This window comes from Marinobacter salsuginis, from assembly GCF_009617755.1.
In the GTDB taxonomy this organism is placed as follows: domain Bacteria; phylum Pseudomonadota; class Gammaproteobacteria; order Pseudomonadales; family Oleiphilaceae; genus Marinobacter; species Marinobacter salsuginis.
In genome coordinates, this window is record NZ_BGZH01000003.1 from 288,358 (window position 1) to 403,066 (window position 114,709).

A 114,709-nucleotide genomic window follows, 5' to 3' on the forward strand; every position below is an offset into this window, starting at 1 on the left:
TGGCGAGCTTTCCTCCGATCGACAGCTTCTCGACCCTGCGGCCGCCGTAAATAAGGTTCACGATGCTGCGGCTGACCATCAGGCCAGAGAACATCGACGTGAGGATCCCGATGCACAGGGTAACCGCAAAGCCTTTCACCGGGCCGGAACCCATGGCAAACAGAATGACGGCAACCAGCAAGGTGGTGATGTTGGCATCGAAAATGGAAACGAAGGCTCGGGAATAACCGGAATTGATCGCCGTCTGGGGAGGCACACCGGATTTGAGCTCTTCCTTTATACGCTCAAAGATAAGCACGTTGGCATCTACCGCCATACCCACGGTCAGAACGATACCGGCGATACCCGGCAAGGTCAGCGTTGCCGACAGAATCGACATGCACGCCACCAGAAGCATCAGGTTCAGGGTTAGCGCAATGTTCGCGACAACACCGAACCCACGGTAATAGACAAGCATGTACAGCAGCACCAGACCGAAGCCCAGCGCCACCGACATCATGCCGGCATCAATATTCTTCTGACCAAGGCTGGGGCCGATTGTCCTTTCCTGAACAAAGTACATTGGCGCCGCCAGCGCACCAGCCCTCAGCAGCAACGCGAGTTCTGCCGCCTCCGGGATGGAATCAAGACCGGTAATACGGAAGCTGCTTCCCAACGCGGACTGCACAGTAGCCAGGCTGATAATGCCCTTCTCTACTACGCGGTTTTCAACTTCCTGAGGCTCACCGTCAACCATTCTGGTTTCGGTTTCCGTACGGTATTCGATGAACAACACGGCCATCCGGCGGCCAATCGCATTGCGGGTGGCGCGATTCATCAGATCACCACCAACGGAATCCATGGTGATGTTAACCTGGGGCTGACCGTTCTCATCAAAGGCCTGCTGGGCATTGGCCACATTATTACCGGTGGCAATGACTTCCTGCTCAAGGCGGGCGGTGCGCTGTGGTTGATCGCGGAAACCGAACTCTTCGGTTTCGCTGCTCGGCGCGTCCTGTCGGGCCTCCATGCGGAACTCGAGGTTTGCGGTGGCGCCAAGTACACGCTTGGCCTGCGCGGTATCCTGCACACCGGGGAGCTCAACGATAATGCGGTCGGCGCCCTGCTGTTGAACCAGGGGCTCGGCTACGCCCAGCTCATTCACCCGATTACGGATGGTGGTAAGGTTCTGCTCCAGGGCGTAGTCCTGGATCGCCGTTACTTCCGCCTCAGACAGGGTCAACACCAGGAGGAACTCATCACCCTGGGTCTGCTCATCCAGAAGGAATTCGTTGTACTGGTCACGCACCATATTGAAGGCTTCGGTGCGGGATTCTTCGTCGCGGAAGCTGAGAACAATCTGACGACTGTCTTCCACATCCCCGCCACGATAACGGATCCGCTCTTCACGCAGCTCTCGCTTGATCTGGCCGGACATGGCTTCGAGTCGCTGGCTTACCGCGGTCTCCATATCGACTTCCAGGAGGAAGTGAACGCCGCCGCGAAGATCCAGGCCCAGCTTCATGGGGCCAGCACCCAGGCTTTTCAGCCATCCCGGCGTGGAAGCCGCCATGTTCAGCGCAACCAGGTATTCGTTGCCAAGCGTAGCCTGCACCAGTGGGCGAGCCTGCAATTGGTCTTCAGAGTTGGTGAGACGGATCAGAGCATCCCGATCCTGAAGAGTACTGCTTTTCACCTCGATACCCTGGCTTTCCAGCACATCGACAGCCCTCTCGAGCACACCGGCATTCACCTCTGTGCTGCTGCGGGCGCCTGTGATCTGGATGGCGTAATCGTCGGGGAAGAGGTTGGGCAAAGCGTAGATAAACCCGATCACGAGCGCGACCAGGATAACCAGGTTTTTCCAAAGCGGATACTTGTTCAGCATGGGATCCCTTGTAGCCGGCCTGATGGCCGGCCTTGGTGTTTCAGCCAGGAAGATTCAGACCGGCCACCAGGGATGGCCGGCTAAATGGCCCCGCTCAGATGTCCTTGAGCGTGCCCTTGGGCAGAGCCGCGGCCACGGCTACTTTCTGGACCTTGATCTCGACATTATCGGCAACTTCCACAACGATAAAATCGTCAGTTACCTTGGTAATCTTGCCGGCAACACCACCGGAGGTCACAACCTCGTCGCCCTTGTTCAGGCCAGACATCAGCGCCTTATGCTCTTTCGCTCGCTTGGACTGCGGGCGCCAGATCAGGAAATAGAAAATCAGAATGAAGCCAGCAAAAAAGATGACCTGGCCCATAACACCCATACCCTGTGCAGCCGGGTCCTGTGCCATGGCAAAAGCAGGCATCAGAGCCAAAAGGCCGGCAACGAGCATTTTAATAGATTTCATTGAATATCTCCGTTGGTTTAGCGAATAGATCAAACATTGCCCAGAGGCGGAACGGTCTCTCCGCGCAGGGCATAGAAGTCGGTTACAAAGTCCGACAATGTACCTGCTTCAATGGCCCCACGCAATCCAGCCATCAGGTTCTGGTAAAACCGAAGGTTATGTATTGTATTCAGCTGCGAACCCAGCATTTCTCCACATTTATCGAGATGATGCAGATAACTTCTCGAAAAATTCTTGCAGGTGTAACAGTCACAGCGTTCATCCAGAGGGGCAGTGTCGTGACGATGCCGCGCGTTGCGGATTTTTACAATCCCGGTGGAAGTGAACAGGTAGCCGTTTCGGGCATTGCGGGTCGGCATCACGCAGTCGAACATGTCGACGCCACGCCGAACGGCCTCCACGATATCCTCCGGCCGGCCTACGCCCATCAGGTACCGTGGTTTGTCCTCCGGCATTTTCGGTGGCAAGTGATCCAGAATCCGGATCATGTCTTCCTTTGGCTCGCCAACCGAAAGGCCACCGATGGCATAGCCATCGAAGCCAATGTCTGTAAGACCCTCCAGGGAGCGGTCCCGCAGGCTCTCGTACATACCACCCTGAACAATGCCGAACAATGCAGCAGGATTCCCCTCATGGGCATCCTTGCTGCGTTGTGCCCAGCGCAGTGACAGCTCCATGGAGTCTTTTGCCTGGCGTTCGGTGGCTGGGTAAGGCGTGCATTCGTCAAAAATCATGACGATGTCAGAACCAAGGTCCCGCTGGACCTGTGTGGCAATTTCCGGAGACAGCTCCACCGGAGAGCCATCGACCGGTGAACGGAAGGTAACCCCTTCCTCGGTAATCTTTCGCATCTCGCCCAGGCTGAATACCTGAAAGCCGCCGGAGTCGGTCAGGATCGGCCCCTGCCATTGGGTGAAATCATGAAGATCACCATGGGCCTTGACCACTTCGGTGCCTGGCCGGAGCATCAGGTGAAAGGTATTACCGAGGATAATTTCTGCGCCGATCTCATGAATATCGCGGGGCAACATGCCCTTCACAGTGCCGTATGTTCCAACCGGCATGAAGGCGGGCGTTTCAACCGTGCCCCGGGGGAACGTCAGCCGGCCACGACGGGCACGCCCATCCTCGCCCAGTTTTTCGAACGACATAAAACAGGTTTGCGTCACAAGGCCTCCCCGGCATTATCAGTACCGGATTCATTGGATTCCACGGCCGCCCCCAGCAACATGCCACGGCTGGGTTCCTGTCCGGCAATGAACATGGCATCGCCGTAACTGAAAAAGCGGTAGCGTTCCTTCACCGCTTCCCGGTAGGCCGCCATCACATTGTCATAGCCGGCGAAGGCGCTGACCAGCATGATCAGGGTGGATTCCGGCAAATGGAAATTGGTTATCAGGGCATCAACGGTCTGGAACCGATAGCCCGGATAAATAAAGATATCAGTCTCACCAGTGAACGCCCTCAAGCGTCCGCCACGACTTGCAGACTCAAGTGAGCGAACCGACGTGGTGCCCACAGCCACCACACGCCCTCCCCTCGCGCGGGTTCGCTCTACGGCGTCGACGGCATCCTGGGGAACATTGACCACCTCGCTGTGCATGGTGTGATCTTCGATTCTGTCCACACGAACCGGCTGGAAGGTGCCGGCCCCGACGTGCAGCGTCACGAAAGTACTTTCGATCCCGCAGGCGGCCAACTTCTCAAGCAGGCTCTCATCGAAGTGAAGCCCTGCCGTCGGCGCTGCGACGGCGCCAGCCTCCCGGGCGTAAACGGTCTGATAGCGTTCCCGGTCGGTGGCTTCGTCCGGCCGGTCAACGTAGGGCGGCAGTGGCATATGCCCAATGCGCTCCAACACGTCCAATACCGGTTCCTCGCTTTCACACACCAGGTGAAACAGTGCTTCATCGCGGCCTGACATACGCAGACAGGTGCCATCTTCAAGGAGAACCTTTTGCCCTTCCTTCAAAGCCTTGGAGGCACGCACATGGGCGATAATTTCATGTTCGCCGGTCACCCGCTCGACAAGCACCTCGACCTGTCCACCCGTTTCCTTTTTGCCGAAAAGGCGCGCAGGAATCACCCGAGTGTTGTTAAACACCAGCAGGTCACCGGGCTGAAGCAGATCAGGAAGTTCACTGAAAACGCGATGATCAAGCTTGCCGGAAAGACCATCCAGACAAAGCAACCTTGATGCGCTTCGATCTTTGAGCGGATAGCGGGCGATCAATTCGTCCGGCAGGTCAAAATGAAAATCGGAGACATTCATGGAAGACTGTTAACGACGCCGAAGGAAAGAAGATGGTAGCGGCGGGCGGACTCGAACCGCCACGGGTTTTACCCCAACGGATTTTGAATCCGTCGTGTCTACCAATTTCACCACGCCGCCATCGGAGAGTGTTGGGGATTATACTGAGCTAAATCGCGAAAGCAATAAGCCAGCGGACAGATCTGCCCGCGGCTTCAATTATTTACAGTCGGTCGAACAGCGACAACTGGGAAACCTGAGCAAATGACTGCTGGGCTGCCTGCAGCACGAAGCTCTGGAAGCTCAGATTACTGATCGCTTCGGCATAATCCAGGTCCTGCAGCTGCGACCTTATTGCATTGGTGTAAACAGACGAATCCTCAAGGAAGGTCTTGGTGGATTCAACTGCGTTCATCCGACCACCCAACTCCGTCTGCTTCAGCAGAATGCTCTCCTGAGCGTTGTCCAGATTGATCAGCGAATTGGCAATCAGGTCATCATACTCGGCCTGCCCCCCGGGACTGCTCTTGTCGATGCTGTTAAGACCGGCAATCAGGTTTTCGATGGTGCCGAACACCGACTGCTTTTCGTTTATCTTGAGCGTGTAACTATCGACAGAAGGAGCCGTTGGCAAAGGACCGGTAATTGTCGCTTCTACGCCAGCAACTTCAAACGGCTCTCCACTGACATAGACGTTAGGTGTCACTGGCAAAGAGGGATTACTGCTACTTGATGCAGTTATTGCTCCGTTATCATCTATCTGGATCGTTATGTCATCCGGGAAAGTTCCGGGAAAAGCGGCCTTTAGATCCGCTTCATTGACCAACGAAACACCTGAAATGGACGAACCGGATGTAACCGATGTATTTTCCCCAGTTACAGCAGCCGGCACTCTCACAAAGATATCTTTGCCATTGTCGCTTATGGGAACCGTAACGCCATCATCAATCTCCAGGACCCTCTGCCCCTCATCGCCCTGATAGGTCCAGCTACCAAATTCATTTTGCTCAAAGGCCTTTACCGAGCCCTGGAATCCGCTAAAGATGAACTCACCGGAGGCGTCCCGGGTGTTGGCAATATTCGCCAACTGCCCGAGGCGTTCCTCCAGCTCCGAGGAAATCGACCGCCGGTCGTTAGCCGATAATGATCCATTGCCAGCCTGAACGGTCAATTCCCGGATCCGCTGAATCACATCGATCGAGCTTTCCAATGCACTTTCTTCCTGATTCAGCCGGTTTTCTGCCAGATCAACATTGCGCTGATAGGTTTCAACCCGGGAAAGCTCCTGATCCAGCTTCAGAATTCGCGCTGCGGCTACCGGATCGTCGGAAGGCTTGTTCACCCTCTGGCCAGTCGAAATCTGCTGCTGGGTGTTGTTCAGACTGGTATTGAGTTCCTGAAGCCGGTTAATACCGCCCGAGAAAATCTGCTGTGATGAAATTCTGATCATGTCACATCACCTCAACCGTTACCGGAAACTCTGCAACAGGGTATTGAACAGGTCCTGGGCCACCGACATTACCTGGGCCGAGGCATTGTATGCAGCCTGATACTGGATCAGGCGGCCGGCTTCCTCATCAAGGTTGACTCCCGAGACAGACTCCCGCTGGTTGGTGGACTGCTCAAGAAGCGTCCTGCCTGCGTCCACGTCGAGCTGGCTCTGGCGGGTTTTGACGCCAATATCCTCAACCAGGCCGGCGTATCCTTCGGCAAAACTCTGGCTGCCACCATTGAGTGTGTTTGCCGTGCCAAGGGCAGCGAGAAGCTCAGCGTTGCGATTATCCGAAACACCGTTCGAGTTGTACTCAATCGTGAAGGTATCGCCAACCGCGGGTTCACCCGTCATACGGAACTGGAACCCCTGATACAGCGCCCCGGCGACCGCAGGATCCTCCTCGAACAGAGTATTGATCTGCTGTGGATCGTAACTTCCGCTGGCGACAACCTGGCCTGAAGGCAGCGGTTCAGTTACTTCGTATAGCAAGCCTGTCGGTCCGCCTGCCGAGAACGAGACAGTGAGAGGGCCATTTGCCAATTCACCGGCGTTCTGAAAACCGGGCAAGAGCGAATTGGTGAACGGGTTTCTGACATCCAGCATCTTTCCCTGATCAATCTTGCCCGTGCCGATATTATCGTCGCTGGAGGTAGCGCGAATCGGGCTGGCAAAGGCCAGATCCTCTTCACGACTGACAACCAGGCCGATGCTCTCAGCAGCATTGCGACTGGGTTGAATGAGGAATTTGTCGCCAGCGTTGAACGTGCCACCTTCAACACGGATGTTGAACCCGGGCATACTGATCTCGGACTGGACAGGATCCGGCAGCCGGCCCTGATTGACCGTCTTACCGCTCGCCTGATCGATCAGTTCGAAATTCCGGCCATCGCCGCTGAACTGCAACGTCCATCGCCCGGCAGGCAGAGCGGCGCTGTCGGTTATCTCTACAGCTAACTGCCCGGAGCTTGCCAGAGCGTTATTGCCATTCGCCACAACCCGGCTGCGTTGCGCTTCGAGGGAGTTGATATCCGTAAAAAACCGGCCACCAAGATCACCCTCCAGATCCATGCCGATTTCATGCTGCTGATTCATTGTGTCAGACAGCGCAATGGCGATCCGGCCCAACTCATCAAAAGCCGGCTTCAATCCCTCAGTATCGAAACGCAGAAGACCACCGAGTTTGCCACCGTTGATCTGCTCATCGATGTTGAGCGTCCGGCCGCCATTACTCAGAGTAAACTCAAGGCGAGTCGGATCTTCAGCGTTCTCCCGGGTACCAAGAGTCGCCGCATTGCTGCCAACCACGAGCGACAGCCCATTAGACAAAGACACGTTGACCTGGCTGCCATCCGCCGGACTGACCTTTATATTCACAAGTTCGGACAGCTGGCGGAGTTTCTCATCACGCTTGTCCAGCAGTTCATTCGGCATTTGTCCCTGGGCAATCCCGGGTGATTCAGAAATCGCCAGATTCAGTTCGGCAATGCTCTTCAGAAGGGTGTTGGCATCCTTTATACCCTGCTGCATCTGGGTCTTGATGGACTCCCGCTGCTGAATAAACTCCTGGTTGAGCGCCTGGAACCGGTTTACAACCTGTTGTGCCTCACTCAGAACCAGCTGGCGCTGTGGTAAAGAGGTGGGATCCTCTGCAGCGTTTTGAAGACTGGCAAAGAAATTGTTCAACGCAGTACTGAGCCCGGTGGTCTCGCCACCCAGCAAATTATCAAGCCTGGACAGCTCGGAATTCAGGGCCTCCTGCTCTCCAAAAAGCGTGCTGTCTTCCCGGACCTGTTGCACCAGGTATTCATTGGCCAGGCGCCGAATGTCGGCAATGTTGACACCGCTGCCAATCGTGCCCGCGCCGGTCCGCTGGCCTTCCTGAGTCTCGAACAGTACTTCCTGACGGCTATAACCCGGTGTGTTGGCGTTGGTTATGTTATTGCCCGTGGTGTTCAGCGCAGCCTGATGACTGAGGATGCCGGTCAGACCAATACCTATCAGCCCTGCCATAAGGTTTACTCCTTCATCCCGTCACTGCCCATGGACAGTGTCATCAGTGAATCACGGTTCATGATCTGGCGGATCTTGCTGCCGTAGTTGGGGTCAGTGGCGTAGCCGGCTTCCTGGAGCTTCTCAGCAAACACTTCAGGCTGGTCGGCGACGGATAACACCTCCCGGTATCTGGGGTTGGATTCCAGGAACGAGACATAGTCCCGGAAGCTGGATTCGTAATCTGTGTAAGCCCGAAAGCTGGCCTGCTCTTTCATGGGCAAACCCTCCCGGTATTCCGTAGTGGTTATGGAGACCGCATCGCCCTGCCAACGGCTATCCGCCTTGATGCCGAAGAGGTTAAAACTGGGTTCGCCCTGCTCCCCTCGAATCATGTGCCGGCCCCAACCGGTTTCCAGGGCCGCCTGGGCCACCATGAGTTTCGGATCAATGCCGGAGTCGCGTGCAACCCGCTCTGCCATTGGTAACAGCTCGGTCACGAAATGCTCCGGAGACTCGAACCGCTCTGGCAAATCCGAGGGCGTCGCAGACACCGGTGATACTGTCTTCTCTGCAACGGCAGTCACTTGCTGCACGCTATCAGGCAATTGGGGAGTCAGAGCAGGCAGGCTTCGATCGTAATCCGCAAGACTTGCCTTGTGGCCGGCAAGCTTGCCGCCCTCGTTGTCCATACCCGGAATCTGTTTGCTCAATTGGCGCACGAGCGCCTCGGCAAGGCCACTGCCCTTGCCTCCCGCCATGGTCAGACTCATCTGACTGTCGAACATATCCCGGTATAGCTCGGATTGATTGCTATTCAGGTAGTTGCCCTCGGAGAAGACGTCGCCGGCCTTACGCATGGACTTCAGCATTTCAGACAGGAACAGGCTCTCGAACTGGCGCGCTACTTCGCGCAGAGCTGACTCTTTGTCAGTGCGAGCCTGGGCTTTCAACGCATTGAGACCGTTGAAGTCGGTATAAACCTGGGCCTGTTGAACCTTGTAGTCCTGCATCACATCACCTAGATAACAATCAGCTCGGCGCGCAGCGCACCAGCCTGCTTCAGGGCTTCGAGTACCGCCATAACGTCGCCCGGAGCCGCACCCACCTGATTCACGGCCTGTACAATCTCGTTCAGGGTTACGGCGGGGCCGAACTTGAACATCCGTGCCGGCTCTTCAGTAATAGCAATCTGGGAATCCTGCTCGATAGCCGTGTCGCCACCGGCGAAAGGATTCGGCTGCTCCACATTGGGATTTTCCTGAATCGTCACGGTCAGGTTGCCGTGGGTGACCGCTGCCGGGCTGACCTGAACATTCTGGCCAACCACGATGGTGCCGGTGCGGCTGTTAATCACCACTTTTGCCGCATCCTCGGCCGGATCCACTTCGATGTTTTCAAGGATCGACAGGAAGCTGACCCGCTGGGAGGGATCCCGCGGCGCGCGCACGGAAACCGATGTGGCATCATGGGCATACGCCATATCCGGTCCGAGACGGCCATTAATAGCCTCGACTACCCGGCGTGCGGTTGTGAAATCCGGGCGTAGGAGATGGAAAGTAATGGTGTCACCCTGGCTGAACGGCGAAGCCACCTCCCGTTCAATAGTGGCGCCATTGGGAATCCGGCCAACGCTTGGAACGTTCACGGTGATCCGCGAACCGTCCTGTCCCTGGGCACCGAAGCCCCCAACCACCAGACTGCCCTGTGCCATGGCATAAACCTGACCATCAGCACCCTTCAACGGTGTCATCAGCAAAGTGCCGCCACGCAGACTGTCCGCGTTGCCGATGGAAGACACGGTGATATCAATTTCCTGGCCCGCCTTGGCAAAGGGAGGCAGATTCGCGCTAACCGTCACTGCCGCCACGTTTGCGAGACTTGGATTGACCCCCTCCGGCAAGGTAACGCCGAACTGGTTCATCATGTTGCGGAAGGTCTGGTTGGTGAACGGAGCACTATCGCCAGTGCCATCCAGGCCTACAACCAGTCCATAGCCGACCAGCTGGTTATTGCGAACACCCTTGATCCGCGACAGATCCTTCAGGCGGTCCGCCAAAACCGGGGCTGAAACCACAGCCAGAGCAAGCACCCAGACAATCAAACGGCGAAAGCTCATAGAGGCCACCACTCACTGTTAAAGAACCGCGCCAGCCAGCCCATCTGGTTTGCCTGATCAAAATCACCGGTTCCGCCGTAGGCAAACCGGGCATCCGCAATCCGATTGGACGCCACTGTGTTGTCAGGTTGGATGTCCTGAGGGCGAACCAGGCCAGTCAGGCGGATGTATTCATCACCATTCGTCAGCGACAGCCATTTTTCCCCACGAATCCTCAGAACACCGTTTGGCAGCACTTCGGTTACGGTGACGGTGATACTGCCGGCAAGACTGTTGCTCTGGTCTGCTTCAGCGCTGCCCTCGAAATCACGCTCGTGATTCAGGGAGGTATTGATCCCGAAATTGCTCTTACCAAGGATGGTCGGCTCTGGCAGCGTGACTTCATTGTCCTTGGTGATGCTGGTTTCCGCGTTCTTGCTGGCCCGTGTGGATTCTTCAAGGATCACCGTGAGCACATCACCCACGTTTAACGCCACGGTATCGCCGTAGAAGTTGTAGTTCCGTGAGACCTGGTAGATGGAACCGGAGGCACTGTCCCGTTGCATCATGGCCTGAGGGCGAACCGGTGCAAACTCTGGGTCATCCGGAACTGCCCGGGGCCGACTCATGGCCGTGCAACCCTGCAGCAGGACCAGAAACAGCACCATCGCCAATGTGCTGGCGCTTCGGGTTGTCCGGTTTGATGTCATCAGTTTCATGACGTCACCTCTGGCGGCGTTAGCCAATGTTTTGGGTAATGAACTGGAGCATCTGGTCGGTTGTGGAGACCACTTTCGAGTTCATCTCGTAGGCACGCTGGGTGGTAATCATGTTCACCAGCTCCTCGACCACCTCAACGTTGGACGACTCCACGGAACCCTGCTCGATACTGCCGAGCCCCGCCAGCCCGGGCTCACCTTCGGCAGGATCGCCACTGGCATTGGTCGCCTTGAACAGGTTGTTACCGATAGCCTGCAGGCCCTGGGGATTGATGAAATCCACCAGGGTAATCTGGCCCAGGTTGACCGGTGCGGCTTGATCATCCGTTACTGCCGTGACGGTGCCATCCTTGCCAATGGTTATGTTGGTGGCGTTCTCCGGCACGTTGATGGCTGGTTCCAGCGGGTAGCCATCCGGGTTGACTACGTCCCCATTGGCGTTGAGCTGGAACTGACCATCCCGGGTGTAGGCAATCTGCCCATCGGGCAACTGAACCTGAAGGAAACCACGACCGTTGATGGCCATATCGAGGGGCTGCTCGGTGATCTGCAGGTTGCCCTGGGAGAACTGCTTGGCGGTGCCGACAACCCGCACACCCGTACCCAACTGGAGACCAGAGGGCAGTTCAGAGTTCTGGGTTGTCAGACCACCGGGTTGCCGATTGATCTGGTACAGAAGGTCCTGAAACACGGCCCTGTCCCGCTTGAAGCCAGTGGTGTTGACGTTCGCCAGGTTGTTGGAAATGGTGGACATGTTGGTGTCCTGAGCGCTCAACCCGGTCTTGCTGACCCAAAGTGCTGGATGCATGCTGCTTACTCCTTGCCGGCGGGCAGTCAGGCGGCCATTTTTTGCCGCTTCAGGCCCGCCAGGCCAATGTGTTCAGTCGTTACTTAAAGGTTTTGCAACAGCCGTGCCGTTGCTTCGGAATTCTCATTGGCGGTGGTCATGACCTTCACCTGCATCTCGTATTGCCGGGACAGCTGAAGGTTCGAGATCATTTCTTCCACCGCATTCACGTTGGAGCTTTCAAGGAATCCGGAAGCGACCCGCTGGTTTGCATCCGGTGGTTCCGGGCCGTCCACAGCCTGATCCGGCTTGCGGCGCATGTGCCCATCGAGACCTTTTTCCAGGGCTTCCGGGGGCGGGCTGACCAGTTTCAGCCGGTCCACTTCCACCAGCTGGTCCGGTGGACCACCCACAGGAACAATTGAAACGGTGCCATCGGCGCCAATTTCGACGTTGTCAAACGGGGGAAGCGCCACCGGCCCGCCATTGCCCAGCACCAGTTCGCCGTTGGCCAGGCGCACCAGGCCGTTGACATCCACCTGAAGGCTGCCGCTGCGGGTGAAGACCTCCTCGCCCTGATCGTTCTGGATGGCAAGCCACCCCTCACCTTCTACCGCCACATCCAGCTTGCGCCCGGTTTCCATCAGAGCACCGGCGGAAAGGTCGGTGCCGGGTCGTTCTGTCATGGCATAGGCGCGAGTGGGATGATGTTCCCCGTAGACAGGCATACTGCGGGCCTGGGCGAAGTCTTTCTTGAAGCCGGTGGTACTGACGTTCGCCAGGTTATTGGCATGGGCCTGCTGGGCCAGCATATTCTGCTTGGCGCCAGACATACCGATGTAGAGGGCTTTGTCCATGGGAAAACTCCTGCCGGAATTTTGACTGTTTCCAGTCTTCCTGCAGGAGTCATGCCATGTTCGCTAGATCGCGATATTAACGGAGGTTGATGATGGTCTGGGTGACCGCATCGGAGGTTTCGATGGTCTTGGCGTTGGCCTGATAGTTTCGCTGGGCGATGATCAGGTTGACCAGTTCGGCCGAGAGATCCACGTTGGATTCTTCCACTGAGCTGGCTTTAATAGAGCCCAGAGTCCCTGTATCCGGGGCGCCGATGATTGGCTGGCCCGATTCGAAGGTTTCGACCCAGGACGTATCCCCCACAGGCGACAGTCCGTTTGTGTTATTGAAGGAAGCCAAAGCAACCTGACCGAGAGCCTGTGACTGGCCATTGGTATATCGGGCGAAGAGAACACCCTGATCCGATACGTCCAGGCCTGAGAGACGGCCCGTTGTGTAACCGTTCTGCTGCTGATCGTTTACACCGAATGCCGCCCCATACTGAGTAGTGTCAGCAAGGTTCAATACAAATGCGGAAGATGTAGGCGGTTCCGGAATCGGAGTCACCACCGAGGTTGGGTCCGCAGGAGGACCATCTGCCCCATTTGGCTGGCCGTTCTCGTCCTTTGGAACCCAATCGGTGACCACGATCTCGCCGGCCGGGTCACCATCAATTGATTGCAGGTTTCCGTTCTGATCAAAACGGGCCGTGTAGGGCGTAGTGTCTGTGCCAGCGACCATTTCCCCATCAATCTGCAGGTAAACCGACCACTCACTTACACCGACACCACTGCCCGGAGAAGGCTCCTTTACGAAGAACTGGGTGAACTCGTGGGAGTTGCCCAGGCTGTCGTAGATGGTGGTGGAGGTGGCGTGGTTGTAGGTCCGCTGATCCAGAGGGTTGAACTCATTGGTTATCCGGATTGGAGAGCTATTAAATGCCGTCTCAAAATCGCCATTGGAGGCATCATCAATGCCGGAAACAACTCTGTCCGCCGTCGCATTCACGTCACCGAGAACCGTATCGGAGGTTTCACCCCCGTTACTGAGATCGCCGTCGTCATCGAAGGAAAAGCTCAGCGTCTCGCCCTGGTTATGAATCACCCGCAGCACGTTGTTGCTGCCTGAACCGTCATCCACCATCGAAGCTGAAATAGCGGTCTCAGAAGAATTATTAATAGAGTCGACGAGATCCTGCAGCGATGTGATGTTGCTGGTATCCAGGGCAAGCGGAGAGCCATTGATGCTCAGACTGAATGCAAAATTACCCGGGCCCGCGTTGGAGATGTAAGTGTCATCAAGTTGATTGGCACCATCAAACGTCACGGTCGTGGTGGCAGACGCGCTGAGGCCAGGCGCATCGTTAATTGCGGCGGCCGCCTCTCGGGCTGTTGCTGTAGCCCCGATGGTTACGTTGAAGTCCGGCGTGCCATCGTTGTAGAGCACATCAAAACTCTCACCCTGCAGATCCGTTGCGGCGATTGGCCCGATGTCCCGAACCCGGGTTTCAAGCACGGGTTCCCGCGAGTCCAGGTTCAGATCTGAAACGAGGTTGGTGGTCCGGCGTGGCGCCAGGTTGTCAGTTTCAATCTGCAGATCGCCTCGAATACCGGAAAGGTTACCGTCTTCATCGGCGGTGTATCCCTGCACCCGCATATTCTGGTTGTTCGTTACAAAGCCGTCCTTATCAATGCCGAACTGCCCTGCACGGGAATAACGAATTTCACCGCCGTTATTCAGGATAAAGAAACCATCGCCGGCAATCGCCATATCCAGACCGTTGTCCGTGAAGCTGATATTGCCCTGGCCGAAAGACTGCTTAACGTCCTGGACCCGAACACCGTCACCGATCGGGTTGGTGCCCGCGCTCAGAAAGCCACTGGCGTAAAGATCGCCGAACTGGGCCTTACTGCCCTTGAAGCCAACGGTGCTGGCGTTCGCAATGTTGTTGCCGGTGACGTCCAGATCCACCGATGCCGCACGAAGGCCGCTCAAACCTGTATTAAATGCCATGGTTCACCCCTTGGTGTCTCACCGGTCTCAGTTAATTTGTTTCACATCAGACAGGGCAATAGAGCCCATGCCCGCAAGATTCAGTGTTATCGAGCCGCCCTGGCCCAGGGATACGCTATCCACATTGGCACTCACCATGGTGCCCAGCTGCTGCGGCCCATCGGGATAGGAAGCTTCTGCCACAATTCGGTAGGGGCCCGGCGGCAAGGGATTGCCGTTGCCGTCCTGACCATCCCAGCGGAAGGACACAACACCTGCCTGGCTACTGCCCATATCGATCTGACGTACCCGCTCACCGTTCTGTCCCTCGATGGACAGGCGCAGGCCGCCCGTGGAAGCGGGCACTTCAATGGTCCCGGTAATTTCACCTTCGGCACCCAGGATCCCGATCTGGGAGGGGGCCAGCACGGTTTTGCCCACCATGGCCGACGCCTGGAGCGCCTGAGTGGATCGGAACTGCCCTACCACATCCTCAACCGTACCGGAGAGATTCTGCATCTCCTCCAGCGAACTGAACTGCGCCAGCTGGGAGATGAATTCACCGTTGTCCTGGGGCTCCAACGGGTTCTGGTTTTTCAGCTGCGCCAGCATCAGTTCCATAAACTCATTCCGGCCCAGCTCGCTGGTGCCCTGGCCGCCATTCTGCTGCTTCAGCTGGTACTGGCTCAGAACATCCGACGCGTCTGTTGCATTCACTGCAGTCATGTTGTGCTCCTCACCCTGTTACTGCTGACCAAGAGTCAGAATGCGCTGCATCATGGACTTGGCAGTGTTCATGACATCCACATTCATCTGGAAACTTCTGGACGACGACATCATGTCCGCCATCTCTTCGACCACATTCACGTTGGGGTAATAGACATATCCGTCTTCATTGGCCGCCGGGTGATGGGGCTCGTAACGCATCTGCAGTTCAGCATCGCTCTCAACAATACCCTCAACTCTTACACCCGCGCCTGGCCCCTCATCGGCAGCCATCGGAAAACCGCCCTGCCCGGGGTTCATCATGGACTGCTGAATGGCCGCGAAAACCGGCTTTCGGGCCCGATAGGTTTCGCCCGTGCTGGAACTTGCGGTCTCCGCATTGGCGATGTTCGACGCGGTTGTGTTCAGCCGCAGTGATTGCGCGGTCATGCCGGAACCGGCGATGTCAAAAATGCTGCCCAGTGACATGAGAATTCTCCTTCGCTAATCCTGTGACTTCGGCTTATTCGCCCTTGAGGGCCTTGGTCAAACCGCTGAACTTGCTGTTCAAAAACTGGAAACTGGCCTGGAAATCCATGGCGTTGCGCATGAAACGGGTCTGCTCCTGCTGGGCGTCTACCGTATTGCCGTCAACCGACGGCTGATGGGGAACCCGATACATCAAATCGCTCTCCGAGGCCGATGGCGAGGTATCCATATGCGCGTCATGGGTTTTGGCCATCTGGAATCCGCTGACCTGCTCCTGAGCCTTCTGCATCATTGCCTGGAAATCCAGATCCCGCGCCTTGAAACCCGGGGTGTCGGCGTTCGCCAGGTTGTTTGCCAAAACTTCGGCGCGTTTTACACGCGCTTCAACCGCGTGTTGATGAATGCCCAGAGCCGAATCAAACGTAATTGCCATGTTGCCTCCCGAAAACTGCACTGGTATGCCGAGCTGCTTTTGCCGGCTGTGCTCTTTGACGGGACTGAAGCAAGCTGGATGCCAGAATTCAGATGAGGCGTAAATTTGTCAGGAAAGTCAGCATTGGCGGGCCCTGGCCAGTGGCAAAACAATTGTCAGGGAAAAGTGCACAAGGAGCGGACAGGAAAAAGCGGCAAGCTGCTTCCCCCGGCGAGGACCGGGGGAATACGGGCAGGGTATCAGGGCCAGTGACGCACAAATTCATCAACCGCCGGCCTGGGAACCGCCGGCTTGGAGGCGGAGACTGTTCCGGTGTAGAGGAACCCGACGATCTGCTCATGCTCTTCCAGCCCCAGTCCGGCGTGAACCGAGGAATGGTAGGCAACACCGCCCGTTCTCCACATCACTCCGTAACCGGCATCCTGCAAGGCAAGCTCGATAAAACTCATGCCGGCTGCGGCGGACATCAACTGCTCGACTTCAGGTACTTTGGGATGCGTTCTGGGCGATGCGATACCCACGATCACCATTGGCGCCCTGAGAGGTGCACGCCTGAGCTTCTCGATCTCTTTCTCGTCGCTGTTATTGGCGCAGGTGGCGGCAAACAGTTCGCCCAGCGCCTCAAGACCTTCGCCCTCTATAACCAGGTAACGCCAGGGTCTCAGCAGCGCGTGGTCAGGAGCGCGAGCGGCGCAGGCGAACGCACGGTCAAGGGTTGCCGGGTCCGGTGCAGGCGACTCCAGCCTGGGCTCTGACGAACGGCTAAGAAGGAAATCGGTAACTGCTGTCATATCTGCTCGCTGTCTGGTCGCTATTCTGATGGATTTCAAAAATTCGGTACGACCATAATTCCCGGCTGTGAATTGTGGCTTGTACGTAATGCTGTTAACCTTTGGTCGTAGTCAGGTCTGCCAACAATTATAAATGACGCGGTCGTACAATGATGAGTGGCAACACAATGAGCAACCAGCAAACCTTCAACAGCTTTTCCGAATTCTATCCTTACTACCTTGAAGAACACAGCGACGTGACCTGTCGCCGTCTGCACTTCGTCGGCAGCCTGCTGGTTCTGATCGTGGCCCTGTGGGCCCTGACATCAGGCAAGCTCTTGTGGCTTCTGGCTCTGCCCGTTATTGGCTATGGCTTTGCCTGGGTAGGCCATTTCAAGTTTGAGAAAAACCGACCCGCTACTTTCAAGTACCCACTGTACAGCCTGATGGGCGACTGGGTCATGTTCCGTGACATGCTAATTGGCAGGATCCGTTTCTGAAATGATGAGCGCTCCGGCAGACTTGCGCAATGCCAGCAGCTCCGCAGGCAGATCCCTGGCGTCTGAGGCATCGGGCAACCCGATTGCCATTCCGCCAATGCCCGATTACAACGGTCGGATCCTCGCCTATACCTCAACCGCCGCCATTATCGTAACCGGTGTTCTGCAAGGTGTGTTTGCCCATTGGCTGCTTTGGCTGGTGGCCGGCGCGCTGACCTGGCCCCACATAGCCCACGCCCTGACCCGTCGGACGTTCCTCAGGAATTCCCCACGCATTCGACAGAAGATGCTGATTTTCGATTGCGTTGTTGGCGGCGCGTTTATCGGCTGCATCGGGCTGATCGTCATTCCCTCCCTGGCGGTCGCGCTGATGTTGATGTTCAGCTGCCTGATTGTCGGCGGCATCCGCCAGTGGCTTATGGGCGCCGTCTTCATGGCCGCAGCCATTGCTGGTTCTGTCGCTATCCTTGGGCCAGCGGATGGTCCGCACTCGCCTCTGCTCACCAGCATTGTGTCTATTCTCTCAACCGGGCTTTATATCTGTGTCACAGCCTACTACTCGCACCAGCAGGCACGCGCGCTCATGCTGGCAAAGACGCAGATCCAGAATCAGCGCGAGCAGTCCATCGCGCTCTCACACAAGCTTTCCAAATACCTTTCGCCTCAGGTTTGGCAGTCCATCTTTACGGGCGAGCGGGATGTGCGACTGGAAACCCAGCGGAAAAAGCTGGCGGTGTTCTTCTCTGACATCAAGGGCTTCACCGAGCTGTCCGAGGAAATGGAGCCTGAAGCCCTGACGGAGCTACTGAATCACTACTTTAACGAAATGTCGGAAGTGGCCCTGAAGTACGGCGGCACCATCGACAAGTTCGTTGGCGACTCCATCATGGTGTTCTTTGGCGACCCAACCAGCCGGGGTCAGCGGGAGGACGCTTTTGCCTGCGTCTCCATGGCTATCGAGATGCGTAAGCACATGAAAATCATGCGTCAGAAGTGGCGCAGCCAGGGCATCAAGACCCCGCTGGAAATTCGAATGGGGATCAGCACCGGCTACACAACCGTAGGTAACTTCGGTGCAGAAAACCGGATGGACTACACCATCATCGGCAAGGAGGTGAATCTTGCCAGCCGGCTTGAATCGCTGGCAGAACCGGGTGAAATACTGGTTTCCTACGAGACCTTCTCGCTGATCAAGGACAAGATCATGTGCCGGGACAAGGGCGAAATTACTGTGAAAGGTTTCGGCAGACCGGTGCCAATCTATGAGGTGGTGGATTTCCGGCGCGATATGGGCCCCAACCGCAGCTTCCTTGAGCACGAGCACAGTGGCTTTGCCATGTATCTGGATTCAGACAAGATTACCGAGAAGGAACGCCAGGCCATCCTGACTGCCCTGGAAGACGCCGCCGATCGTCTGCGACGGGAAGAGGATGTTTCCTGAGGCGCGTCCCTGCGCTCAACTCAATTCTTCTTACTGACGTATCAGCCGAGGCCCGGCGCCCTTGCCGGTTTCTGTGCTCCGCCAGGGGTTGATATCCAACCCGCCCCGCCGCGTATATCGGGCAACGACAGTCAACGACTCCGGGTTGCATCGGCTCATCAGATCGGTAAACACCGTTTCCACACAATGCTCGTGGAAATCCTGTTTCTGCCGGAAGCTCACGACGTATCGCAGCAAGCCAACCCGGTCGATTTTCGGGCCAGTGTAGCTTACCAGCAGAGTGGCCCAGTCCGGCTGCCCCGTCACCGGGCAGTTGCTCTTGAGCAGATGGGAACACAGCTGCTCGGTCACCACCTCATTGCCGGCATTGAGAGAATCGGGTGAATACTCATAAACCACGTCGCTGACCGGTTCGTCATCAATCAACTCGAACCCCTCAGGGCGGCCAATCGCTTCTCCGGATTCGTCCACACTCAACAGGTTAACCTGTACGGCACCGCCGCAAGCGCTGGACAGATCCTGGGTGATCACCTCTGCCACCTGCTCTCGGGAGGAGTACACCACCTGATTCAGCGAATTGAGGTACAGCTTCAGCGATTTGGATTCGATGATTGAAGGCGAAGCCGCTGGGAAGACTATCTCTGCCCAGGCGACTTCCGGCACACCATTTGGCCGCAGCCAGGAGATTTCCCAGGCCTGCCACAGGTCCTCGCCGAACCATGGCCAGCGGCCGTCTTCCAGCCCAAGACGGCGGCGATTTTCCTCCCTCGCGACGGGAAACAAAAGGCCCGGATCGTAGCTGTCCGGGTAATCGCTTGTCTTGCCAAGCGGCGCATCATTGAGTGCCATAGGGGTTCCTGAAATCAGTGGCGAATGCCTTTACCACGCTCGAGCATTCTGAGGGCGATGAATGCCAACACGGAGATGAAAACCAGAATCATACCAAGAGAAACGAACGGATTAACGTCTGACACGCCGAGAATTCCGTACCGGAAGCCGTTCACCATGTACAGGATGGGATTGGCCATGGATACGCCCTGCCAGAACCCCGGAAGCAGATCGATACTGTAGAACACGCCGCCCAGATAAGTCAGGGGCGTGAGAACGAACGTGGGCACGATGGAGATGTCATCAAACTTGGTTGCCAGCATGGCATTGATGAAACCGCCCAGTGCGAACAGTGCGGACGTCAGGAACACCGTAATAACCATCATGGGCAGGTTGTGGATCGACAAGCGGGTGAACACCAGTGACAGCAACGTGACAATCAGGCCGATACCAAGCCCCCGCGCCATGCCTCCGGTCACATACCCGGCAAGGATAACCCAGTTGGGAACCGGAGACACCAGAAGCTCCTCAATGCTGCGCTGGAACTTCATGGAGAAAAACGACGACACCACGTTGGCATAGGAGCTTGTGATGACTGCCATCATGATCAGCCCGGGCACGATAAACGACATATAATCGAAGCCGCCCATTTCGCCGATCCGGGAGCCAATGAGGTTACCGAAGATAATGAAATACAGGGTCATGGTGACCGCAGGCGGCAACAGGGTCTGCGCCCAGATACGGGTAAACCGGCGCACCTCCCGGACAACAATGGTGCTGAAGGCTGTGAATATCGCATGCGGGGTCATGCTGCACCCTCCACCGCCCTGGCGGATTCGGCGGCGTTCTCCTCAACCATGCGAATGAACAGCTCCTCCAGCCGGTTGGCTTTGGTTCTCATGCTGACAACCTTGATGCCCAGCCGCTCAAGCTCCACAAATACCTGGTTAAGCCCCTGACCTTTTTCCACTTCCACCTCCAGTGCGCCCTCGGCGTCGAGGCGTGTCGGAAAACCGTTCAGCTCTGGCGCGGAATCCAGGGACTTTTCTGTGTCCAGCACGAAAGTCTCGACGCTCAACTGCTGAAGCAAGGCTTTCTTGCTCGTGTGTTTAAGGATCTTGCCATGGTCGATAATGGCGATGTTGCGGCAAAGGGCTTCCGCTTCCTCCAGGTAATGGGTTGTCAGGATGATCGTCGTGCCCTGGCGGTTAATCTCTTCCAGAAAGGTCCACATGGAACGGCGGAGTTCAATATCCACACCGGCGGTCGGCTCGTCCAGAATCAGCAGCTTTGGCTCGTGGACCAGGGCCCGGGCAATCATCAGGCGGCGTTTCATGCCGCCGGACAGCATCCGGGCCGGGGTATTCCGCTTGTCCCAGAGACCGAGCTTTTTCAGGTACTTCTCGGCGGACGCAGAGGCCTGCTTGAACGGAATCCCATAATAGCCGGCCTGAGTAGTTACGATATCGAAGACTTTCTCGAACTGGTTGAAGTTGAACTCCTGGGGTACCACGCCGAGGTTCAGCTTGGCGTCAGAGAGGTGGGTATCCGTGTCATATCCGAACACCCGCACTTTGCCGGCTGTCTTGTTCACCAGGGAGCAAACAATGCCAAGGGTAGTGGATTTGCCAGCCCCGTTGGGGCCCAGCAAAGCAAAGAAATCACCCTCAGCGACATGCAGATCAATCCCCTTGAGCGCCTGAAACCCGTCACCGTAGGTCTTGGTGAGGCTCTCGATTTCCAGTGCATTGGTCATAAATCATCCCGATTCGGTGAAAAACGGCAATGGGCGACCCAGGCCGCCAGCCAGAATTTAGAATGCTATTTATTGTGACAAAGCTGCTGATTTCAAGGCCCTTATCGGCCAGCAGGTGTCTCCAGGCCAATAACGGAAACTGCGACAGGAATCCCGATATGAGGCAAACCCCGCCCCTATAATGCGGTTACAACAACTTACAAAAGGGGCTGCCGCACCCTGAGTGCGGGCGCGCTGAATCGAAGGGAATGTACGACCAACCATGAGATCCGTTCACCGCATCCGACTAACGTTTACCCTGCTGGGCGCCCTCGCCCTCTCTGGCTGCCTCGATGATGACGGCGGTTCTGGCGACGACACCAGCAAAGGCCAGCTCAACTTCAACGGCTTTAATGGCCTTTCCTACCAGACGGCAAGTCAATCGGGCACCACGAACGCAGCAGGTGAGTTCCGTTACTACCCCGGCGAAACGCTCACCTTCCGCGTTGGCGACCTGCCGTTAGTCAGTGGTGTGCCGGCCCGGCAATACGTAACGCTGCTCGAGTTCTTTGAAACCACCCGCACAGAGCTGCAAACACCAATGGTGGATGATGAGGGTCTGAGCACCCACACACTGACCGAGCAACAGGTTCTGGAAAACACGACGCTTATGAACCTCTCCCGCTTTCTGATGCTCCTGAACTGGAGCCAGAATGTCGCCGAAGGGGATGGCATCGATATCCGCGACCGGGTTATTACGCAGCTGAATGCTGCACTCCCGGAGTTGACCGCACCTATCGACTTCAGTGTAAGCGAATCCGAATTCACCGCCACCGATCCCCTGTCACCAGCGAACCAGCTGCTCGCCGCCATCTGTTTCTACCCGGAAGACGATGAACTCTGCGAAGAGCCGCCAACCCAGGAGGAAATCGACAACGCCCCTCCGCGGCCGGAGAATGACGAAGATCGCGATCCGGACATTGAATACAGTGAAGACCTGCAGGCCAAGAAGGACCGGATCGAAAATGCCGTGCGCACCATGGAAGACATCGACACGGAAGACGCCCAGACCTATCTTACGCGCGAACTCAAGGCGATCAGCACAACCGTCGCGAACCGTTACTTCCTGGATGAGGACGTTGCCAGTCATCCGGCCACTGATACAGCCCTGAAGCAGGTTGCAGTTCGAAAGATCGGGGGCGGACTCGCCCTGGCAGAGCTCGAAGCAATCAGCACTCGTCCCCAGGATGTCCAGATCAATTCGGCCGACTGGCAAAGCGGAGTAGTGGAGTATTTTGTTGCCGGCCCCTCCGGCGGGGAATCAGAGCTTCTGCTCAGCTTCCGCCCGGAGGATACCTATCGGTGGGTTCGCAAACAGTTGCGAGTCATTATCCGCTGATCAGGCGCGACAGACTCCAGCGTGACTCTGCGCCGGTTACATCGAAATAGGACGGATCCAGGCCTTCCGTGCCATGAGGCAGGCAATCACGAATTCGCACCGTTTCTGCTGCTTCCTTACCTTCGTTGTAACGGGCCAGATCGATGATCTTTGCAGTTTTCAGCGGCCTTGCAGCCGCATCGGTCATAACCATGACACGGGGCCAGAGCCGTCGTTCCGGCGAGTGTGAAACCACGATGCCCCGCTGGCCATCGCTGAGTTCCACGAGGCTACCGGTGGGATAGATACCGATTGCCTGGATGAAATTCTCCACCAGGTCTTCCTGGAATTCGATATTGCGCATCTCATAGAGCAGCGTGACCGCTTTAGCTGGCGTCATCGGCTCGGTGTGAGCGCGGGGCGCAATCAAAGATTCGAAAAACTCCGCGATGCCGGCCACTTTGGCCAACAGTGGAATGCGATCCCCGCGGACACCTTCCGGGAAACCAGAGCCGTTATGGCGCTCGCGATGACCCTGAACCACACTGAGCACTGCCCGCGAGAGCCCGCTGTTCTCCAGCATGGCAACACCGCGATTGACGTAGCCACGGTAGGAAAGATACTCCTCGGCGCTCAGTTGGCCCTCCCGGGCGAGCAACTCCGGTGGCAGCGTGGTTTTACCAACCTGTGACAACAGGCATCCAAGGCCAAGGTGATTAAGAAGCCCCTCGTTCAACCCCAGGTGCCGACCACATACCAGGGCCCAGACGGAAGTGTTCAGGGCATGCCGGTAAAGGTAACTGTCATGGGCACGTGTGCGACTGAGCCACAATAAGGCATCAGGCTGGCGAACAACGCTGCTCACCATTTTGCTGGTGATCGCGGCGATCGGCCTCAGGTCCGGCACGCCATCGGCACGAAGTGTCTCGAAAAGCTGGTCCAGCGCCACTTCCACGTCATCCAGCAGGCGCTTGGATGTTTTCATTTCCTTTTTGAGACTGGTAACTGTTTCGTAGGTTACCGGCTCACGAATACTCAGCGGCGGCAACTGAAGCTGCTCTCGCCCTCCACCACGCTTGTTAAACGCCTTACCGAAAACCGGCTTGTTGCCGCCTTTCACCTCTTTCGCTTCCCGCGCTTCCGCCACATCGACCATCACCCACTTGCAGTGGGAAACCAGAGCGCGAATGTCATCCTGGGAGCGAATGTGGAAACCCTGAATCGGGAATGGAGTCTGGTGCCATGGCCTGTCCAGATCAGACACGAACATGCCCACTTCCAGATCATGTACTGCGACTTTTTTCTGTTGGACACCCACGGGCCACCTCACAAAACAAACTTTTCGATGGCTACCATTCTGACCGATCCACCTGAAGACACAATTACAATATCGTATCGTCAGGTAACCCAAACGCGACAAAGCGTAACGCTAATCTTCAACAGGAAACAAAATGTAGCAACGTGATGAGAGTCACATAACAGCGTCAAAAAGTGTCACTCTGCGTCACATACGGATTCGTCAAATTCGGGCAGCCGCGCGCGCATTGAACCCCGCGGAGCCTTGCGGACATAGACGGTGTAGGGGACAGAAGACGCCCGCAAGTAATCCAGATTCAGGGTATCGTCGCCCTGCCCCTCTGTGACAACCGCCGGAGTACAGGAAACGAGCAACTCAAGTTGCCCGCCCAAGCTGGCGACGCGAGCATCCTGATCCGCCGGATTGATAGACATGCACCGGTTCGAGCCGGTTGCCGGCTGGCCCGTACCAGCAAGACGGTCCTTGCCCGGTTCGCCGCAAGCGCGAATGCCCGTGCCACAATCACCGGCATCAGCGCCATCGCGGAGGCGCCAGACACGGTCGCTGCACTGGGTTTCGACTTTTACAGACGTTGCCTTGTCGCCCGCAATCCACCAACCAGGATATTCAGCGCTCTGCCAGGACAGCCGCACATGCCTGGGCTCCCCTGACGAATTCTCCGCCGGGAACATCGCGAAATGGGAGTAGTAGCTGGCACAGCCCGACGTGAACAACAGCATCAGGCTTGCAATAACTGGCTTGTAAGCTCTGGAAAAGGCTGAAAAGATCATCTGACTGACACATCCCTGACGGCGATTGAATTGGCCCTGCCATTATCCATGGCAGACGCCCTGAATCCGCCTATCAGTCACCATTTTGATCAAACTGAAGGCCATAACCGTCATTGGTTTTACGCACGACCACCATCTCAAGCACCGGCGCCGGAACGGGCAAGCCCTGTACCTGTACGGTGACCTTGTCGCCAAGGGATGGCGTGAAAGGCTCAGTGTCAACGACGATAAAGACGCCGCCATCGGAAATATCGCGGGTCGAGAATATGAATTCTCCCTGTTCCGCATGCACCACCTTTACCTTCGCGCTCATGGCGGTGCGTATGTGCTCTCTTCGATCGTTCCCAACCATCTGAGGATTCCACAACTTTTTGCATAGTTTTTATAGTCTTCCGAAGCATAACACCATTTTCAGAAAAATATGCCAACGGAGATATTGACTATACAGGTAATAGAAATGAGAGTAGTTGTCGTTTTTAAACGCTTGTAGACCCTACTGCAGGCAAATCAATACCGGGACTACCCGAAAAAAGGATGGGACTATGCGAATGAAACTGGCTGCCACGGCAGCAATCGCCCTGACTGCCATGCCCATGGCAGCCTCCGCAGACGGAGACGTCAACATTTACTCCTACCGCCAGGCGTACCTGCTTGAGCCCCTGCTGAATGCTTTTGAGCAGGAAACCGGCATCAAGAGCAACGTTGTATTTGCCAAACAGGGCCTTGCAGAACGCCTGGAGCGTGAGGGCCGCAACAGCCCGGCCGATGTGGTGATGACCGTTGATATTTCCCGCCTGAACGAGCTGGTTGAGCGCGATCTGGTTCAGGGCGTGGACAATGACACCCTGGAAGAGAATATTCCCGAGAATCTTCGCCACCCGGACGGTAAATGGTTTGCGCTGACCACCCGAGGTCGCCTGATCTTCGTTTCCAGCGAGCGTGTGGAAGAAGGCGAGATCACCACTTACGAGCAACTGGCAGACGACAAGTGGGACAACCGAATCTGCACCCGCAGCGGCAAGCACCCGTACAACGTTGCCCTGTTCTCCTCCATGATCGCCCACCACGGTGAAGCCGAAACCGAGAAGTGGCTGAAAGGCCTGAAAGACAACCTGGCCCGCAAGCCCCAGGGTGGCGACCGCGACCAGATCAAGGCCATCGCCGAAGGCGTCTGTGACATCTCCATCGGCAACAGCTACTACTACGGCAACATGCTGCAGGATGAGAACCAGCGCCCGATTGCCGAGCAGGTTCGCCTCGTGTTCCCGAACGCCGAAGGCCGGGGAACCCACGTGAACATCAGTGGCATCTCACTGACCAAGAGCGCGCCGAACCGCGAGAACGCCATCAAACTCATGGAATTCCTGTCCTCGCCGGAAGCCCAGCGCATCTATGCCGAAGCGAACACCGAATACCCGGCCAACCCGGAAGTACAACCGTCCGGACTGGTTGCCGAGTGGGGTGAAATCAACCCGGACGACCTTTCTCTGCAGGAAATTGCCAACAACCGCAATGCCGCAGTCAAGCTGGTTGACCGGGTCGACTACGACGGCGAGTAATCGTGTGTGGTGAGGGTGATTTGCCACCCTCACCCGCGGTTCGGCATACCACTACCCATCGCCAGTGTGAAGGCAGCAATTGCAGGCATCAGGCCAGGTGACTACAATCTGCAGCCTTCAAACGGACAGACCACACCCAGATACAGGAACATTATGAGCGAGGCCGCTACCAGCGTTGATGCCGGGCTATCCCAGCCCTTGCTGGCAAAGCGCAGCTCGCCGAAATGGATGATCAGCGCATTGCTGACCACTGCCATTGTCACCCTTCCGGTTCTTTCCGTAATTTTCCTGGCGTTTTTTCCCGAAGAGAATATCTGGCCACACCTGATCGAGACCACGCTTCCCCGTTATCTGACAACGACACTCAAGCTGATGATCGGCGTGGGCGCCCTGACTCTCGTAATTGGCCTGGCCTCGGCCTGGGCGGTCACCATGTGCGAGTTTCCCGGCCGCAAATTCTTTGAATGGGCCATGCTGCTGCCTTTCGCAGTGCCGGCGTATGTTATTGCCTATGTTTACACCAGCCTTCTGGACTACGCAGGGCCGGTTCAGGGCACACTACGCGACCTGTTCGGCTGGACCAGTGCCGCCGACTACTGGTTCCCGGAAATCCGAAGCCTTGAAGGCGCCACCCTGATGATCGGGCTGGTTTTGTATCCATACGTTTACCTGCTTGCCCGGGCTGCGTTTCTGGAGCAGTCCCCGTCTCTGTTCTCCGTCAGCCGCAGTCTCGGCCACTCGGCGCTGAGCACGTTCTTCAGGGTGGTTCTGCCAATAGCCCGCCCTGCAGTGGCCGTAGGTCTCTCGCTGGTTCTGATGGAAACCCTGAACGATTTCGGCACCGTGGATTTCTTCGCCGTTCAGACCCTCACCGCCGGCCTGTTTGATACCTGGTTGAACCTGGGGAATCTTGGCGGTGCGGCACAGATAGCCACCACCATGCTGATCTTCGTGGTCATCCTGGTGACGCTCGAGCGCTACTCGCGAAGACGTCAGCAACAGTTCGCAGCGCGGGACAACCGCGATCCGATCCAGCGCTTCACCATGTCGTTCCCGCGCCAGATGATTTGCCTGGCCGTGTGCGCACTCCCAGTACTGTTCGGTTTTGTGATTCCCGGCGCCACGCTCGGGCTATACGCCTGGGAATATTTCGGTGAAAGCTGGAACCCGGATTTTGTCCGCAACACCTTCAACAGCCTCTTCCTATCCAGTGCAGCCGCTCTAACCACGCTGCTGATTGGCGTTACGCTTGCCTACAGCCGCCGCCTGCACAACACTCGCAAAATGCAGGTACTGATGCGGCTATCCAGCCTTGGTTATGCCATGCCGGGGGCAGTGCTGGCGGTGGGCGTGATTGTGCCACTGGCGGGCTTTGACAACTGGCTGGACAGCCTGATGCGGGATGTTTTCGGTATCAGCACCGGCCTGTTACTCAGCGGTTCGGCCTTCGCACTGGTGTTCGCCTACACCGTGAGGTTCCTGGCGGTTTCCGCCGGTAGCGTGGAAAGTGCGTTGCAGAAAATTACGCCCAGCATGGACATGGCATCGCGGTCTCTTGGGCACAGCCCGGGCAACACCCTGGTACATGTTCACCTGCCGATGCTAAGAGGCACGTTGGTTACGGCTGCCCTGGTGGTGTTCGTGGATTGCATGAAGGAGTTGCCGGCCACACTGATTCTCAGACCGTTCAACTTCGAGACCCTGGCCACCTACGTCTACCAGTTTGCCTCTGACGAGCGCCTTTACCACAGCGCCCTGCCCGCCCTGATTATCGTTCTGGCCGGCATCATTCCGATCATTCTGATGAGCCGCTCGATCTCCAACAGCCGCTCTATCGCCTGATCGGACCCGGATCAGAAAGTGATCCGGGATTTCACATCCTGAACCACGAATCGCCCTTGGAACACGGCGACAGGGTCGCCTTCCGGCATTGTGGTTGGCTCTCCGCAGAAGACTTCTGCCGTCAGATCCAACCGGCCCTTGCCGTGCCGGGCAAGGCTCTTGCGAAAACGCTCCGGTATCTCTTCACCGGGCAGGCGGCAGATCACGTAAAAATCGGATGTCACAGGCTCCAGATAATCAATGTTCCCGCTTTGCACCACCACGTTTCCCCGAAGACCGAGGTCCCAGAGCGCCAGTTCCGTGAGGCCCCAGGCCGCCGTTACCGCCACCGAATATACACTGCCCCCGAATCCGGTACCCTGGTGATTGCTGTTGGGCTCCAGAGGTGCGCTGAGTAACAACGAATGGCCATCCCAGGAATGCAATTGAATCCCCAGGGCGCGAGAAAGAGGAATCTCGTCATGGATACGTTTCTGGAAAAGGGACAACTGGCTCATAACATCCTCCTGATATCCCTTCAGTTTAGGCCCGCATCCTCCTTTTCCCTATGCGACTTACGTCGGTTTTTTCCGCTATAAAAAAAGCCCGGCAGAGCCGGGCCAGAACATCTTCACCTGTAATCGAAAGCGTTACTGCCAGATGACCGGCTGACGCTGCGCATACCACTTGTCGACTTTCTCCTGGTAGGCGTCTTCAACCACATTGCGCTTGAGCTTCATCGTGGGCGTGAGGAAGCTGTTCTCGATCGACCATTCGTCGCTGACCACGGTGATGAACGCCAACTGCTCGTGGGGATCCACAGTCTTGTTCACATCGGCAATCAGCTTCTTGAAGCTCTCTTCAATCTCATTTCGGAAGGCCTCGTCCGCCATTTTCGGTCGGGCCTCTTCGCCCAGCATGACCAGGGCATGAGGCTGGGTTTGGTTGGCCCCAGAGACGCAGACCATTTCGATGGCATCGTGGGACATCAGGCGATTCTCGATGGGCGCAGGCGCAATATACTTGCCCTTGCTGGTCTTGAAGATTTCCTTGATGCGACCGGTAATCTTGAGCCGGCCCATCTCATCAATCTCACCCTTGTCGCCGGTCTTCAGGAAGCCGTCTTCAGTGAACGCTTCCCGGGTTTTCTCCTCGTCCTTGTAATAACCCATCATCGTGGCCGGGCTCTTGATCTGGATCTCGCCCTCCGGGCTGATACGGGTTTCAACCCCGGGTGCAGACTCACCAACGTAACCCGTTCTTGACCGCCCTGGTTTGCTCATATGGGAATAGGCAAAGTTCTCAGACATGCCATAGCCTTCCAGCAGCTCGAGGCCAAGATTGCGGTACCAGTCCAGAACGTCGCTTGCCAGCGGTGCCGAACCACTGCCTGCCAGCTTGACCTTGTCCAGGCCAAGGCCCTTGAGGATCTTCTTCTTGATCAATTTGTTGACCACTGGAATTTTCATCAGCCGGTCCAGCTTCTTCTTGGGCAACTTCTGCAGCACACCGTGCTGGAACTTCACCCACAGGCGCGGTACTGAGAGGAACAAGGTTGGCTGGGCTCGTTGCAGATCCTGAACGAAGGTATCCAGAGATTCCGCAAAATAAAGGTGGAAACCCGCATACAAAGATGCCAACTCAACAAAGGTACGCTCGAATACGTGAGCCAGCGGCAGGTAAGAGAGCATGCGCTCCTCGGAGCCCACGCCAAGCACTTCCATACCACCCTCTGCCGCATAGGCCATGTTGTAAAAGCTGAGCATGACGCCTTTGGGTTTGCCCGTGCTGCCGGAGGTGTAAACGATCGTCGCCAGTTCATTGGCATCACGCTGAACGTTTTCTTCCAGGGGCGGATACTTGGCAACGATATCGTCCCAGGTTTCGAAATCATTGGGCGGGCTCAGCGGGAAGGAAAGGCAACGCACTGATTCCGGCACGCCCGGTTTCATCATGTCCCAGTCGTCCAGCTTGCCAACAAACACCACTTCACACTCGGCATGGTTGAGGATGTAATTGACGGTGTCGGCGTTAAGGGTGGGGTACAACGGAACGGAAATGTGGCCGGCCATCCAGATGGCCCAGTCGGTCATGATCCAGTGGGCGCAGTTTTTGGAAATCAGGCCGATGCGGCTTTTTTCGGGGAGGTTCAGGGACTTCAGGTAAGACGCCATGCGTCTCGCCTCATCCACCGCCCGGCCCCAGGTGTAATCCACCGTTTTACCGCCCCCGATGGGCTGTGTCATATAGACAGAATTCGCCTTGGCCTTCTCCCAGTGATAAACCATATCCAGGGGAAGTTTGTTTGTTGTGTCCATGGACCTTCCTTGCAGTTCGTTGTTCGAATTATGGATGACTTATTATTAGACTTTCGTAGGGTATTTCAACATAGTATGAGCCGTCAAAACGTGACACAAGCAAAATAATTTCCAACTGCACCTATCTGGATCATAGCCCTGCTTCCGGCAACATCCCCTACCCCTTAAACCCTCTGCCTGTGGTAAACTTGCGCCCCTTCAGAATTGCAACATACCAGTTAACCTACCCGGAGATGGGCATATGGCCAAGACAACCCTGCGTACCCTGTTCGGTGCCACACTGCTGGCGCTGGCAACACTCGTTCAGGCACAGGAACCCCGCGTTGTAGCCATCACACAGATTGTGGAGCACCCGGCACTGGACGCTGTCTACCAGGGCATTAAAGACGAACTTGCCGAGCGCGGATTCAAAGAGGGCGACAACCTGGAAGTAATGCACGAAAGTGCCCAGGGCAACTCCGCCATTGCTTCACAGATTGCCCGCAAATTTGTTGGCGCAAGCCCCGACGTGATTGTGGCAATTGCCACACCCTCCGCCCAGACCGTTGCCGCTGCGGCCCGCAATACGCCGGTCATCTTCTCTGCCGTGACCGACCCGCTCGGAGCCAAGCTGGTGAGTAGCCTCGAAGCACCAGGAGCAAACATCACGGGTGTGAGCGACATGCTGCCCATCGACAAACACCTGGATATGCTCCAGCGCGTAATGCCCGATGCCAAACGCATTGGCACCGTCTACAACCCGGGCGAAGCCAACGCCGTCTCGCTGGTGGAACTGCTGGAAGAGCGCCTCGCCGCCCGCGGCCTTGAACTGGTAAAAGGTGCCGCTACCAAAACCTCCGAGGTTCTGGGCGCCGCCCGCTCCCTGGTTGGCAAAGCCGATGCCATCTACCTGACCACTGACAACACAGTTATCAGTGCTGCTGAAGCGGTTATCTCCGTGGGTGAGCGCGCCGGTATCCCGGTATTCGCCGCCGACACCGCCACGGTTGAGCGCGGCGCTGTTGCGGCGCTGGGCTTCGACTACTACGACCATGGCCGCCAGACTGGCGTGATGGTTGCCCGGGTATTGAATGGCGAAGAACCCGGAGACATGGGTGTCGAGACAATGGAGAAGCTGGACCTTTTCGTGAACCCGGCTGCCGCTGAGCGCATGGGTATTACCCTGTCCGATGACGTGATCGGTGACGCCGAGCAGGTTATCGACAGCGCCAAGTAATCCCCCGAACAACACGGGCGGCCCTCACAAGGGGCCGCCCGTTTTATCATTGGTGATACCCGACCATGCTGAGTAACATTGCGCTTTATGGTGCCATCGAGACTGGCCTGATTTATGGCCTCGTCGCTTTTGGCATCTACCTCTCTTTCCGGGTGCTTGATTTCCCGGACCTCACCGTAGATGGCAGCTTCCCGCTCGGTGCTGCCGTGGCCGCTGTGCTTATTATTGACGGCTGGAATCCGTGGCTGGCGACAGGTTGCGCGGTTATGGCCGGCATGGCCGCCGGCGCCGTAACGGCCCTGCTGAATGTGAAACTGAACATTCTGAATCTGCTGGCTTCGATCCTGACCATGATTGCGCTGTATTCGGTCAACCTGCGCATCATGGGTCGCCCCAACGTGGCACTGCTAACGGAAGAAACCGTGCTGACGCCTTGGTATGACCTGGATCTGGCCTACCATCAGGTACCGGTGCTCCTGTTCGTTATTGTGGTCTTTGTAGCGCTTATTCTGCTGTGGCGTTTCATGAAATCCGAAACCGGCCTGGCCATGCGAGCCACCGGCGCCAACGCCAGAATGGCCCGGGCCCAGGGCATCGCCACCGGCGCCATGATTGTGCTTGGTGTTGCCGTCTCCAATGGCCTGGTTGGGCTTGCCGGCGCTCTGTTCGCCCAGAGCCAGGGCGCAGCAGACGTCACCATGGGCGTGGGCGTTATTGTGATTGGCCTAGCCTCCCTGATTGGTGGTGAAGCAGTTGTGACTCCCTCCACGGTGTTACGCGCACTGATCGCCTGCGTGGTGGGCGCCATCATCTACCGGCTGGCCATCGCCTTTGCCCTGAACGCCGATTTCCTTGGCCTTCAGGCGCAGGATCTGAACCTGATAACTGCGGTTCTGGTCACCCTGGCCATCGTTCTGCCCGGCGTGCGTTCATCCATTGCCGGCAAACTTTCCCGAAGCAAGGCCTGAGGAGGCGAAATGATCAGTGCAACCGACCTCCGACTCACCTTCGGCAAAGGAACCCCCCTGGAAAACCCCGCGCTCAGAGGCATGAGCCTGACGGTCAACCAGGGCGAGTTTGTTACGGTTATTGGCAGTAACGGCGCCGGTAAATCCACCTTTCTGAACGCCCTGGCTGGCGAAGTGCTGGTAGACAGTGGCCAGATCATCGTGGACAACCAGGACGTAACCAAACTGCCCACCCACAAACGGGCCGGCCGGGTTGCCCGGGTATTCCAGGACCCACTGGCCGGCACCTGTGAAGGCCTTACCATCGAGGAAAACCTCGCCCTGGCCATCAAACGTGGTCAGCGCCGGGGCCTCACAAGCGCCGTTAAAAGACAGTACATGGAAAAGTTCAAGGACAGCCTTTCGTCCCTGAACCTGGGCCTGGAAAAACGCCTTGGCGACAAGATGGGCCTGCTTTCCGGCGGCCAGCGTCAGGCTGTAAGCCTGTTGATGGCCAGCCTGACGCCCTCAAGCATCCTCCTACTCGACGAGCACACGGCCGCGCTGGATCCGAAAACCGCGGCATTCGTTCTGGAACTCACCACCAAGATCATCGAGGAGCAGAAGCTCACCGCGCTGATGGTGACCCACAGCATGAAGCAGGCACTGGAAGTTGGCAGCCGCACGGTGATGCTGCACCAGGGCCAGGTGGTGTTTGATATCGAAGGCAAAGACCGCGAAGGCCTGGAAGTGAAGGATCTGCTGGGCTTGTTTGAGAAACAGCGCGGACTGGAAGTGGACGACGACAGTCTTCTGCTGGGCTGAAAAAACGGGGGCCAGACTGGCCCCCTTTTTCGTTTCACAGCCGGAATCAGTGGCCGTAAACAAGCAGTTGAGTATTGGTGATCGCAAGATCATCCATAAACACGCTGCCTATGGATGTCCCACCCACCAGAACGCCGCCAATGGTGATATCCGCATTAAACGAATTCAGATCAATAGCGAGGCTATCAACACCCAGACTATTGGTACGTTTGTAGATATCAAGATCAACCTTGGCAAACAGGTCCGGAATGTTCTTGTTACGAACCGGATCGTAGGTGTTCCCTGTTAGCCGGAAGTCTCGAATACCCAAGGCCAGAAACGGCATGTCGAAATCCATGTCGTCAACCGCGATGTCCGTTCTCAGGTTCATCACATCCGTATCGGCATCGATCTCGATATTGGCGCCGCCCATCAGGATATCTGCATTAAAGTTATCCAGAATGGTGGTACTGCCGCCAGTTCCAGTAAGATTCCAGGCACCGGTGGAGACTCGCAGGTCGACTGCCCCGAACACCTGAGGCAGAACGTTGATAATGGCATCGCCATCGCTGAGGATATCGATCTCGATCCGGACGTTGTCCAGAAGGTCTGTTTCCTGAGCTGCTCCACCCATCAGATTTACCCCCAGCTCAGGGAACAAATCACTCCGGTTGGTACCACCCACGAAGATATCATTGATTTCCATTGAGCCCTCATCGGTATAGATGAAGCGATCAATGTTCAGTTTGGTTTCCAGCTCAATGGTCACACCGGCCTGGCCGGTGATCATGCCCATTGCCGAGTCATCCAGCATCTGGATCTCGGCTACAGCTGCAGGTGGAACACCCGCAACGCAGAGCGCTAGCAAGGTAGGTTTCAGGCCTTTCATTATTATTTCCTTGTTTTTGGTCTTTTTCACATCCTGTGGGCCACTGCAGTTTTCGACACCACCTCCGTACTGTAGCGACACGTTCATATCGGGTACGTGCAGGGGTCACAATTCATGTGACTTTTCTAACGGATTCGAAGGAATGCTCTAGGCCTGATCAATTTTTAAACCACAACATGTAGTGGTTTTGAACCTTTAGCCTCAAACCGCTGTTTTAGAAAAAATTTCCCGGATTCAAGCCGGTTTCGATTGATTTTCTTTGCTCCGAAGCGCCTATCAATAGTTGCGTTCTTGTTCACAGAACACTATATCCTGTTATACTCATTTCAGATTCAACCCATATCTAGTGGTTAAAAAGAAAACAGGCCCAAGGCCAAAACGACGATTCTCAAGGGGTATGGCGCCGCTGGTACAAGGACTGGCGCCATAAAAAGAAGACATACCGGAAGACAGAGGGTGGAAATGAACGCAAAGGCACAGGCAGTGGTAACGACAATCCCGATGCAGGAAGCCTCGATCGACATCTGGCACAGCAAATACCAGCTGAAGACCAAGACCGGCGAGCCCGTAGACAAGGACATCAACGCAACCTACGAACGTGTTGCCAAAGCCCTTGCCGAGGTGGAAAACAAATCCGTACGCACCCAGCACATGAAAAACTTCATCTGGGCCCTGCAGAACGGCGCCATTCCCGCCGGCCGGATTACCTCCAATGCCGGTGCCGAAGCACACAAGCCGGCAACCTCCACCATTAACTGCACCGTTTCCGGCACCGTTCAGGACTCCATGAACGACATCCTGGAAAAGAACCACGAAGCCGGCCTTACCCTCAAGGCAGGCTGTGGTATCGGTTATGAATTCTCCACCCTGCGCCCGAAAGGCGCGTACGTGGCCGGCGCCGGTGCAACCACCTCCGGCCCGCTGTCGTTCATGGATATCTTCGACCGCATGTGCTTCACCGTATCCTCTGCCGGTGGCCGCCGTGGCGCCCAGATGGCCACGTTCGACGTGCACCACCCGGACGTGATCGACTTCATCCAGGCCAAGCGCGAAGACGGCCGCCTGCGCCAGTTCAACCTGTCGCTGCTGATTACCGAAGACTTCATCGAAGCCGTTCGCAACGGCGACGACTGGCACCTCTCCTTCCCGGTTACCCAGAAGGAAGTGGAAGACGAAGGTCTGGATCTGAGCGATGCCAGCCAGTTCGTTTACCGGGATTTCCCGGTGCAGGAAGGCTATGTGGTGAACGACGAAGGCAAGGTTGCCTGCCGTATCTACCGCACCCTGAAAGCCCAGTTCATCTGGGACACCATCATGACCAGCACCTACGACTACGCCGAGCCGGGTTTCATCCTGATCGACAAGGTCAACCAGATGAACAACAACTGGTTCTGCGAAGACATCCGCGCCACCAACCCCTGCGGTGAGCAGCCCCTGCCCCCATACGGCAGCTGCCTGCTGGGCTCCGTGAACCTGACCAAATTCGTGGACTACCCGTTCACCGACAAGGCCAGCTTCAACTATGAAAAATACCGCAAGGTAGTAGGCATCTTCACCCGCATGCTGGACAACGTGGTAGAGATCAACGGCCTGCCGCTGGCCGAGCAGCGCCACGAAATCACCTACAAGCGCCGCCACGGTATGGGCATCCTGGGCCTGGGTTCCACCCTCGCCATGCTGCGCATGCCGTATGGTTCTGAAGAATCCGTGCAGTTCACCGAAGAAGTCGTGCGTGAAATGGCCGTTGAAGGCTGGCGCCAGTCCCTCGCCCTGGCCGAGGAAAAAGGCGTTGCGCCGATCATGGACGACGAGTTCGAGATTGATGCCAAGATGTTGAACAAGTGCCCGCAGCTGAGCAAAGACGGCTACAAGCTGGGCGACAAGGTGAAAGGTCGCGTACTGCATGCGAAGTACAGCAAGTACATGCAGCAGATTGCCAGCGTGGAGCCGAAGCTGGTGGAAGAACTGGCCGAGAAAGGTGGCCGCTTTACGCACCACACCTCCATCGCTCCGACCGGCACCATCAGCCTGTCTTTGGCCAACAACGCCAGTAACGGTATCGAGCCGAGCTTCTCGCACCACTATGCTCGTAACATCATCCGCGAAGGCCGGAAGACCAAAGAGAAGGTAGATGTGTTCTCCTTCGAGCTGCTGGCATACCGCCACCTGGTGAACCCGGGCGCGATGCCGTTCTCCGAAGACGAGGACAAGAAGCTGCCGGCCTACTTCACCACTTCCGACGATGTAACCCCATCGCAGCACGTGGACATCCAGGCCGCCGCCCAGAAGTGGGTAGATTCCTCGATTTCCAAGACCGCGAACGTTCCGACAGACTTCGCCTATCAGGACTTCAAGGACATTTACCTCTACGCCTACGACAAGGGCCTGAAGGGTTGCACCACCTTCCGCTTCAACCCGGAAGCCTTCCAGGGCGTACTGGTTAAGGAAAAAGACCTCGAGAACACAATGTACGAGTTCACCCTGGACGATGGCAGCAAGGTAACCCTCAAGGGCAACGAGCAGGTAGAGTACGACGGCGAAATCCACAACGCCGCCAACCTGTTTGACGCGCTGAAAGAAGGCACCTACGGCAAGTACTGATCCGGGAACCGACACAGGACAACGAACATGACAGTTAAAATCAGCAACAAAATCGTCGGCTACCGCGTAAAGAAGGCCGACCCTGAAGCAGCCGCCGAACACCAGGCACCGGTGCATGCGGAAACCAAACCCGTTCAGATGAACGAATACATCGAACGGCCGGACTTCCTGCTGGGCACCACCTACAAGATCAAGCCCCCGGTGGCCGAGCACGCGATGTACATCACCATCAACGACATCCTGCTCAACGAAGGCACCGACCACGAAAGCCGGCAGCCGTACGAAGTGTTCATCAACTCCAAGTCGATGGAACACTTCCAGTGGGTTATCGCCCTCACCCGCGTCATCTCTGCGGTATTCCGCAAGGGTGGCGACGTAACTTTCCTGGTGGAAGAGCTGCGCAGCGTGTACGACCCCAACGGTGGCTACTTCAAGAAAGGCGGCGTATTCATGCCGTCCCTGGTGGCTGAAATCGGCGCCGTGATCGAGAAGCACCTGAAGGCCATTGGTCTGCTGGAAAGCGAGGAAATGAGCGAAACCACCAAGCGCATCCTCGCCGAAAAGCGAGCCGAGTTCGAAGCCAGCCACACCACGGCCACGAACGACGAAAAAGCCAGCGACTACCCAGCCAACGCCACCATGTGTGGCAAGTGCAGCACCAAGGCGGTGATCGTGATGGATGGGTGTGCGACCTGCCTCTCCTGCGGTGATAGCAAGTGCGGTTGAGGTGATCGACTGCACTGAGTGACGAGAAGGCCCGAAGTGAACGCTTCGGGCCTTTTTGTTTTGGGGTTCGAGAAAAGTCTGGTCTAAGGCATATTCGTATGACCGCTTCGTTATTGCGCGGTGATATTACGATTTCCTTTCACAGCTGACTTGTAATGCACTGTTTTTTGCCTAGATTTATGTTTAGGTTGCTTAGATTTGACATAATCGTGACGCGTGATAATGAAGCTGTCGCGTTTTGCAATAATGAAGACGTCTATCTAACCACTGCTAGCCATCCAAAAAAGTACTGCGCATGGATGAAATAGAAAAAATCATAAGCCGATACGATGAGGAATACGTAGGGAAAAGCTTACGATCACTAGACGACATAAATAGATTTACTGGAACTTTTGTTAGGGATGTAGCAGAGATTTATGACTGCATTACTAGAATTCGGAATGTTGATCGTAATCCTACGGGTTTCAGCCTAGAAGATGCTCCAATTTTGGGCTTGCTAACTAGAATATGGAAGCTGCTCAAAGAGATTGTAAATTACTATGAGCAAGATAATGCTGAAATTATAAGTATTCTAGAAAGGCCACTAATCGAAGCTGCGGTAACAGCAGAATATCTGCTAATGAGCGATTCAGATGTAATTGAAGATTACAGAAAGTGCTCGTACAAAGATCGATTGAGGATACTTCGTGAACTCAAAGAAGGTTCTCGCTTCTTTGAGACAAAGGCAGGAAAACGCCTGCTCAAATCTGTGCAGGAGAAGATGGATCTAGAGGGCTTCTCAGAAGACGATTTCAAAGAGCAAAAGAAAAATCGATGGAAACTTCAGGGCAAGACATTCTTCGATATTTTCAAGGAAATCACGGACGAGGATCTATACAAATACACTTACGGAATGATGTCAGAATCAATACATGGTTCGTGGAACGAATCTATGGATTGGTGCCTTCAAAAGAATGAAGATTCCACGTTTACCGTGTATCCGTTCTACCACGAGGCCGATGCGAGATATATATGTCCAACGCTCAAGTTTTGCAATGAGTCATACCGGCTCTGGTTAGAACGAATTGATTGCTTAGATGAGAACATGATAAATGTCCTCGATTGGATCGAGAGAGTAAACAATAGAATATTCATGATATTTGATCAAAAATATGATGGGCCAAATGGCTAACAAGGCGCTGCTAGGGACAAACCTACGCTTCGCTTCGGTTTGCCCCATGGCGCGGCGTTATGCCCATGGATTAAACAATGAATTCGTACGGAACGTTGATATTCTTCTGTGGGAAGATGGGAGCTGGCAAAAGCACTTTGTCTGGCAAGATCGCTCGTGAACGGGAAGCCGTGCTTATTTCAGAGGATGAGTGGCTGGCCGCTTTGTTCCCCGGCGAGATCAATGATTTCAATGATTACATTCGTTACTCATCTCGGCTCAAGCCAGTGCTGAAATCACACGTTGAGCAGGTGCTCTTGGCTGGTACCTCCGTGGTCCTGGATTTTCCCGGCAACACCCGTAAGCAAAGAGCCTGGTTCAAAGATATCTATTCGCAGCACGGTATTCCTCATGAGCCGTACTATTTGTTGGTAGACGATGAAGTTTGTTTAAAACAGCTGAAACAGCGGCAGAAAGAACAACCCGAACGAGCACAGTTCGACACGGAGGAGGTCTTTAGGATGGTGACGGGTTACTTTGAGCCGCCCAAGGAGTCGGAGGGTTTCAACCTCCAGATTGTTGAGGGCAAGTCCGCATAACGAGTGACTGCTGCAGGATCCAACTTCGTTGGCGCTCCGTTTCTATCCAGACAAACTTGGAAAGGCCAGCGTAGCGGCTCCGGTTTGAGCCGCCCCGCCATTAGTATCCCCTTCCCTCAATTGCGCACGCCCATCCTGGCCATCTGGAATGGGTACAACTTTCTATCGTTAACCAATGTCACTACGTCGAGTTCATCGATGAGGGCAGGATTCAAATACTGGTAAGTCCACAGATAATCGAACCCGTTGTCTCTCGCCTCATATCTGTCCGCAACGATACGAACGTTCCTGATACCGGCCATACGGATGGCCATGTAGCAGAGAGCGCATGGCTCTCCTGAAGCAATCAATGTCGCCCCTCTCAAAGAAACGCTTTGTTCCTTCCTTGAAGCATCTCTTATTACCTGGATTTCGGCGTGTGCGGTGCAATCCAGATGCTCGGCAACCTGATTTACCCCCTTGCCGACAACGTCTCCATTCTGATTGACGATCACAGCGGAAAACGGCAAACCACCGGCTTGTACATTGCTAATGGCCAGATCAATGGCACTTTCGCCACAGGTTGCCAGACGCTCTTCATCAATTCGGTCACGCATCGGTGACCTCATTTCTTGACGATAGTGCCTGGCCTGAAAGGCTCAGCTCTGAAGCAAGTCTCTCGGCTCGCTCTTTGGCGTTGGCTACAGATACGCGGTGTCTTTCGTCGCCAAACTCCTGGTATTCGGCGGAAATCTCGTAGATGGTGTCTACTCCGAGGTATTTGCTCAGTGTCCGCAGGTGCGGCACCAGATGGCCAGACTCTTCCCTGATGCCGCCTTTTTCAAAGCCAAACTCTCCGCTGGAGGTCACGATGATCAATGTCTTGCCTGAGAGCAGAGGCTGCAGCGGGAAGTCACCTCGTTCGAGATCGAAATCAAACGTTTTGCCGATGCGAACGATCTGATCGAACCAGGCTTTTAGCTGAGCCGGCATACCGTAGTTGTACATGGGTGAAGAGATCACGAGAACGTCGGCCGCCGACACTTCGGCAATCAGGGTATCGGAGAGTGCCAGTGTCTCCTGCTGCGCCGGGGTCCTATTTTCCACAGGGGTAAACACCGCGCCAATCCATTCCTGGGTAATGAAAGCAGGTGGATTCACGCCAACGTCACGATAGATATATTCATCTTCAGGCCGATTTTCCTGCCAGGTATCAATAAACCGGCGTGCGATATTCTTCGATATGGAATCGTGATCCGGGTTGGGATTGTTCGTCCCTCTAACACTGGAATCAACGTGTAATAGTGTGCTCATGTTCATTTCCTTGGTGGGTTGATGACAGGAGTCAGTTTGTGAGGCTGGATGGACTTGCACAAACGTAAAAATTGCACTTGCAGATGAATTCAATTCATCTATAACATCCATGAATCAGTGATTGATTGGGAGACTCACATTGCAGGTGTCATTACAGGCGCTGAAAGCCTTTGAGTCGGCTGCCCGCCGGGGAAGCTTCAAGTTGGCGGCAGAAGAACTTTCGCTGACGCCGACAGCCATCTCACATCACATTGGCAACCTGGAAAGCCGATTGAATGTGAGCCTGTTTCATCGGCAGGGAAGAAGGATATCCCTGACCGGAACGGGTATCCGACTTGCCAAAGCGACTTCGGAAGGGTTTCGGAAAATCGACAGCGCCTTGGAAGAGGTGATGAAGGCAGGCAATACGGTGAGGGTGACGACCACATCATCGCTGGCAGCGATGGTGCTCATCCCCTCCCAGCACGAATTTGAACAAGCCAACCCGGATATTTCTGTGGAAATTTCCACCGGCGAATCGGTCGACAGCCAATCCTATGTTATCCCGATTCGGTTCGGTGACGTCTCAGTCGCTGAGGATTCTGATGTCATTCGATCGGAGTCATTCAATGTGTTTGGTGCTTATGGAATGAATTCGCCTTACAGGGGGAATGAACCCATTACACTTTTCAGCACGGAGTGGAAAAACAAAGCGTTACCGCCCCCTCCCCTGGCCGCCTGGTTGGAGAAAAATGGGTTGGAAGGGGCCAACATTCAACTCAAAACCTTTGATCAGGAGCTTTTCGGGATCCAACAGGCTATGGCAGGCAACGGGCTGGTGTTCTGCTCTACAACGCTCGTCGAAAGGCTGTTGAAGGCCAACGTTCTGCAGCACTTCGACACTCAATCGGTAACATCAGATTTGTGCTATTACGTTCCGGGTAGGGATAGCTTCGAAACGAGGAGTGCGGCCAAATTCCTTAATTGGATCGAAGACATCCTGAACAAGTAATGCATGTAGTCACTTATATTTTTCATGGACATCAGCCCAATGAAAACCGGAGAACGCCAATGACCGCCTACGTGATCGGCAACATTACCGTAAAAGACCCCGACAAATGGGCAGAATACCGCAGCCTGGTACCGGAAACGCTCGTGCCTTGGAGCGGAGAGTTGGTGCTTCGGGGTACACAGGCAAAGGTGCTGAGCGGGCATTACCGGCACACCGATACCGTGGTTATCCGCTTTCCCAATGCGGATTCCGTCATCGATTGGCACGACTCTCCTGCCTATCAGGCATTGGTGCCGTTGCGCACCCAGGCAGCAGATGTAGATCTGGTGACGTTCGAGGCCGACTAATAACTACTGCCACCGCTGGCACCCTGGCGCCTATACTGGAAAGCAAACCAACAGAGAAGCACCATGGAAAACAATTCAACAAGCCTGAGCATGACCGTTCTGATGACGCCGGACAAAGCCAATTTCTCCGGCAATGTGCACGGCGGTACGCTTTTGAAGTACCTGGATGAGGTTGCCTATGCCTGCGCCAGCCGTTATGCGGGGACCTATGTCGTTACTCTCTCCGTCGACCAGGTGATGTTCCTTCAACCCATCCGGATTGGCGAGCTGGTCACCTTTCTGGCCAGCGTGAACTACACCGGCCGCACCTCCATGGAGATCGGCATCAAGGTAGTTACAGAGAATATCCGTGACAAATTGGTTCGCCACAGCAACAGCTGCTTCTTTACCATGGTGGCTGTTGATGATAGCGGTAAGGCCGTCCCCGTGCCGCAACTGGTTCCGAGCACCGATGATCAGATAAGGCGATTTGCCAACGGTAAGGAGCGACGGGCCATTCGTGCCGAACTGGAGGAACGCTACAAGGCACTGCATAAAAAATGAGTCCGGTACTCTGAACGTCGCGGGATGGTATGGTTCGGGAACGGATCGACGCCAGTTTTAAAGACAAAGGGAGCAACAGGAGCTGACCCTATGCACCAAACCGGAAGCTGCCTCTGCGGCGGCATCAAATACGAAATCCACGGCCCCCTCACGGATGTTCTGAACTGCCACTGCACCATGTGCCGCAAGCTTCATGCGTCAGCATTTCGAACCCGTGCCAAGGTAAATGCAGCAGACTGGCGCACGGTGCAAAGCGAGGAGCTGATAAAGCTTTATGAGTCATCTCCCGGTGAGCATAAGGCCTTTTGTTTGAACTGCGGCTCTAGCCTCTACACAAAATTCGATGCTCATCCCGAAGTGCTTGGGTTCCCTATGGGCACCCTCGATACAGACCCGGGCGTAACGCCAGAGCGACACGTTTACGTGGGAAACAAGGCGCCATGGTTTGAGATCACAGACGACCTGCCCCAATACACAGAAAATCCCTGAGTCGACAACCAATAGGTCATCGGCCACCTTTGAGCACCCGAGCTACAATGCTAACGTTGAGTAGTTTCAGTCAGCCAGACTTCGGAGGGCCCCATGGCAGGCGGATGGTCTCGTGATGGTGCAGTTCAGGAACAGATCGACGCAAGCGTTGAAGATGAAATCCAGCGCGCTCGCAGCCAGTTAGCCGAAGGCGAGAGCGCCGAGGAATGCGATGAATGCGGTGCTCCGATTCCGGAGGCCCGGCGTAAGGCTATTCCCGGCGTCCGATTGTGCATTGATTGCCAGTCGGCCCATGAAAAGGAGCATCCCCACTCTGGCGGCATCAATCGTAGAGGTAGCAAGGACAGTCAGCTTCGCTAACCAGGCGGGAGCAATACTTAACAACGAGGAAAGGTCCAACGTGAGCCACGCCCAGACCGAAGACAGTGACAAAGCCTATCTCCAACAAGCAGTTCAGCTGGCCGTGGATTCGGTCGGCGATGGTGGCGCACCCTTTGGCGCTTTGGTGGTGCACAATGGCAGTGTTGTTGCCCGGGCTGGCAACCGGGCAAAGCAGGAGTGCGACCCTACCGCCCATGCCGAGGTAGCGGCAATACGGATGGCCGGAAAGATGCTGGGAAACGCGCATATGCCAGAAGCCACCCTGTACGCGAGCTGCGAACCCTGCCCCATGTGTCTGGCTGCTGCTCACTGGGCCCGTATTCCACGAATTGTGTTTGCCGCATCCCAGGAAACTGCAAATTGGGCTGGCTTTGCAGACGGCAATATTGCAGAGCAGCTCTACGGCCAGATCCATCCCGTGAGGCCCAAAGAATTGGGGTTGACCCAGATCGAACTCGAGGACTCAGCTGCACCTTTTCGGGCCTGGCTGGCAAAAAATGATCGATCGTCTGATTGATCGCGATTAGTTAGAGCAAATCGCTGCAACCCACGTGAATCCTAGAACAGAGTCCTTTTTATTGTGAACCTTCAAATGCTGGAAAAACGCATCCCACCCCTTGCTCTGGTGCTGATCATCGGGATGCTCATGTGGGTCATCGCAAACTGGAGCCCGCGCATTGATACCAGCGAAGCGCTTCGCCTATCCCTCGCGGCCATCCTGCTTGCACTGGGCACTCTTTTTCCTCTGGCAGGGGTAATGTCCTTTCGGAGCGCGCAAACAACCGTGGACCCACGCACCCCGGAGGCAAGTTCCAAGCTGGTCAGCTCAGGCGTATACCGCTTTTCAAGAAATCCCATGTACGTCGGCTTCGCGCTGTGGCTCCTCGCCTGGGGCGTATTCCTGGCGTCCGCGTGGGCCCTGGTTGGCGTAATTTTCTTCGTCGTTTATATGAACCGGTTTCAGATTGAACCGGAGGAGCGTGCCCTCCGGGATTTATTCGGCGAAGACTTCAGGGAATATGAACGACGGGTTCGGCGGTGGATTTAGATGTCGTTGGAGATATCCTTAAATCGCGCCAAGTAGAAGGTGATAAATGGGTGAAGACTTAAACCGGCTGAATCCGGCAAAGGGAACTGCATGAAAATCTACGGCGATACCAAATCGGGCAACTGCTACAAGGTACAGCTGGTGTGCAACTTGCTGAACATTGACCATCAGTGGATTGATGTCGACATTCTGGCCGGCGATACAAAGTCTGATGACTTTTTGAGCAAGAATCCGAACGGCAAGATTCCCCTGCTTGAGCTCGATAACGGCGAGACGCTTTCAGAATCCAACGCCATCATCAACTACCTGGCGTCTGGCTCTGACTTGTATCCAGATGGCGGCCTTGCCCAGGCCCGCGTCCTGCAATGGCAATTCTTCGAGCAGTACAGCCATGAGCCGTTTATCGCCGTAGCGCGCTTTATCAACAAGTACCTGGGGCTGCCAACAGACAAAGCCGATGAGTATGCTGCCAAGCAAACCGGCGGGCACAAGGCCTTACGGGTGATGGAACAGCAGCTGGCACAAACGCCGTTTTTGACGGGCGAAAATGCCACCACCGCAGACATATCACTGTATGCATACACCCACGTCGCAGATGAAGGTGGTTTTGAGCTGGAGGACTACCCTGCAGTTCGGGCATGGCTGGATCGCATTGCAGCGTTGCCGAGTTTCAAGCCGATGGCCTAACCCAGCGCTTGCCTCAACTGCGGAATCTGTACGACAAGGAATTAACGATGAAAGGCGAATGTCTTTGTGGCGCCGTGAAGTTCGAAATCAAAGGCGATGTCCCGAACCTTTACCAATGCCATTGTTCCCTCTGCCGTAGGGCAACAGGTTCGTCGGCGAATGCGGCAACGTTTGTAGAGCAGGAGAACTTTCGCTGGGTGTCTGGTCAGGACAAAATCTCTTCTTTCCAGAAGCCGACAGGGTATCGCAGTGATTTTTGCTCGGTCTGCGGTAGCCCTGTGCCAAACCAACTTAGGGGCATGGAGTTGCTTTGGGTTCCTGCTGGCCTCATGGAAGAGTCATTTAAAGCGGCCGTAAAGGTGCATCTTCACATGGGCTCAGCTGCCTCCTGGGAGCGTGATTCCGCAGATTCCGCTCGCCTCGAGTCAGGGCCAGATAGTCTTGAATCTTTGCGAAAAGGACTGGAGGTAGACCTCGGTGCCTGAACTGAAAACCGTGGGCCTCTTTCTCATCACCGCCCTGGCTGAAATCGTTGGCTGCTACCTGCCCTATCTGTGGCTTCGTGAAGGCAAGAGCATCTGGCTACTGGTGCCTGGGGCTCTGAGCCTCGCGGCATTTGCCTGGTTGCTGTCTCTTCATCCAACGGCAGCCGGGCGGGTTTATGCGGCCTACGGCGGCGTATATATTTTCATGGCCATTCTCTGGCTATGGGCTGTTGATGGCATCAGGCCGACCGCCTGGGACCTTGTGGGCTCCGGCGTTGCTTTGCTCGGCATGGCGATCATCATGTTTGCGCCACGAAGCGTATAGCGATTGCGGAGGCGCGTTGACCAAACCATGAATATCAGACCTTTCGCAGACCAGGACCTGGCTGACATCGTCGCTCTGTTCACGGATTCCGTGCATCAAATTGCTTCCCAGAGCTACACGCCGGAGCAACTGGCAACATGGGCACCACGATCGCCAGATCTGGAGCAATGGCGTTCCCGCCTCTCAGGCGTGAAAACACTTGTCGCTGAATCCCGGGGTGTTCTTGCGGGTTTTATCTCATTCACCTCCGCAGGCCATATTGAGTTTCTGTTCACGGCGCCTTCGTTTTCCCGCAGAGGCGTCGCCTCCTTGCTTTACAAGGCAGCATCGCAGCGCCTGGCTGCCAGAGGAGTCACAAAGCTTACAACAGACGCCAGCCTGGAGGCACGTCCGTTTTTTAAGTATCAAGGATTCAAGGTTGTTGGGGAGCAGACCGTTGAGCGTGAAGGCGTGAAGTTCAGGCGATTCTCCATGTCCGGCTCGAGCGGAGCCGAAAACCGCCACAGCTATGACTAGGCTGTGAGCCCCTCGCCACGCGCTGACGTAGATTTAGTCACACGTTGGAAGTTTCTTCCTCAAAACAAAGCGATGGCGACCCGTACACCATGCAACGTTTTTTAAACTGGCTTTTCGCTCTGCTGCTACTGATTCCCCTCTCAAGCTATTCAGAGACGGCGGATTGGCGAACGCAGGTTGCGAGAGAGGCTGCGAAGCTCGAGCGGCTTTACACCTTGATTGTTGTCCATGAGGGTCAGGAAGTCCTGGCATTGGATCTGAAGGGCACCGGCCTGGATACGCTAACCAACATCAAGTCTCTCTCCAAGACCGTGCTCGCTGCAATGGTGGGTATCGGCATCGAAAAGGGCGTGTTCGAGGGGATCGATCAGCCGGTTGTTGAAACACTCGGGGATCGAGTGCCGGCTTCTGCCACCGAGGGTGTGGAACGTATTACCCTGGGACACTTGCTGTCACTGCAGGCCGGTCTTCGGCGCACGTCCGGCCAATACTACGGGCCGTGGGTGAACAGCGAAAACTGGGTTCATCATGTGCTTACCAGGCCCTTCGTGGATGCGCCGGGTGGGCGCATGCTTTACTCCACCGGCAGCAGCCACCTGCTCTCCGCCGCGCTCACGGAAAGCGCCGGTCGTAGCACCCTTGCCCTGGCGCGAGAATGGCTGGGCGAACCGCTGAACATCACCATTCCGGCGTGGGGCCGCGATCCGCAGGGTATCTATTTCGGTGGCAACAATATGCTTCTCTCGCCTCGAGACCTGGTAAAAATAGGCGAGCTTTATCGCAATGAGGGGCGTATTGGCGACCGGCGTCTGTTTCCGGAGGACTGGGTTCGCGAATCGTGGATAGAGCGGGCGAGGTCCGCCTATACTGATGATCCCTATGGCTACGGCTGGTTCCAACAACCTCTCGCAGGCGAAATGGGATATTACGGTCGGGGCTATGGCGGACAGGTGCTTTATGTGATGCCTGCTCGTCAGTTGACCGTGGTGATGACATCAGACCCTACCCCGCCATCGCCGGGCTCGACGTTTTTGCGCCGCCAGTTCCGATTGATTGAAGACCACATAATTCCCGCTATGGAGAACTAATCCGAGCGCCGAAACTTCATTTCCTCAACTATACTGACCTGTGGCAAACACCAGGGAGGAAATGAGATGAACAGGATCGCAATTACGCTGGTTTCAGCTCTTTTGATCGCGCCTTTATCAGCGCTGGCAGAGAGCATGAAATCTGAAGCCCCGGCCAATGCCGGTGTGTATTTTGTCCAGCCAACCGATGGCGCTACCGTTGACCAAACGTTCAAAGTTGTCTTTGGCCTGCGGAACATGGGGGTGGCACCCGCCGGTGTGGAAAAAGCAGGCACCGGACACCACCACCTGCTGATCGATACCGATATACCGTCGGATTTGAGCCAGCCTCTTCCCGCTACGGATCACGTCAAGCACTTCGGCGGCGGGCAAACCGAAACCGAGATCACGCTATCGCCGGGAAAGCACACGTTACAGCTTCTCGTAGGTGACCACATGCATGTTCCGCACAACCCGGCAGTGGTCTCCGAGAGGATCACGGTCATGGTGGAGTAACGGGCCACACTGAAAGAATTGGTCAGTACAGGTCTGCATTTCAGTCAATCCCCTGAGCGTTCGATCATGGTACTGTGAGCGCAAATAACACGAACGACTCCAGGGGATAACTGATGCGAAAGAACATTCTGATTACCGGTGCCAGCACTGGTCTTGGGGAAGGTATGGCCCGCGAATGGGCTGCCAAGGGATGCAACCTGGCGCTCTGCGCAAGGCGGGCCGACAAGCTGGAGGCGCTACAACGGGAATTGCAGCAGGCCAACCCCAATATCCGGGTGCTGGTTCGCGGTCTCGATGTCTGCGATTACGATCAGGTATTCGAAGTGTTCCGCGCGTTCCGGGATGAGCTGGGCAGTCTTGATCGGGTAGTCGTGAATGCGGGTATTGGCAGTTCCCAGCCTATCGGCCGTGGACACTTCGCGGCGAATAGACACACCGCCGAGACCAACTTCATCGCGGCCATTGCCCAGAGCGAGGCGGCCATGGAGATCTTCCGCGAGCAGAACAGCGGCCACCTGGTGCTGATGTCCTCAGTGAGCGGGGTGCGTGGTTTCCGCGGGCCCTTGAACGTTTACGCCGCCACCAAGGCTGCGGTGGCGTCCCTGGCAGAAGGTCTGCAACTGGATACCAAGGGCAAGCCAATCAACGTCAGCAACATAATGCCCGGCTACATTCTCACGGATATCAACCGGGATACCAAGAACGCGCCCTTCAGGGTGGACCTGGAAACCGGCGTGAAGGCCCTGGTTAAAGCCATCGAATCAGAAAAGCGCCGCTCCTATGTGCCCTGGTGGCCATGGACGCCGCTGAGTTACGTCTTGAAGGCCCTGCCGTTCTCGGTCTTCTCCAGGGCCATGTAACGAATTTTGCGAGGTAAATGGACATGCCCGGCTTCAATCCTGTTCACGCCCTGATGCTCTTCGCGTTAAGCATTCCAGGCGCATGGGCCACTACCCAGGCTTCAGCTCCGATGAGCGCTGAGGCATCTGACCCGGGAGCATTGCAATGGATGACCGGTTTTCCACCGTCAGACGATAAACTGATCGGGCAACCGCAAAGCAATTACTTCAGCTTTCCGAAACTGCGCTGGACGGTGTGTCACATACGGGAGCTGCTCCCTACCACTCAAGTTAGTCGTGGCATAGGTGCCCCGGATCCTCTGCCCTACGCCCCGGACAATGGCATCAATAGCATTTCATTCACGCCGATTGGTAGCGACACTCCCATGGGCTGGCAGGAGTCTCTGTCTGCCAATTACACCGACGGGCTACTGATCCTGCATCATGACAAGATTGTGTATGAGTATTACAACGGTTGCCTGAACGAAGCCGGCAAACACGCGGCCATGTCGATGACAAAGTCCCTCACCGGCTTGCTGGCAGAAATCCTGGTCGCTGAGGGCAAACTTGATGACCAGTCCAAAGTCGCCACGATTGTACCCGAGTTGCGCGACAGTGCCTTCGGCACTGCGACGGTTCGACAAGTGATGGATATGACCACAGCGCTGGATTACAGCGAAAACTACGCCGATCCCGAGGCAGACATCTGGCAGTACTCTGCCGCCGCCAGCCCCTTGCCAAAGCCTTCCGATTACAGCGGGCCGGAGGGTTATTTCGAGTACCTGCAAACCGTTGAGCAGAACGGCGAACACGGCGATGCGTTCGGCTACCGGACGGTCAATTCCGATGCCCTCGGCTGGATCATCTCCCGGGTAAGCGGTAAGAGCGTGGCGGATCTCCTTTCCGATCGCTTGTGGCAACCTCTGGGCACTGAACAGGACGCCTACATGACGATAGACGCCAAAGGTACGCCGTTCGCGGGCGGCGGCCTGAGCGCAGGGCTCAGGGATCTCGGCAGGATTGGCCTCTTGATGCTGAACAAGGGCCAGTACAAAGACCAGCAACTGTTTCCTGAATCTGTGGTGAATGCAATTGAGGCCGGCGGCGACAAGAAGGCCTTTGCCAAGGCTGGCTACAAAACCCTCCCCGGCGGGAGCTACCGTGGCATGTGGTGGATCTTCCACAATGCCAATGGCGCTTATGCCGCTCGAGGCGTGCACGGGCAAACCATTTACATTGACCCCACCGCCAACATGGTTCTGGTACGCTTCGCATCGTTTCCCAATGCCAGTAACAGCAAGATAGACCCAACCTCGCTGCCCGCTTATCAAGCGGTGGCGGAGTACCTGATGAAAAAGGATTGAGGCACGCTTGCCCCGAACGGAAGACACTCAATGATCAAATCCACTGCCCTGGCCGCCCTGCTTGTTGTATTGGTGGCATTCCTGGGTTTTCAGTATTACATCACGTCAGTACCCGACCTTGCGGAGCCTATTTCAGTTGAGGAAAGCCGGTTCATTGAACGGGACAACTCACTTCTGGTAACACTGCAGGGCCATGAGGGCCGCCATTTCACCCTGGGCCTGCGGGGCGACATTGCGAACGCGCCGGAAGAAACCGCGCTGTTCTTTATCCGCAATCCGGATCTGGTGCCTTATGTTTACTGGCCAGGACTCCGCAGTAACGATGAGAAACGGGTGTTGGAATTACTCGAGGATATGATGGAAAAGGAGGGGCAGGACGACGCGATATCGCAAATTTATGAGGTTCTGAAAAACCGGAACTGACACGTAAAAATGGCTGGGGAAGCGGGTCCAAAAACTCCCCCAACCAGCACCACCTCTGTGGCGACTTTTTAGCGCACCTTCGAGAGGAACTTCTGAGTGAGCGGGTTTTGCGGATCGGTAATCACCTGCCTGGCTTCACCAATCTCCGCAATCACGCCCTGATGGAAGTAGGCCACCCGGTCGGACACATCCCGCGCAAAGCCCATTTCATGGGTTACGCAGATCATGGTCATGCCCTCTTCCGCCAACAGGCGAAGGGTATCGAGAACCTCGCCCACCAGCTCCGGATCGAGCGCAGAGGTTACCTCATCCAGCAGCATGTAGTCGGGCTTCATGGCCAGGGCACGGGCAATGGCCAGACGCTGCTGCTGACCACCGGACATCTTGGTCGGGTACACATCCAGCTTGTCACCCAGGCCAACGTGCTCCAGTTCCTTTTTGGCAATCTCGATCGCTTCTTCTTTGCTCATTTTCTTGACGATTCTGGGGGCCAGCGCCGCATTCTCCAGTACCGTCATGTGGGGAAAGGAATTCCACTGCTGAAACACCATGCCCAGTTTCTGGCGCAGCTTGTCCTTGTTGGTGGACTTGGCATGCACATCCACATCATCAACCAGAATCTTGCCGCTGTTGATGGTCTCGATGGCGTTGATGCAGTACAGCAGAGTCGACTTGCCGCTACCGGAGCCCCCGATAACACTCACCACTTCGCCTTTCTGCACGTCCAGGCTCACGCCTTTGAGCACTTCAAGATCACCGAAGGATTTATGGACATTCTGTACACTGATCATATTGCCATTTTCCTCTCAACGTACCGGCCGTAGTGGGAAAGCGGGTACGAAATAATGAAGTAGAAGATACCAACACCTATGAGAATCTCGAGCGGTTGCTGGGTTCTTGAAATAAGTTGTTCCGACGTGCGCAGCAATTCCATGTAACCGATCACCGACACCAGCGCCGAGTCCTTGATAACGCTGAGCGAAACACCCAGCCAGGACGGGAACACCGCGCGCAGGCCGATGGGCAACCGGATGTGGTAGATGGTTTGCCACTTGGTCATGCCCAGTGAGCGCGCCGCTGTCTGCATTGAGGGGCTGACACTCTCGAAGCCACCGCGGAACACTTCGGCCATAAACGCCATGGTATAAAGCGACAGCACAATGGAGCCCGCAACAAACGGCGCCAGGGGGTTGCCCATTGCGCCAACGAAGGTTGAGAACAGAATCAGCTGGATGATCAGCGGCACACTCCGGAGCACGTCCAGAACGCCCCCGAACACCACATTGACCACCTTGTTGCTCTCGGAGCGGATGAAGCCGACCACCAGACCCAACAGGGTACCCACGACGATGGCCACAACAGAGATGATGACGGTGTTCCAGACACCGGTCAGGATCAGCCCGCTATCGCTCCAGGAAAGGGGTGTGAATAAGGAATTCATCAGATTTCCCCCTTGAACAGTCGACGGGCAAGCAGCGATGACCCGAACAACACCAGCTTGGTGATGATGAAGTACATAACCGCCGCCACGATGAAGAACTCCAGCGTTCTGAACGACAGTGACTGCAGTCTCTGAGTTGTGCCGGAGAGTTCACTCATACCCACCAGAATCCCCAGAGAGCTCATCAGAATCGACCAGACAAACTGGTTGGTCATCGGGTGATAGATGCGCCTCAGCATCTGCGGAAGGATGATGTAGCGATACGACTGGATGCTGGTCATACCCAGGGACTTGGATGCGCTGTACTGGGTGCTGGGAATCGACTGGAAGCCACCCCGGAAAGTCTCCGTGAGGTAGCCCGCGTTGATGAAGACCAGTGCACTCAGCACGGCCACATACGGGCTCAGGTGAATCCCGAACGCACCAAGGCCGAAATAGGCCATGTAGATCTGAAACAGGGCCGGCGTATTCCGGGCAATTTCGACCCACACCGTGGCAACCTGGCTGAAGAACTTTGTGTTGTTCATTTTGGCGATCGCCAACAGTATTGCGATCACAATGCCCAGAAGCATGGCTAGAACGGATACGTGCAAGGTAACGAAAGCACCGTTCAGCAGCTGGGGCATGTTCTGGAACACAACGTTCCAGTGAAATTCGTAGTCCATACCTTGGCCATTTAATGAATGGTAGGAAACTCGACCACTGCCCTCGAAACAGAGCTGCGATCAGAATTTTGGGGCAGCGCGCCGCTGAATGAGCGCCTGACCCGGGAACCAATGCAATAACGGCCGCCTGTCTGGCGGCCGTCGCTTCGGCGCTTACTTGTTGTCCCGGAGGGACTGGATCAGATCGGCAGGTGCATCGGTGCCGAAGTGCTTGTTGTAAGCTTCATTCATGTTGCCATCGCGAATCTGGCGAACCAGGAACAGGTTCAGGTAGTTGATCCAGGCCACCTCGTCACGCTTGGCGATAATGCCAACAACGTCGTCGTAGTTGGGAACATAGGGACCGGCTTCAAAGTCCGCAAACTCTTCGCTACGCAGCTTGGTTGCGATGTTCGTGTTGGTTGAAATGATCGCGTCCACCTTGCCCTGGTACAGACCCAGGTAGGCGTCGTTTTCAGACTTGAACGAGGTGTAGTTGTCCTTGCCCCAGCCCTGCTGCTCAGCGTAGGCGAGGTACTCGGTTTCGTAGGTAGTACCGAGTGCTGCACCAACCTTCAGGTTCTTAAGGTCATCGAAGGATTCAATGTTCTTGTCCTCGTTCGCAATAACCTGGAATTTGAAAACGAAGTACGGGTAGGTGAAGCCGACGGTTTTGGCACGTTCCAGCGTATCGGAAGTGGAACCGATAACAACGTCGGTTTTACCGGAGACCAGAGATGGGATCCGCTCGCCCCAGGTGAGGTTGAGAACGTTAACGTCGACGCCGAGCGCTTCGCCCAGGTCGTTACAGTAATCCACGTCGAAGCCAGCCGGCTCGTTGTTCTCGTCAAAGTACCCCATGGGTGGGAAGTCCAGAACCACGCCACAGTTCAGAGTGCCACGTTGAATCACGGTGTCCAGCTGGTCTGCTGTGGCGTTCACGGAGGTGACTGCAGCACAAGCGAATACCAGCGGTGCAACTTTGCGAATCATAGTTTTTCTCTCTTTTTCTTTTGTGGACGATAAGTGTGTGTCTGTTATGCCTACACAACACGAGTTATGTGCAAAAAGCATACGTAAAAATACTACCGTAGATGTTTTAGTGAAAATTTTTGAAATTTGCCATTTGGTAGGCAATTTTCCTTAATTTTCTCAATATAACCGGATTTTTTGAGCCTGCAACTCGTGATGCCGGCCAAAAAACGAACAAACGGCATTTTTTGGCGATCTTAAGTATATAATTTAAATAACTTTTCCTCCTCATTTACCTGAAAGACGAATTTATTGCGTCAGCAAGACGTTTTAACTGTCTCTGAGCAAAACAGCAGGATTCAGCCGCATTGCCTTGAGCGTGGGCAGGAGTCCACCCAACAGCGCCAGAGAGCTGACAACACCCGCAACCAGCGCCCCAACCCACCACAGATCACCTGCAGGCAGCTTCAGGGCGAGGTCAGCTACGGGTAAGGCAATTAACGCGCCAAGCCCTGTGGCGAAGACCGTTGCCAGAACAGTCAGCAAGCCCGTTTCAAGCAACATGGATTGCCTGATGGCCCCATGTCGGGCGCCAAGGCAGTGCAACAGGTTCGCCTCATAGAGCTGCCGCCTGCGACTCACACTGACCACGCTGGAAAGCACCAGCAAACTGGCAAGAAGGCTTACGGAGGCGACCGCCGCAAGCCCCGCGGCAGCCTTGTTCAGCAGGTCCCCGGCCGTTTCGAGCCAGTCTGCCGTCCGCAGCGTGATCACGTTGGGGATGTTCTGTGCCAACCATTGCTGGGATTCCTTGGCCGCCTCGTCACTCTGATAAACCGCGCCTACATACAGACTGATCAGGTCGTCCAGCGCCCCTTCCTGCAATATCCCCTCAAACCAGAATCGTGTCTGGAGTCCTTTTTGCCGGTAGATTGCACGGATTTCGACATTGATGCTCTTATCCTGTGCAGTAAAGGTGAGCTGATCGCCTACCCCCAGGCCAAGCTGATACGCCTCCCGATCCTCCATGGCCATGTAGGCAGGCTCGCCTTCAGGGGCCGGCGACGTCCACCAGTTTCCTTCCACCAATTCGAGAGCTTCTGGGTTGCCGGAGAGATAGCTCAGTTTGTATTCATCCCCCATGGCTTCCCGCCTGGCTTCGGCGTTGTCGGCAAGCACCTCGGCAATCGGCCGCTGGTTGATGGTGGCAAGCTGGGAACGGACCATCGGGAGCAGCTCCACGCGGCTGGAGCTGTCCAGGGCTTCCAGCCCTGTTCGCAGCGGTTCCATCTGGTCCGGGAACACCTCGTACAGAATCAGCGCCGGTGACTCTTCCGGTATCGTGGTTTCCAGGGCCCGCATGAGCGTAGTGACCATCAGCGTACAAGCCACCACCAACGTGAGAGCGGTACCCAGAGAAAGCAGCGTGGCCCGCAGGGGAGAATCCGGCCTGTGAAGGTTTGCCAGGGCCAGACGCCGGGCAAACCTGCGATCAGCGAAGCCGCCGTTTTCCAGGGCCTTTGCACCGCGGCGCAATCCCTTGATCAAACCCTCCAGGAGCCCCCAGAGCCCGATTACCGCCAGCAGGAACAGGAATCCCAGATGGGGCGACGGAAGCAAGAGGAGCGTCGCGCCTATGTAGACTGCCAGCAAAAGGTAACTGGCAATCCGCCAACTGCGGGGTTCATTCGGGGCGGCCTGAACCTGCCCTCGAAAAAGCCCCGCTGGTGCAGCAGCCAGAGCACGCGCCAGAGCCGGCAGAGCGAACACATAGGCGGTCAGCACGGCAAACAACCAGCTCAGTAGTAAGGGGATGATCCACAAGGACAACCAGCCTCCCGCCCCGTCTGGCCCCGTCAGCGCGAAGGCATCCCCCGCCACGCCAACTGCCAGGGCGGACAGCCCCAGTCCGATGCCGCCCCCAACAAGTCCGGCCAGGCTACCCAGAATGCCAATCTGCAGCAGGTATATGCCCACTAGCGGTTTTCGGCGAAGGCCCAGTGTTTGCAGCGTGGCGATGGTGCCCAACTTTTCATCAAGGTAGGCGTGAATACTGTTGGCAACGCCGAGGCCGCCAATGAACAAGGTGGTGAAAGCAATAAGGATGAGCGCTGTAGCAATCTGGTCCAGCCGCTCGGAGATTCGCTCGCTGCGCTCGGCGAAGGTTGTGATTTCCCATCGGGCGTCCGGGAATGCCTGCTCGAATTGCTCAAGCCAGGTGTCGAGATTCTGCTCGGTCTGCACCCGGTATTCGTAATCCACACGGCTACCCGGTCGGATTAATCCGGTTGCCTCAACCGCCGGCTCAGAAATCATGATCGGCAGGCCACGCCAGTTGGCGTTCAGGCTCCGATCAGGTTGCTTCTTGATAAGACCGCTGATCCGAAAGGTGGCTGCGCCAATCTCGATCTGGTCGCCAACAGACTGGCCGAGGCGTTCTGCCAGCAGTGGATCGATAATGGCGCCCCACTGCCCTTGCTTCTGGGCCGTCAGAGCCTGCAGGGATTCATCAGGAACCAGTTCCAGTTCGCCGTAGAGGGGATACAGAGCATCCGGGACCAGTATCTCGGCCCGAAAAAATCCGTCACCGCCGCTGCCACTCACGATGGTGTCGAATTCCCGGACCAGCGAAATGTTGCCGGTGGCCCGAATCCACTCGAGCACTTTATCCGGCAGGGGCTCGCTGGTATCCAGCTCTACATCACCGCCCAACAACGCCCGGGTATCCGCCAGCAGGCTCTGTTCGATCACCCGGTAAAGGCTGGCTGTCGCAGCTACCAGGGTGACGCCCAGAATAAGACAGGCCAGAAAGACCTTCAGCGCAGAGATCCGTGATCGCAGATCTGTTATCGCGAACCTGATCATCCACATAGGGCTCGTGGAACGAACTTGGCGAGGGCTTTCACGATTCATAAAGACGACCACCATCCATTCGAACCCGATGCTGGCATCGCTCGGCAACGCGTTCGTCGTGGGTTACCAGCACCAGCGTGGATTTGCTCTCCTTGTGAAGGTCGAATAACAGGGAAAGGACTTTCTCGCCGGTTTCATGGTCCAGGTTACCCGTTGGCTCATCCCCCAGCAGCAGGCTCGGCTGGTGCACCAGCGCCCTGGCAATCGCGACACGTTGCTGCTCTCCCCCAGACAGCTGCCCCGGGTAATGCTGCAGACGATGGCTGAGGCCAACCGCCTCCAGCATGGCAAGCGCCCGTTCCCGGGGTCGTTCCTCGCCGGCAATTTCAAGCGGCAGACTGACATTCCCGAGGGCCGTCAGGCCCGGCAACAGGTGAAAGGACTGGAAAATGATGCCAAGGTGCTCACTTCGCCAGTCCGCCAGGGTGTTGGCATCCATCTCGCCGAGGCGCTGATCGCCCACAAAGATCTCGCCACTGGTCGGGCGCTGCAAGCCAGAAAGCAGAAGAAGCAGCGAGGTTTTCCCGCTGCCAGAGGGTCCGGTGATTGCCAGTGTTTCTCCGGGGGGCACCATGAGAGAGGCATTTTTGAGTACAGCGACCTTGCCGGATTCGGTGGGGTACTCGAGAAAAATTTCACTCATTTCGACGCTGGTGGACACTGGCGCTCCTCTGCTTTGATGAATTTTCTTCTCTGTTGCGTATCAACAACTATTCAGATGCAGCATAAAGCCTAGAGTACGAACCCTTTTTCCGAGTGGTGCACTCTCGTCTGGGAGCGCCCTCAGAACAAAACAGGAGCTCTTTTCCATGACCGGACCGCTCGACGGAATCCGCATTATCGATCTGACCGCCATGATCTCCGGACCGCTGGCTACCATGATGTTGGCGGATCAGGGAGCCGAGGTCATCAAGGTTGAAAACCCGGCCGGCGGCGACTTCACTCGCTCCGCCGCCAACCGCCAGGGGGACATGTCGGCGCTGTATCTGAACAACAACCGTAACAAGAAGTCGGTGGCATTAAATCTGAAAGAGCAGCAAGGCCGAGATGCACTGCTTCGGCTGGTGGCAACGGCCGATGTCTTTGTGCAGAACTTCCGACCGGGAGTCATAGAGAGGATGGGGCTCGGTGAGGAGCAACTCCGCAAGGTGGCTCCGAACCTGATCGTGGTATCGATCAGTGGGTTTGGTGATACCGGCCCGTATTCCCAGCGACCGGTATACGACCCGCTGATTCAGGGCCTCTCGGGATTGGCCACCGTGCAGGCAGGCGCGGATGAGCTGCGCCCGCAACTGGTGAGAACGATTCTTCCCGACAAACTCACTGGTGTGACCGCCGCCCAGGCCATCACCGCGGCACTGTTCGCCCGGGAACGCACGGGGGAAGCTCAGCATGTGCGGTTATCCATGCTGGACGCAATCATCGCGTTTTTGTGGAGCTCCGATATGGGCAGCCAGACCTTCGTTCACAGCGAAGTGCCACAACAGGAAGCCGCCAGTCTTCAGGACCTGATCTACGAGACCACCACCGGCTACATTACCATTGCGGTTCAGAGCGACCGGGAGTGGCAAGCCCTGATTCGAGCTCTTAACCGCCCGGAGTGGGCGGAGGATCCTCGCTTCATGACAGCCAAGCTGCGCCAGGAGAATATTGATGCGAGGCTGGAGCTGATCCAGTCGGTTATAAAAACCGATACGGCCGAACACTGGTTGGCGAAACTGGAAGCCGAACAAGTGCCCTGCGCCCCGGTGTTAACACGAACTCAAGTGCTGGACCATCCTCAGGTCGAGGCGAACGGCCTGCTCTCAAACTATGATCACCCACAGGCTGGGCGGCTCCGTCAGGCCCGGGCACCTTCACGCTTCTCGGCGACACCAGAGCAACAGTGGCAAGGGGCACCACGGCTGGGCGAGCAAACCACCGAACTGTTGGCAGAATGCGGGTATTCCAGCAAGGAGATCCAGGCACTGTGCGATTCAGGTATCGCAGCGGTACCCGCCGAATAACGTTCTGACGCAGTAAATACACCGCTCCCGGACGATCCAATGCCCGTACCCGTGGTTCACCATCCAGACTACAGCTTCCCGTTTCCGGCCAAACACCGTTTCCCTATGGAAAAGTTCGGACTTCTTGCTGACTACGCTCGCGAGCGGGGGCTTCTGACTCAAGCCAACGGCTTCCGCCCTGCCCCGTGTAGACAGGCGTGGCTGACCCGGACCCACTGCCCGGATTACCTTGCCCGGTTCGCCGGCGATCAACTCTCGGCAAGGGAGAAACGTCAGATGAATCTGCCCTGGAGCAAGGGCCTCGTTCGACGCACGTTCCTGGCCCCTTCCGGCACGGTTCTGACTGCCCAGTTGGCCCTCCAGCATGGCATTGCCTGTCATCTGGCCGGTGGCACTCATCATGCCCATTACGATTATGCTGCCGGCTTTTGCATCCTCAACGATCTGGCGATCGCCGCCAATGTGCTGTTGCAACAGGATGGCGTTGATCGTGTGCTTATCTTCGACGTGGATGTACACCAGGGTGATGGCACCGCTGCCTTGTTGGCCAATGAGCCAAATGCCTTTACCTGCTCGATTCACTGTGAGCGTAACTACCCTTTCGAGAAAAAAGTAAGTGACCTCGATGTCGCCCTGCCGGATGGCCTTGAGGATGAGCCCTATCTGGAAGTTGTCAGCGAGACGCTACAGGAAGCGCTTGTGCAATCCCGTCCAGACATCGTGCTGTACGATGCAGGAGTCGATGTTTTCAGGGATGATCCCCTCGGCAGGCTGAGTATTTCCGAGGAGGGAATTTTCCAGCGGGACTGTCAGGTACTCAGCGAATTGAAACGGCGGGGCACTCCAGTGGCAACGGTCATTGGCGGCGGCTACGACGATGATCGGTGGAAACTGGCACAGCGACATGGAATTGTTGCGGAAGCCGCACACAAAGTATTTTCAGCGGGGTGAAAGTCTGTCCCTTTTGAAAAAATCAGTCTTCGTCACTGAAAGCAGACCGATGGAACTCGGCTGCTTCCTCGGCCTCTGGCACGCCGATTTCATGAACTTCCGGCACCTCCCCTCCTGCCAGCACTTCGAGTACGGCGTGCACACCCCTGGACAGCGAACTCAGGCTGTAACCACCTTCCAGGACCAGCGCCAAGCGACCATCGCAGTGTTTGTCGGCAATAGCCTGGACAATGCCAGTGAGCACTTTGAAGCCATCGTAGGTGAGGTTCAGGGCCATGTCGTTTCGGTGCGGATCAAAGCCCGCAGAGACCAGTACCAGATCCGGTTTAAAGTAATCGGCCGCCGGCATCAGAATCTCCCGGAACACTTTCTCGAAAGCCACGTCGCCCGCGGTTTCCGGCAGGGGAACATTGATGGTGTAGCCTTCCCCGAGGCCATCACCGATCTCTTCCAGGTGGCCAGAGCCGGGATAAAAAGGCGCCGCGCAGTGGGTATCGAAAAACAGCACGTCGGGGTCGGCCCAGAAGATGTCCTGGGTGCCGTTGCCGTGGTGGGCGTCCCAGTCAATGATCAGGATTTTTTCACAACCCAGTTTGGCCTGGGCATGGGCCGCGGCTATGGCAACGTTGTTGAGCAGGCAGAATCCCCGGGCCCGGACCGGTTCAGCATGGTGGCCGGGGGGCCGAATCAGGGCGAAGGCGCTTTCACATTCCCCTTTAACCACACTTTCAACAGCGGCAATGGCGTTGCCTGCGGCAGCGGTGGCCGCTTTGATGCTATCGGGCGATACAGCCGTTGTGTCTTTATCAAGCCAGGCCCGTTTTCCGTCCAATGAGAATATGTGATCAAGGTAGGATGTTGTATGTACCCGAGCCAGTTGATCATAGGTAGCGGCAGGTGCGCCAGACCTGAACTGAACGCCGTCAACCGGGTTTTCGTCAAGATACTCCTTGATGGCGCTTATTCGGCCCGGGTGCTCCGGATAGCTCCACTTGAAGTCCAGCCCCTGAAGAATGGAGCGCACACGCTTCTCCACCCGGCTGGGCATAAACGGTAGATCCACCTCAGGGTTGTGCCCGAGCATGATCTCATCGTAAAACACATTTACAGTGCGATCGCCGATCATGGCCTGTTTCCTTTTCTTGTCCTTGTCATTCCGCCAGCGCCTGCTTCACCACCGACGTGAATGCCGCCGCGCGCACCCCGGTCGGTTTGAACCCCAGTTTGGTCCAGGCGGCCTTGGCTTCCTTGTTGGACGCAGAGTATTCGAGGATCAGCTCTGAGGCATGGTGTTCCTCCGCGAACGTCACCAGGTCGCGCAGCAATGCCTTCAGGATACCAAGCCCCCGGAATTCCGGTTCAACCCAGATATCATCAATAACAGCAGACTTGAATTCTGTCGGTTCCGACTGCTCCCAGATGCCCTGGCTTCTCCAGATATAAACATAACCCATGCCCACCAGACCCGCGCTTTTACTTTCGGCCACGATCAATCGTCTGTGGGGATCGTCCAGAGAGGAATGCAGAGTTCTCAGAAGTCGTTTGTATTCACTTTCTTTCAAATCGTGGGGAGGAGCGCCCGAGACATGCAGCGCCAACTTGGCGAGGAAGCCAACCATCTGGGGCAGATCGTCTTCCCGCGCCTCTCTGATCAAAAACCTACGCTTCGTCTGCTTTCCAGCCACGCGCCTCTCCTGCCAGACCACAGTGCAGAGCAACCCACGAGAAACCGGGAAAGATCTGCATTTCCGGTCGTATACATATGAGCTAACCTTCAAAGCTTAGTCGCTGGTTGATCCGGCTACAAAAGCAGAGTTCTTGAAACTTTCCTTGGAATCATCCCCGCTGCAGGTTAGCTTCAGTGAAAACCTGAGTTGAATTGCACAGAGATTTCCATGAGGCATGCTTACCGGAACCAGATCGGTCATGTGAGTATTCAGGTCAACCGATGATGAGAAAACTTCTGCTGATACTGGGGCTTGCAACGGTCATTGCACTGACAGCCACTGTCAGTTCGCGCCCCATGCTGATTGAAGAACGGCTGATCCAGATCCAGGCGGAAGATACCCTCACGGAGTTCCCTCGTATCGAATCGGAACCTCTTGAAGTGCAGGCCGCATTGCTGGATATGGCGGATGATGAGCTTCTTCTACTGAAGGCCCGCGCGGCCTATTTACGATACCCGGAGATGACCCGAGAGATCTTGCCAATTTACGGGCCGGAGCCGGAATTTCGCGACATTCTCAGGCTTTATGGCGAAAACGTCCTTCCGCCCATCCACTATTTCTTGAGCAACCCGATTGGCTCCATCGAGCTGATGAACGACTTGGCCGCTCGGTACCGGGCAGCTGTGCAGTTTTTTACCAGTGACGAAAAAACCGACACCGATAATCCCGGCCAGCAAAAAAGTCCCGTGAAGGAAAAACTGACCCGGGAAGAGCGCGGTTGGTATGCCGTGCGCTTCATCCAGGAAGAGGGGCATGATTTTCTGGGTCAGTTCGTGCTGAACGATCAGGGCGACATCATCTGGGTTCGAACAGAACGGGTGCTGGAGAATATCAACCAGTTTTTCGCCAGCGGCATTCGTAACCTGGAGATTCAGTACCGCACAGGTGAAGACGTGTCCGCCGCTGACGTTGGCTGGGCATCGGTGGATGTTCTGGTTTTTGCCAGCGCACTGAAAGTGCTGCGGGCAGGACGTGCAGTTGCGGTTTCTTCAAGAAGCGCCGCCGCGGGTACCCGCTCTGCCGCCCTTGGCGCACGACTTGCCAACAGCGGCCGCATGTTGATGGCAACCGCCCGCTACGCAAAATGGCCCGCCGTGGTTGGCGTGGGTTACCTGGTGGTCACAAACCCGAGTATTATCAATGACCTTCTGGCCGAGATGTCCGAAATACTGGGTTACCCAACAAAGCTGGTGCAATTTCTCGGATGGCTGCTGCTGATGTTGCCCGTGTTGTACATCGGCAGCTGGGTATTCCGATTGTTTGTGCGTCCCGCACTCGGATTGCTCGGAACCCTGATCAATGGCCTTGCACACATTGGCCAGAGAAAATCCTTCAACAGACTGGACTGATTCAGAGACCGATATGCCCTTTTCCCGCATCTACGAAAAAGCCGTTCTTCAAAAAGGCGGAGAGAGCGAAGTTCGCGCACGGCTGCCCAAGGTGGCCCAACCCGGCGAACTGGAAGCTCTGGGTGACGACCGATACCTGTCGGAAATCACCCGGTGCATCTTCAAGGCAGGTTTCGTCTGGCGGGTGATCGAAAACAAATGGCCGAAGTTTGAGGAAGCGTTCGAGGGGTTCGTTCCCCTTTACTGGCAACAGGTTTCTCCCGAGGTACTTGAACAGTTGGCCAGCGATGAGCGGATCGTACGAAACGCCCAGAAAATTCAGACCGTGCCCGAAAATGCCCGGATGATTGTGGATACCGCCCGGGAACACGGCAGCTTCGGCAAGTTTCTGGCCAATTGGCCACGTAGTGACCAGGCAGGCCTGCTTATCTGGCTAAAACACAACGGAGCCCGGCTTGGCGGCAACAGCGCCCAGTATTTTCTGCGCCGCGTGGGCTGGGACGGTTTTATTCTTTCCCGCGATGTGATTGCTGCGCTGCACCGCGAGGAAGTGCTGGATGCCTCGCCTACCAGCAAGAAGGGGCTCATGCAGGCGCAGGAGGCCTTTAACCGCTGGCACGAAGAGAGCGGCCTGCCGTACAGCCATATCTCAAGAATTCTGTCTTTTACTGTGGACTGAACCGGGCAAGCAAAAAGACATCAGTTCTTGTAAACTTAATAATAATTGTTATCATTCGCCTCCGCATTAACAACAGAGGCGTAAACACCCATGAAAGCCCCAAGCTCCCGGCGCTGCAGTTTCGTCGCGTTCGCTTCCCTGCTCGGCGCCAGTTCCCTGGCCAATGCACAATCCCAGGCCGATGAAACCACCACACTCGAGGCACTCGATGTGGTATCCGACGCCATTACTGCTCCCGACTACATGCCCCTGGAGAAGACACCAGCCGTTGGCAAGCTCAATGTTCCGGTAGAAGAGCAACCCTATTCAGTCTCCATCGTTGATCGCGGATTCATCGAAGATTCCGGGGCCAAGAACATTCAGGATGCCCTGCTTTATACACCCGGCGTAAATGCAGGAAACTTTGGCTTTGATACCCGAATTGATGCCGCAAAGGTACGCGGGGTCGACGCTGGCCGCTATCTCGATGGCCTGCGCCAGATCTACGGTTCGTACAACACCGTTCGCACCAATGTTTACGCCCTGGAGAGCATCGAAGTTCTCAAAGGCCCGTCGTCCATGCTTTATGGCCAGAGCGATCTTGGCGGCATCATCAACGGGGTATCCAAGCTCCCGGAAGATGAGCAGGCCGGTGAAATCTGGGCCCAGTACGGTACCTTCAATCGCAAGCAACTGGCAGTGGACGTGACCGGCCCGGTCAACGAAAGCGGTGATTTGCTGTACCGCCTCATCGCACTTGGGCGCGACAGCGACACCCAGGTAGATTATGTGGAAGACGACGGCTACGTACTCTCCCCTTCCCTGACCTGGCGGGCCAGCGATGACACGAGCGTCACTCTGCTGCTGAACCGTCAGGAGAACAAAGGCCAGGTATCCGCCCAGTTCCTGCCGCAGGCCGGCACCCTGGAACCAGGTTCGCAGGGCTTTATCGGTTCCGAGCGGTTCGTTGGTGAGCCAGGCTGGGATCGCTATGACCGCGAGAAAACCGAAGCCACCCTGTTTGTCGATCATCAGCTGAATTCCAACTGGGCGGTGTCTGCCACGGCACGTTACACCCGTTCCAGCACCGAGAATCGCGAGCATTGGATCACGATTCCCAGTATTCCAGATGCCAATGGCGAGGTGCCGCGCACCATTTACACGGCAGACGCTGAAACCCAAATCTTCAACATGGATGCTCGCCTGGAAGGCGACGTTGAGCTTGGCATGACCCGCCATCGCCTGATCATCGGTGCCGACCGCCAGGATGCCCTGTGGGAACAGGACAACTACTTCTACGGCTACGGCCTTGGAGGCACCTTCGATGTGTATGATCCGCAGTACGGCAACCTGAACGACGGTGTTATCAACCCGTCAGACCGCCCGGACAACGAGATCGAACAAATCGGTCTGTACGTCGCCGACCACATCGAAATCGGGCCCGTCGTTGTATCCGCCGGCCTCCGCCACGACTGGGCCGAAAATCGCCGGTTGGCCGTGTCCGGATCAGACACCGTCAGTGATGAAGAGGCAACCACCGGTCGCGCAGGTTTGATGTACCGGTTTGATAACGGAATTTCTCCGTATATCAGCTACGCAGAAGCCTTTAGCCTGAATCTTGGCACCGACGGAACGGCCGCGGGGAATACCCTTAAGCCAACCACTGGCGATCAGCAGGAAGCGGGTGTGAAGTACGTTTCCCCGGACCAGTCCCTGGGCATCACCGCTGCTTACTTCGACATCACTCAGGAGAACCGGGTCAGCGACGGCAGCACCCCCGGCGGTGTGGAGCAGACCGGCGCGGTAATTAACGGCTGGGAACTGCAGGTAAACAAGCGCTGGCAGCGTTTCGAAACCCAACTGGCCTACACCGATATGAACGCAAGGGACGACGCCTCCGGCAACCGTCTGCCCTATGTAGCCGAACGCCAGGCCTCCTGGTGGAGCCAGCTCTACATCGCCAGCAACTGGCGGTTTGGAGCCGGGGTTCGCTATGTGGGTGACAACGTTGGCTCAGGCGGCGGGCCCGTTGTTCCCTCCGTTACCCTCTACGACGCCATGATTGGTTATACCTGGCAAAACTGGGATTTCACTATAGACGCCAAGAACCTGGCCGATGAAGAGTACATCACCTGGTGCCGCTCTGTGGGCGCAGACTGCGGCTACGGCGAGCGGCGCACTGTGAATGCCAACGCCAAGTATCGTTTCTGATACGTCAACCTGACATCTCTGATCGCCGCAGCCTGAACTTTGCTGTGGCGATCAACTCTTCTTTTTCTTCTTCTTTTTGGCCTTCTCGTACAACTCACGCAATGCCGTGGGATTTTTCCCTTTAGCCGAGCCATGAGATTCCAGGATACGTGTCCAGATAGCCTGCTAGTAAGGAATGAACTCTTCCTCATCACCCACCACTTTTTCAAAACGACCGGCTCGCCAGTCTTCCCTTGCCTGGTCAATGCGGGCTTTGCTGGACGAGACAAAGTTCCACTCAATAAACCGCTTCCCCAGAGGCTCACCGCCAATGACAACAATACGGGAATCCTCCGTGGCGGTGATGGCAACACCGGGCTCACTCGAAAAGACCGTCATGCTATGGGTAGGAAGTTCGGAGCCATGGGCTTGGAGGGCCCCACTCGCTATGTAAACCGCCCGCTCAGGCGCCTCGGGTAATGTCAGAGTCTGGCCGGCTTCGAGGGTGGCTTCCAGATACAGGGTTTTGCAGAACTTGGGCACGGGCGACGTTACTCCATAGGCACTGCCGATCATAACTCGCACCGGCACGCCGTCGATTTCCAATGAAGGGATATCATCGTTGGAATAATGGTGGAACGCTGGCGCTGTTTCCTCGTCGGTTTCCGGTAAGGCCAGCCAAAGCTGGAGACCGTGCAACCGGTGGTCAGTGGCCGTTATCTCGGGGCGCTCCCGCTCGGAATGGGCGATACCGCTGCCCGCCACCATAAGGTTGATATCTCCGGGCCGGATGGGCTGGCAGCTACCCACCGAGTCCCGATGCAGTATCTCACCCTCGAACAGATAGGTTACCGTGGCGAGGCCGATGTGCGGATGAGGCAACACGTTGATGCCCTGGCCCGCCGGGAAGTCCGCCGGTCCCATTTCATCAAAAAATATCCAGGGCCCGACCATTTTTCGCTTTGCGGTTGGCAACAGACGGCGGACAGAAAAACCTCCCAGATCGGCTACCCTGGGGCTCAAGATCGTCTCAATAGCGCTGCACGGCGCATCGGCTGAATCACAGCTCTGTTCAACAGATTCCATAAGATTGCTCATGCATCGCTCCCGTGTGTTCTGAACCTGGTACCTGATCTTTCTGAATCTATTATAGAAGCCCGAATTTCTTTCTGGGCGCCGATAATCCCTCTGGCCATTCCCCAACCGCTATAGTTACCTTGAGCAACCCAACCAATCACAACAGGCTGGAGCCTTGAGTGTTTCCATCACTGACTACCGGCATCATCGCTTTTGCCATCGCATCCGTTGTTATTGTGACAGCCGGCAGCCGACTCGCGCGGGTAGCCGATGAACTGGCTGATCGCACGGGTCTGGGAGAGGCATTGTTCGGCATCTTTTTGCTGGCGGGCGTGACATCACTGCCCGACTTCGCCGCCACTCTCAGCGCGGCCATGGATTCAAGGCCGGATCTTGCCATGAGCAATGTGATGGGCAGTATGGCGGCGAATCTGGTGTTTCTGGGCATCGCCGACATCATGTACCGCAAAGCGAACCTGGAGCACGCGGCCGCATCCTCAACCAATCTGATGCTCGCTGCGTTGTTGATTGTTTTGCTGGCTTTGCCGTTACTGGCCATTGCCAGCCCACCGTTATCCCTCTGGGGAATACACCCAATCACACCCGTGATTACGGCAGCGTATCTGTTCGGGCTTCACCTGGTTCGCAAAACAGACAGTAAACCCATGTGGTTTCCCCGACTGACCCGCCAGACCGTTCCCGACAAGCCTGGCCATTACCTTCGCGGTGGCCTTGCCCAGGCCTGGGTTACTTTCATCATTCTGGCGGCCATTACAGGCGTCGCCGGATGGATACTGATGGAAGGGGCCAAAGTGATCAGTGACGAAACGGGCCTCTCTGATACCCTGATTGGCGGTCTGTTCACCGCGCTGGCTACTTCCTCACCCGAGCTGGTCACCACGATTGCCGCTATTCGCAGAAACGCGCTGACACTGGCAGTGAGCAACATTTTCGGCACCAACTGTTTTAACATGCTGGTGATCGCGTCAGCCGATGTCGGCTACCCTGGCGGTTCCATCTATCACGACATAACCCCGATACAAATGACCTGGGGGCTGGTAAGCATCCTAATGACAGCCACACTGCTGATGGGGATGGTCCGTCGCCAACGCTACGGGATTGGGAAGATCGGGTTTGAAAGCGCCCTGATGCTTTCGGTCTATGCCGTGGCACTGATCATTGTGACGGTCAGCGGATAGCAGGGGGCACTCGATCCGCCACTCTGATGACTCTACATGAGCTTCACATCTGCTTGAAAAGATGTGAATTGGCTCGACTCACCGGAAGTACCCTGTCAATGCTGTCAATAATAACCTGATAGTATCCGTCTTGATCGCGCTCTACCCTGGAAATACGGCCGACCTGCACTATCGTCGCCCGATGAATTCGCCAAAACTGACCACTGTCGAGCGTTTCCGTTAATTCCTTGATGCTTTTTCGAATCAGGAATTCCCCGTTCTCGGTCACCACTGTTGTGTATTTGTCCTCAGCGATAAAACAACAGACATCGCCCAGCGGTATCACATGAACCTGTTGACCTCGGGTGGCGTTGATCCAGCGCAGTTCGCCTGAACCCGCCACCGGTAATAGGCGCTTCAGCTGCGCAGCATCCAGCTCATACTTCACTGTCCTTTCGTCACGCTTTCTCAGTCTTTCAATACACTGATACAAACGGTCCCCATGCACGGGTTTCAGCAAATAGTCCACCGCTTCATGTTCAAACGCTTCCAATGCATGTTGATCGTAGGCTGTAACGAAAACAAGATGCCCGGAAAAGCCTATTTCGCGCAGAATACCAGCTGTCTCAATGCCACTCATTCCTGGCATCTTTATGTCCATAAACACCGCGTGCACATCAACATCCCTGATCCGCTCAACTGCTTCCACGCCCGAGCCGACACAGATCACCTGCTCTACCTCTTCCCAGAGATCCTGGAGCAGTTTCTGAAGGTTGAATCTCAGTAAAGGTTCATCATCAACAACCATGACATTCATGTTGTGCCCTCTGGATTGACCGGCCACCGAACGGTGGCAACGCAGCCGGTTACAGAGCCCTTTGCATCTGTTTGATTGGCCAATATCAGCGATGCGTTTGTTCCGTACAGCAGCGCCAGACGCTGATGAATGTTATCAACGGCGATCCCGTGCCCAACACTTTTGTTCTGACGATAATCTTTTCTCAGGCCCAGCCCCGTATCACGAATGGTAACGCAGCATCGCTCGGGCCCGACATCAACCAGAACCCGGATATGGCCGCCTTCAAGTTTCGGCTCGATACCATGAATAACCGAATTTTCAACCAGCGGCTGCAGGGTAAATGGCGGACAGCTCACTCCAGCGATGTCATCCTGCACGACAACCTCAAAGCTTAACCTGCCTCCCATTCTAGTGCGCTGTATCGAAAGATATGCTTTCACAAACTCCAACTCCTCAGACAGAGGAATCAGTTGACGCTCGGCTTTGGTCATGGAACCTCTGAGCAACCCGGTAAGATCATCCAGAACCGTTTTCGCTGTCTCCGGTCGCACGTCAATCAATACGCGTATATTGGCAAGTGTGTTGAACAGGAAGTGCGGCTCAATTCTGGACTGCAGCACCTGGTAGTTGGATTCCGCCAGCTGTTTTTCCTGTTCAAGGGTTCGCATACGTTGAGCCTGTAATTCTCTGCGTTTGCGGCTCAGACGATGCGAGTTATAAAAAACATAGGTCACCAGTAAACTGAACAGAACCTTGAGTATCAGGTCAGAAGCTGGCGCCTCACGAACTTCCTCGAACGTACCATATATCTGGTAGAACAGATGGACGATGCCAATCACAACTCCTACCAGGTAACCAATGACCGTCGCCACCAGTATGGACGTCCGGTTTTCAAGATAATGAATGCTGATGCGTATCGCACACAGGCACGACACTCCGAAGACAAGAGCCACCTGTAGTGTCAGCCAGAAATCGCCTGCGTCGGTTAACCAGATTACCAACGAAATCAAATAACAGATTACAAGCGTTGGGAAGGTATCTCTGAGCAGGTCGTGGCGCCGCCACAGACGTTGGATCACAGTGATCATGATGTGTGCCCTGCTCCATTAAACGCCAGGTGCATACCCGTGGCCACGAACCAGAGAATGCCGCCAAGCCCGAACGCTGCACCGAACCCTGAAAGTTGCGGCAATGCAGTGGCCGTGCCTGCCATACCGACCACCAGGGCGCCCCACTGAATGGCTTCTGGCAGTGACTGTCGCTGCCGGGCGGCACAGAAAACCAGAATCAGCCATACTCCTCCCACCAGTTCGTTTCCGCCACCCAGACCGTTGATAACCACATGAAGCGACACAAAAGCCTGTGGCGCCAGTTCCGGATGGACATCCGCCAGGGTGATCACCATATCGTGCCCAACAGTTGCCACCAGGCCCGCGGCAATCACGAGGGCCACCCACAGGAAAGCCACGAGCGATGCAGCGCGGCTCAGGGCTGTTCCCGGCAACAACGCCGACAGCCCGAACTGCATGGTGAGCAGCGCAAAACCGAACACGAGGTAAATAACAAAATACCATGTATACAGAAAACTGCTGTGCTCCTGCAGGTAAATAAGCTGGGAGGTGATGTCTGCCGATAGATTCCCGAACTGAATCTGAGTCAGGAAGGCAAGATAAAAGACCATTCCGAACAGAAACGTTAATCCGGCAAGAATACCGGCAAGCCCTCCGGTTCGTTCACGAGATGCTAGAAGAAAACTCATTTGCTTTGCTCCTAGAACCGGTAAAAGACTGCAATACCGCCAGACCAGTAACCTTTGCGCTCCACGATTGAGCTATCGCCAACGCCGTCGCCAAGATTCTCATAACCAAACGCGAACACCGAATGCCAATGGTTTCCCAGTTTCTGGACGTGAGAAACCGACGCCCGCATCACGACCGATTTCTCTCCGTCGTAGGCCGCAATGTTTGCAGACGCCTCTTGCTGACTAACTCCGTAGTAGTAGTCAACAAGCTTTCGGGATTGCTGACGCACGTCAATGCTTGGTACCAGAGCGCCACCCCACATGACCAATTCTCGCGATACGACAATACCCCATTCATGACCGCCATGCCGGTCTAACATATCGACCGACGCAAAGGTCGCGAGATCAACCCAGGGTGTAACCTGCTCCCATTTGATAAGGAATTCACCGGTGTCGTCCCGGTCTTCCAGTGCTTTCAGAATTCTGTTCTCAGCCGGGTCGAACGCAGACTGGCGTAACTGCACCATCAACTTGAGCGTGCCGGTAGACGAGGGTGAGGTGACCAGCCCAACACCCTCCGGATTTGCCACGAGCATTCGCCAACGCAGATCAGCATAAGGTACGACGACATGCTGATCACTCTCGCCCTTTACATGGCGCTGGATAGAGGCACCGGAAAGGCCAAGACTCGCCTCCCAGTCGGAAGCGCTGACCGGGCCAGCCAGGATAAACAAGACAAATGCCGTAAAAGTAAGCCTTAACCGAATGGTAAGTTGAGCGGCTAACGGGTTCATTTTGATAGTCTCCATGTGAATGAATTCAGGCGGTAGAACAGCAAGTGCCACGGAGTTTCACACGGGTAGAGGATCTGCAGGAAAGCTTGAGATAAACGGTTGATATGGACGACAAGCCGGCATAAATCGAGATGGACGGTAACGCCAATCCGACCGCACGAGACTGTGCTACAGTCCAAAAAAACTCTGTTCTGGGATTTCTTGTATGAAAACCATTGGCCTTCTCGGCGGCATGAGCTGGGAATCCACGCAGACCTATTACCGCCTGCTCAATGAAGGCGTGAAGACTCGGCTGGGCGGCCTGCATTCCGCGAAGATTGTGCTCTACAGCGTCGATTTCGCCGACATTGAAGCGCTTCAGCACAAGGGAGAATGGGGAGCCACTGCCCGAATCCTCTCGGATGCCGCGTTATCGCTTGAGAAGGCAGGTGCCGATTTCCTGGTGATCGGTACCAACACCATGCACAAAGTGGCGCCGGAGATTGAACAGGTGCTCCGCATTCCCTTGCTACACATCGCGGATGCCACGGCAAAGATTCTTTCCCGGGATGGCATCGGTCGCGTTGGCTTGCTGGGCACCCGGTTTACCATGGAGCAGGCGTTTTACCGGGAACGCCTCGAAAACGCAGGTATTGACGTGGTCATCCCCGATGAACCCCAGAGGCACCTGATTCACCGGGTAATCTACGAGGAGTTGTGTCTGGGACAGGTTGTGGCCGACTCCCGCCGTGCCTACCTTGAGGTTGTCGACTCGCTGGCAGAGCGCGGCGCCGAAGCCGTGATTCTGGGATGCACTGAAATTGGCCTGCTGATCAGACAGGCCGATACCCCTGTGCCTCTGTACGATACCACTGGCATCCATGCCGCCCAGGCTGTGGAGCTGGCGCTCGCGGAGGCGAAGTAACCGACTGAAAAATCCCGTAATGTGCTCTTCATCCCGGAACGTCCAAGCATAACGAGAAGGATCCCACGGCGCAGATGATCGAACGACTCCCCGAGTGGCTGCCAATCCAAACCTCGCAGGCAACCGTGAACATTATCCTGCTTGGCGTGATTCTGACCGCCAGCATTTTTGCAGACACGATCGCCCGTCGCACCAGAGTGCCGCGCATCTCGATCCTGATGTTGGTGGGCATTGTTATTGCGGTCATTCATCAGGTGTGGCTCGGCCAGCGAGACGGCGACTTGCTCGGAGGGTTGACTGAACCCCTGATCCAACTGGCTCTGGTGATGGTCGCTTTCCTTCTGGGCAGCGAATTAAAGGTGAGCCGGCTTCGAAGAACGGGGCCACTTATTCTGGTTGTGTCACTTTTCGTGATTGTCGGTGGGGGCCTGCTGGTGGGCGCGGGTTTGCTCGCATTGGGATACCCACTTGTTGTGGCGGTAAGCCTGGCGGCCATATCAGTGGCGACCGACCCCGCGGCCGTCAGCGAATCTGTAAAGGAAAACCGGAAAGCGGGGCTATTGCCCAAGGTGCTGCTGGGTATCGTTGCCATTGATGATGCCTGGGGCATCGTTGTCTTCGGATTGAGTATGGCCACGCTCGGCTGGGTGATCGGTAGCGAAGCAGAGCTGGCCTTGCTGCATGCACTATGGGAACTGGGGGGTGCTGTTCTGCTGGGCGCCGCGATCGGCTTGCCGGCAGTATGGCTTACGGGTCGTTTAAGACCCGGCGAACCCACGCAGGTTGAGGCAATCGCGCTGATCCTGCTGCTAGCCGGGTTCTCCTCGTCGATGGGAGTATCGGCTCTGCTCGCCTCAATGGTTGCCGGGAGCCTGGTTGCCAACCTGTCACATCACCACACCCGGTCATTCCGGGAAATCGAGCACATTGAATGGCCGTTCCTGGTGTTTTTCTTCGTTCTATCCGGGGCGAGCGTCAATCTTTACCAGGCAACAGATGCAATCGTTCTGACCGTTTCCTACATTGCCCTTCGTGTGGCCGGTCGAGTTCTGGGTGGCTACCTCTCAACCCTGGTGGCACCCGCCAGGGGCAAAAAGCTCCCCGGCAGTATTGGTCTTGCGCTAACGCCACAAGCGGGCGTGGCTATTGGCATGGCACTTCTGGCGGCAGAGCGCTTCCCGGAACTACGCGATACCATACTGCCGGTGGTTGTCGCCTCCACGATCATCTTTGAATTGCTGGGTCCGGTGCTTGTGCGGCGGGTCTTGCGATCCTGATTTTGCGCCTATCCGTAGAAGACCGACCAAGACGAACGCGGGCAAAAACTGGATAATGGCCGCCATTAAAAGCCATGGCGCGCCAAATTCTCCGATCCAGGACTCTGTGTAATGGAAATCAACGTCAACTTTCTCGAGAACCTCAGACTTGAAGCCAAGTTTGACGATTTCACGGTCGTAACGGACCAGCCCATTCGCTACAAGGGCGACGGCTCGGCGCCCAGCCCGTTCGATTACTTCCTGGCCTCGTCGGCACTCTGTGCGGCGTACTTCGTTCGGGTTTACTGTCTCGCCCGGGACATTCCCACCGAAAATATCCGCCTGTCCCAGAACAACATCGTGGACCCGGAAAATCGATACAACCAGATCTTCAAGATTTCCGTGGAGCTGCCAGAGGATATCTCTGAAAAAGACCGACAAGGCATTCTGCGCTCGATCGATCGGTGCACGGTAAAAAAAGTTGTCCAGACCGGGCCCACCTTCGAGATTGAAACCGTCGAGAACCTGGACGCCGACGCCCAGGCACTGCTGATGACTCAGCCGGAAGGCGGCAGCCAGACCTTTATCGAAGGCAAGGACCTGCCGCTGGAGCAAACCATCGCCAATATGACCGGCATCCTCGAGGAGCTGGGCATGAAGATCGAGATCGCGTCCTGGCGGAACATCGTGCCGCACGTCTGGTCACTGCACATTCGCGATGCCGCCTCACCGATGTGCTTTACCAATGGCAAGGGCGCCACCAAGGAAAGCGCCCTTTGCTCTGCCCTGGGCGAGTTCATCGAACGGCTCAGTTGCAACTTCTTCTACAACGACCAGTTCTTTGGCGAGGAAATCGCCAACAGCGAGTTCGTCCATTACCCGAACGAAAAGTGGTTCAAGCCCGGGCCGAACGACGAACTGCCCGACGGCATCCTGGATGACCACTGTCTGGCCATCTACAATCCGGACGGCGAGCTTCGTGGCTCCAATCTGATCGACACCAACTCTGGCAGAGCCGACCGGGGCATTGTCTCCCTGCCCTACGTGCGAAAATCCGACGGCGAGACGGTGTATTTCCCGTCCAACCTGATCGAAAACCTGTTTCTCAGCAACGGCATGAGTGCCGGCAATACGCTGAACGAAGCGCAGGTTCAGTGCCTGTCGGAAATCTTTGAGCGCGCCGTCAAAAAGCAGATCATCGAAGAGGAAATCGCTCTGCCGGACGTACCCCGGGAGGTTCTTGAAAAATACCACGACATCCTGGAAGGCATTGAAGCGCTGGAGGCCCAGGGCTTCCCGACTCTGGTCAAAGATGCTTCCCTGGGCGGCCAGTTCCCGGTGATGTGCGTGACGCTCATGAACCCGCGCACTGGCGGCGTGTTTGCGTCCTTTGGCGCGCACCCGAACTTTGAAGTGGCTCTGGAGCGAAGCCTCACTGAGCTTCTGCAGGGGCGCAGCTTCGAGGGTCTCAACGACGTGCCGCCGCCGACCTTCAACAGCCTGGCCGTCACCGAACCGAACAACTTTGTGGAGCACTTCATCGACTCCACCGGCGTTGTGTCCTGGCGCTTCTTCAGCGCGAAATCCGACTATGAGTTTGTCGAGTGGGATTTCTCCGGCACCAACGCGGAGGAAGCGGAGTGTCTGTTCGGTATCCTCCGGGACCTGGGCAAGGAAGTGTATGTCGCGGTTTATGAGGAACTGGGCGCGCCGGTGTGCCGGATTCTGGTTCCCGGGTACTCAGAGGTGTACCCGGTGGAAGACCTGATCATGGACAACACCAACATGGCTCTGGACTACCGGGAAGACATCCTCAACCTGCACCGTCTGGACGAGGAGCAACTGGCCGATCTGGCGGAGCGACTGGAAGCCAGCCAGTTGGACAACTACATGACCATCATCACCCTGATTGGCGTGGAGTTTGATGAAAACACCGTCTGGGGTCAGCTCACCATCCTTGAGCTGAAGATCCTGATCTGCCTTGCCCTCCGGTGGCATGAAGAAGCGCTGGAGTTCGTCGACATGTTCCTTCAGTTCAACGACAACACCGTTGAGCGGGGCCTCTTCTACCGGGCGATGTACGCAGCGTTGGAAGTCACCCTGGATGACGAAATGGAAATGGACGACTACATCACCAACTTCACTCGCATGTTCGGCGAGAAAACCATGGAAGCCGTTGTTGGCTCAATAGACGGCACAGTCCGTTTCCATGGTCTTGAACCAACCAACATGCAGCTGGAAGGATTGGAAAAGCACCAGCGGTTGATCGAGAGCTACAAGAAACTGCATGTCGCACGGGCTGCCAAAGCAGGTTTCTAGGAAGTTCTGAATTTTTCTGGAATAAATCCGTTGCTGGTACGTCCTCCTGATGAAAGCCACCCGAAAGGGTAAAACAGGAGGACGTAACCATGAAAAAACACGTACTGACACTCGCAATCTGCTCACTTCTTTCCACCGGCGCCTATGCAGCCGAAGGCGCTGCCACTGCAAACGCACAGGCTGATGCCAACATGTCGGCCGAAGCCAGCAGCCAGAATGGCGTTTCCACGCAAGGCGGCGCATCGGCCAACGCGCAAGGCAGCGTAAATGGCAAGGCGGCTAGAGACGAAGCTCGCCAGAACGCCAATCGAGCTGTCAGCGCAGGTGTTGAGGCCGGTCAACAGGTGCGGGGCACGGCCTCGGCAACGGCAAACGTCGCCCGGAATGAAGCCAATGAGCAGGCTGGCAAGGCAAAAGATGAGATGAACAACACTCGCAACGCCGAAATCCGTGCTGAAACCCATCAACAAATCGGTACGTCTGTGTCCGATAGCGTCAGGAGCGAGGTTCAGAATTCCGTCAGGAGCACTGTAAAAGGTTCCGCCAGCGGCGGGATGCTCTGAACCGATAGCCAAATCTGAATCGCCGGGCCTCTTTTGGCCCGGCTCTTTTTTCAGCTGAGGAGAAACACCGTTATGAACTGCACGCGATCTCTACCGTTTGTTAGCGCTTTGGGTCTTATGACCACTGTGTGTTTTGCCGACGCCGCCGAACAAACTACCTTAAACGGACACCTGTCAGCCGGTTTTGAGCACGACAGCAATGTCTCCGTGGATGACCTTAACGCCTCATCGGACCAGAGTGATCAGGCCTGGGTTTTTGACGCCGGCCTGGAAGGGGTGCTGAAGCCTGCCGAACGACTGAACCTTACCCTCGGATACTCCCTCTCTGGCAGTCGATATCGGGAGCTTGATCAATTCGACCAGGACATTCACTTACTCTCCGCCGATCTGAGTTACGATTTTGATCCGGTAACCATTGGTACGAGCTACCATTATTCCCACTCGGTTTTGGGCTCAGAGCCCTTTCTCGATTTCCACAGGGCAAGCGCCTACCTCGGCAGCCTCATTGGTGACGATGTTTACCTGCTTGCGAGCCTGCAGGAAAAGCGTAAGGACTACGAGGAGAGCGAGGCGCGCGATTCGGACATCCGGGGCGCAAGCCTCGATTCGTTTTTCTTCTTTAATAACGCCAGGAGTCATTTCGTAATGGGCGTGGACTACGACAAGGAGGATGCCGAAGCGGAATCCTTCGACAACGAAGTCTGGCGAGTGCGGGCGACGTTGCTCAATCGCTTTTTGCTGGGAGGAGAGGATAATCGGATTCGTCTTGGCTGGCGATATGAAACACGGGACTACGACCAACCAGCGGTTTCTTCTTCTAGCTCGTTTCTCGACAACCCTTTCACCGGGGATTTTATCGACACGTCAGCCAGTCGTCGGGCCGAGCAGGCTAATGTTTTCGAAGCCAGTTGGCGAATTGGTCTGAACGGGACTTTCAGCGTCGAGCCCTCTGTGTCTCATGGTATTTACCAGGGCAACGAGGACTCCACCGACTACAGCCGAACCATTGCCGGCCTGACACTCAGGGCAGATTTCTGACGCGGGCAAGTCAATACGGCAGGAAACCGAAACCAAAAATACTGTCCCGACCAGGCTCACCCAGGTCCCGAGCCTGGTCTATCAATACCTCAACGGCCTTCTGTGGATTACTGCCATTGGCTTCACAGGCCAAGGCAGCTGCAACAACAGGAGCGGCCAGTGAAGTGCCACTCTCCGTCGCCAGGCCGCCCTCCGGGTCAGGAACGCTAACCGCAACACCATGGGCTGCGAACATCACGTGTTCTCCGCGACTTGCCCATCGGTAGAGCTCACCTGTGCGGGAGGTTGCGGTAACGCCAATCACTTCAGAATACGCCGCCGGGAACAGCGGTGACGCGGCGGGCCCCTCATTGCCAACCGCAGCAACCAACAACGTACCCTGATTGGCAAGTCGTCTGACCGCCGCTTCCAGTAGCCGGTTATCGGCACCGGTAAGGCTGATATTGATCACCGATGGTTCCTGTGTCGCCAGCCAGTCCAAACCCTTCAGCAAATGCACTAGCGTGGCTCCGGAGAGATTGTCTGTCCGCGAGTAAAAAACCGAGGCGTTAAAAAGGGTCGCACCCGGCAGCCTTGCCTCCCCTTCGCTACCCTGCCTGCCAACCAACTGGCCCGCGACCGCTGTACCATGTTGTTTTACAGGAGCCAGTTCACCGCGACTCCCTTCCAGCGACAAAAAACGTTGTTCGACTATACGGGCTGCACCAAAAGCGGGGTGTTCCGTTGCCACGGACGTGTCGATCATTCCTATTTTGACCGGCTCCTCACACAGGCTTACACCCGATCGAACGGCAGGCACTTCCGAAGAATCGGATGGACCTGTCCGCGGGCTGTATACGTGGTTGCGGTCCAGGCTGTCGGCCAGTTCCGGCAAGAGCTTGCGAAGACTCTCGTATGAATCCAGGTCCGGACGAACCCGAAATCTGGCCACGATCATGCCAAGCCCGGATAAGGTTGTACGTTCCAGAGCGGTGATCCCCGGATGGTCCAGGCGATTGATGTCCTCCGGCGTACCGGTCACCAGCCATTGCCTCTCTGCAGCCCTGAAGCCATCCTCCTGTACGACTTCATTAAACGCTTTTTGCCCTGATACTGTGTAGACAGGAAGGCTATCCGGAAGCGACTTGAGGGCACTCCGGAGGTTCTCAGCCTGTTGCTCTGCTCGACGAGTCGCTGCCCGCTCCACCAGCCGCTCGGCGTTTCGCTCCACCTGTCGGTTGATACCGCTCACCGGGTTGTTGATCAGTCCGTCCGCAGTGAGCGCGGTCGCAGATAACGGCGCCCAACACATGACCACAGCTGACAGAATCGACAATTTAAAAAGCGGCTTCATGGTTACCGTCCAAATTCTGGATTGTTTCACTTACTCTAACGGCCTGAACTGGAAAAAATTCCCTGACGCATGGAATAAAACGCGGGCCGGATCGTCTTCCCCATACACTCAACTCTGAAAAAGAACTATGCAACAGGAACTCAAGGATCTACTACCAGCCCTGAGAAGGTTTGCGTACTCCCTGACGGGCTCCATGGCCGATGCCGATGACCTCTTGCAGAATACCGTCGAGAGAATCCTGACCCGCGATATGCCCAGTGATGTCGATCTCACGAAATGGGCCTTCCGGATATGCCGCAATGTCTGGATAGACGAGTGTCGGGCTCGAAAGGTTCGTCGGGATGCCACCGAAAATCCGGAGTTAAGCGATGGGCAAGTGACCGATGGCGAGCATCAGACAACGAAAGAGATCGAGTGGAGCCGTGTGGACGCCGCCATGTCACGCCTTCCCGAAGACCAGCGACAGATCATTTCTCTCGTTGCTATCCAGGGAATGCCCTACAAGATGGTGGCGGAAATACTCGAGGTGCCCAAAGGCACTGTCATGAGCCGGCTGGCCCGTGCCCGGGCAGCCCTGAGCGAAGCTCTGTCACCCGCAACCTTGAGGAGCGAGTCATGAAGATTACAGACGAAACACTGTCAGCATTTCTGGACAGTGAACTGAGCCCATCGGAAATGGAGGCTGTCAGGGAGCGGCTCGCAACGGACCCATCCCTGACCGACCGGTTGGCGGAGCTTGCGGCCGTTGATTCAGAACTAAAGAGCCACTACGGCGACATTGATGACCGTCCCTTCCCCGAATCAGTCACCAGGATGCTCGCTGAGGATAATCGGGAGACGCCAAAGCCAACGGATAGCAATGTTGTATCGTTTCCCTGGTGGCGCAGACTGCGCGGGCATTCAGGTAAAGCCATTGCAGCAGCCGTGGTCGCAGGGTTCGCGATGGCGCAGTGGCTTACCATGCCAACCGCGGACAATGCGGTATGGTCAGAGGTAGCGGCGACACTGGACAGCCGCCCCAGCGGAGAAACCTATTCTGTGAATGCCAGCATCGAACTTACACCTCGACTGACCTTCAGAAACCAATCCGGTGAATGGTGTCGGCAGTTCCGGTTAGAGACCCACAGCAATGGGTCGGAGCAGATTGCCTGTCGCACCCATTCGGGGAACTGGGAACAGCGAGTTCAGGTGGAAACAGGTCAGGCAGTTGCAAGCGACGGCTACCGGACAGCCAGCGGAGGAAGCGTACTTGACGACCAACTCGACCGCATGATGGCGACGCCACCAATTGGCCCAGAGAAAGAACACGAATTGCTGGAGCGAAATTGGCGAACGGAATAGCACTGACAGCATTTCTGACCCACACTTGGTCATTACAAGTAGCCTATTTGCGTTTGATGCCCGTACACCTTTGTACATTTACCGGCATACGCCAAACAAGGAGCTTTGCAATGAGCAATCCGGTGATCGCTGATAACAAGCCCAAGAAAGTCAGTCTCAAAAAGGGCGAAGAATACGCCTTTTGCGTCTGTGGTCGTTCCAATAACCAGCCGTTCTGCGACGGTTCCCATGGAGACACCGGATTCAAACCCAAGGTCTTCAAGGCGGAAAAAGACGAAGAGGCAGTTCTGTGCCAGTGCAAACAGACCGGAAGCGCTCCCTACTGTGACGGCACCCACCAGCAGTTCAGCGATGATCAGGTTGGCAAGGAGGCACCTGATTCTGACGACGATGGCGACGATGAGAGCCAGTCCGGTGACGCTCCAAAAGCCAAGTCGACAAAGGACGAGCCGACGGTTGAGTTTATTCACCAGTTAGCGCGTGAGGGCCTGAGCAACATGGGCCACCATGGCCCAACAACCGCCATGGGCGTGCCCCGTCACACCCTGCCCCATTGGGACGATCTGCAGCTAATGGTGGCCCAGATGGCCAGCAAACCGTTGGCCGATGACGCCGAAGTATCAACGGAACTGGTGATCGGACCTGAAGCCCGCAAACCCCTCACCCTGAGCATGCCCCTTTTCGTTTCGGACATGAGCTTCGGCGCTCTATCGGAGGAGGCAAAAATTGCCCTGGCCCGGGGCGCCGAGCTTGCCGGCACCGGGATCTGCTCCGGCGAAGGCGGCATGTTGCCGGAGGAGCAGCAGGAAAACTCACGCTACTTCTATGAACTGGCCAGCGCCAAGTTTGGCTACAAAGAAGAGCTGTTGAAGAAAGTCCAGGCATTCCATTTCAAGGGTGGACAGGGCGCCAAGACCGGTACCGGTGGTCACCTGCCGGCCAACAAGAATACCGGCAAAATCTCACAGGTTCGCAACATTCCCGAGGGTAAATCTGCCATTTCACCACCCACGTTCGAGGATCTGCGCTCGGTCGAGGATTTCCAGCGCTTCGCCAGCCATGTTCGGGAAATCACCGGCGGAATTCCTGTAGGTTTCAAACTCAGCGCCAATCACATCGAGCGGGATGTTCAGTTCGCGCTGGATGCCGGCGCCGATTACATCATTCTGGACGGCCGTGGCGGCGGAACTGGCGCTGCGCCCGAAATCTTCCGCGACCACATCAGTGTGCCGACCATTCCGGCCCTGGCTCGCGCCCGGCGCTATCTGGATGATCGCGGCGCCAGCGGACGAGTCACGCTGATCGTGACCGGCGGCCTGCGGGTACCCATTGATTTCGTGAAGGCGATGGCCCTGGGTGCAGACGGCATTGCGATTGCCAACAGTGCCATGCAGTCCATCGGCTGTGTTGCTGCCCGTATCTGCAACACCAATAACTGCCCCGCTGGCATCGCAACCCAGAACAAGGATCTGCGCCAGCGGTTAAATGTGGACCAGTCGGCCAAACAGCTGCAGAACTTCCTTGAGGCCTCGGTCTCACTGATGCAGGTAATGGCAAGGGCCTGCGGCCATGACAGCCTCAGCAAACTGAATATCGATGACCTGTCCACCTGGCATCGGGAGATGGCCCTGCTCAGCGGCGTGCGCTACGCCGGTGTGCTCGATCCCTCTGCTTGAGGTTCATGCGCCTGAGATGCTTCTGCACTGGCCGCCAGGGTTCGAACCCGTTCAAAGTCCTCCTCGGTGAACACACCGTTCACCCCGGAGATGGCGGCCAGTTTCATGCCATGTTTCAGGCCGAGCTTGTAAATCTCCCGCACTTTCTCCCATTCGATGTTTCGGCCCAGGGTGAAGTTCTCGAAACGCGCCTCAAGGGCCAGCACAATGGTTTCCGCCAGGCAGGCATAGGCAATACCTTTGGGCAAGCCGATGTCTTTCATGTGTACGTCGCCCGGTAGCTGTATTTCGCCGGATTCGATCACCAGCACATCCGGACGCTTTGCCACGTCTTCTGCCGGAATATCCAGGGGGCGCGCTACGTCGGTGATCACACAACCCGGCTTCACTTTCATGATGTCGAGAATGCGTTTGCCGGCTCCGGAGGTGGCAGTGACGATCATGTCCATGTCCGCCAGATCGCGTTCGGCCGAACCGGCAACATGCACGATGGCCCCGGGCGTTTCCTGTTCGATGCTTTCCTTGAGCGCCAGGAGTTTCGCCGGCTCCGGTGCCGCTAGGTAGACCTCATCCACTGCCTTGGCCAGCAATCGTGCACAGACGGAGCCGATGGCACCTGTAGCACCCACCACCATCGCCTTGCCGGCGGCCTTGCCGCTGGCGCCGATACTTACCCGCCCTATTTTCTTCATGGCATCATGGGCCGCCCAAAGCGCACCGGAGGCACTGTAGCTGTTACCGGTTGTGATCGGCAGCGGTGCCCGCTTGGCCACCGTAATACCTGCATCCCCCACTACCTTGGTGAACGCCCCCAGGCCCATGATCTGGGCCCCGAGTTTCTTGGCCAGCTTTGCGGCCTGCAACAGCCGGGCGTAGGTAAATTCCGGCCCGTGGGCCATGATTTCCCGGGGGGTGCCACCCACGGTAATCAGCCAGCCCTCTACCTCATCGCCATTCGGTGACCGGATTCCGGACACCTTCGAATAAATAAACGGTGGTGAATAGGCGATGGCCTTTTCCACCAGGTTCATCACCACAGGAGGGGAAACATTGGCAACCCAATCCAGCGGCGGCGTCTTGGTGAGGTATTGCTGGGAAAGCGGATGAATAACAAACGCAAACCGGTTCACCCGACGGTAGCCATCCGGATACAGGATTCGCGGCTCAATACCGAGACTCTGGATAACATCCAGATAATCGTCCGGTCCCAGCTGATCCGGTGTTCTGGAGAGCGCGGCGCTGATCATCGCCTCCATCACATTCACGCCCAGGGGTCGGCCTTCCAGCCATGGACTGTAGTCAACGACCATGGCAACCCGGCGGGACCTCATCCAGTCGAGCGCCGAGTCAGTAACCCGCGAAGTTATGATGGTCTTGCCATCCAGCTCTTTCTGCGTGAAATGCTCCAGGTCTCCGATGGCGCCTACGATCACGTGGGAATCGGCCACGGCATGGTGCAATGAGCCTTTAACGAGGTTTTCACCCAGACGATATAAGGGTGTGTGAAGAATGGTTTCTACCGCTTTCACGGCTGCTGGCCTGAACATGATCGGAGCCGTCAGCGAGGTGTAGGTTTCCAGTTGCTTCAGGGAAGTCAGCAGCCTGGGCACCCCGAAATCCGTGTACGGGTCGGCAAAGAAAAGGTTGTCGGTGTGTTCCGAGAGGGACCGGGCAATTCGATAACCGGCCTGCCCATTCATAAACAGCACACGGGCGTTGTCGAAAAAATGCCCCAGTTCGGATTGGGTGTGGCGGACGGCCCATTCCTGCAGGATCGCCCTCAGGCCCGCACCGGTGGTCACGGGCTTGTCAGGCACACAGGCCTCCAGGCGAGCGGTATCGGGGTGTTCAAGCTGCTCCCGACCCACCTCATAGTGATCGTGGACCATACTCAGACCAATGGCGTCGGCCTGCGTGTGTACCGACTCAAGAACCGCTTCGGCACGGGAAAGGTCGCCGTCTGTGCCAATTCGAATAATCCGGAATGGCTGGCCGAGGAAGGAGGTCTCCAGATCGTAATCGTATTCGGAAGATCCCAGGCTGACACTGACAACGGTTTTCATATTCAGGCTTCCCTTTTCCCTGTTGTTATTGTTGAAGCATAAATCACAGTGCAGGCTTCTGCCTTAGCCCAGATCAAATTCCACACACCTATTCAACGTCTACAATAAGGTAGCGGGCCGAACGACCAATCAGACCTTCAAGGATTAATCAGGAGCTCACTATGACCACTCAGGAAGAACTCAGCACGACCATCCGGGATCTGGTTCAGCCAGGCAAGGGAATCCTCGCGGCGGATGAAAGCCACCCCACCATTGCCAAGCGCTTCAAAGCCGTTGGCGTGGAGTCGAGCGAGGATATGCGGCGGGAATATCGGAGCCTCATTTTTTCGGCTTCCGGGCTCGGGGAATTCATCAGTGGGGTCATCCTGTTTGAAGAGACACTCGGCCAGCAGAGCCTCGATAATGTGCCCATGCCGAAGCTTCTGGCCAGCAAGGCCATAGTGCCAGGTATCAAGGTCGACAAGGGTAAAGGCCCTCTCGTGAATGCCCCCGGTGATGAAATCACCTTTGGTCTGGATGGCCTGGACGACCGCCTGGAAATCTACAAGAACCAGGGGGCACGGTTTGCCAAGTGGCGGGATGTGTTCCACATCTCAGACACCCTGCCCTCGCGGCAGGCGATCGAGGCGAATGCCGAGGTTCTCGCCCGTTACGCGGCTATCTGCCAGTCCCTGGGTATTGTGCCTATCGTCGAGCCGGAAGTGCTGATTGATGGCAATCACAGCATTGATCGCTGCGCGGAAGTGAGCGAAGCGGTCATTCGCGAGGTTTTCCGAGCCCTTTACCGGCATAAAGTTCAGCTGGAACAGATGATCCTGAAGCCCAGCATGGTGACTCCGGGCAAGGAGAATCCAAAGGCCTCGCCTGAAGAAGTGGCGACAGCAACACTTGCTGTCTTTCGAAGAGCGGTACCGGCTGCGGTTCCGGGCATCTTCTTCCTGTCGGGCGGGCAAACTCCTGAAGAGGCCACTATCAACCTGAATGCCATGAACAGCATGGGTCCTCAGCCCTGGGAGCTCAGCTTTTCCTATGGACGTGCGCTTCAGGAGCCGGCCCAGAAAGCCTGGGCCGGTAATCTGGAGAATGGCCCCGAAGCCCAGGCGGCGATACTCAAGCGCGCTCGCCTGAACGGCGCGGCGCGCTCAGGCAACTACCAGCCGGAGATGGAGAACTGATCGGCTGCCGCGTTGATCATCAATTACAGCCGGAAATACAGCTTGCCATGCTGTTGAACGCCATGGTGCGGCCACTGAGCGGAACATGGACCGGCACGTTCACGGAATCCCGGAACAACGCCGTGCGCGTGCCGTCCTGAACCTTGCCGCCGGAGGTGGCCGGCTCGTTGGCATGGGAGGCAATGACGGCCTTCGGTTGCACCAGATCGTTGATCACATAGGCGGCCTGCTTGGGTCCGGTGGTGAACGTATTTCCTATGTTCATCACCGCAAGCCCCGCACCATAGTGATCTCTCACAACCAGCTGCTGCTCAGCGGTAATACCGGTATCACCTGACAGGTAAACGACCAGGCCATTCGAAAACTTCAACACGTAGCCCGTTGGTGGTCCAACACTGGCACCCACACCGGCAGCTGCCAGGTATTCCGCCAATGGACCGGTCAGGAAGGAAGGCGAAACGCCGTTGCTGTGAACCGCAGGCACCGTGGTGATTGCCACTCCGCCAACCTCACGTTCGCCCCCAAAACGCACCAGCATGGAGTTGGCGGGATCACCGCCAGCGTCCTTGAGCTTGGCGGCAAAAAAGGCAGGCATTTCACTGCCTGTCACGATCTTTGCGTTGTGTTTCACTGCAATATCGACGGTGTTGGATTGTGGCAGCGTTGAAACACCGGTGTCCGGGGACCCGCAGGTGCCCTGGTTTGTCTTGCTGATTCGTTGGTCACCCACGTGGTCCCCATGCATATGGGAAACCAGCACAATGTCGATCTTGCCCAGACGAGGATCGTCTGGCCCGGCGACGGTTCGCCCGGCATCGTAGAGAATCCGGGTGCCGTTCGGATCTTCAAACACCAGCGCCCGGTCACGGCCACAGAATTCACCATCGTGGCTACCCAAGGGGGTTACCTTCACCACATGGTCATCAGCTGCGGCGGGCAAGGCCGCAACCAAAAGCATACAGGCAATCACTCCGGCACTCGCCAGAGCATAACGGAATAGTCCTGGAAACATGTTGCTCGTCCTCCCAGTCGCTTTTTTGTTCGTACCAGTATAGATACGAGCGAAAACACCGTTGATACCAGTGTCACCGGCGGAAATTCCAACTTGGGAAGATTTGGGTCAGGCTGCGCGCGTGCCTGTCAGGATAACCGGCTGCTCGAGGCATGCCATCATGGGCGCCACCTGACGAATTTTTCGGGCCTCTGGCCAGAGAGCTTCTGCCTCGGCAAAACCCTGTCGGAGAAAATTGAGCCACTGCTTGATGCGACCGGTCACATAGCGGTCCTCAAGCCAGCCCTGGAGAACGGTCGCGTACTCGCGAACCAGCGCCACGGCCTCCGTCCAGGTCATATCAGCCACGGTTTCACCCTGCTGGCTGGCCTTGATCCGGCGGGCGAGGTCTGGCCGCGCGATCAGGCCACGGCCAATCATCACGTCATCGCAGCCGGACACCTCACGGCATCGCCAGTAATCTGCGACCGTCCAGATCTCGCCGTTGGCAATGATGTGGGTTTTTACCGCCTCCCTTGCCCGGGCGATTTCCTCCCAGTAGGCCGGCGGTTTGTAGCCATCCACTTTGCTGCGGGCATGGATAACAATCTCTTCGGCACCCGCGGATTCCAGTGCCTGCGCACAAGCCACGCCCATGGAACGGTCGTCGTAGCCCAGCCGCATCTTGGCGGTAACAGGTACATGGCCTGGCACAGCCTGACGAACAGCAGCCACAATTTCGTGCATGAGCTCCGGCTCCCGCATCAACACGCAGCCGCCCTTGTGTTTATTCACGGTTTTGGCGGGGCAGCCAAAGTTGATGTCCACCTGGGTAGCACCAAGTTCCGCAGCCCGCACGCCATGGCGTGCCATCTGATGAGGGTCTGAACCCAATAGCTGAACGGCAACGGGGGTACCTACTTGAGTGAGTGACCGGTTGTGTAGCTCGGGGGCGTATTTGTAGAACACTCTCGGAGGCAGCATGCCATGGGTCACGCGAACGAATTCGGTTACGCACCGATCTATCCCGCCAACCTTTGTCAGGGTTTCGCGGATAGGTGCGTCGACCAGCCCTTCCATCGGGGCAAGGATGATTCGCATGAAGGCTCCAGAGGTTTGATCAAAAGGGGTAAAGGTTGTGGCTGATCAAAAATCAGACGGAGCGGATTGTAGGGAATTTGGCGGGAAGTTGGTAGCCGGGCATCCCGTAATGGAATGCCCGGCTGGTTACGGCTGGTTTACTTCTTGACGTCGAAGCGATCGGCGTTCATGACCTTGGTCCAGGCGGCGACGAAGTCGTTCACAAACTTCTCTTCGTTGTCGTCCTGGGCGTACACCTCTGCGTAGGCACGCAGGATGGAGTTGGAACCGAACACGAGATCAACACGGGTCGCGGTGAACTTGGTGTCGCCAGTTTTGCGATCCACGATGTTATACGAGTTCTTGCCAGTAGGCTCCCAACGGTTTGCCATGTCGGTCAGATTCACGAAGAAGTCGTTGGTCAGTTGGCCAACGCGGTCTGTGAATACGCCGTGCTTGGTGCCACCATAGTTGGTCCCGAGCACCCGCATGCCGCCAAGAAGAACGGTCATTTCAGGCGCGGTCAGACCCATCAGTTGGGCACGGTCCAGAAGCATTTCTTCAGGCTTGACCACGTAATCCTTCTTCTGCCAGTTGCGGAAGCCGTCAGCCAACGGCTCCATCGGTTCGAAGGATTCTGCGTCCGTCATCTCGTCGGTCGCATCGCCACGACCCTTGAGGAAGGGAACGTGCACGTCATGGCCGGCAGCTTTGGCTGCCATCTCGATGCCCAGGTTACCACCCAACACGATCACGTCAGCGATGCTGGCGCCGGTGTCGGCCGAAATCTGCTCATACACCTTGAGCACCTTGTCCAGACGATCGGGCTCATTGCCCTGCCAGTCCTTCTGGGGAGCCAGGCGAATCCGGGCACCGTTGGCACCACCGCGCATATCAGATCCGCGGAACGTGCGGGCGCTGTCCCAAGCGGTGCAGACCAGCTCGTTCAGGCTCAGACCCGCTGCGGCGATTTTTTCCTTCACCACCTCTTCGATGTAGTTGGTCTCGCCCTGGGGCACCGGATCCTGCCAGATCAGGTCTTCATCCGGCACACCCGGACCAATGTAACGGGACTTCGGCCCCATATCGCGGTGCGTCAGCTTGAACCAGGCACGGGCAAAGCAATCCTTGAAGTAATCCGGATCGGCCATGAACTTCTCGCAGATCGCACGGTACTTCGGGTCCACCTTCATGGCCATATCCGCATCAGTCATCATCGGCTTGCGACGGACAGATGGGTCGGTCGGGTCGACCGGCATGTGCTCTTCTTTGATGTCGATCGGCTCCCACTGGTTCGCACCAGCCGGGCTCTTGGTCAGCTGCCACTCGTAGCCGAACAACAGATCGAAATAGCCCATGTCGAACTTGGTCGGGTTCGTCGTCCAGGCGCCTTCGATACCGGAGGTGACGGCATTGGTCGCCTTGCCGCCGAGATTCGGGTTCATCCAGCCGAAGCCCTGGGTTTCGACGTCTGCACCTTCCGGCTCTGGTCCAAGGGCATCGGCATCACCATTACCGTGAGCTTTACCAACCGTGTGGCCGCCCGCGGTCAACGCTGCAGTCTCTTCATCATTCATCGCCATGCGGGCAAAGGTCGTTCTTACCTGCTCGGCGGTCTTCTGGGGATCCGGTTGACCATTGACGCCCTCCGGGTTCACATAGATCAGACCCATCTGCACGGCGGCCAGAGGGTTTTCCATGGTGTCAGGCTTGTTCACGTCCTCATAACGGCTGTCCGATGGTGCCAGCCACTCTTTTTCCGCACCCCAGTAGATGTCTTTCTCCGGGTGCCAGATGTCCTCCCGGCCATAGGAGAAACCAAACGTCTTCAGGCCAAACGATTCATAGGCAACGTTACCGGCCAGGATAAACAGGTCGGCCCAGCTCACCTTGTTGCCGTACTTTTTCTTCAGCGGCCACAGCAGACGGCGGGCCTTGTCGAGGTTGCCGTTGTCGGGCCAGGAGTTCAGAGGAGCAAATCGCTGGTTACCGGTACCCGCACCACCGCGGCCATCGGCCAGTCGATAGGTACCGGCCGCGTGCCACGCCAGACGAATCATCAGACCACCGTAATGACCCCAATCAGCCGGCCACCATTCCTGGCTGTTGGTCATCAACTCGTGCATGTCTTTTTCAAGAGCTTCGTGGTCAAGTTTCCTGACCTCTTCCCGGTAGTCGAAATCTTCACCGAGGGGATTGGTTTTGCGGTCGTGCTGATGAAGGATGTCCAGATTGAGGTTCTCAGGCCACCAGCCGGCTACGTCGGCCTTCTCCTGGGTATTCGAGCCATGCATTACGGGGCACTTTCCACCCGCACTGTTGTTGTCGGTCATTTCTCTCTCCTCATTGGGGTTGGCAAAACGACACTGCTTTGATTCAGGCACTTCTAACTATAGGACACAACAAACAATCTGCTCTGAGTATTTCTTATGTCCCGGATAGCGTGTGCCTATAGGGTTTCCCGCACGCCATGCGGGTTCATTCCATTACTGGGCACAAGCGTAATCACTGGAATAACTCGCCAGGATGTCTAGAAAGTCCGGCCAGGCGATTGAACGACTGATTGACACTGCATTGGACATGGATCTGCTCCTGCCTAACGAGAACACCACCACCTTAGCGCGAGGTTGATCACCTAATACAATTAATTAAAAATAAATTTGTGAAAGCTTTTATTTATGAATGAAGTGCTGGCTGACTAGAGCCGCTCAATGGAAGAGAACTTGCCAGCATCGTCAAAAACGATGCGGAAGCTGCCGCGAATTCCATCGCGGAGGTAGAAACGGGAGAGAATACGGGCCGGGAAGCGGACGGAGCGTCCGTCCCGGGCCGTGGTGTGAACATCGGTGGCAACGCCCTGATAGAGCTTGATCCACTCATCAGGGCTGATGCTGATATCCACTATAATCTGCTGCATCAGCTATCAGTTGGCCAATTCAAGCAACAGACGGTTCAGGCGGGTAACGTAGGCACCCGGATCCGGGAGCTGCTCACCGCTGGCCAGGGTGGCCTGATCCAGCAGGACTGCAGAGAGCTCGTTGAACCGCTCTTCGCCCTTCTCGCTCTCAAGGCGCTGCACCAGTGGATGGTCCACGTTAATCTCGAAGATCGGTTTACTTTCCGGCACTTTCTGGCCGGCGGCTTCCATGATCTTCTTCATCTGCGCACCCATGTCAAAATCACCCACAACCAGGCAGGCCGGTGAGTCGGTCAGACGGTTAGTTACACGCACTTCCTGAACCCGGTCGCTCAGAGCATTTTTGATGCGCTCGAGCAGATCCTTGTGCTCTTCGGCCGCCTCTTCCTTGTGCTTCTTGTCTTCCTCGGTCTCGACTTCGCCCAAGTCCAGATCGCCACGAGCGACGTCCTGGAACTGTTTGCCGTCGTACTCGCTGAGGTAGCCCATCATCCACTCGTCGATGCGATCGGTAAGGATCAGAACCTCAATGCCCTTCTTGCGGAATACTTCCAGGTGCGGACTGCTCTTGGCCGCGGTGAAGTTGTCGGCGGTAATGTAATAGAGCTTCTTCTGCCCCTCTTTCATACGGCTGATGTAGTCATCGAGAGAGACATTCTGTGTGCTCTCGCCCGTGTGGGTAGAGGCAAAGCGCAGCAGACCGGCAATCTTCTCGCGGTTGCTGAAATCTTCCGCCGGGCCTTCCTTCAATACAGTGCCGAACTCACCCCAGAACTTCTGGTACTGCTCCGGATCCTTCTTGGCCAGCTTGGACAGCATGTCCAGAACCCGCTTGGTCAGCGCGGTACGAATGCTTTCCACGGTGCTGTCGTTCTGCAGGATCTCGCGCGAAACGTTCAGGGACAGGTCGTTCGAGTCGATCACACCCTTGGCAAAACGCAGGTAAAGCGGCAGGAACTGCTCGGCGTCATCCATGATGAACACGCGCTGCACATACAGCTTCAGGCCGCGGGGCGCTTCCCGGTTGTAAAGATCAAAAGGCGCTCGGGCCGGGATATACAGCAGGCTGGTGTAGTCCAGCTTGCCTTCCACCTTATTGTGGGACCAGGTCAGCGGGTCTTCAAAATCGTGGGCGATGTGTTTGTAGAACTCCTTGTACTCCTCGTCCTTGATTTCGGTACGTGGAAGGGTCCAGAGCGCGGTCGCATCGTTGACGGTCTCGTACTCGTCTTTCTTCTCGCCTTCTTCGGACTCGGCCTTCATGACCACCGGAAAAGAAATATGGTCGGAGTACTTCTTCACCAGGCTGCGCAGTTTCCAGCCGTTGGCAAATTCCTTGGCGTCCGATTTCAGGTGCAGCACGATCTGGGTACCACGGTTTTCCCGATTGACTTGCTCAATGGAAAACTCACCGTCGCCCTTGGACTCCCAATGCACGCCCTCTTCTACCGGAGCACCGGCGCGGCGGGTAAACACATCCACCTTGTCGGCCACGATAAACGCCGAATAAAAACCGACACCAAACTGGCCGATCAGCTTGCTGTCCTTCTTCTCATCACCAGACAACTGCTGCAGGAATTCGGCGGTGCCGGAACGGGCAATGGTGCCCAGGTTCTGGATGACGTCGTCACGGGTCATGCCGATACCGTTATCGGTCAGAGTGACAGTATTCGCCTCTTCATCGAAATCCAGGCGAATCTTCAGCTCAGGATCCCCCTCGTAAAGGCCGTCATCTTTCAGGGCTGCGAAACGCAGTTTGTCCTCGGCATCTGAAGCGTTGGAAATCAGCTCACGCAGGAAGATTTCCTTGTTGGAGTACAACGAGTGAATCATCAGGTGAAGCAGCTGCTTCACTTCAGTCTGAAAACCCAGAGTCTCTTTTTGCGTCTCAACCGTCATGGCGTTTATGTCTCCTGCTTTTTACATTCGGAGTAGCGGCGCGGTTGGGCAGGCCTTTCCAAAACACGCTGTAAATACATCCATGTACGCTCTGCTCCGCCATCCATGGCTCCGCAAGGTTTTGGAAAGGCCTGCCCAACCACACCACCGGGCTATCGAGTTTGTGTTGAACAGAAAATGGGGTCGAGGCGGGTCATTTCAAGCCCCTGAAAACACCTGAAACTCAGTCCTCTAACAGAAAATGAGCCCGTGCTGTTGCTATAGGTTGCGAGCGGGATTTTTGCCAGGCGCTGACCATCACATTGGCTACGCGGTTGCCCTGGCGGGTCAGGCGGCATTCGGCGTAGGTTTCGCGGTTGAGACCGGCACGGAGGTAATCCAGGGAAAAATCGACGATGCGGGGCATACGCAGGCTTTCCTGGGACATGATCAGGTAGATGTTGGCGGACATCTCCATGAAACCACCGATCACACCGCCATGAATGGCCGGCAGGATCGGGTTTCCGAGGTTGGAGTCCTTGCAAGGCAGACGGAAAATCAGGTCGTCACCGAAGCGCTCACACTGCAGACCAATCCAGGTGGCGTAGGGAATGCTGTTCAGCATGCGGCTGAAGTCTCCGGTTTCCTGGGTGTAACGGAGGATTTCAGGATCGGTCATTCTTCACCTCCGGTAATCAGGTCCCGGTAGTGTTTCGGGCTGGCATCCTTGCCAATACGCATGAAGGTGGCCACGCAGTTGGCAATGGTTTCACCGCCCTCCTGGTAAGCCTCGCACCGGGTAAAAATGATGTTACGGGTTACCCGGTAGGTTTCGGCCCTTGCGTAGACCGGCTTCCTGGGATGTGCCGGGCGCATGTAGTCGACACGCAGGTCGAGCGTTGGGCAAAGCTCAAAATCGTCCAGTGCGCAAAGGATCACACAGCCTGAGGTGGTATCCATGAGGGTAGTAATGGCGCCGCCATGAATCACACCGGTGTCCGGGTTACCAATGATCAGGTCGCTGTATGGAAGGCACAGTGTCAGGCTGCCCTTTTTGGCTTCGGTAACGGTAAGCCCCAGCTCTTTGGCCTGGTTGAGTGTGTCGATAAAACGGGTAACCCGTTTCCGTCGGATGTCATCGTTCATTCAGGTTCAACCTGTGGATCAGCTTTTGGGTTTTGCGCTGCTTTCCGCCTTGCCGGGCAGCGGCTCTTCGAACACCTTACCTGCTCTCAACGCCTCCAGTGCCGTAGAACAGAATTCCCGGCGGTAGAGTACGATGACCACCAGGGTGGACGCCGCCATGAAAACGATCGGATGGATAAACCAGCCTACCACGGCAAGCGCGTAATAGTAGGATCGAAGACCCAGATTGAACGCGTCGCCTGCGAGGTTGCAGATGTTGCCGGCACTGCGGGCGAAGGCTTCCCGTCCTGCCGGGCTGGTTTTGGTATCGTCCGGTGGCGGGGCACTGCCTACCATCACCGAGACAAAATTGTACATCCGCATGGACCAGGTGAATTTGAAGAAGGCATAGATAAACACCACTAGCAGCACCACCATGCGCAGCTCCCAGATTTCCCGGGTCGGCAAGGTGCCGAATGGCATGGTGCTGAACACTTCCATCACTTCCTGGGTGTATCCAAGGGCAGTGATAATACCCGCGAGAATCAGCAGGCAACTGGAGGCGAAAAAGGCGCCGTTTCGCTCCAGGTTACCAACCACCGACGCATCGGCAATCCGGTTTTCCCGGCGCAACATGACGCGCATCCAGTCTTCCCGATAAAGGTCGAGCGTGTTGGAGAGACAGGGCCGGTCGGCGGCGCGGCGTTTGGAGTACTCGGTATAACCCAGCCAACAAACCAGGAACCAGAGCAAAGCGATTAATTCGAGAAGATTACCCATTGGCTGCCCTAGATTTGAAAATGGCGAAACAGAGCGGGAACAGGGGCTTATGATACGCCATGGACCTGTTCGCCACCACCGCTCGAGGCGGTGCGGTAATCCACCCACAACCAATCATGTGCTATAAACTGGCCATTCAGGAATCGGGTAGAGATTTACGACGAAGCCCGACATAGATTCATCGAAAAGGGAGCTCATCTTGAACCTGTCTGCTATCAAAACCAGCCTCGCTATCGTTACTCTGGCGGTATTGCTGAGTGGTTGCTCGGTTAATCCGGTTACCGGCGAAAAGCAGCTTTCGCTGATCGGCGAGAGCCAGGAACTCGCCATGGGCGCGGAGCAATACGAGCCCACACAGCAAACCCAGGGCGGCCGGTTTTACATCGACCCCGAGCTGAATCTGTACGTGAGCGAGGTCGGCCAGAAGCTGGCGCAGGTCAGCGATCGTCCCGATCTGCCCTACGAATTCGTGGTTCTTAACAGCAGCGTGCCCAACGCCTGGGCCTTGCCCGGAGGCAAGATCGCCATCAATCGCGGCCTGCTGACAGAACTCGAGGACGAGGCTCAGCTTGCCTCGGTTCTTGGCCACGAGATTGTTCACGCTGCGGCCAGACACAGTGTTCAGCGGATGCAACAGGGCATGCTGATCAGTGCCGGCGTTGCTGGCCTCGGCTTTGCGCTTTCGGATAACGAATGGGCCGGGCTGATCATGGGTGGTGCCGCATTGGGGGCCCAACTCGCACTGGCGCAATACAGCCAGGGAGATGAACTGGAATCTGATCATTACGGCATTCTTTACATGAAACAGGCAGGCTACGACCCGCAGGCGGCTGTCGAGCTTCAGGAGCTCTTTCTGAAACTCTCTGAGGGCCGTCAGTCCAGCTTCATTGATGGTCTGTTTGCGACCCATCCACCCTCGGCAAAGAGGGTGCAGGAAAACCGCGAACTGGTTCAGAAGATCGGTGCCGGCGGCTATCGGGGAGCGGATGTCTACGAACGCAAGATGGCCAAGCTCCGTTCGCTGCAACCCGCGTACGAGGCCCACGACAAGGCCATGGAGCTTGCTTCCAAGGGTGAAATGAAACCTGCCCTGGACAAAGTAAACGAAGCGATTCGCCTGCTTCCGCGGGAGGCCATGTTCTACGCGCTGCGCGGTCGAATCTATCAGGAGCAGAAGGAAGCTGAGAAAGCCGCTGCCGACTTCGAGAAGGCCGTGGAGCTGTATCCCGAAATGTTTAAATACCGCCTTTACAACGGCCTGAATGCCCTGAGACTCAATAATCTGGACAAGGCCAGGGAAAACCTCATCAAAGCCAATGAAACCGTTCCCACATCCATCGCCTTCCTGCGACTCGGCGATGTCGCGGTAAAACAGAATAATCGAAATGAAGCCATTGCCTATTACAGCAAGGCCGCCGAAGCCGGTGGTGACGTGGCTGAAGAGGCCAAACGTAAACTGGCGGCACTCACGCAATAATTGCCGCCGGAATCGTTGACTTTAGAAGGCCGGAGTCCCGAGGGGTTCCGGCCTTTTTATTGCCCGGGATCAAGATTGCCGGTCTGACGCACATCTTCTGTCAACGCCTCCATTGACTTTTAGAGCAATAACTCTAAAAATCAGATCACATCAACAATGATTGGATGACGGACATGTTAGCGAAACGTATCCAGCCCATGGTCTTCCAGGCGCGCCGCTTGTATGTGGAACTGATGTTTCAGGTAATGGGGCGGGCACTGCAGGCGGTGAGTGAAGTGGACGAAAAGGTTCAAAATGAAGCCAGGGCCCTGCCTGATGGCTTTCTGTTTGAAATGATGGTGATGCCGGACGGCTCAAAGCTGATCGTGGAGCACACCGGCCAGGGGCGATTCCGCTACCACGGTGACCAGGCACCCCGCCCCGTCGACCTGTCAATTCAGTTCAAGCACATTGCCCATGCGTTTCTGGTGCTGTCTTTCCAGGAAAAAACCTCCGTGGCATTCGCCAATGACCGCATGCTGGTCGATGGCGACATCAGCTATGCGGTGCGCATGACCCGGGTGCTGAACCGGCTTGAGTCATTCATTCTGCCAAAACTGATCGCCGAGCGGGCCGTTAAGGAGTATCCGGCCGATCTGCACCTGCCGGAAAAACTGATCAGTGCTGCGCGCATTTACCTGAAAGTTGCAACCAATTTTGTCGAGACAGCGAGAGCGTGATGACCACTAAATATTATGAGTTCTTCTGCCCGGTGAAAGTCATTGCCGGCAAGGCCGCACTTGAACACATTCCCTATGAGCTCACAGGCATGGCTGCGAGACGGCCGATGATCGTAACCGACAAGGGCGTACGGGCTGCGGGTCTGCTGGAACCCGTTATCGCCGCTTGTGAGGAAAGCGGGCTGGAAATCACGTCTATCTATGATGATGTTCCGCCAGACTCCTCCACCACCGTGGTGCGTGATATCGCCGGCATTTACCGTCAGGAAAAGTGCGACTCCATTATCGCCGTCGGCGGCGGTTCGGCGATTGATACCGGCAAGGCCGTCAATATTCTGGTTTCCGAGGGTGGTGACGATATCGCGAAGTACAGCGGTGCCGGCGTGCTCAAGCATCCCCTGAAGCCCTTTTTCGTCGTGCCCACAACGGCCGGTACCGGTTCGGAAGTCACCTCCGTTGCCGTGATCACCGATGAAACCAAGGGCGTTAAGCTGCCCTTCACGTCATCGTTCCTGCTGCCTAACGCGGCGATCATTGATCCGCGCATGACACTTACCCTGCCGCCGCACATTACAGCGGCAACGGCGATGGACGCCATGACCCATGCCACGGAAGCCTTTACCTGCATGGCCAAGAACCCATTGAGCGACGCCTACGCCACCGCGGCGATCAAAAAGATCAGCCACTCCCTGCTCAATGTAATGGACAACCCGAAAAACAGCGACGGCCGGTTGGAGCTGGCCCAGGCGTCGACCATGGCCGGCATTGCCTTTTCAAATTCCATGGTGGGCCTGGTGCACGCGCTGGGACACGCAACCGGCGCTATCTGTCACCTGCCCCACGGTCTGTGCATGAGTCTTTACCTGCCCTATGTGCTGGAGTACAACCTGGAAACCATCCGGGATCCTCTGGGCGACTTGTTGCTGTATCTGGAAGGCCCAGAAGTGTTCGCAGCAACGCCTGCAAGCCGCCGGGCAGAGGCCAGTATTTCCGCCATTCGCAAACTTCGGGATGCCCTTTACAAGCGGTGCCAATTGCCACGTACACTGAAGGAAACCGGCAAGGTAACCGAGGATCAGCTGGATCACATCGCCGAAATGGCGCTGGATGATGGCTCCATCATGTTCAACCCGAAGGAAGTGACACTGGAGGACGCCCGCGCGGTTCTGCGACGCGCCTGGGCATAACCGGAAAGCGGGGGCCGCACGCGGCCCCGGCTTCAGCATTTTTCTTAAGATAGAAATCACATCATTGAAAAGGACTGAGCAAAAGAGGACAATTAGCCACTTCTGGCAGGGATGATAGCCGGGTTCATTTTTCACCTACAGCATCGTTTCGTAGAGAGCCCCCTCCGCATGCAAAACCGAGTGTCCTGCCTCACCTCTGCCATTCTCGGCATCCTGCTGGTTGGTCTGACAATACCTTCTTTTTCCGTATCCGCGTCCGAGGAAGAGCGTGTATTCCGTTTCAACATCTCTCCCAACGGCTATCCCCCCTATCTGATCGTTGATCAGAACCAACCCTCAGGAATCATGTGGGATGTCGTGTCCGTGGTTGCCAAACGCCTCGGCTACAGGGTTATTGCTGAAAGGATTCCGCGAAAGCGGGTTGATCAGATGCTGCTTGAGGGTTACATCGACGGCACGCCAAGGGCCCGGGAGTGGGCAGATAATCCGGAGCAGTTCCTGTTTACTGACCCTGTCGTGGACATCGAAGAGGTGTTTTTTGCACCTGCTCAATCGGACTTCTCGTACGAGAGCCCAGACGATCTGGTTTCAAAAACCATTGTTACTCACCTCGGGTACCGGTATCCGCTGCTCGAGCCTTACTTCGAAGAGGGCCGAGTTCGCCGTTTCGATGTTTCCAGGGACAAGGACATGTTCACGTTCGTGCTGCACGGCGACCGATTCGACGCGGCTGTCGCTGATCGGCTGGTCGGAAAATGGATCCTGCGGAACGAGGGCCTCAGGCAGCACTTCGACATAACCAGCAAGGGCATCAGCAATTATGGCTTCCGGCTGATGTTGCGTAAGGACTGGCATTCCTTCGCCAATCAATTCAATGCCGAACTGGCGGAGATGAGAGAGAACGGCGAACTTGACGCCATTCTCGCCAACTACCGATAACCGCTGCCGCCGCTCTACCCCGGGCGCCTTACTCCAGGCGCCTTAGCAGAAGCATGGGCGACACGCTAAGAACCGGCCGGAGTTGCCATCGGCCAAACAGGGCCAGAACCAGGGCGCTAACCAGCGGGATAGGCAGCACCACATGCCAGTGCCATTGGAACGTGCCCTCGAACATCCGGAACTGCAGTGCCCAGACCGCCGCCTCGGCGGCAACCACGCCCAATAAACCTGCAAAGCCTCCCAGCAACGCGAACTCGAGCATAGTGCTGCGCACTAACAGTTTCTGCCTGCCGCCCAGAGTTCGTAGCAAGGCCCCTTCCCTTTGCCGGTCCTGGAGCGTCGCACTGACCACCGCTGCCATAACCACAAGCGCTGCGGCAAGAATCAGCGCCAGGATGGCTTCAATCGCCTGTGTTACCTGGCGGACAATCTCCTGGATTCGCTCGATCACGTGGTCAATTTCCAGTACCGAAACGGTCGGGAACTGGCGCGAAAACTCGTTCAATGCATCCTTGCCGTCCTTGGGAAGATAAAAGCTGGTTATCCAGGTTGCAGGCATGTCTGTCAGGCCGCCCTCCGGCGGGAAGGCCATGTAGAAATTGGGTTTCATGCTGTCCCACTGAACCGTGCGGATACTGGTGACAGCTTCCGTTACCTTCTCGGAACCGATGGTAAAGGTCAGTTTGTCGCCCAATGACAGGCCGAGTTGTGCAGCCAGTTCGGCTTCCACCGAGACGCCGTTTTTCTGGTTCTCACCGAACCAGGTGCCCTCCACTACCTCGTTGTCTTCCGGTAGAGCCGACATCCAGGTGAGGTTCAGTTCACGGTTAAGGGCGTTTACATTCTCATCCTTACTGACCGTTTCCTTGACCGGCTGTCCGTTGAGCTCGGTCAGACGACCGCGAACCATGGGGTAGAGTTTATCCAGGGGCTGGCCACGCTCTTGCCAGAACGCATCAACGTCCTCAACCGCGTCCGGCGCAATATTGATCAGGAAGTGATTGGGCGCGTCATCGGGCAACTGGGCCTGCCAGTCCGACAGTAATGAAGTCCGCACCAGTATCAGCGTGGCCGCAAGCATCAGCGTCATCGCAAACACGGCAATCTGGGACAGACTGGCCCTGCGATGCCGGTAGAGGCCCACCAATGCCAGACGCCAGGCGTTACCGCCGCCACGGACCTTACGCAGTGTGGCCACTAGCAGCCATCCAACCAGGCCAAGGGCGCCAAGCAGCAGGGCAAGGCCACCGAGCAGGGAAACCACGAGGGCCAGTTCGCCGGCGTACATCCATACCAGTCCGAACACCGCCACAATGGCGATCAGGATATCCGGCAAGGCCTCACGACCTGTTTCACCGGGTTGGCTTCGCAGTACGCGCATGGCCGGCACATTCCTAAGCCGACGCACCGGCGGATAGGCGAAGGCAAACAGAGAAACAAGGGCCGTCAGAAGCGCGGGTACCAGGGCGGAAGGGTCGAGCTGGAAGTCCACCGGGCGCTCCAGTACCTCGCTCAGCATGCGAGTCAGCAACCAGTAAAGCGGCATGGCCACCAGCAGGCCACCAATGATGCCGGTAACGCCCCAGAGTGCCAGACGCCTGAGATACAAGCCGCCAATACCAGCGCCGCTCAGACCGAGGGTCTTCAGTAATGCGACGGTGTCGCGTTGAGACAGGGCGTATTGCCGGCTTGCAACAGCAACCGCCACAGCGGCAAGCAGAACCGCAAGGCTGCCGCCGAGCAGCAGGAATCGCTCGGCACGCTCAAGGGAGCGGGAGAAGGTTTCACCATCGCGAACGCCCTCCCATTCATGGCTTGGCTCCATGCGGGGTTGCAGCCATTGATAGTAAGACTCCAGCGAGGCTTCATCACCGGCAAACAGGTAAACATACTCAACCCGGCTGCCCTCCTGAATCACCCCGGTGGCTGAGACATCATCCACATGCATCATTACCCGTGGCGCCAGCGCGGAGAGCCGGAAACCACCGTCGGGCTCGCGAATGAGGAGACCTGAGACGGTCAGGTTCAGGTTCCCGACTTCCAGGGGCTCTCCGATTTCCAGATCCAGCAGTCTGAGCAGGCGCGGGTTGATCCAGACCTCTCCTGGCCCGGGCCCCTGACTGACCAGCTCCCTGGGCCCCGTTGGGTCCCGCTGTATTTCGATATCCCCCCGGAGCGGATATTCGTTGCTGACGGCTTTCACCGACACCAGCTGGAAATTATCAGCGCCCAAAACCATGGTGGAGAATTCCACCATTCGACCGGTTGCCAGCCCCTGATCAGTCGCTTCCTCCAGCCATGAATCGGGAATGGGTCGACCATTTTCCGCTTCCAGCTGCCGATCCGCCGCCAGGAACGAACTGGCTGAGGAAACCAGGGTGCGTTGCAGCTGGCTGGCAAACAGGGCGATGGTAGCAACCGTGGCAACGGCAATGATCAGAGCGGCAAGAACGACACGAACATCCCGTTCCCGCCAATCCCGGCGGACCGACATGAGCTTGTTTGCAGCCGCCATCAGTGTGCCATTTCCTGAGCCGCGCTCGGTTCGGTAAGAACGCCGGCTTCAATGTGGAACTGCCGATTGCAGCGCGCCGCCAGGTGTTCGTCGTGGGTAACCATTACCAGCGTTGTGCCCTGCTCCCGGTTGAGCGCCATGAGCAGATCGGAGACTGCCTGGCCGGTGCGGTTGTCCAGGTTGCCGGTCGGCTCATCAGCAAACAGAATCAGCGGCTCAGAAGCGAACGCCCGCGCAATCGCTACCCGCTGCTGCTCACCGCCCGACAGCTGTCTTGGAGTGTGGGTCAGACGTTCGCCCAGGCCCACCCGTTCCAGTAATTCACGTGCTCTTTTTTCCGGAGCGCTCATACCCGCCAGCTCCAGGGGCAACATAACGTTCTCGAGCGCGGTGAGCGCAGGTAAAAGCTGGAAGGACTGGAACACGAACCCAACCCGGTGGGCCCGAAGCTTTGCCCGCTCGTCTTCGCTGAGCTTGCTGATCACCGACCCGTCCAGCTCAACCGTTCCCTCAGTCGGCGTATCGAGGCCGGCTAACAGACCCAGGAGTGTGGTTTTTCCAGACCCTGAGCGCCCGACAATGGCTACGGACTCTCCCCGATTGATTTCAAGAGTGACCCCTTGCAAGATCGTGAGCGTATCGGTTTCAACACTGACGCGGTGAGTCAGGTTATTTACCCGTAACATTGGGCTCTGGCTATCCGGGTTAATATTGGTCATCTGGTTCACGGAATCTCCCGATCCTGGGTCCTGAAAACGACTTAAAGGTGTATTGGTTGTCTATGCATACGGCATTGGTGTACGTCAGATCAATTCTTTTTCTTGTAGCTACCCTGTTGGCGCTGCCCGTGGCGGCGAGCCAGAGCACGCTTCTGATTGTCGGAGACAGCCTCAGTGCCGCCTATGGCGTCCCCTCCGAAACTGCCTGGGTGCAGTTGTTACGTGAGCGCCTGGAAGACAAGGGACTAACGGAATGGGAAGTGGTCAATGCCAGCATCAGCGGAGAGACCACCGATGGCGGCGCTCGTCGTCTGCCCGAACTGCTTGAGGAGAACGAGCCCGAAGTTGTGATCATCGAATTGGGAGGCAACGACGGCCTTCGCGGCTTTCCGCCCAATGTTATCGAATCCAATCTCGCCTCCATGATCGAAAAGGTCCAGGGTTCGGGGGCGCGTGCCGTGCTGGTGGGCATGCAGATACCTCCCAACTACGGACAGCGGTACACAGAAATGTTCGCCGAAATCTACCCGAAGCTGTCAGACCGTTACGACACCGCTCTGGTTCCCTTCTTTCTGGACGGCATCTACAACCAGGACGGACTGATGCAGGACGACGGTATTCATCCTACCGAGGAAGCCCAGGCCAAACTGCTGGACAACGTCTGGCCGGTCATCAAACCGATCCTTCAGTAACTCCGACTCAGTGCAATCCCCGGAGAAACGCCAGGGCCCGGCGCTCTGACCAGTAGAACCCGTCCCTGGCGTGCTCGACAAACCCCACATGACCGCCCCAGCGAGGCGCCTCAAGGCGCACATGGGCACCGAGCTGCCGCCGGGACTCCGGAAAGCACTGCGGCGACAGGAACGGATCATCGGCGGCATTGACCATCAGCGCCGGCACCCGCACATCTCGCATGCGCCCCAGCGCCGAGCACTGCGCCCAGTAATCCCGGGCATTGCGGAAACCGTGCAGTGGTGCCGTGTAGCGATCATCAAACTCATGAAAACTGCGGATCGCGTCAAACCCGGAAACATCGATCAGGTCTGGGAACTTTTCTGCCTTCTCCTGCATTTTCACCTTCAGATCCCGAAGAAAGCGCTGCATGTAGATCTTTCGGCTGGGCAGTGCCAGCATATCGGCACTGCCGGCCAGGTCGCAGGGAACCGAGTAGGCAACGGCGCCGCAGATCCGGCTATCGACTCCCTCACCCTGTTCGCCCAGATAAAGCAGCGTCAGATTGCCCCCCATGCTAAACCCGGAAAGGAACAGGGTGTTGTAGTTACCCGACAAACCGTGATTGACCACCAGGCCGAGATCCTCAGTGGCGCCGCTATGATAGAACCTGGGTTGCCGATTCATAACGCCGCCGCAGGAGCGGAAGTTCCACGCCAGAACATCCCATCCCTCACGCAGCAAGGCTCGGGTTAAACCGAGCACGTAGGGACGCCGGCTATGCCCCTCCAACCCGTGGGACACAATCGCCAGACGGTCGCTGCCCTGCCGGTACCAGTCCAGGTGCAGTTCGTCGTCATCCGGCGTCGCAATCACTTCCGGCTCGGGATCCACCATGGGTACTTTGCGAAACAGCGTGGGCCAGACCGACTGGACGTGACCGTTGCGTAGCCACGGTGGCGGACGATAGTGAAGAGTCCTGCTTTCGTACAATTTTTAGCCTTTCATATCAGGGGGTTGACCCCGTAAATCAAAGCGCTTAATATGCGCGCCACTTGATGCTGTTCCCCGATAGCTCAGTTGGTAGAGCAACGGACTGTTAATCCGTTTGTCGCTGGTTCGAGCCCAGCTCGGGGAGCCACTTATTTCGAAATGCCGCTGCTTCTGATGAATCAGCGGCATTTTTCGTTTCCCGCCCTAGAAAATCTGTTCGCGCTGCATGAATTCGGTCAGCACGCGGAACAGCGTGAAGCCATCCTCGGTTCCGATCAGTTCCCGAATAGAGTGCATACCGAACTGCGGTACACCAATGTCCAGCGTGGTCACTCCCAGATTACCCGCCGTGAGCGGCCCGATGGTACTGCCACAGCCCATGTCACTTCGAACCACAAACGTCTGGTGTGGCAAACCCAGCTCGTCACTGATGTGGCGGTATACGGCCGCCGAGCGACTGTTGGTGGCGTAACGCTGGTTGTGGTTGACCTTGATCACCGGCCCCTGATTGAGAATCGGACCGTGATTTTCGTCGTGTTTATCCATGTAATTGGGGTGAATGCCGTGGGCATTATCCGCCGACACCATCATCGAACGGGCAATGGCCCGGGCCTTGCCGGAGCCGGCCCAACGATCCAGCACCGCCGTGAGGAACGGCCCCTGGGCGCCTTCGGCCGACATACTGCCAACCTCTTCGTGATCATTGCAGACCAACAGAGCGGCCTCATCACCGGAAGCTTTCAGCAGAGACTGAAGGCCGATGTAACAACTCAGCAGGTTGTCCAGCCGAGCGGATGCGATGAAATCATCGCGCAAACCGACAAACGACGCCTCACGGGCATCGTAAAAGCTCAGCTCGTAGCCCAGAACCTTGCGAACACTCAGTCCGGATTCTGTTCTGACCTGTTGTGACAGTATATCGACAAAGCTGGTCGTGTCACTTTCCGGAACCTGCATCACAACCGGTGGCAGATCGGTCTGGGGATTAACCGTCCGATTGCTGTTGGCTTCGCGGTCGAGGTGGATGGCCAGACTGGGGATAAACGCGATGGGTTTGCGAAAATCCACCAGCGTATCCCGCACCTTGCCGTCCTCGTCCAACACCGTAACCCGACCGGCCAGAGAAAGGTCCCGATCAAACCAGGGGTTGAGCAGAACACCGCCGTAGACCTCGACCCCCAGCTGGAAAAAACCCTTTCGGCGAAGCTCAGGTGTGGGCTTGACCTTCAGGCAGGGGCTATCGGTATGGGCACCCACCATACGGATCCCCGAGGTGGCAACGTCTTTGCTGCCGGTGCGGAAGGCAACGATCGAAGAGCCGTTACGGATAACGAAATAGCCCTGGTTTTTGGCCAGTGACCAGTCTTCCCGCTCATCCAGTTCCTGGAACCCGGCCGCACTGAGCCGTTGCTTCATGGTGTCAACTGCGTGCCAGGGTGTGGGAGAGGTGTTCAGAAACTTCAATAAATCTTTGTTAAATTCAGCGTGTTCCATGATGTCCCTGATTAAAAGATAATTGCGCCATCAGTATGGCATGAAGCCGTAAAGCCTCATACTGGTCAACGGACATTCCCTATAACCGGGTCACAAATTAACCAGCACCGGGAGCCCAACGTGCCTGCACCGAGATTTCTCGACATTGAATACTGCCAGACCGACGACGCGCTTTTCCCAACCGCTATGGCCTGGTCGCTGGAAGACGGCCGGATGAAAACCGTGGTGATCGCCCCTTCCGATGACTGGCTCCCCGAAGACGGTGACCTCGGTGATATCGACCTGCTCTACTTGGAAGAACAGGGCGTGCCCCTCATCGAACTGGCCCGGGAACTGCACCAGGACCTGCCAGACCAGACCGTATTCGTGGACGGCCTTGATCCGGACGAGATTCTGGTGGACCTGATCTTCACGGCAGTAGGACAGGAAGCCCCGTTTGAGATCGCACCCATCAGTGAGCTTATTACCGGCCTCGACAGCGAAACCCTGGAAGATCGTCGTCGCCAGTTGCTGTTCGAGGAAAGCCTGGAACCTCAACTGCCCGAAAATGGCGTATATGCCCTGCTGCTAATGGCTCGGGAAGAAGGCCTGTTCGACGAAGACCTTTAACGGTGCAGAACAGACACAGGGAAGTGTGACACGGGTCGACGTAACAAACGGTTACACAAGGCAGAATCAGCCCGTATTCGCCCACGTCAGGAAGCCCGATAACAATGAACAAGGTTGTGCGAACGCCCCTTATCTGCCCACTTGTCCCCGCCCTGTTTCTCGCCTCCCAGGCTGTTCTGGCCCAGGATACTCCTCGAGCAGACAAACACTACATCGGTCTGCTGGCAACCACTTACAACCACCGCACTATCGGTGAAAACACCAAGGAGACGGCCTGGGGCACTGGCGGAACACTGGTGATGGGTGGTCATATAACCGACCTGTTCCACGCCGAGTTGCGGGCCGGCGGCGGCTTTAAAGACGCCGAAGTCCCGAATAGTGACCTCACATTGAGCGTTGACTACTACGCAAGCTGGTATATCGGCCTGCACTATCCGATTACCGACTACGCCAACCTCTACGGACAGTTTGGCTTTTCCTATATCCATGGCGAGGGGGAGATTAGCGACCCGGCGAATGACCGCAACAACCCCTTTCTGGACCTCGAAGGCGAATTTCCAGACAGCGGCTTCAGCGTCAGCTGGATTGCTGGCCTCGACTTCGAAGTAATGGACGACACCTTCCTGGTGTTCGAAGGAGGAAAGCTCTTCGAAGACACCGCCACGGATGTGAATACCTTCCAGTTCTCCGGCGGCCTGCGCTACGAGTTCTAGAATACAGGTCGGATTACGCTTCGCTAATCCGACCTACCGTTCTATTCAATTTCCTTTATGCCTTGTGGCGGATGTGCCAGCACCGGTGGATCCGGGCATTGCGCTGGAAATCCCTGTCCAGGGTATCCCGGGTAACTTCGGAAACCTCGAACTCGCTTTCCAGTGCCTCGTCGAGCTTGAATCGCCGGAAATTATTGGAAAAGATCAGCAATCCATCAGAGCTCAGCCTCGCCATGGCCTGCCTCACCAGCGTGGGATGATCCTTCTGGATATCCAGAACGCCCGCCATTCGGGCGGAGTTCGAAAATGTGGGCGGATCCATGAAGATCAGATCAAACCGTTGGTCCGCCGTTTTTCGGTCCGCAAGCCAGGCCAGGCAATCCGCCTGCTCTACCCGATGTTTCCGGGGATCCGCACCGTTCAGGGCCAGATTCTCCTCGGCCCATCCGACATAGGTTTTTGACATATCAAGGCTGAGAGAGCGGCTGGCGCCTCCTACCACGGCATGCACCGTGGCCGCCCCGGTATAGCAGAACAGATTCAGAAACCGCTGGTTTGCGGCGTGTTGCTGAATCCAGTGCCGCACCGGCCGATGATCCAGAAACAGACCGGTGTCCAGGTAATCCTTCAGGTTCACCTTCAGCACACAGCCATGTTCGTGAACCTTGAAAAACTCGCCACTGGCAGCCTGCTTTTCATACTGGCTGGTGCCCGTCTGGCGCTGGCGCTGCTTGCACACCATGTCTTCCCGGTCCACGCCGAGCGCTTCGGGAATCACTGCAAGAGCTTCGGCCAGACGTTCACGGGCGGAACGTTCGTCCACCGATTTCGGGGCCGCGTACTCCTGCACGTGTATCCGGCCCTCATAGATATCGATTGCCAGAGCGAACTCCGGCATGTCGGCATCGTAAAGACGATAGCAACCAATGCCCTGCTTTCTCGCCCACTGGCCGATGGTCTTCATATTTTTCTTGAGCCGGTTACGAAGCATGGCCGCACGTTCCTCGTTAGCAATACGAGGAGTAATCTCACCGGGGATATCGGGGCCCCGCGGGGTCATGGCGCTGGCGTCATTGATTTCGAACAACAGCAACTGAGCGGGCAGTTTGCCGTTGAAAAGCCGGTATTGCTTGTAGCTTCGCAAACCGATGGACTTGCCGTATTCCGGGGCACCGGTAAACACACCAAGCCGCCAGCCGGGTACGCTGCGTTTCACTGCAGCGCCCAGCGCCTGGTACAGGGCGCCCAGTTCCCTGCGCTCACTCAAGCGCTCACCGTATGGGGGATTGGTCAACACCAACCCATGTTTGGACCAGCCGCCCTCCGGTTCCAGGGCGTCAACCGATCGAGCTTCAACGTGGACAATACTCTCAAGCCCGGCCCGCTGGATATTCTTCCAGGCCGTCGCAATGACCCGACTGTCCTGGTCAAAGCCCGCCAGCCTGGGGATTCGTTTCTGTTTACCCTCATGGGCGCGACGTTCTGCTTCCTGGCGCAAGGACAACAAGAGCTCCGGCTGATGGCCCGGCCATTTCTCGAAACCAAACCGCTCCTGTTTGCGCCCGGGCGCCATATCCAGCGCCATCATCGCGGCTTCAATAACAAGCGTGCCGGACCCACACATCGGGTCCAGAAAATCGCCGCCGGTCGAGGCAATCTCTGGCCAGCCCGCACGCATCAGTAATGCCGCCGCCAGGTTTTCTTTAAGTGGTGCTATGCCTTTATCTGTCCGGTAGCCGCGCATATGGAGGCTATGGCCGCTTAGGTCGACTCCCAGTGACAGGCGCCCCCGATTCAGTCGAGCGGAGATAATGACATCGGGATTCTTGGCATCCACGGAAGGCCTCGGGCCTCCATTGGCCTGGAACCGGTCAACAATGCCGTCTTTTACCCGCTGTGCTCCGTATTGCGTATTCCGGATTGCCTCGTTCTGACCGAGAAAAGTGACCCGGAAGCTTCCATTCACCGGGATATGCTGCTGCCAGTCCATGTGCACAACACCGTCATAAAGCTCGTCGCCACTGTTGGCATTCACTTCGTCGACATGGAGGATCACCCGGTTGGCCAGGCGCGACCAGAGGCACGCGCGGTAGCCACCTTCCAGAGAACCTTCTACCCAGACTCCCGCCGGCGCGTTGCGCACGGTGTCCAGGCCAAAAGTGCTGAGCTCGTCCGCCAGAAGGTATTCCACCCCCTTCGGGCAGGTTACGAAAAATACAGATTTGGACAAGTTCAACTCCTGGTGTATCAGCGGCGACTGGTAAGTTTCCGGAATACTGGCTGTTCCGAAATTGGTGGTGATTTTTTAGTTCACATAACTATAAAAAAAGCGTCACATAGATGAAATAATTAGTGTACATCCGCGCAAGGTTCGACTTACCTTGTAATTGACGCGTCGTTCCGGAAGGTAACAAACCTTCCGTTAACAGGATCCTGACTGCTCTGGCTTGAGCTGACAATAGTGGGTTATCCCGGAGCGGGTAACAGTTGTCGCAGCCATTGCAGGTGTGTACACGCTTGTTCTGTTAATCCATCAGTGAGGAACGGCATGAAAAGACAGAAAAGAGACATGTACGCTCGTGCATACAAGCGGGGTTATCTCGCTGGCGTGTCCGGTAAATCCAAAGACAGCTGCCCGATTGAACAGGCGGAAGTTCGCCAGGAATGGCTGAACGGGTGGCGAGAAGGCCGCACAGATCAATGGGAGGGCATGACCGGCGTATCCGGCATCCACAAACTGGCTAACGTTACGACGGCTTGACGGCTGAACTAACCCCGAATCTTAATCTGATCTTTTTCTACACAACTTGACGCAGTATCCAGAGTAACCCAAATGGGGCCTCCCGCCCCATACCATGCGAAGAAGCGCTACGGGGTTCATTCCCCGCTCGGGCCCGCTAAGCGGGCCCACCTTCGTTCTGGGACACCGACAATCACTGTACCTGCCTGATCGCCTCAACGGCTTCTTTTATCAGCTGAGGCCCACGGTAAATAAACCCTGTGTAAATTTGTACAAGTTTGGCTCCGGCCCGGACTTTCTCTGCTGCGCTCTCGCCGTCGGTAATGCCGCCCACGCCAATAATCGGCAACGACTCCCCCAACTCCGCGTAAAGTCCCTTTATGACCCTCAGAGACGCTTCCCGAACCGGCACTCCGCTCAGCCCCCCGGCCTCATTGGCATAAGGATGACCCGCCACCGCATCACGACTGACCGTTGTATTGGTGGCAATCACGCCGTCCAGCCCCGTCTCTCGCAGCGCAGATGCCACAAAACGGATACCGTCATCGTCCATGTCCGGAGCAATCTTTACGGCTACAGGCACATAACGCCCATGTTCTTTTTCGCACTTCAGTTGCTCGTCCTTGATTGCTTCCAGAAGCCCTTTCAGGGAGTCCCCAAACTGCAGATCCCGTAGCCCTGGCGTATTGGGCGAGGACACATTCACCGTAATGTAATCGGCGCGGGTGTAGACAGCCGAAATCCCCTTTCGGTAGTCCGATTCGGATTGATCGTTGGGCGTATCCTTGTTCTTGCCAACATTGATTCCCAACACCCCGCGGTACCGGCGATTGTCCACGCGCGCCAGCAAGTGGTCCAACCCTTCGTTATTGAAACCCATGCGATTAATGATGGCTTGATGTTCCGGCAGTCGAAACATTCTCGGCTTGGGGTTTCCGGGCTGCGCCAGTGGTGTGACTGTTCCCACTTCAATGAATCCGAAGCCCAGGGCTCCCAGTGCATCAAGATGATCGGCGTTCTTATCAAGACCTGCGGCGAGCCCGACAGGGTTCGGAAAATCCAACCCCATAACATTCACTGGCAATGAATCTATTTTTGGCGAAAAAACGTTCAAAACGCCCAATCGTTGCGCAAGATCCAGACCATTCAATGCAATATTGTGAGCCTGCTCAGCCGGAAGACGGAAAAGCAGGTTGCGGAAAACGCCGTACATCTGAAAAAACTCCCCTGATCCAAGTGGGCGGAGTATACCGGAAGTTTTCCACAGCTTCCCGGGATAGAGAAAAATCAGCTCTAAATGACTGTATCATGGCAGTCTCATGACCTTTTCCACGGAATCTGTGGATAACCCTGTTGAAAATCGAGGGGCAACGGTTCCCATCCCTTGATAACTGCGCCAGTCTACAGATTGATCATTTTTTGACCAGTTGAATTTAACTTTATTTTCAATGGGTTATAATTTTTTTTCTTGCCTGTCGACAAATACTAAACAAAATGTTACCCGGTCACCGTTCTGCAATGATGTGCATAAATCACTTGAAATTCGGCTTTCGGGCCGGCACTGCCACACACTCCAAGAATAACGTTATACTGGCACCTGTTTTCGGATCAGGAGTTCTGCAATGCAAGAGCCGATTTCCCCCGCTCAACAGAACCGGGACAGTCTTGCGGGCGAAATGAGGGCGGCTTCAAGGGTCACCATTATTGGAATGATTCTCGATGCCGTACTCGGTGTCATTAAAGTCATTGCAGGTGCTCTTTTTCATTCCCAGGCACTGCTGGTCGATGGCATTCACTCCTTTACCGACGTTGCCTCGGATCTGGTTGTCCTCGGTGTAATGAAAGTTTCCCGCCAGGAACCGGATGAAGATCACCCCTACGGTCACCAGCGAATCGAGACCTTCGGCACCCTGGTGCTTGGTAGTATTCTGATCGCGGTAGGCGCTGCCCTGGCCTGGGAAAACACGCTTCGTCTGATCGAAGGCAACGTGGATGCCGTTCCCGGATGGCCGGTACTGGTAGCGGCGGCCGTGTCGGTGGCCGGGAAGGAGTGGATCTTTCGATACACTCGCCATGTAGGCCTGAAAATTCGCTCGGATCTGATTATCGCCAACGCCTGGCACAGCAGAACCGATGCGTTTTCCTCAATCGTCGTTCTGGTTTCGACCGCAGGTGCCATGCTGGGGATGATCTGGCTCGATGTGTTTGCCGCAGTGGTGATTGCCGGAATCATTATCCACATCGGCTGGAAGTTCACCTGGGACAGCGTAAAAGAGCTTGTGGATACCGGCCTTTCTCACGAAGACACAGAGATGCTCAAGAGCATTGCCCGCGACACAGACGGCGTGCGCAACGTCCACGAACTTCGTAGCCGTCGCATGGGCCATGACATCCTGCTGGATATTCACCTGGTGGTCCGGCCGGAAATCAGCGTTTCAGAGGGACATCAGATCGGTATGCAGGTGGTCTCGGGCATGCGAGACGCTCTGGACAACATTCGGGACATCAATTTCCACATCGACGCTGAAAACGACGAAGACCAGCCGCTGACCTCTGAGCGCCTGCCTTCCCGAGAAGACATCCGGGCTGTACTGGCCCGGCATATTGGTGAACTTCCACACCACAGTCGCCTGCGGCTGCACTACCTGAAGAACAAGGTGCACCTGGAACTGTTTCTCGACGAGTACGAGAAAAAAACCCTGTTCTCCTCCGCAAACATCAGGGATCAGCTTCGGGATTACCCCTGGTTTGGCAGTGTCCGGGTTTGGGTGGCCGGCCCCTGAAGAAGCCGGCCAAACCCTTTACCTCCGCCGGTTCTCCTCCATCCTGGAGAGAAACTCCTGCATGATCAGCGTATAGAGTTCGCCCCCGAGGAAGCGATCCTCGACACCGGCATCAATGCTCGGATTGTCGTTGACTTCAATCACGGCAACCCGGTTTCCGGATTGTTTAATATCCACACCGTACAGCCCGTTACCAATCAGCTTGGTGGCATTCAGGGCCGCCTGAATCACATTTCTCGGCACCTCGTAAGTGGGCATGGTCTCGAAGCCACCGCTTTCACTCTCGGATTCACCGTGCTGGTAGATCTGCCAGTGGCCTTTCACCATCATGTATTTGCAGGCGTAGATAGCCCGACCACCTAGCACACCAATGCGCCAGTCGTAATCGGTGTACAGATATTCCTGGGCCAGCACCAGGGCCGACTGCTTGAACAGGTCCTTTAGACCGGCTCGCAAGGTCTTCTCATCCTCCGCCTTGGTAACCCCTCGGGAAAATGCGCCATCCGGAATCTTGATGACCACGGGAAAGCCCAACTCGCTGATGACCTGTTCAACCGCGTTCTTCTGGTCTTTGGACAGGATCAGCGTCTTGGGTGTGGGAACCTTGTTGTTTTTCAGAAGATCCGCAAGAAACACTTTGTTGGTGCACTTCAGGATCGATACAGGATCATCAATAACTACCATACCCTCCGCCGCTGCCTTGCGGGCAAAACGGTAGGTATGGTGGTCAATGGCGGTGGTTTCCCGGATGAACAGGCCATCGTATTCCGGAAGGCGCATGTAATCCCTGCGGGTGATCTGCTCAACATTGATACCCAGCTTGCGACCGGCCTTTTCGAATCGCTTCAAGGCAACCTTGTCGCTCGGCGGCATTTCCTCATCGGGATTGACCAGAACCGCCAGGTCGTAGCGGTAACGTCGACGGGTTCTGGGCTTACGCCACACCATGCTGCTGAAACGATCCAGGGCGGCGGCAAATACGTCCTGCTCCTGTTCGCCGAGGTCCGCCGGGGCCGCCGGTTTCATGGACTCGATCTGCCACTGCTTGCGGCGCTTGAAGACAACCTCGAGAATCGGGCACGGAAAACGCTCGAACAGGGCCCTGGCAACCGGTTTGAGATCCGGATGCTCAGCCTGTCCAAAGTACGTCCGGATCCGGACTTCATGAGTAGCTGCGCGCTCATCACTGGCGGGATCAATTGCCGAACCCGACGCCTCCAGCCAGTTGATAACGCTCTCATCAAGCTCTTCCAGCTCGAGAGAAAACAACCCTTTCCTACCCAGGTCATTAAGCGTCATTACCGAAGGCACCACGTGGTGGCCACGGGCTTCCGCCAGCAATGAGCAATAATACCCCTTGCTCAGGTACCGGGCGCTCTGGCACAGGTTAATGACTCTTACCCGGCTGGACGGCGGTGCCGAGAACTGGAGATACTGATCAAACGTCAGTACATCTTCACTGGGGTAATAAGGCGCCCAGTCTTTGGCGCGGTCCACTACGATAAGCAAACGGGACATTAAAGGCATTCCTCCCTGAAAGGTCTTGCCTGTGATATTTGACGCAACGATACGCCGGTGATGATCGGTGCACAATCGACGAATAATGCGTGCTTTTACGCATCCTTACAGTCTTTGCGTTACCCTTGCTCTCACCCATAATAGCCGAATACGGGAAGCCCACCAGCATGCCCTCCAAGCTCTTCTCAAGGCCGCATCTCAATGCCTGATTTCCAGCTACGACAAGCCACCAGCAAGGATCTCAACGCCCTGGTTGAGCTTGAAAACCGGTGTTTCACAGAGGACCGACTTTCCAGGCGCAGCTTTCGCCGTTTCCTGGAGATGCCGAGGGACCGCTTGATAATCGCCGAAGCCGATGGCGAACTGGTGGGCTATTGCCTGGTTCTGATGAGCGCTGCTACCCGGCTGGCGCGGATCTATTCCATCGCGGTGTCACCGACTGTTCGGGGCCGGGGTGTGGGCGAGAAACTGGTGCGTGAGGCGGAGTCCGAAGCGGTGGACGCTGGCCGTATCATCATGCGCCTGGAAGTCCGTGAAGATAACAAGGGCGCGATCGCTCTCTACAATCGGCTGGGCTACCGCCAGTTTGGCACCTATCGCGATTACTATGAGGACCATGGCGACGCCCTGCGCTTTGAGCGCCGGATTCTGTTCTATGAGCCTTCAAGGGAATTTCCGGCTGTCCCCTACTACCCACAGACCACGGATTTTTCCTGTGGCCCCGCCGCACTGATCATGGCCATGGCCGCCCTGGATGAGCAGCAACCGCTCACAACCCTGGAGGAGCTCAGACTCTGGCGGGAGGCGACCACCATATTCATGCTGGCCGGCCATGGTGGCTGCGGCCCTCATGGATTGGCACTGGCTGCCTGGAACCGGGGCTTTGAAGCCAGCGCGTGGATCAGTATGGAAGGTGCGCTGTTCAAGGACACCGTCAGAAGCGAGGACAAGAAACGCGTTCTGGAACTGGTCCATGAGGGGTTTCTTTATGACATCGGCCAGACCGACATCCAGCTGCACCATGATCCCCTGACCCTCGAAGCCATGGAGGAAGCCCTCCACGAAGGGCGAGTTCCAGTCATCCTGATCAGCACCTGGCAGTTGAACCGTAGCCGCGTTCCCCACTGGGTGACGGTGTGCGCGATTGATGACCAGTTTGTGTACCTGCACGATCCGGAAATCGACGCCGAGGCGGGCGAAACAGTGGCCGACAAACAATACCTGCCGGTCGACCGAAGGGTGTTCAGCCAGATCTCCCGCTATGGCAGGAACCAGCCCTTGCAGGCCGCAGTCATCGTGGGGCCAAAGCGGCCGGCCTGATCATGCGGTCCGAAGGGCCGCCTCCTTCAGCTCGGCGATCTCGTCCCGAAGACGGGCCGCCGTCTCGAAATCCAGCTCGGACGCGGCTTTGTACATTTCGTCCTCCAGCCGCGATACTTCTTTGAGAACTTCCTCCGGCGACCGGTTTCCGGTTTTCGCCCTGTATTGCTCTGCCTCTTCCGCCGCTTTCTGTCCCGGGCGCTCGGCCTTGCGACGGCCTCGACCACCGCCACCTGCACCTTCCATGATGTCCGCAATCTTCTTGTTCAGGCCCTGGGGCGTGATGCCGAATTCGTCATTGTGGGCCTGCTGTTTCGCGCGCCGGCGCTCGGTTTCATCAATGGCTCTTTGCATAGAACCTGTGATTCGGTCGCCGTAGAGAATGGCTTTACCGTGAACATTCCGCGCGGCACGGCCAATGGTCTGTATCAATGAACGTTCCGACCGCAGGAACCCTTCCTTGTCAGCGTCGAGAATGGCCACCAAAGATACCTCGGGCATGTCCAGACCTTCCCGCAACAGGTTGATCCCCACCAGTACATCGAATTCACCTCGCCGCAAATCCCGGATGATTTCCACCCGTTCCACGGTATCGATGTCCGAATGCAGGTAGCGAACCTTGATATCGTGCT

Annotated in this window: 111 protein-coding genes and 2 tRNA genes (2 of these 113 running past the window's edge); 54 read left to right on the plus strand and 59 right to left on the minus strand. The window is 56.4% G+C overall.

The features are described from left to right. From secD to GJU83_RS15495, 17 genes are all read right to left on the minus strand, one after another. Positions 1 to 1,867 carry the 5' portion of a protein translocase subunit SecD gene (gene secD, locus GJU83_RS15415; protein WP_069184979.1) on the minus strand. 8 nt of this gene lie to the left of the window's left edge, so the window shows 1,867 of its 1,875 coding nt (coding positions 1-1,867); it begins with the start codon at positions 1,865 to 1,867; its stop codon lies off the left edge, out of view. A 94-nt stretch (positions 1,868 to 1,961) separates the two neighbouring features. Beyond that, positions 1,962 to 2,324, minus strand: coding sequence for a preprotein translocase subunit YajC (gene yajC / locus GJU83_RS15420; protein WP_069184978.1), 363 nt, complete (start codon positions 2,322 to 2,324; stop codon positions 1,962 to 1,964). A 29-nt stretch (positions 2,325 to 2,353) separates the two neighbouring features. Further along, entirely contained in the window at positions 2,354 to 3,475 is a 1,122-nt protein-coding gene (tgt, locus tag GJU83_RS15425) for a tRNA guanosine(34) transglycosylase Tgt (protein WP_153634726.1), read from the minus strand. 14 nt (positions 3,476 to 3,489) lie between these two features. Next, the gene (queA, locus tag GJU83_RS15430) at positions 3,490 to 4,593 is read right to left on the minus strand and encodes a tRNA preQ1(34) S-adenosylmethionine ribosyltransferase-isomerase QueA (RefSeq protein ID WP_136629522.1); all 1,104 of its coding nucleotides are present in this window, start codon (positions 4,591 to 4,593) and stop codon (positions 3,490 to 3,492) included. A 33-nt stretch (positions 4,594 to 4,626) separates the two neighbouring features. Beyond that, positions 4,627 to 4,713, minus strand: a tRNA-Leu gene (locus GJU83_RS15435). An 82-nt stretch (positions 4,714 to 4,795) separates the two neighbouring features. Next, positions 4,796 to 6,022, minus strand: a complete 1,227-nt coding sequence (gene flgL / locus GJU83_RS15440) for a flagellar hook-associated protein FlgL (RefSeq protein ID WP_153634640.1) — start codon at positions 6,020 to 6,022, stop codon at positions 4,796 to 4,798. An 18-nt stretch (positions 6,023 to 6,040) separates the two neighbouring features. Next, positions 6,041 to 8,077, minus strand: a complete 2,037-nt coding sequence (gene flgK, locus GJU83_RS15445; RefSeq protein ID WP_153634641.1) for a flagellar hook-associated protein FlgK — start codon at positions 8,075 to 8,077, stop codon at positions 6,041 to 6,043. Between the two features lie 5 nt (positions 8,078 to 8,082). Continuing rightward, entirely contained in the window at positions 8,083 to 9,069 is a 987-nt protein-coding gene (flgJ, locus tag GJU83_RS15450; protein ID WP_153634642.1) for a flagellar assembly peptidoglycan hydrolase FlgJ, read from the minus strand. Between the two features lie 8 nt (positions 9,070 to 9,077). After that, a complete protein-coding gene (locus GJU83_RS15455) occupies positions 9,078 to 10,175 on the minus strand; it encodes a flagellar basal body P-ring protein FlgI (protein ID WP_136632093.1) in 1,098 nt (365 codons plus the stop codon). Then, on the minus strand, positions 10,172 to 10,873 hold the full coding sequence (gene flgH / locus GJU83_RS15460; protein ID WP_370385329.1) for a flagellar basal body L-ring protein FlgH: 702 nt from the start codon (positions 10,871 to 10,873) through the stop codon (positions 10,172 to 10,174). The genes GJU83_RS15455 and flgH overlap by 4 nt, the downstream gene beginning before the upstream one ends. A gap of 19 nt (positions 10,874 to 10,892) precedes the next feature. Beyond that, complete coding sequence (flgG, locus tag GJU83_RS15465) at positions 10,893 to 11,681, minus strand: flagellar basal-body rod protein FlgG (RefSeq protein ID WP_069184971.1); 789 nt, start codon at positions 11,679 to 11,681, stop codon at positions 10,893 to 10,895. 83 nt (positions 11,682 to 11,764) lie between these two features. Continuing rightward, positions 11,765 to 12,517: a flagellar basal-body rod protein FlgF gene (locus GJU83_RS15470; RefSeq protein WP_153634643.1), complete on the minus strand. Its 753-nt coding sequence runs from the start codon at positions 12,515 to 12,517 to the stop codon at positions 11,765 to 11,767. A gap of 76 nt (positions 12,518 to 12,593) precedes the next feature. Further along, positions 12,594 to 14,510: a flagellar hook protein FlgE gene (locus GJU83_RS15475; RefSeq protein WP_153634644.1), complete on the minus strand. Its 1,917-nt coding sequence runs from the start codon at positions 14,508 to 14,510 to the stop codon at positions 12,594 to 12,596. Between the two features lie 27 nt (positions 14,511 to 14,537). Continuing rightward, complete coding sequence (locus tag GJU83_RS15480) at positions 14,538 to 15,215, minus strand: flagellar hook assembly protein FlgD (RefSeq protein ID WP_064226898.1); 678 nt, start codon at positions 15,213 to 15,215, stop codon at positions 14,538 to 14,540. A gap of 18 nt (positions 15,216 to 15,233) precedes the next feature. Further along, positions 15,234 to 15,683, minus strand: a complete 450-nt coding sequence (flgC, locus tag GJU83_RS15485; protein WP_153634645.1) for a flagellar basal body rod protein FlgC — start codon at positions 15,681 to 15,683, stop codon at positions 15,234 to 15,236. A gap of 34 nt (positions 15,684 to 15,717) precedes the next feature. Then, a complete protein-coding gene (gene flgB, locus GJU83_RS15490; RefSeq protein WP_041645182.1) occupies positions 15,718 to 16,116 on the minus strand; it encodes a flagellar basal body rod protein FlgB in 399 nt (132 codons plus the stop codon). A gap of 239 nt (positions 16,117 to 16,355) precedes the next feature. Further along, positions 16,356 to 16,907 (minus strand): nitroreductase family protein, encoded by a 552-nt coding sequence (locus GJU83_RS15495; RefSeq protein ID WP_153634646.1) that lies wholly within the window; start codon positions 16,905 to 16,907, stop codon positions 16,356 to 16,358. Between the two features lie 167 nt (positions 16,908 to 17,074). On the opposite strand from GJU83_RS15495, the gene GJU83_RS15500 reads away from it, so the two are divergent. Together GJU83_RS15500 and GJU83_RS15505 are read left to right on the plus strand one after the other, a co-directional pair. Then, positions 17,075 to 17,386: an Mpo1-like protein gene (locus GJU83_RS15500; protein WP_153634647.1), complete on the plus strand. Its 312-nt coding sequence runs from the start codon at positions 17,075 to 17,077 to the stop codon at positions 17,384 to 17,386. 1 nt (position 17,387) lies between these two features. Next, the gene (locus GJU83_RS15505) at positions 17,388 to 18,827 is read left to right on the plus strand and encodes an adenylate/guanylate cyclase domain-containing protein (protein ID WP_153634648.1); all 1,440 of its coding nucleotides are present in this window, start codon (positions 17,388 to 17,390) and stop codon (positions 18,825 to 18,827) included. Between the two features lie 30 nt (positions 18,828 to 18,857). Here GJU83_RS15505 and queF read toward each other — a convergent pair whose 3' ends face one another. Genes queF through GJU83_RS15520 form a run of 3 tightly spaced genes read right to left on the minus strand, consistent with a single transcriptional unit; the run spans position 18,858 to position 21,411 of the window. After that, entirely contained in the window at positions 18,858 to 19,676 is an 819-nt protein-coding gene (gene queF, locus GJU83_RS15510; protein ID WP_153634649.1) for an NADPH-dependent 7-cyano-7-deazaguanine reductase QueF, read from the minus strand. A gap of 14 nt (positions 19,677 to 19,690) precedes the next feature. Beyond that, positions 19,691 to 20,464 carry an ABC transporter permease gene (locus GJU83_RS15515; RefSeq protein WP_069184963.1) on the minus strand — a complete coding sequence of 258 codons (774 nt, stop codon included), beginning with the start codon at positions 20,462 to 20,464 and terminating at the stop codon, positions 19,691 to 19,693. After that, positions 20,461 to 21,411, minus strand: a complete 951-nt coding sequence (locus tag GJU83_RS15520; RefSeq protein WP_153634650.1) for an ABC transporter ATP-binding protein — start codon at positions 21,409 to 21,411, stop codon at positions 20,461 to 20,463. Before GJU83_RS15520 ends, GJU83_RS15515 begins: the two co-directional genes overlap by 4 nt. Before the next feature lie 262 nt (positions 21,412 to 21,673). On the opposite strand from GJU83_RS15520, the gene GJU83_RS15525 reads away from it, so the two are divergent. Continuing rightward, positions 21,674 to 22,789, plus strand: a complete 1,116-nt coding sequence (locus tag GJU83_RS15525) for an organic solvent ABC transporter permease (protein WP_153634651.1) — start codon at positions 21,674 to 21,676, stop codon at positions 22,787 to 22,789. Here the strand turns inward: GJU83_RS15525 and GJU83_RS15530 are convergent. From GJU83_RS15530 to GJU83_RS15540, 3 genes are all read right to left on the minus strand, one after another. Continuing rightward, complete coding sequence (locus tag GJU83_RS15530) at positions 22,779 to 24,086, minus strand: cyclic di-GMP phosphodiesterase (RefSeq protein ID WP_153634652.1); 1,308 nt, start codon at positions 24,084 to 24,086, stop codon at positions 22,779 to 22,781. The genes GJU83_RS15525 and GJU83_RS15530 overlap by 11 nt on opposite strands. Positions 24,087 to 24,262: 176 nt before the next feature. Further along, a complete protein-coding gene (locus GJU83_RS15535) occupies positions 24,263 to 24,856 on the minus strand; it encodes a hypothetical protein (RefSeq protein ID WP_153634653.1) in 594 nt (197 codons plus the stop codon). Positions 24,857 to 24,929: 73 nt separating this feature from the next. Next, complete coding sequence (locus tag GJU83_RS15540) at positions 24,930 to 25,208, minus strand: PilZ domain-containing protein (protein ID WP_069184958.1); 279 nt, start codon at positions 25,206 to 25,208, stop codon at positions 24,930 to 24,932. 190 nt (positions 25,209 to 25,398) lie between these two features. Here GJU83_RS15540 and GJU83_RS15545 point away from each other — a divergent pair, with 190 nt between their 5' ends. After that, positions 25,399 to 26,415 carry a Fe(3+) ABC transporter substrate-binding protein gene (locus tag GJU83_RS15545; RefSeq protein ID WP_153634654.1) on the plus strand — a complete coding sequence of 339 codons (1,017 nt, stop codon included), beginning with the start codon at positions 25,399 to 25,401 and terminating at the stop codon, positions 26,413 to 26,415. Positions 26,416 to 26,568: 153 nt separating this feature from the next. Further along, positions 26,569 to 28,257 carry an ABC transporter permease gene (locus GJU83_RS15550; protein ID WP_153634655.1) on the plus strand — a complete coding sequence of 563 codons (1,689 nt, stop codon included), beginning with the start codon at positions 26,569 to 26,571 and terminating at the stop codon, positions 28,255 to 28,257. An 11-nt stretch (positions 28,258 to 28,268) separates the two neighbouring features. On the opposite strand, the gene GJU83_RS15555 is transcribed toward GJU83_RS15550, so the two are convergent. Together GJU83_RS15555 and GJU83_RS15560 are read right to left on the minus strand one after the other, a co-directional pair. Continuing rightward, positions 28,269 to 28,754: a thioesterase domain-containing protein gene (locus GJU83_RS15555; RefSeq protein ID WP_069184955.1), complete on the minus strand. Its 486-nt coding sequence runs from the start codon at positions 28,752 to 28,754 to the stop codon at positions 28,269 to 28,271. Between the two features lie 132 nt (positions 28,755 to 28,886). Continuing rightward, positions 28,887 to 30,554 carry an AMP-binding protein gene (locus tag GJU83_RS15560; protein ID WP_069184954.1) on the minus strand — a complete coding sequence of 556 codons (1,668 nt, stop codon included), beginning with the start codon at positions 30,552 to 30,554 and terminating at the stop codon, positions 28,887 to 28,889. A gap of 241 nt (positions 30,555 to 30,795) precedes the next feature. Here GJU83_RS15560 and GJU83_RS15565 point away from each other — a divergent pair, with 241 nt between their 5' ends. From GJU83_RS15565 to GJU83_RS15575, 3 genes are all read left to right on the plus strand, one after another. Then, a complete protein-coding gene (locus GJU83_RS15565; protein ID WP_153634656.1) occupies positions 30,796 to 31,770 on the plus strand; it encodes an ABC transporter substrate-binding protein in 975 nt (324 codons plus the stop codon). Positions 31,771 to 31,835: 65 nt separating this feature from the next. After that, entirely contained in the window at positions 31,836 to 32,738 is a 903-nt protein-coding gene (locus GJU83_RS15570; RefSeq protein ID WP_069184952.1) for an ABC transporter permease, read from the plus strand. A gap of 9 nt (positions 32,739 to 32,747) precedes the next feature. Continuing rightward, on the plus strand, positions 32,748 to 33,542 hold the full coding sequence (locus GJU83_RS15575; RefSeq protein ID WP_069184951.1) for an ABC transporter ATP-binding protein: 795 nt from the start codon (positions 32,748 to 32,750) through the stop codon (positions 33,540 to 33,542). A gap of 46 nt (positions 33,543 to 33,588) precedes the next feature. Here the strand turns inward: GJU83_RS15575 and GJU83_RS15580 are convergent, their stop codons facing one another. Further along, positions 33,589 to 34,410, minus strand: a complete 822-nt coding sequence (locus tag GJU83_RS15580) for a DUF6160 family protein (protein WP_069184950.1) — start codon at positions 34,408 to 34,410, stop codon at positions 33,589 to 33,591. A 462-nt stretch (positions 34,411 to 34,872) separates the two neighbouring features. On the opposite strand from GJU83_RS15580, the gene GJU83_RS15585 reads away from it, so the two are divergent. The 4 genes from GJU83_RS15585 (at position 34,873) to GJU83_RS15600 (ending at position 39,486) form a co-directional block, all read left to right on the plus strand. After that, positions 34,873 to 37,011, plus strand: a complete 2,139-nt coding sequence (locus GJU83_RS15585; protein WP_069185068.1) for an adenosylcobalamin-dependent ribonucleoside-diphosphate reductase — start codon at positions 34,873 to 34,875, stop codon at positions 37,009 to 37,011. A 27-nt stretch (positions 37,012 to 37,038) separates the two neighbouring features. After that, complete coding sequence (locus GJU83_RS15590) at positions 37,039 to 37,737, plus strand: TSCPD domain-containing protein (protein WP_069184949.1); 699 nt, start codon at positions 37,039 to 37,041, stop codon at positions 37,735 to 37,737. 295 nt (positions 37,738 to 38,032) lie between these two features. Further along, positions 38,033 to 38,908, plus strand: coding sequence for a DUF5677 domain-containing protein (locus tag GJU83_RS15595; RefSeq protein WP_069184948.1), 876 nt, complete (start codon positions 38,033 to 38,035; stop codon positions 38,906 to 38,908). A 77-nt stretch (positions 38,909 to 38,985) separates the two neighbouring features. Next, positions 38,986 to 39,486, plus strand: coding sequence for a P-loop nucleotide/nucleoside kinase family protein (locus tag GJU83_RS15600; protein ID WP_069184947.1), 501 nt, complete (start codon positions 38,986 to 38,988; stop codon positions 39,484 to 39,486). Positions 39,487 to 39,602: 116 nt separating this feature from the next. On the opposite strand, the gene GJU83_RS15605 is transcribed toward GJU83_RS15600, so the two are convergent. Both GJU83_RS15605 and GJU83_RS15610 read right to left on the minus strand, forming a co-directional pair. Continuing rightward, positions 39,603 to 40,082: a nucleoside deaminase gene (locus GJU83_RS15605; protein WP_153634657.1), complete on the minus strand. Its 480-nt coding sequence runs from the start codon at positions 40,080 to 40,082 to the stop codon at positions 39,603 to 39,605. Further along, a complete protein-coding gene (locus tag GJU83_RS15610) occupies positions 40,075 to 40,779 on the minus strand; it encodes an FMN-dependent NADH-azoreductase (protein WP_069184674.1) in 705 nt (234 codons plus the stop codon). Before GJU83_RS15610 ends, GJU83_RS15605 begins: the two co-directional genes overlap by 8 nt. Positions 40,780 to 40,924: 145 nt before the next feature. Here GJU83_RS15610 and GJU83_RS15615 point away from each other — a divergent pair, with 145 nt between their 5' ends. The 16 genes from GJU83_RS15615 (at position 40,925) to GJU83_RS15690 (ending at position 50,800) form a co-directional block, all read left to right on the plus strand. Then, complete coding sequence (locus GJU83_RS15615) at positions 40,925 to 41,770, plus strand: LysR family transcriptional regulator (RefSeq protein WP_228715202.1); 846 nt, start codon at positions 40,925 to 40,927, stop codon at positions 41,768 to 41,770. Between the two features lie 59 nt (positions 41,771 to 41,829). Continuing rightward, a complete protein-coding gene (locus GJU83_RS15620; RefSeq protein ID WP_069184672.1) occupies positions 41,830 to 42,117 on the plus strand; it encodes a DUF1330 domain-containing protein in 288 nt (95 codons plus the stop codon). Between the two features lie 63 nt (positions 42,118 to 42,180). Beyond that, entirely contained in the window at positions 42,181 to 42,660 is a 480-nt protein-coding gene (locus GJU83_RS15625) for an acyl-CoA thioesterase (protein ID WP_069184671.1), read from the plus strand. A gap of 90 nt (positions 42,661 to 42,750) precedes the next feature. After that, complete coding sequence (locus GJU83_RS15630) at positions 42,751 to 43,149, plus strand: GFA family protein (RefSeq protein WP_069184670.1); 399 nt, start codon at positions 42,751 to 42,753, stop codon at positions 43,147 to 43,149. A gap of 93 nt (positions 43,150 to 43,242) precedes the next feature. Continuing rightward, positions 43,243 to 43,509: a DksA/TraR family C4-type zinc finger protein gene (locus GJU83_RS15635; protein ID WP_069184669.1), complete on the plus strand. Its 267-nt coding sequence runs from the start codon at positions 43,243 to 43,245 to the stop codon at positions 43,507 to 43,509. A 40-nt stretch (positions 43,510 to 43,549) separates the two neighbouring features. Then, on the plus strand, positions 43,550 to 44,047 hold the full coding sequence (locus GJU83_RS15640) for a nucleoside deaminase (RefSeq protein WP_167516406.1): 498 nt from the start codon (positions 43,550 to 43,552) through the stop codon (positions 44,045 to 44,047). 63 nt (positions 44,048 to 44,110) lie between these two features. Continuing rightward, positions 44,111 to 44,578, plus strand: a complete 468-nt coding sequence (locus tag GJU83_RS15645; RefSeq protein WP_306344443.1) for a methyltransferase family protein — start codon at positions 44,111 to 44,113, stop codon at positions 44,576 to 44,578. A 90-nt stretch (positions 44,579 to 44,668) separates the two neighbouring features. Next, positions 44,669 to 45,265, plus strand: coding sequence for a glutathione S-transferase family protein (locus GJU83_RS15650; protein ID WP_069184667.1), 597 nt, complete (start codon positions 44,669 to 44,671; stop codon positions 45,263 to 45,265). Positions 45,266 to 45,312: 47 nt separating this feature from the next. After that, a complete protein-coding gene (locus GJU83_RS19220; protein ID WP_069184666.1) occupies positions 45,313 to 45,750 on the plus strand; it encodes a GFA family protein in 438 nt (145 codons plus the stop codon). Next, positions 45,743 to 46,075 (plus strand): YnfA family protein, encoded by a 333-nt coding sequence (locus GJU83_RS15660; protein ID WP_069184665.1) that lies wholly within the window; start codon positions 45,743 to 45,745, stop codon positions 46,073 to 46,075. The genes GJU83_RS19220 and GJU83_RS15660 overlap by 8 nt, the downstream gene beginning before the upstream one ends. 27 nt (positions 46,076 to 46,102) lie before the next feature. Continuing rightward, positions 46,103 to 46,591 (plus strand): GNAT family N-acetyltransferase, encoded by a 489-nt coding sequence (locus GJU83_RS15665; RefSeq protein ID WP_069184664.1) that lies wholly within the window; start codon positions 46,103 to 46,105, stop codon positions 46,589 to 46,591. A gap of 89 nt (positions 46,592 to 46,680) precedes the next feature. Further along, positions 46,681 to 47,679, plus strand: coding sequence for a serine hydrolase domain-containing protein (locus tag GJU83_RS15670; protein WP_153634659.1), 999 nt, complete (start codon positions 46,681 to 46,683; stop codon positions 47,677 to 47,679). Between the two features lie 75 nt (positions 47,680 to 47,754). Continuing rightward, on the plus strand, positions 47,755 to 48,174 hold the full coding sequence (locus GJU83_RS15675) for a DUF4399 domain-containing protein (protein WP_370686087.1): 420 nt from the start codon (positions 47,755 to 47,757) through the stop codon (positions 48,172 to 48,174). A 113-nt stretch (positions 48,175 to 48,287) separates the two neighbouring features. Beyond that, entirely contained in the window at positions 48,288 to 49,034 is a 747-nt protein-coding gene (locus GJU83_RS15680; RefSeq protein WP_069184661.1) for an SDR family oxidoreductase, read from the plus strand. Positions 49,035 to 49,057: 23 nt separating this feature from the next. After that, entirely contained in the window at positions 49,058 to 50,377 is a 1,320-nt protein-coding gene (locus GJU83_RS15685) for a serine hydrolase domain-containing protein (RefSeq protein WP_083231858.1), read from the plus strand. A gap of 30 nt (positions 50,378 to 50,407) precedes the next feature. Further along, the gene (locus GJU83_RS15690) at positions 50,408 to 50,800 is read left to right on the plus strand and encodes a hypothetical protein (RefSeq protein WP_069184660.1); all 393 of its coding nucleotides are present in this window, start codon (positions 50,408 to 50,410) and stop codon (positions 50,798 to 50,800) included. Between the two features lie 68 nt (positions 50,801 to 50,868). Here the strand turns inward: GJU83_RS15690 and GJU83_RS15695 are convergent, their stop codons facing one another. From GJU83_RS15695 to GJU83_RS15720, 6 genes are all read right to left on the minus strand, one after another. Next, positions 50,869 to 51,591 carry an amino acid ABC transporter ATP-binding protein gene (locus tag GJU83_RS15695; RefSeq protein ID WP_069184659.1) on the minus strand — a complete coding sequence of 241 codons (723 nt, stop codon included), beginning with the start codon at positions 51,589 to 51,591 and terminating at the stop codon, positions 50,869 to 50,871. Beyond that, entirely contained in the window at positions 51,588 to 52,241 is a 654-nt protein-coding gene (locus GJU83_RS15700) for an amino acid ABC transporter permease (RefSeq protein WP_069184658.1), read from the minus strand. The genes GJU83_RS15695 and GJU83_RS15700 overlap by 4 nt, the downstream gene beginning before the upstream one ends. Continuing rightward, positions 52,241 to 52,906 (minus strand): amino acid ABC transporter permease, encoded by a 666-nt coding sequence (locus tag GJU83_RS15705; RefSeq protein ID WP_069184657.1) that lies wholly within the window; start codon positions 52,904 to 52,906, stop codon positions 52,241 to 52,243. Before GJU83_RS15705 ends, GJU83_RS15700 begins: the two co-directional genes overlap by 1 nt. A gap of 153 nt (positions 52,907 to 53,059) precedes the next feature. Beyond that, complete coding sequence (locus GJU83_RS15710; protein ID WP_069184656.1) at positions 53,060 to 53,878, minus strand: transporter substrate-binding domain-containing protein; 819 nt, start codon at positions 53,876 to 53,878, stop codon at positions 53,060 to 53,062. Between the two features lie 309 nt (positions 53,879 to 54,187). Beyond that, positions 54,188 to 56,722, minus strand: coding sequence for an ABC transporter permease (locus tag GJU83_RS15715; RefSeq protein ID WP_069184681.1), 2,535 nt, complete (start codon positions 56,720 to 56,722; stop codon positions 54,188 to 54,190). Positions 56,723 to 56,759: 37 nt separating this feature from the next. Next, positions 56,760 to 57,413: an ABC transporter ATP-binding protein gene (locus GJU83_RS15720; RefSeq protein WP_174805057.1), complete on the minus strand. Its 654-nt coding sequence runs from the start codon at positions 57,411 to 57,413 to the stop codon at positions 56,760 to 56,762. 166 nt (positions 57,414 to 57,579) lie between these two features. On the opposite strand from GJU83_RS15720, the gene GJU83_RS15725 reads away from it, so the two are divergent. Next, positions 57,580 to 58,776 (plus strand): CaiB/BaiF CoA transferase family protein, encoded by a 1,197-nt coding sequence (locus GJU83_RS15725; RefSeq protein WP_069184654.1) that lies wholly within the window; start codon positions 57,580 to 57,582, stop codon positions 58,774 to 58,776. A gap of 39 nt (positions 58,777 to 58,815) precedes the next feature. Beyond that, positions 58,816 to 59,727 (plus strand): histone deacetylase family protein, encoded by a 912-nt coding sequence (locus tag GJU83_RS15730; protein WP_069184653.1) that lies wholly within the window; start codon positions 58,816 to 58,818, stop codon positions 59,725 to 59,727. A 22-nt stretch (positions 59,728 to 59,749) separates the two neighbouring features. Here the strand turns inward: GJU83_RS15730 and GJU83_RS15735 are convergent, their stop codons facing one another. Further along, positions 59,750 to 60,853: a histone deacetylase family protein gene (locus GJU83_RS15735; RefSeq protein WP_069184652.1), complete on the minus strand. Its 1,104-nt coding sequence runs from the start codon at positions 60,851 to 60,853 to the stop codon at positions 59,750 to 59,752. A 25-nt stretch (positions 60,854 to 60,878) separates the two neighbouring features. Then, a complete protein-coding gene (locus GJU83_RS15740) occupies positions 60,879 to 61,412 on the minus strand; it encodes a GNAT family N-acetyltransferase (RefSeq protein WP_141697237.1) in 534 nt (177 codons plus the stop codon). A 263-nt stretch (positions 61,413 to 61,675) separates the two neighbouring features. Between GJU83_RS15740 and GJU83_RS15745 the strand changes: the two genes are divergently transcribed. From GJU83_RS15745 to GJU83_RS15755, 3 genes are all read left to right on the plus strand, one after another. Continuing rightward, positions 61,676 to 62,803 carry a hypothetical protein gene (locus tag GJU83_RS15745; protein ID WP_227514590.1) on the plus strand — a complete coding sequence of 376 codons (1,128 nt, stop codon included), beginning with the start codon at positions 61,676 to 61,678 and terminating at the stop codon, positions 62,801 to 62,803. Positions 62,804 to 62,816: 13 nt separating this feature from the next. Continuing rightward, complete coding sequence (locus GJU83_RS15750; RefSeq protein ID WP_069184650.1) at positions 62,817 to 63,482, plus strand: DNA-3-methyladenine glycosylase I; 666 nt, start codon at positions 62,817 to 62,819, stop codon at positions 63,480 to 63,482. A gap of 90 nt (positions 63,483 to 63,572) precedes the next feature. After that, positions 63,573 to 65,672, plus strand: a complete 2,100-nt coding sequence (locus tag GJU83_RS15755; RefSeq protein WP_069184649.1) for a TonB-dependent siderophore receptor — start codon at positions 63,573 to 63,575, stop codon at positions 65,670 to 65,672. A gap of 165 nt (positions 65,673 to 65,837) precedes the next feature. Here GJU83_RS15755 and GJU83_RS15760 read toward each other — a convergent pair whose 3' ends face one another. Further along, positions 65,838 to 66,749, minus strand: coding sequence for a pirin family protein (locus GJU83_RS15760; RefSeq protein WP_153634660.1), 912 nt, complete (start codon positions 66,747 to 66,749; stop codon positions 65,838 to 65,840). A gap of 158 nt (positions 66,750 to 66,907) precedes the next feature. Between GJU83_RS15760 and GJU83_RS15765 the strand changes: the two genes are divergently transcribed. Then, the gene (locus GJU83_RS15765; RefSeq protein ID WP_153634661.1) at positions 66,908 to 67,927 is read left to right on the plus strand and encodes a sodium:calcium antiporter; all 1,020 of its coding nucleotides are present in this window, start codon (positions 66,908 to 66,910) and stop codon (positions 67,925 to 67,927) included. 43 nt (positions 67,928 to 67,970) lie between these two features. Here the strand turns inward: GJU83_RS15765 and GJU83_RS15770 are convergent, their stop codons facing one another. From GJU83_RS15770 to GJU83_RS15785, 4 genes are read right to left on the minus strand one after another with little or no spacing between them, the layout of a single operon-like run. Beyond that, complete coding sequence (locus GJU83_RS15770; RefSeq protein ID WP_153634662.1) at positions 67,971 to 68,723, minus strand: LytR/AlgR family response regulator transcription factor; 753 nt, start codon at positions 68,721 to 68,723, stop codon at positions 67,971 to 67,973. Beyond that, positions 68,720 to 69,793: a sensor histidine kinase gene (locus tag GJU83_RS15775; protein WP_153634663.1), complete on the minus strand. Its 1,074-nt coding sequence runs from the start codon at positions 69,791 to 69,793 to the stop codon at positions 68,720 to 68,722. Before GJU83_RS15775 ends, GJU83_RS15770 begins: the two co-directional genes overlap by 4 nt. Next, positions 69,790 to 70,464 carry a hypothetical protein gene (locus GJU83_RS15780; protein WP_153634664.1) on the minus strand — a complete coding sequence of 225 codons (675 nt, stop codon included), beginning with the start codon at positions 70,462 to 70,464 and terminating at the stop codon, positions 69,790 to 69,792. Before GJU83_RS15780 ends, GJU83_RS15775 begins: the two co-directional genes overlap by 4 nt. Before the next feature lie 11 nt (positions 70,465 to 70,475). After that, positions 70,476 to 71,240 carry a MipA/OmpV family protein gene (locus tag GJU83_RS15785; protein ID WP_167516407.1) on the minus strand — a complete coding sequence of 255 codons (765 nt, stop codon included), beginning with the start codon at positions 71,238 to 71,240 and terminating at the stop codon, positions 70,476 to 70,478. Positions 71,241 to 71,445: 205 nt separating this feature from the next. On the opposite strand from GJU83_RS15785, the gene GJU83_RS15790 reads away from it, so the two are divergent. The 5 genes from GJU83_RS15790 (at position 71,446) to GJU83_RS15810 (ending at position 77,320) form a co-directional block, all read left to right on the plus strand. Continuing rightward, positions 71,446 to 72,144: an aspartate/glutamate racemase family protein gene (locus tag GJU83_RS15790; protein WP_153634666.1), complete on the plus strand. Its 699-nt coding sequence runs from the start codon at positions 71,446 to 71,448 to the stop codon at positions 72,142 to 72,144. 74 nt (positions 72,145 to 72,218) lie between these two features. After that, on the plus strand, positions 72,219 to 73,421 hold the full coding sequence (locus GJU83_RS15795) for a cation:proton antiporter (RefSeq protein ID WP_153634667.1): 1,203 nt from the start codon (positions 72,219 to 72,221) through the stop codon (positions 73,419 to 73,421). Positions 73,422 to 73,532: 111 nt separating this feature from the next. After that, positions 73,533 to 75,719: an OsmC domain/YcaO domain-containing protein gene (locus tag GJU83_RS15800; protein ID WP_153634668.1), complete on the plus strand. Its 2,187-nt coding sequence runs from the start codon at positions 73,533 to 73,535 to the stop codon at positions 75,717 to 75,719. A gap of 89 nt (positions 75,720 to 75,808) precedes the next feature. Further along, complete coding sequence (locus GJU83_RS15805) at positions 75,809 to 76,282, plus strand: hypothetical protein (RefSeq protein ID WP_153634669.1); 474 nt, start codon at positions 75,809 to 75,811, stop codon at positions 76,280 to 76,282. Between the two features lie 72 nt (positions 76,283 to 76,354). Continuing rightward, positions 76,355 to 77,320 (plus strand): surface lipoprotein assembly modifier, encoded by a 966-nt coding sequence (locus GJU83_RS15810; RefSeq protein ID WP_153634670.1) that lies wholly within the window; start codon positions 76,355 to 76,357, stop codon positions 77,318 to 77,320. 10 nt (positions 77,321 to 77,330) lie between these two features. On the opposite strand, the gene GJU83_RS15815 is transcribed toward GJU83_RS15810, so the two are convergent. Then, positions 77,331 to 78,653, minus strand: coding sequence for a S8 family serine peptidase (locus GJU83_RS15815; protein ID WP_153634671.1), 1,323 nt, complete (start codon positions 78,651 to 78,653; stop codon positions 77,331 to 77,333). Between the two features lie 127 nt (positions 78,654 to 78,780). Between GJU83_RS15815 and GJU83_RS15820 the strand changes: the two genes are divergently transcribed. From GJU83_RS15820 to GJU83_RS15830, 3 genes are all read left to right on the plus strand, one after another. Continuing rightward, a complete protein-coding gene (locus tag GJU83_RS15820; RefSeq protein ID WP_069184641.1) occupies positions 78,781 to 79,272 on the plus strand; it encodes an RNA polymerase sigma factor in 492 nt (163 codons plus the stop codon). Further along, a complete protein-coding gene (locus GJU83_RS15825; RefSeq protein ID WP_069184640.1) occupies positions 79,269 to 79,994 on the plus strand; it encodes an anti-sigma factor family protein in 726 nt (241 codons plus the stop codon). Before GJU83_RS15820 ends, GJU83_RS15825 begins: the two co-directional genes overlap by 4 nt. 110 nt (positions 79,995 to 80,104) lie before the next feature. Continuing rightward, on the plus strand, positions 80,105 to 81,670 hold the full coding sequence (locus GJU83_RS15830; RefSeq protein WP_153634672.1) for a glutamate synthase-related protein: 1,566 nt from the start codon (positions 80,105 to 80,107) through the stop codon (positions 81,668 to 81,670). On the opposite strand, the gene GJU83_RS15835 is transcribed toward GJU83_RS15830, so the two are convergent. Continuing rightward, positions 81,640 to 83,733: a DUF8754 domain-containing protein gene (locus GJU83_RS15835; protein ID WP_153634673.1), complete on the minus strand. Its 2,094-nt coding sequence runs from the start codon at positions 83,731 to 83,733 to the stop codon at positions 81,640 to 81,642. The two genes, GJU83_RS15830 and GJU83_RS15835, sit on opposite strands and share 31 nt — an antisense overlap. A 161-nt stretch (positions 83,734 to 83,894) precedes the next feature. Between GJU83_RS15835 and GJU83_RS15840 the strand changes: the two genes are divergently transcribed. After that, complete coding sequence (locus GJU83_RS15840) at positions 83,895 to 84,908, plus strand: class I fructose-bisphosphate aldolase (protein WP_153634674.1); 1,014 nt, start codon at positions 83,895 to 83,897, stop codon at positions 84,906 to 84,908. A 19-nt stretch (positions 84,909 to 84,927) separates the two neighbouring features. Here the strand turns inward: GJU83_RS15840 and GJU83_RS15845 are convergent, their stop codons facing one another. From GJU83_RS15845 to GJU83_RS15880, 8 genes are all read right to left on the minus strand, one after another. Further along, complete coding sequence (locus GJU83_RS15845) at positions 84,928 to 85,920, minus strand: MBL fold metallo-hydrolase (protein WP_228715196.1); 993 nt, start codon at positions 85,918 to 85,920, stop codon at positions 84,928 to 84,930. Positions 85,921 to 86,028: 108 nt separating this feature from the next. Next, positions 86,029 to 87,000: a tRNA dihydrouridine synthase gene (locus GJU83_RS15850; protein ID WP_153634675.1), complete on the minus strand. Its 972-nt coding sequence runs from the start codon at positions 86,998 to 87,000 to the stop codon at positions 86,029 to 86,031. 137 nt (positions 87,001 to 87,137) lie between these two features. Then, entirely contained in the window at positions 87,138 to 89,312 is a 2,175-nt protein-coding gene (gene katG / locus GJU83_RS15855; RefSeq protein ID WP_069184634.1) for a catalase/peroxidase HPI, read from the minus strand. Positions 89,313 to 89,677: 365 nt separating this feature from the next. Beyond that, positions 89,678 to 89,896 (minus strand): DUF2835 domain-containing protein, encoded by a 219-nt coding sequence (locus GJU83_RS15860; RefSeq protein ID WP_008172004.1) that lies wholly within the window; start codon positions 89,894 to 89,896, stop codon positions 89,678 to 89,680. A 6-nt stretch (positions 89,897 to 89,902) separates the two neighbouring features. Then, positions 89,903 to 91,795, minus strand: coding sequence for a molecular chaperone HtpG (htpG, locus tag GJU83_RS15865; protein ID WP_153634676.1), 1,893 nt, complete (start codon positions 91,793 to 91,795; stop codon positions 89,903 to 89,905). A 223-nt stretch (positions 91,796 to 92,018) separates the two neighbouring features. Then, entirely contained in the window at positions 92,019 to 92,453 is a 435-nt protein-coding gene (locus GJU83_RS15870; protein WP_069184632.1) for a PaaI family thioesterase, read from the minus strand. Then, positions 92,450 to 92,920, minus strand: a complete 471-nt coding sequence (locus GJU83_RS15875) for a PaaI family thioesterase (protein WP_153634677.1) — start codon at positions 92,918 to 92,920, stop codon at positions 92,450 to 92,452. The genes GJU83_RS15870 and GJU83_RS15875 overlap by 4 nt, the downstream gene beginning before the upstream one ends. Positions 92,921 to 92,938: 18 nt before the next feature. Continuing rightward, entirely contained in the window at positions 92,939 to 93,679 is a 741-nt protein-coding gene (locus tag GJU83_RS15880; protein WP_069184630.1) for a DUF599 domain-containing protein, read from the minus strand. A gap of 199 nt (positions 93,680 to 93,878) precedes the next feature. Between GJU83_RS15880 and GJU83_RS15885 the strand changes: the two genes are divergently transcribed. From GJU83_RS15885 to GJU83_RS15900, 4 genes are all read left to right on the plus strand, one after another. Beyond that, positions 93,879 to 95,156 carry a M48 family metalloprotease gene (locus GJU83_RS15885; protein ID WP_069184629.1) on the plus strand — a complete coding sequence of 426 codons (1,278 nt, stop codon included), beginning with the start codon at positions 93,879 to 93,881 and terminating at the stop codon, positions 95,154 to 95,156. A gap of 173 nt (positions 95,157 to 95,329) precedes the next feature. After that, on the plus strand, positions 95,330 to 95,875 hold the full coding sequence (locus tag GJU83_RS15890) for a hypothetical protein (RefSeq protein ID WP_136629691.1): 546 nt from the start codon (positions 95,330 to 95,332) through the stop codon (positions 95,873 to 95,875). Next, a complete protein-coding gene (locus tag GJU83_RS15895; protein WP_153634678.1) occupies positions 95,875 to 97,062 on the plus strand; it encodes an iron-containing alcohol dehydrogenase in 1,188 nt (395 codons plus the stop codon). Before GJU83_RS15890 ends, GJU83_RS15895 begins: the two co-directional genes overlap by 1 nt. Positions 97,063 to 97,230: 168 nt before the next feature. Further along, the gene (locus GJU83_RS15900; protein WP_136629690.1) at positions 97,231 to 98,001 is read left to right on the plus strand and encodes a substrate-binding periplasmic protein; all 771 of its coding nucleotides are present in this window, start codon (positions 97,231 to 97,233) and stop codon (positions 97,999 to 98,001) included. A gap of 28 nt (positions 98,002 to 98,029) precedes the next feature. Here the strand turns inward: GJU83_RS15900 and GJU83_RS15905 are convergent, their stop codons facing one another. Both GJU83_RS15905 and GJU83_RS15910 read right to left on the minus strand, forming a co-directional pair. Then, the gene (locus GJU83_RS15905; protein WP_153634679.1) at positions 98,030 to 100,516 is read right to left on the minus strand and encodes an ABC transporter permease; all 2,487 of its coding nucleotides are present in this window, start codon (positions 100,514 to 100,516) and stop codon (positions 98,030 to 98,032) included. After that, positions 100,516 to 101,235, minus strand: coding sequence for an ABC transporter ATP-binding protein (locus tag GJU83_RS15910; protein WP_069184679.1), 720 nt, complete (start codon positions 101,233 to 101,235; stop codon positions 100,516 to 100,518). Before GJU83_RS15910 ends, GJU83_RS15905 begins: the two co-directional genes overlap by 1 nt. Before the next feature lie 62 nt (positions 101,236 to 101,297). Here GJU83_RS15910 and GJU83_RS15915 point away from each other — a divergent pair, with 62 nt between their 5' ends. After that, entirely contained in the window at positions 101,298 to 101,927 is a 630-nt protein-coding gene (locus tag GJU83_RS15915; RefSeq protein ID WP_153634680.1) for an arylesterase, read from the plus strand. Between the two features lie 7 nt (positions 101,928 to 101,934). Here the strand turns inward: GJU83_RS15915 and GJU83_RS15920 are convergent, their stop codons facing one another. Further along, the gene (locus tag GJU83_RS15920; protein WP_153634681.1) at positions 101,935 to 102,900 is read right to left on the minus strand and encodes a YheT family hydrolase; all 966 of its coding nucleotides are present in this window, start codon (positions 102,898 to 102,900) and stop codon (positions 101,935 to 101,937) included. Positions 102,901 to 102,972: 72 nt separating this feature from the next. Between GJU83_RS15920 and GJU83_RS15925 the strand changes: the two genes are divergently transcribed. Further along, positions 102,973 to 103,048: transfer RNA gene (locus GJU83_RS15925), tRNA-Asn, on the plus strand. 56 nt (positions 103,049 to 103,104) lie between these two features. Here GJU83_RS15925 and GJU83_RS15930 read toward each other — a convergent pair. Then, entirely contained in the window at positions 103,105 to 104,394 is a 1,290-nt protein-coding gene (locus tag GJU83_RS15930) for a M18 family aminopeptidase (protein ID WP_153634682.1), read from the minus strand. Positions 104,395 to 104,514: 120 nt separating this feature from the next. Here GJU83_RS15930 and GJU83_RS15935 point away from each other — a divergent pair, with 120 nt between their 5' ends. Then, a complete protein-coding gene (locus GJU83_RS15935) occupies positions 104,515 to 105,003 on the plus strand; it encodes a hypothetical protein (RefSeq protein WP_069184621.1) in 489 nt (162 codons plus the stop codon). 104 nt (positions 105,004 to 105,107) lie between these two features. Continuing rightward, the gene (locus GJU83_RS15940; protein WP_153634683.1) at positions 105,108 to 105,716 is read left to right on the plus strand and encodes an outer membrane beta-barrel protein; all 609 of its coding nucleotides are present in this window, start codon (positions 105,108 to 105,110) and stop codon (positions 105,714 to 105,716) included. 55 nt (positions 105,717 to 105,771) lie between these two features. Here the strand turns inward: GJU83_RS15940 and rlmKL are convergent, their stop codons facing one another. Further along, a complete protein-coding gene (rlmKL, locus tag GJU83_RS15945) occupies positions 105,772 to 107,946 on the minus strand; it encodes a bifunctional 23S rRNA (guanine(2069)-N(7))-methyltransferase RlmK/23S rRNA (guanine(2445)-N(2))-methyltransferase RlmL (RefSeq protein ID WP_153634684.1) in 2,175 nt (724 codons plus the stop codon). 318 nt (positions 107,947 to 108,264) lie between these two features. Between rlmKL and rmf the strand changes: the two genes are divergently transcribed. After that, positions 108,265 to 108,477, plus strand: coding sequence for a ribosome modulation factor (gene rmf / locus GJU83_RS15950; RefSeq protein WP_069184618.1), 213 nt, complete (start codon positions 108,265 to 108,267; stop codon positions 108,475 to 108,477). Positions 108,478 to 108,649: 172 nt separating this feature from the next. Here the strand turns inward: rmf and GJU83_RS15955 are convergent, their stop codons facing one another. Next, a complete protein-coding gene (locus tag GJU83_RS15955) occupies positions 108,650 to 109,669 on the minus strand; it encodes a quinone-dependent dihydroorotate dehydrogenase (protein ID WP_153634685.1) in 1,020 nt (339 codons plus the stop codon). Between the two features lie 409 nt (positions 109,670 to 110,078). Between GJU83_RS15955 and GJU83_RS15960 the strand changes: the two genes are divergently transcribed. Next, the gene (locus tag GJU83_RS15960; protein ID WP_153634686.1) at positions 110,079 to 111,239 is read left to right on the plus strand and encodes a cation diffusion facilitator family transporter; all 1,161 of its coding nucleotides are present in this window, start codon (positions 110,079 to 110,081) and stop codon (positions 111,237 to 111,239) included. Positions 111,240 to 111,257: 18 nt separating this feature from the next. On the opposite strand, the gene GJU83_RS15965 is transcribed toward GJU83_RS15960, so the two are convergent. Further along, entirely contained in the window at positions 111,258 to 112,757 is a 1,500-nt protein-coding gene (locus GJU83_RS15965) for a RimK family ATP-grasp domain-containing protein (RefSeq protein WP_069184615.1), read from the minus strand. Between the two features lie 201 nt (positions 112,758 to 112,958). On the opposite strand from GJU83_RS15965, the gene rimI reads away from it, so the two are divergent. Continuing rightward, a complete protein-coding gene (rimI, locus tag GJU83_RS15970; protein WP_153634687.1) occupies positions 112,959 to 114,077 on the plus strand; it encodes a ribosomal protein S18-alanine N-acetyltransferase in 1,119 nt (372 codons plus the stop codon). Here rimI and uvrB read toward each other — a convergent pair whose 3' ends face one another. Further along, positions 114,078 to 114,709: the 3' end of an excinuclease ABC subunit UvrB gene (gene uvrB, locus GJU83_RS15975; protein WP_153634688.1), read on the minus strand. The gene runs 1,429 nt beyond the window's last position; 632 of the gene's 2,061 nt are visible here — the last part of the coding sequence; the start codon falls outside the window, past its right edge — the gene reads right to left on this strand; its stop codon occupies positions 114,078 to 114,080.

Bases quoted from the DNA above. Each gene is read 5' to 3' on its own strand.
- GJU83_RS15875 (WP_153634677.1), bottom strand. From the start codon at position 92,920: ATGAACGATGACATCCGACGGAAACGGGTTACCCGTTTTATCGACACA.
- GJU83_RS15750 (WP_069184650.1), top strand. From the start codon at position 62,817: ATGCCCTTTTCCCGCATCTACGAAAAAGCCGTTCTTCAAAAAGGCGGA.
- flgB (WP_041645182.1), bottom strand. From the start codon at position 16,116: ATGGCAATTACGTTTGATTCGGCTCTGGGCATTCATCAACACGCGGTT.
- GJU83_RS15630 (WP_069184670.1), top strand. From the start codon at position 42,751: ATGCACCAAACCGGAAGCTGCCTCTGCGGCGGCATCAAATACGAAATC.
- GJU83_RS15960 (WP_153634686.1), top strand. From the start codon at position 110,079: ATGCAAGAGCCGATTTCCCCCGCTCAACAGAACCGGGACAGTCTTGCG.
- GJU83_RS15505 (WP_153634648.1), top strand. From the start codon at position 17,388: ATGATGAGCGCTCCGGCAGACTTGCGCAATGCCAGCAGCTCCGCAGGC.
- GJU83_RS15705 (WP_069184657.1), bottom strand. From the start codon at position 52,906: ATGGACTACGAATTTCACTGGAACGTTGTGTTCCAGAACATGCCCCAG.
- GJU83_RS15680 (WP_069184661.1), top strand. From the start codon at position 48,288: ATGCGAAAGAACATTCTGATTACCGGTGCCAGCACTGGTCTTGGGGAA.
- GJU83_RS15820 (WP_069184641.1), top strand. From the start codon at position 78,781: ATGCAACAGGAACTCAAGGATCTACTACCAGCCCTGAGAAGGTTTGCG.
- GJU83_RS15590 (WP_069184949.1), top strand. From the start codon at position 37,039: ATGACAGTTAAAATCAGCAACAAAATCGTCGGCTACCGCGTAAAGAAG.
- queF (WP_153634649.1), bottom strand. From the start codon at position 19,676: ATGGCACTCAATGATGCGCCGCTTGGCAAGACAAGCGATTACCCGGAC.
- GJU83_RS15840 (WP_153634674.1), top strand. From the start codon at position 83,895: ATGACCACTCAGGAAGAACTCAGCACGACCATCCGGGATCTGGTTCAG.
- GJU83_RS15685 (WP_083231858.1), top strand. From the start codon at position 49,058: ATGCCCGGCTTCAATCCTGTTCACGCCCTGATGCTCTTCGCGTTAAGC.
- GJU83_RS15545 (WP_153634654.1), top strand. From the start codon at position 25,399: ATGCGAATGAAACTGGCTGCCACGGCAGCAATCGCCCTGACTGCCATG.
- GJU83_RS15480 (WP_064226898.1), bottom strand. From the start codon at position 15,215: ATGACTGCAGTGAATGCAACAGACGCGTCGGATGTTCTGAGCCAGTAC.
- GJU83_RS15845 (WP_228715196.1), bottom strand. From the start codon at position 85,920: ATGTTTCCAGGACTATTCCGTTATGCTCTGGCGAGTGCCGGAGTGATT.
- flgK (WP_153634641.1), bottom strand. From the start codon at position 8,077: ATGGCAGGGCTGATAGGTATTGGTCTGACCGGCATCCTCAGTCATCAG.
- GJU83_RS15535 (WP_153634653.1), bottom strand. From the start codon at position 24,856: ATGATCTTTTCAGCCTTTTCCAGAGCTTACAAGCCAGTTATTGCAAGC.
- GJU83_RS15585 (WP_069185068.1), top strand. From the start codon at position 34,873: ATGAACGCAAAGGCACAGGCAGTGGTAACGACAATCCCGATGCAGGAA.
- GJU83_RS15600 (WP_069184947.1), top strand. From the start codon at position 38,986: ATGAATTCGTACGGAACGTTGATATTCTTCTGTGGGAAGATGGGAGCT.
- GJU83_RS15825 (WP_069184640.1), top strand. From the start codon at position 79,269: ATGAAGATTACAGACGAAACACTGTCAGCATTTCTGGACAGTGAACTG.
- GJU83_RS15745 (WP_227514590.1), top strand. From the start codon at position 61,676: ATGATGAGAAAACTTCTGCTGATACTGGGGCTTGCAACGGTCATTGCA.
- GJU83_RS15785 (WP_167516407.1), bottom strand. From the start codon at position 71,240: ATGAACCCGTTAGCCGCTCAACTTACCATTCGGTTAAGGCTTACTTTT.
- GJU83_RS15470 (WP_153634643.1), bottom strand. From the start codon at position 12,517: ATGGACAAAGCCCTCTACATCGGTATGTCTGGCGCCAAGCAGAATATG.
- GJU83_RS15625 (WP_069184671.1), top strand. From the start codon at position 42,181: ATGGAAAACAATTCAACAAGCCTGAGCATGACCGTTCTGATGACGCCG.
- GJU83_RS15620 (WP_069184672.1), top strand. From the start codon at position 41,830: ATGACCGCCTACGTGATCGGCAACATTACCGTAAAAGACCCCGACAAA.
- GJU83_RS15605 (WP_153634657.1), bottom strand. From the start codon at position 40,082: ATGCGTGACCGAATTGATGAAGAGCGTCTGGCAACCTGTGGCGAAAGT.
- GJU83_RS15915 (WP_153634680.1), top strand. From the start codon at position 101,298: ATGCATACGGCATTGGTGTACGTCAGATCAATTCTTTTTCTTGTAGCT.
- GJU83_RS15735 (WP_069184652.1), bottom strand. From the start codon at position 60,853: ATGATCGGCGATCGCACTGTAAATGTGTTTTACGATGAGATCATGCTC.
- GJU83_RS15715 (WP_069184681.1), bottom strand. From the start codon at position 56,722: ATGATCAGGTTCGCGATAACAGATCTGCGATCACGGATCTCTGCGCTG.
- flgH (WP_370385329.1), bottom strand. From the start codon at position 10,873: ATGAAACTGATGACATCAAACCGGACAACCCGAAGCGCCAGCACATTG.
- htpG (WP_153634676.1), bottom strand. From the start codon at position 91,795: ATGACGGTTGAGACGCAAAAAGAGACTCTGGGTTTTCAGACTGAAGTG.
- GJU83_RS15790 (WP_153634666.1), top strand. From the start codon at position 71,446: ATGAAAACCATTGGCCTTCTCGGCGGCATGAGCTGGGAATCCACGCAG.
- rmf (WP_069184618.1), top strand. From the start codon at position 108,265: ATGAAAAGACAGAAAAGAGACATGTACGCTCGTGCATACAAGCGGGGT.
- GJU83_RS15500 (WP_153634647.1), top strand. From the start codon at position 17,075: ATGAGCAACCAGCAAACCTTCAACAGCTTTTCCGAATTCTATCCTTAC.
- GJU83_RS15805 (WP_153634669.1), top strand. From the start codon at position 75,809: ATGAAAAAACACGTACTGACACTCGCAATCTGCTCACTTCTTTCCACC.
- GJU83_RS15700 (WP_069184658.1), bottom strand. From the start codon at position 52,241: ATGAATTCCTTATTCACACCCCTTTCCTGGAGCGATAGCGGGCTGATC.
- GJU83_RS15725 (WP_069184654.1), top strand. From the start codon at position 57,580: ATGACCGGACCGCTCGACGGAATCCGCATTATCGATCTGACCGCCATG.
- GJU83_RS15575 (WP_069184951.1), top strand. From the start codon at position 32,748: ATGATCAGTGCAACCGACCTCCGACTCACCTTCGGCAAAGGAACCCCC.
- GJU83_RS15560 (WP_069184954.1), bottom strand. From the start codon at position 30,554: ATGGACACAACAAACAAACTTCCCCTGGATATGGTTTATCACTGGGAG.
- yajC (WP_069184978.1), bottom strand. From the start codon at position 2,324: ATGAAATCTATTAAAATGCTCGTTGCCGGCCTTTTGGCTCTGATGCCT.
- GJU83_RS15540 (WP_069184958.1), bottom strand. From the start codon at position 25,208: ATGGTTGGGAACGATCGAAGAGAGCACATACGCACCGCCATGAGCGCG.
- GJU83_RS15870 (WP_069184632.1), bottom strand. From the start codon at position 92,453: ATGACCGATCCTGAAATCCTCCGTTACACCCAGGAAACCGGAGACTTC.
- queA (WP_136629522.1), bottom strand. From the start codon at position 4,593: ATGAATGTCTCCGATTTTCATTTTGACCTGCCGGACGAATTGATCGCC.
- GJU83_RS15665 (WP_069184664.1), top strand. From the start codon at position 46,103: ATGAATATCAGACCTTTCGCAGACCAGGACCTGGCTGACATCGTCGCT.
- GJU83_RS15570 (WP_069184952.1), top strand. From the start codon at position 31,836: ATGCTGAGTAACATTGCGCTTTATGGTGCCATCGAGACTGGCCTGATT.
- GJU83_RS15815 (WP_153634671.1), bottom strand. From the start codon at position 78,653: ATGAAGCCGCTTTTTAAATTGTCGATTCTGTCAGCTGTGGTCATGTGT.
- GJU83_RS15770 (WP_153634662.1), bottom strand. From the start codon at position 68,723: ATGAATGTCATGGTTGTTGATGATGAACCTTTACTGAGATTCAACCTT.
- GJU83_RS15550 (WP_153634655.1), top strand. From the start codon at position 26,569: ATGAGCGAGGCCGCTACCAGCGTTGATGCCGGGCTATCCCAGCCCTTG.
- GJU83_RS15890 (WP_136629691.1), top strand. From the start codon at position 95,330: ATGTTAGCGAAACGTATCCAGCCCATGGTCTTCCAGGCGCGCCGCTTG.
- tgt (WP_153634726.1), bottom strand. From the start codon at position 3,475: ATGTCGTTCGAAAAACTGGGCGAGGATGGGCGTGCCCGTCGTGGCCGG.
- GJU83_RS15860 (WP_008172004.1), bottom strand. From the start codon at position 89,896: ATGCAGCAGATTATAGTGGATATCAGCATCAGCCCTGATGAGTGGATC.
- GJU83_RS15565 (WP_153634656.1), top strand. From the start codon at position 30,796: ATGGCCAAGACAACCCTGCGTACCCTGTTCGGTGCCACACTGCTGGCG.
- GJU83_RS15455 (WP_136632093.1), bottom strand. From the start codon at position 10,175: ATGAGCTTTCGCCGTTTGATTGTCTGGGTGCTTGCTCTGGCTGTGGTT.
- GJU83_RS15955 (WP_153634685.1), bottom strand. From the start codon at position 109,669: ATGTACGGCGTTTTCCGCAACCTGCTTTTCCGTCTTCCGGCTGAGCAG.
- rimI (WP_153634687.1), top strand. From the start codon at position 112,959: ATGCCTGATTTCCAGCTACGACAAGCCACCAGCAAGGATCTCAACGCC.
- GJU83_RS15595 (WP_069184948.1), top strand. From the start codon at position 38,033: ATGGATGAAATAGAAAAAATCATAAGCCGATACGATGAGGAATACGTA.
- flgC (WP_153634645.1), bottom strand. From the start codon at position 15,683: ATGTCACTGGGCAGCATTTTTGACATCGCCGGTTCCGGCATGACCGCG.
- GJU83_RS15635 (WP_069184669.1), top strand. From the start codon at position 43,243: ATGGCAGGCGGATGGTCTCGTGATGGTGCAGTTCAGGAACAGATCGAC.
- GJU83_RS15695 (WP_069184659.1), bottom strand. From the start codon at position 51,591: ATGATCAGTGTACAGAATGTCCATAAATCCTTCGGTGATCTTGAAGTG.
- GJU83_RS15610 (WP_069184674.1), bottom strand. From the start codon at position 40,779: ATGAGCACACTATTACACGTTGATTCCAGTGTTAGAGGGACGAACAAT.
- GJU83_RS15730 (WP_069184653.1), top strand. From the start codon at position 58,816: ATGCCCGTACCCGTGGTTCACCATCCAGACTACAGCTTCCCGTTTCCG.
- GJU83_RS15810 (WP_153634670.1), top strand. From the start codon at position 76,355: ATGAACTGCACGCGATCTCTACCGTTTGTTAGCGCTTTGGGTCTTATG.
- GJU83_RS15835 (WP_153634673.1), bottom strand. From the start codon at position 83,733: ATGAAAACCGTTGTCAGTGTCAGCCTGGGATCTTCCGAATACGATTAC.
- GJU83_RS15520 (WP_153634650.1), bottom strand. From the start codon at position 21,411: ATGACCAATGCACTGGAAATCGAGAGCCTCACCAAGACCTACGGTGAC.
- GJU83_RS15720 (WP_174805057.1), bottom strand. From the start codon at position 57,413: ATGAGTGAAATTTTTCTCGAGTACCCCACCGAATCCGGCAAGGTCGCT.
- GJU83_RS15830 (WP_153634672.1), top strand. From the start codon at position 80,105: ATGAGCAATCCGGTGATCGCTGATAACAAGCCCAAGAAAGTCAGTCTC.
- GJU83_RS15895 (WP_153634678.1), top strand. From the start codon at position 95,875: ATGACCACTAAATATTATGAGTTCTTCTGCCCGGTGAAAGTCATTGCC.
- GJU83_RS15930 (WP_153634682.1), bottom strand. From the start codon at position 104,394: ATGGAACACGCTGAATTTAACAAAGATTTATTGAAGTTTCTGAACACC.
- GJU83_RS15650 (WP_069184667.1), top strand. From the start codon at position 44,669: ATGAAAATCTACGGCGATACCAAATCGGGCAACTGCTACAAGGTACAG.
- GJU83_RS15910 (WP_069184679.1), bottom strand. From the start codon at position 101,235: ATGACCAATATTAACCCGGATAGCCAGAGCCCAATGTTACGGGTAAAT.
- GJU83_RS15940 (WP_153634683.1), top strand. From the start codon at position 105,108: ATGAACAAGGTTGTGCGAACGCCCCTTATCTGCCCACTTGTCCCCGCC.
- GJU83_RS15755 (WP_069184649.1), top strand. From the start codon at position 63,573: ATGAAAGCCCCAAGCTCCCGGCGCTGCAGTTTCGTCGCGTTCGCTTCC.
- GJU83_RS15880 (WP_069184630.1), bottom strand. From the start codon at position 93,679: ATGGGTAATCTTCTCGAATTAATCGCTTTGCTCTGGTTCCTGGTTTGT.
- flgL (WP_153634640.1), bottom strand. From the start codon at position 6,022: ATGATCAGAATTTCATCACAGCAGATTTTCTCGGGCGGTATTAACCGG.
- GJU83_RS15475 (WP_153634644.1), bottom strand. From the start codon at position 14,510: ATGGCATTTAATACAGGTTTGAGCGGCCTTCGTGCGGCATCGGTGGAT.
- GJU83_RS15760 (WP_153634660.1), bottom strand. From the start codon at position 66,749: ATGAGCAATCTTATGGAATCTGTTGAACAGAGCTGTGATTCAGCCGAT.
- GJU83_RS15525 (WP_153634651.1), top strand. From the start codon at position 21,674: ATGAGATCCGTTCACCGCATCCGACTAACGTTTACCCTGCTGGGCGCC.
- GJU83_RS15780 (WP_153634664.1), bottom strand. From the start codon at position 70,464: ATGAGTTTTCTTCTAGCATCTCGTGAACGAACCGGAGGGCTTGCCGGT.
- GJU83_RS15690 (WP_069184660.1), top strand. From the start codon at position 50,408: ATGATCAAATCCACTGCCCTGGCCGCCCTGCTTGTTGTATTGGTGGCA.
- GJU83_RS15795 (WP_153634667.1), top strand. From the start codon at position 72,219: ATGATCGAACGACTCCCCGAGTGGCTGCCAATCCAAACCTCGCAGGCA.
- GJU83_RS15555 (WP_069184955.1), bottom strand. From the start codon at position 28,754: ATGAGCCAGTTGTCCCTTTTCCAGAAACGTATCCATGACGAGATTCCT.
- GJU83_RS15775 (WP_153634663.1), bottom strand. From the start codon at position 69,793: ATGATCACTGTGATCCAACGTCTGTGGCGGCGCCACGACCTGCTCAGA.
- GJU83_RS15710 (WP_069184656.1), bottom strand. From the start codon at position 53,878: ATGATTCGCAAAGTTGCACCGCTGGTATTCGCTTGTGCTGCAGTCACC.
- GJU83_RS15580 (WP_069184950.1), bottom strand. From the start codon at position 34,410: ATGAAAGGCCTGAAACCTACCTTGCTAGCGCTCTGCGTTGCGGGTGTT.
- flgG (WP_069184971.1), bottom strand. From the start codon at position 11,681: ATGCATCCAGCACTTTGGGTCAGCAAGACCGGGTTGAGCGCTCAGGAC.
- flgJ (WP_153634642.1), bottom strand. From the start codon at position 9,069: ATGCAGGACTACAAGGTTCAACAGGCCCAGGTTTATACCGACTTCAAC.
- GJU83_RS15850 (WP_153634675.1), bottom strand. From the start codon at position 87,000: ATGCGAATCATCCTTGCCCCGATGGAAGGGCTGGTCGACGCACCTATC.
- GJU83_RS19220 (WP_069184666.1), top strand. From the start codon at position 45,313: ATGAAAGGCGAATGTCTTTGTGGCGCCGTGAAGTTCGAAATCAAAGGC.
- GJU83_RS15670 (WP_153634659.1), top strand. From the start codon at position 46,681: ATGCAACGTTTTTTAAACTGGCTTTTCGCTCTGCTGCTACTGATTCCC.
- GJU83_RS15905 (WP_153634679.1), bottom strand. From the start codon at position 100,516: ATGGCGGCTGCAAACAAGCTCATGTCGGTCCGCCGGGATTGGCGGGAA.
- GJU83_RS15515 (WP_069184963.1), bottom strand. From the start codon at position 20,464: ATGACCCCGCATGCGATATTCACAGCCTTCAGCACCATTGTTGTCCGG.
- GJU83_RS15965 (WP_069184615.1), bottom strand. From the start codon at position 112,757: ATGTCCCGTTTGCTTATCGTAGTGGACCGCGCCAAAGACTGGGCGCCT.
- GJU83_RS15800 (WP_153634668.1), top strand. From the start codon at position 73,533: ATGGAAATCAACGTCAACTTTCTCGAGAACCTCAGACTTGAAGCCAAG.
- GJU83_RS15495 (WP_153634646.1), bottom strand. From the start codon at position 16,907: ATGACAGCAGTTACCGATTTCCTTCTTAGCCGTTCGTCAGAGCCCAGG.
- GJU83_RS15900 (WP_136629690.1), top strand. From the start codon at position 97,231: ATGCAAAACCGAGTGTCCTGCCTCACCTCTGCCATTCTCGGCATCCTG.
- katG (WP_069184634.1), bottom strand. From the start codon at position 89,312: ATGACCGACAACAACAGTGCGGGTGGAAAGTGCCCCGTAATGCATGGC.